This is a genomic window from Thermacetogenium phaeum DSM 12270, from assembly GCF_000305935.1.
GTDB classification, from domain to species: Bacteria; Bacillota; DSM-12270; order Thermacetogeniales; family Thermacetogeniaceae; genus Thermacetogenium; species Thermacetogenium phaeum.
This window is the reverse complement of the sequence record NC_018870.1, coordinates 1036432-1149993: the sequence shown is the minus strand read 5'-3', so window position 1 is coordinate 1149993 and position 113562 is coordinate 1036432. Positions and strand designations below refer to the sequence as shown.

134 protein-coding genes and 1 CRISPR repeat array (2 of these 135 cut by a window edge) are annotated in these 113562 nt (G+C 53.3%); of the genes, 17 read left to right on the top strand and 117 right to left on the bottom strand.

All coding sequences use genetic code 11. From position 1 onward, the window contains the following. The 55 genes from rbfA to flgB all read right to left on the bottom strand — a co-directional run. Positions 1-190, bottom strand: partial view of a 30S ribosome-binding factor RbfA gene (rbfA, locus tag TPH_RS05670; RefSeq protein WP_015050235.1) — the 5' portion only. 161 nt of this gene lie to the left of the window's left edge; 190 of the gene's 351 nt are visible here — the first part of the coding sequence; it begins with the start codon at positions 188-190; its stop codon lies off the left edge, out of view. A gap of 1 nt (position 191) precedes the next feature. Continuing rightward, complete coding sequence (infB, locus tag TPH_RS05665; protein ID WP_015050234.1) at positions 192-2357, bottom strand: translation initiation factor IF-2; 2166 nt, start codon at positions 2355-2357, stop codon at positions 192-194. A gap of 4 nt (positions 2358-2361) precedes the next feature. Beyond that, positions 2362-2679: a L7Ae/L30e/S12e/Gadd45 family ribosomal protein gene (locus TPH_RS05660; protein WP_015050233.1), complete on the bottom strand. Its 318-nt coding sequence runs from the start codon at positions 2677-2679 to the stop codon at positions 2362-2364. After that, positions 2676-2951: an RNase P modulator RnpM gene (rnpM, locus tag TPH_RS05655; protein WP_015050232.1), complete on the bottom strand. Its 276-nt coding sequence runs from the start codon at positions 2949-2951 to the stop codon at positions 2676-2678. Before rnpM ends, TPH_RS05660 begins: the two co-directional genes overlap by 4 nt. Next, entirely contained in the window at positions 2939-4018 is a 1080-nt protein-coding gene (gene nusA / locus TPH_RS05650) for a transcription termination factor NusA (RefSeq protein WP_015050231.1), read from the bottom strand. The genes rnpM and nusA overlap by 13 nt, the downstream gene beginning before the upstream one ends. A gap of 25 nt (positions 4019-4043) precedes the next feature. Then, entirely contained in the window at positions 4044-4499 is a 456-nt protein-coding gene (locus tag TPH_RS05645; RefSeq protein WP_015050230.1) for a ribosome maturation factor RimP, read from the bottom strand. Between the two features lie 130 nt (positions 4500-4629). Continuing rightward, the gene (locus TPH_RS05640) at positions 4630-6360 is read right to left on the bottom strand and encodes a proline--tRNA ligase (RefSeq protein WP_015050229.1); all 1731 of its coding nucleotides are present in this window, start codon (positions 6358-6360) and stop codon (positions 4630-4632) included. Continuing rightward, positions 6339-7430 carry a flavodoxin-dependent (E)-4-hydroxy-3-methylbut-2-enyl-diphosphate synthase gene (gene ispG, locus TPH_RS05635; RefSeq protein ID WP_015050228.1) on the bottom strand — a complete coding sequence of 364 codons (1092 nt, stop codon included), beginning with the start codon at positions 7428-7430 and terminating at the stop codon, positions 6339-6341. Before ispG ends, TPH_RS05640 begins: the two co-directional genes overlap by 22 nt. Before the next feature lie 4 nt (positions 7431-7434). Then, positions 7435-8469 (bottom strand): RIP metalloprotease RseP, encoded by a 1035-nt coding sequence (gene rseP, locus TPH_RS05630; protein ID WP_015050227.1) that lies wholly within the window; start codon positions 8467-8469, stop codon positions 7435-7437. 23 nt (positions 8470-8492) lie between these two features. Then, entirely contained in the window at positions 8493-9662 is a 1170-nt protein-coding gene (locus TPH_RS05625) for a 1-deoxy-D-xylulose-5-phosphate reductoisomerase (RefSeq protein ID WP_015050226.1), read from the bottom strand. Between the two features lie 119 nt (positions 9663-9781). Then, positions 9782-10849, bottom strand: coding sequence for a sporulation integral membrane protein YtvI (ytvI, locus tag TPH_RS05620; RefSeq protein ID WP_148275860.1), 1068 nt, complete (start codon positions 10847-10849; stop codon positions 9782-9784). 24 nt (positions 10850-10873) lie between these two features. Further along, positions 10874-11710 (bottom strand): phosphatidate cytidylyltransferase, encoded by an 837-nt coding sequence (locus TPH_RS05615; RefSeq protein ID WP_015050224.1) that lies wholly within the window; start codon positions 11708-11710, stop codon positions 10874-10876. Then, positions 11697-12467, bottom strand: a complete 771-nt coding sequence (locus TPH_RS05610) for an isoprenyl transferase (protein ID WP_028991039.1) — start codon at positions 12465-12467, stop codon at positions 11697-11699. The genes TPH_RS05615 and TPH_RS05610 overlap by 14 nt, the downstream gene beginning before the upstream one ends. 71 nt (positions 12468-12538) lie before the next feature. Next, positions 12539-12709, bottom strand: a complete 171-nt coding sequence (locus TPH_RS05605; protein ID WP_015050222.1) for a DUF362 domain-containing protein — start codon at positions 12707-12709, stop codon at positions 12539-12541. Between the two features lie 13 nt (positions 12710-12722). After that, positions 12723-12959: a PASTA domain-containing protein gene (locus TPH_RS05600; protein ID WP_028991040.1), complete on the bottom strand. Its 237-nt coding sequence runs from the start codon at positions 12957-12959 to the stop codon at positions 12723-12725. 6 nt (positions 12960-12965) lie between these two features. Beyond that, positions 12966-13493: a ribosome recycling factor gene (frr, locus tag TPH_RS05595; protein ID WP_037999422.1), complete on the bottom strand. Its 528-nt coding sequence runs from the start codon at positions 13491-13493 to the stop codon at positions 12966-12968. Between the two features lie 22 nt (positions 13494-13515). Beyond that, positions 13516-14244, bottom strand: a complete 729-nt coding sequence (gene pyrH, locus TPH_RS05590; RefSeq protein WP_015050219.1) for a UMP kinase — start codon at positions 14242-14244, stop codon at positions 13516-13518. Positions 14245-14312: 68 nt separating this feature from the next. Next, a complete protein-coding gene (gene tsf, locus TPH_RS05585; protein WP_015050218.1) occupies positions 14313-14909 on the bottom strand; it encodes a translation elongation factor Ts in 597 nt (198 codons plus the stop codon). A 21-nt stretch (positions 14910-14930) separates the two neighbouring features. Beyond that, the gene (rpsB, locus tag TPH_RS05580; protein ID WP_015050217.1) at positions 14931-15680 is read right to left on the bottom strand and encodes a 30S ribosomal protein S2; all 750 of its coding nucleotides are present in this window, start codon (positions 15678-15680) and stop codon (positions 14931-14933) included. Between the two features lie 359 nt (positions 15681-16039). Then, entirely contained in the window at positions 16040-16531 is a 492-nt protein-coding gene (locus TPH_RS05575) for a DUF6115 domain-containing protein (protein ID WP_148275858.1), read from the bottom strand. A gap of 74 nt (positions 16532-16605) precedes the next feature. Further along, positions 16606-16935 carry a hypothetical protein gene (locus TPH_RS05570; protein WP_015050215.1) on the bottom strand — a complete coding sequence of 110 codons (330 nt, stop codon included), beginning with the start codon at positions 16933-16935 and terminating at the stop codon, positions 16606-16608. A gap of 109 nt (positions 16936-17044) precedes the next feature. Then, positions 17045-18670, bottom strand: a complete 1626-nt coding sequence (locus TPH_RS05565) for a FapA family protein (protein WP_028991041.1) — start codon at positions 18668-18670, stop codon at positions 17045-17047. A 75-nt stretch (positions 18671-18745) separates the two neighbouring features. Continuing rightward, the gene (locus TPH_RS05560; RefSeq protein WP_201764504.1) at positions 18746-19546 is read right to left on the bottom strand and encodes a FliA/WhiG family RNA polymerase sigma factor; all 801 of its coding nucleotides are present in this window, start codon (positions 19544-19546) and stop codon (positions 18746-18748) included. Then, on the bottom strand, positions 19543-19812 hold the full coding sequence (locus TPH_RS05555) for a hypothetical protein (RefSeq protein ID WP_028991042.1): 270 nt from the start codon (positions 19810-19812) through the stop codon (positions 19543-19545). The genes TPH_RS05560 and TPH_RS05555 overlap by 4 nt, the downstream gene beginning before the upstream one ends. Positions 19813-19857: 45 nt before the next feature. Continuing rightward, positions 19858-20343 (bottom strand): chemotaxis protein CheD, encoded by a 486-nt coding sequence (locus tag TPH_RS05550; protein WP_015050212.1) that lies wholly within the window; start codon positions 20341-20343, stop codon positions 19858-19860. Continuing rightward, positions 20344-20973: a chemotaxis protein CheC gene (locus TPH_RS05545; protein WP_201764502.1), complete on the bottom strand. Its 630-nt coding sequence runs from the start codon at positions 20971-20973 to the stop codon at positions 20344-20346. 194 nt (positions 20974-21167) lie between these two features. Beyond that, complete coding sequence (locus tag TPH_RS05540; RefSeq protein WP_015050210.1) at positions 21168-23180, bottom strand: chemotaxis protein CheA; 2013 nt, start codon at positions 23178-23180, stop codon at positions 21168-21170. A gap of 26 nt (positions 23181-23206) precedes the next feature. Further along, positions 23207-24253 carry a protein-glutamate methylesterase/protein-glutamine glutaminase gene (locus tag TPH_RS05535; RefSeq protein ID WP_015050209.1) on the bottom strand — a complete coding sequence of 349 codons (1047 nt, stop codon included), beginning with the start codon at positions 24251-24253 and terminating at the stop codon, positions 23207-23209. Between the two features lie 30 nt (positions 24254-24283). After that, complete coding sequence (locus TPH_RS05530) at positions 24284-24946, bottom strand: flagellar brake protein (protein WP_015050208.1); 663 nt, start codon at positions 24944-24946, stop codon at positions 24284-24286. A gap of 6 nt (positions 24947-24952) precedes the next feature. Then, positions 24953-25852, bottom strand: a complete 900-nt coding sequence (locus TPH_RS05525; RefSeq protein ID WP_049886079.1) for a MinD/ParA family protein — start codon at positions 25850-25852, stop codon at positions 24953-24955. Continuing rightward, a complete protein-coding gene (flhF, locus tag TPH_RS05520; protein WP_015050206.1) occupies positions 25779-27026 on the bottom strand; it encodes a flagellar biosynthesis protein FlhF in 1248 nt (415 codons plus the stop codon). Before flhF ends, TPH_RS05525 begins: the two co-directional genes overlap by 74 nt. Next, positions 27016-29082, bottom strand: a complete 2067-nt coding sequence (gene flhA / locus TPH_RS05515) for a flagellar biosynthesis protein FlhA (RefSeq protein WP_015050205.1) — start codon at positions 29080-29082, stop codon at positions 27016-27018. The genes flhF and flhA overlap by 11 nt, the downstream gene beginning before the upstream one ends. 16 nt (positions 29083-29098) lie before the next feature. After that, positions 29099-30196, bottom strand: coding sequence for a flagellar biosynthesis protein FlhB (flhB, locus tag TPH_RS05510; RefSeq protein ID WP_015050204.1), 1098 nt, complete (start codon positions 30194-30196; stop codon positions 29099-29101). A gap of 4 nt (positions 30197-30200) precedes the next feature. After that, positions 30201-30983: a flagellar biosynthetic protein FliR gene (fliR, locus tag TPH_RS05505; RefSeq protein WP_015050203.1), complete on the bottom strand. Its 783-nt coding sequence runs from the start codon at positions 30981-30983 to the stop codon at positions 30201-30203. 26 nt (positions 30984-31009) lie between these two features. Then, complete coding sequence (fliQ, locus tag TPH_RS05500) at positions 31010-31282, bottom strand: flagellar biosynthesis protein FliQ (RefSeq protein ID WP_015050202.1); 273 nt, start codon at positions 31280-31282, stop codon at positions 31010-31012. 12 nt (positions 31283-31294) lie between these two features. Then, positions 31295-32077 carry a flagellar type III secretion system pore protein FliP gene (gene fliP / locus TPH_RS05495; RefSeq protein WP_015050201.1) on the bottom strand — a complete coding sequence of 261 codons (783 nt, stop codon included), beginning with the start codon at positions 32075-32077 and terminating at the stop codon, positions 31295-31297. A 4-nt stretch (positions 32078-32081) separates the two neighbouring features. Further along, positions 32082-32507 (bottom strand): flagellar biosynthetic protein FliO, encoded by a 426-nt coding sequence (fliO, locus tag TPH_RS05490; RefSeq protein ID WP_236608827.1) that lies wholly within the window; start codon positions 32505-32507, stop codon positions 32082-32084. A gap of 100 nt (positions 32508-32607) precedes the next feature. Further along, positions 32608-32988 carry a response regulator gene (locus TPH_RS05485; protein WP_428837346.1) on the bottom strand — a complete coding sequence of 127 codons (381 nt, stop codon included), beginning with the start codon at positions 32986-32988 and terminating at the stop codon, positions 32608-32610. A gap of 11 nt (positions 32989-32999) precedes the next feature. Beyond that, the gene (fliY, locus tag TPH_RS05480; protein WP_015050198.1) at positions 33000-34103 is read right to left on the bottom strand and encodes a flagellar motor switch phosphatase FliY; all 1104 of its coding nucleotides are present in this window, start codon (positions 34101-34103) and stop codon (positions 33000-33002) included. Next, the gene (gene fliM, locus TPH_RS05475; protein WP_408033288.1) at positions 34093-35103 is read right to left on the bottom strand and encodes a flagellar motor switch protein FliM; all 1011 of its coding nucleotides are present in this window, start codon (positions 35101-35103) and stop codon (positions 34093-34095) included. Before fliM ends, fliY begins: the two co-directional genes overlap by 11 nt. Positions 35104-35114: 11 nt before the next feature. Next, entirely contained in the window at positions 35115-35618 is a 504-nt protein-coding gene (locus TPH_RS05470) for a flagellar basal body-associated FliL family protein (protein ID WP_015050196.1), read from the bottom strand. Continuing rightward, positions 35596-35832, bottom strand: a complete 237-nt coding sequence (locus TPH_RS05465) for a flagellar FlbD family protein (protein ID WP_015050195.1) — start codon at positions 35830-35832, stop codon at positions 35596-35598. Before TPH_RS05465 ends, TPH_RS05470 begins: the two co-directional genes overlap by 23 nt. Before the next feature lie 88 nt (positions 35833-35920). Then, positions 35921-37192 (bottom strand): flagellar hook protein FlgE, encoded by a 1272-nt coding sequence (locus tag TPH_RS05460; RefSeq protein ID WP_015050194.1) that lies wholly within the window; start codon positions 37190-37192, stop codon positions 35921-35923. Between the two features lie 91 nt (positions 37193-37283). After that, positions 37284-37649 carry a TIGR02530 family flagellar biosynthesis protein gene (locus tag TPH_RS05455; RefSeq protein ID WP_015050193.1) on the bottom strand — a complete coding sequence of 122 codons (366 nt, stop codon included), beginning with the start codon at positions 37647-37649 and terminating at the stop codon, positions 37284-37286. After that, a complete protein-coding gene (locus TPH_RS05450) occupies positions 37646-38089 on the bottom strand; it encodes a flagellar hook capping FlgD N-terminal domain-containing protein (RefSeq protein ID WP_015050192.1) in 444 nt (147 codons plus the stop codon). Before TPH_RS05450 ends, TPH_RS05455 begins: the two co-directional genes overlap by 4 nt. A gap of 19 nt (positions 38090-38108) precedes the next feature. Beyond that, positions 38109-39428 carry a flagellar hook-length control protein FliK gene (locus TPH_RS05445; protein ID WP_015050191.1) on the bottom strand — a complete coding sequence of 440 codons (1320 nt, stop codon included), beginning with the start codon at positions 39426-39428 and terminating at the stop codon, positions 38109-38111. A gap of 20 nt (positions 39429-39448) precedes the next feature. After that, positions 39449-39982: a MotE family protein gene (locus TPH_RS05440; RefSeq protein WP_015050190.1), complete on the bottom strand. Its 534-nt coding sequence runs from the start codon at positions 39980-39982 to the stop codon at positions 39449-39451. Positions 39983-39991: 9 nt separating this feature from the next. Further along, entirely contained in the window at positions 39992-40432 is a 441-nt protein-coding gene (locus TPH_RS05435; RefSeq protein WP_015050189.1) for a flagellar export protein FliJ, read from the bottom strand. Then, complete coding sequence (gene fliI / locus TPH_RS05430; protein ID WP_428837357.1) at positions 40429-41751, bottom strand: flagellar protein export ATPase FliI; 1323 nt, start codon at positions 41749-41751, stop codon at positions 40429-40431. Before fliI ends, TPH_RS05435 begins: the two co-directional genes overlap by 4 nt. A 1-nt stretch (position 41752) precedes the next feature. Next, positions 41753-42517, bottom strand: a complete 765-nt coding sequence (locus tag TPH_RS05425) for a FliH/SctL family protein (protein ID WP_015050187.1) — start codon at positions 42515-42517, stop codon at positions 41753-41755. Then, positions 42501-43502 carry a flagellar motor switch protein FliG gene (fliG, locus tag TPH_RS05420; RefSeq protein WP_015050186.1) on the bottom strand — a complete coding sequence of 334 codons (1002 nt, stop codon included), beginning with the start codon at positions 43500-43502 and terminating at the stop codon, positions 42501-42503. The genes TPH_RS05425 and fliG overlap by 17 nt, the downstream gene beginning before the upstream one ends. Before the next feature lie 7 nt (positions 43503-43509). Further along, complete coding sequence (gene fliF, locus TPH_RS05415; RefSeq protein ID WP_015050185.1) at positions 43510-45054, bottom strand: flagellar basal-body MS-ring/collar protein FliF; 1545 nt, start codon at positions 45052-45054, stop codon at positions 43510-43512. Positions 45055-45072: 18 nt separating this feature from the next. Beyond that, positions 45073-45372 (bottom strand): flagellar hook-basal body complex protein FliE, encoded by a 300-nt coding sequence (gene fliE / locus TPH_RS05410; protein ID WP_015050184.1) that lies wholly within the window; start codon positions 45370-45372, stop codon positions 45073-45075. A 20-nt stretch (positions 45373-45392) separates the two neighbouring features. After that, positions 45393-45833 carry a flagellar basal body rod protein FlgC gene (flgC, locus tag TPH_RS05405; protein ID WP_028991046.1) on the bottom strand — a complete coding sequence of 147 codons (441 nt, stop codon included), beginning with the start codon at positions 45831-45833 and terminating at the stop codon, positions 45393-45395. 5 nt (positions 45834-45838) lie between these two features. Next, positions 45839-46237, bottom strand: coding sequence for a flagellar basal body rod protein FlgB (gene flgB / locus TPH_RS05400; protein WP_015050182.1), 399 nt, complete (start codon positions 46235-46237; stop codon positions 45839-45841). Between the two features lie 263 nt (positions 46238-46500). On the opposite strand from flgB, the gene TPH_RS15940 reads away from it, so the two are divergent. Continuing rightward, entirely contained in the window at positions 46501-48108 is a 1608-nt protein-coding gene (locus TPH_RS15940; RefSeq protein ID WP_015050181.1) for an IS1634 family transposase, read from the top strand. A gap of 176 nt (positions 48109-48284) precedes the next feature. Here the strand turns inward: TPH_RS15940 and codY are convergent, their stop codons facing one another. The 12 genes from codY to TPH_RS15385 form a co-directional block, all read right to left on the bottom strand. Next, entirely contained in the window at positions 48285-49082 is a 798-nt protein-coding gene (codY, locus tag TPH_RS05390) for a GTP-sensing pleiotropic transcriptional regulator CodY (RefSeq protein ID WP_015050180.1), read from the bottom strand. Positions 49083-49106: 24 nt separating this feature from the next. Next, complete coding sequence (gene hslU / locus TPH_RS05385) at positions 49107-50501, bottom strand: ATP-dependent protease ATPase subunit HslU (protein ID WP_015050179.1); 1395 nt, start codon at positions 50499-50501, stop codon at positions 49107-49109. A gap of 15 nt (positions 50502-50516) precedes the next feature. Continuing rightward, positions 50517-51047, bottom strand: coding sequence for an ATP-dependent protease subunit HslV (gene hslV, locus TPH_RS05380; RefSeq protein ID WP_015050178.1), 531 nt, complete (start codon positions 51045-51047; stop codon positions 50517-50519). A gap of 5 nt (positions 51048-51052) precedes the next feature. After that, positions 51053-51982: a tyrosine recombinase XerC gene (xerC, locus tag TPH_RS05375; RefSeq protein ID WP_015050177.1), complete on the bottom strand. Its 930-nt coding sequence runs from the start codon at positions 51980-51982 to the stop codon at positions 51053-51055. Between the two features lie 60 nt (positions 51983-52042). Then, positions 52043-53347, bottom strand: coding sequence for a methylenetetrahydrofolate--tRNA-(uracil(54)-C(5))-methyltransferase (FADH(2)-oxidizing) TrmFO (gene trmFO / locus TPH_RS05370; RefSeq protein WP_015050176.1), 1305 nt, complete (start codon positions 53345-53347; stop codon positions 52043-52045). Continuing rightward, on the bottom strand, positions 53347-55425 hold the full coding sequence (topA, locus tag TPH_RS05365; protein WP_015050175.1) for a type I DNA topoisomerase: 2079 nt from the start codon (positions 55423-55425) through the stop codon (positions 53347-53349). Before topA ends, trmFO begins: the two co-directional genes overlap by 1 nt. 24 nt (positions 55426-55449) lie before the next feature. After that, positions 55450-56547: a DNA-processing protein DprA gene (dprA, locus tag TPH_RS05360; RefSeq protein ID WP_015050174.1), complete on the bottom strand. Its 1098-nt coding sequence runs from the start codon at positions 56545-56547 to the stop codon at positions 55450-55452. A gap of 128 nt (positions 56548-56675) precedes the next feature. Beyond that, the gene (ku, locus tag TPH_RS05355) at positions 56676-57503 is read right to left on the bottom strand and encodes a non-homologous end joining protein Ku (RefSeq protein WP_015050173.1); all 828 of its coding nucleotides are present in this window, start codon (positions 57501-57503) and stop codon (positions 56676-56678) included. Between the two features lie 263 nt (positions 57504-57766). Next, positions 57767-59788, bottom strand: a complete 2022-nt coding sequence (locus TPH_RS05350; RefSeq protein WP_015050172.1) for a DUF6449 domain-containing protein — start codon at positions 59786-59788, stop codon at positions 57767-57769. Beyond that, the gene (locus tag TPH_RS05345; protein ID WP_015050171.1) at positions 59763-60662 is read right to left on the bottom strand and encodes an ABC transporter ATP-binding protein; all 900 of its coding nucleotides are present in this window, start codon (positions 60660-60662) and stop codon (positions 59763-59765) included. Before TPH_RS05345 ends, TPH_RS05350 begins: the two co-directional genes overlap by 26 nt. Continuing rightward, positions 60655-61038 (bottom strand): GntR family transcriptional regulator, encoded by a 384-nt coding sequence (locus TPH_RS05340; RefSeq protein WP_015050170.1) that lies wholly within the window; start codon positions 61036-61038, stop codon positions 60655-60657. Before TPH_RS05340 ends, TPH_RS05345 begins: the two co-directional genes overlap by 8 nt. A gap of 90 nt (positions 61039-61128) precedes the next feature. Then, on the bottom strand, positions 61129-61296 hold the full coding sequence (locus tag TPH_RS15385; protein ID WP_155990785.1) for a hypothetical protein: 168 nt from the start codon (positions 61294-61296) through the stop codon (positions 61129-61131). Between the two features lie 273 nt (positions 61297-61569). Between TPH_RS15385 and TPH_RS16460 the strand changes: the two genes are divergently transcribed. The 3 genes from TPH_RS16460 (at position 61570) to gvpA (TPH_RS05325) (ending at position 62725) form a co-directional block, all read left to right on the top strand. Continuing rightward, complete coding sequence (locus tag TPH_RS16460) at positions 61570-61956, top strand: HlyD family efflux transporter periplasmic adaptor subunit (RefSeq protein WP_081578605.1); 387 nt, start codon at positions 61570-61572, stop codon at positions 61954-61956. Between the two features lie 185 nt (positions 61957-62141). After that, on the top strand, positions 62142-62273 hold the full coding sequence (locus TPH_RS16195; RefSeq protein ID WP_269077487.1) for a hypothetical protein: 132 nt from the start codon (positions 62142-62144) through the stop codon (positions 62271-62273). 224 nt (positions 62274-62497) lie between these two features. Beyond that, entirely contained in the window at positions 62498-62725 is a 228-nt protein-coding gene (gene gvpA, locus TPH_RS05325) for a gas vesicle structural protein GvpA (RefSeq protein ID WP_015050167.1), read from the top strand. Between the two features lie 143 nt (positions 62726-62868). Here the strand turns inward: gvpA (TPH_RS05325) and TPH_RS05320 are convergent, their stop codons facing one another. The 3 genes from TPH_RS05320 to TPH_RS16285 form a co-directional block, all read right to left on the bottom strand. Then, positions 62869-63114: a tetratricopeptide repeat protein gene (locus TPH_RS05320; RefSeq protein WP_015050166.1), complete on the bottom strand. Its 246-nt coding sequence runs from the start codon at positions 63112-63114 to the stop codon at positions 62869-62871. Between the two features lie 15 nt (positions 63115-63129). Further along, complete coding sequence (locus tag TPH_RS05315) at positions 63130-63966, bottom strand: GvpL/GvpF family gas vesicle protein (RefSeq protein ID WP_015050165.1); 837 nt, start codon at positions 63964-63966, stop codon at positions 63130-63132. A 458-nt stretch (positions 63967-64424) separates the two neighbouring features. Next, a complete protein-coding gene (locus TPH_RS16285) occupies positions 64425-64799 on the bottom strand; it encodes a gas vesicle protein (protein WP_015050164.1) in 375 nt (124 codons plus the stop codon). A 163-nt stretch (positions 64800-64962) separates the two neighbouring features. Here TPH_RS16285 and TPH_RS05305 point away from each other — a divergent pair, with 163 nt between their 5' ends. Beyond that, positions 64963-65325, top strand: coding sequence for a hypothetical protein (locus TPH_RS05305; protein WP_015050163.1), 363 nt, complete (start codon positions 64963-64965; stop codon positions 65323-65325). A gap of 67 nt (positions 65326-65392) precedes the next feature. Here the strand turns inward: TPH_RS05305 and TPH_RS05300 are convergent, their stop codons facing one another. The 5 genes from TPH_RS05300 to TPH_RS05280 all read right to left on the bottom strand — a co-directional run bounded on the left by TPH_RS05300 (position 65393) and on the right by TPH_RS05280 (position 69627). After that, positions 65393-67516 (bottom strand): CDC48 family AAA ATPase, encoded by a 2124-nt coding sequence (locus TPH_RS05300; RefSeq protein WP_015050162.1) that lies wholly within the window; start codon positions 67514-67516, stop codon positions 65393-65395. Further along, the gene (locus TPH_RS05295; RefSeq protein WP_015050161.1) at positions 67504-68025 is read right to left on the bottom strand and encodes an Hsp20/alpha crystallin family protein; all 522 of its coding nucleotides are present in this window, start codon (positions 68023-68025) and stop codon (positions 67504-67506) included. Before TPH_RS05295 ends, TPH_RS05300 begins: the two co-directional genes overlap by 13 nt. A gap of 6 nt (positions 68026-68031) precedes the next feature. Next, positions 68032-68268: a hypothetical protein gene (locus tag TPH_RS05290; RefSeq protein ID WP_015050160.1), complete on the bottom strand. Its 237-nt coding sequence runs from the start codon at positions 68266-68268 to the stop codon at positions 68032-68034. After that, positions 68222-69196: a gas vesicle protein GvpN gene (gene gvpN, locus TPH_RS05285; RefSeq protein WP_015050159.1), complete on the bottom strand. Its 975-nt coding sequence runs from the start codon at positions 69194-69196 to the stop codon at positions 68222-68224. The genes TPH_RS05290 and gvpN overlap by 47 nt, the downstream gene beginning before the upstream one ends. A gap of 155 nt (positions 69197-69351) precedes the next feature. Beyond that, positions 69352-69627 (bottom strand): hypothetical protein, encoded by a 276-nt coding sequence (locus tag TPH_RS05280; RefSeq protein WP_148275853.1) that lies wholly within the window; start codon positions 69625-69627, stop codon positions 69352-69354. Between the two features lie 220 nt (positions 69628-69847). Between TPH_RS05280 and TPH_RS15925 the strand changes: the two genes are divergently transcribed. The 5 genes from TPH_RS15925 to TPH_RS05255 all read left to right on the top strand — a co-directional run bounded on the left by TPH_RS15925 (position 69848) and on the right by TPH_RS05255 (position 71948). Then, positions 69848-70225: a gas vesicle protein gene (locus TPH_RS15925; RefSeq protein WP_148275852.1), complete on the top strand. Its 378-nt coding sequence runs from the start codon at positions 69848-69850 to the stop codon at positions 70223-70225. Then, entirely contained in the window at positions 70200-70511 is a 312-nt protein-coding gene (locus tag TPH_RS05270; RefSeq protein ID WP_015050156.1) for a gas vesicle protein K, read from the top strand. The genes TPH_RS15925 and TPH_RS05270 overlap by 26 nt, the downstream gene beginning before the upstream one ends. Before the next feature lie 120 nt (positions 70512-70631). After that, positions 70632-70862: a gas vesicle structural protein GvpA gene (gene gvpA, locus TPH_RS05265; RefSeq protein ID WP_015050155.1), complete on the top strand. Its 231-nt coding sequence runs from the start codon at positions 70632-70634 to the stop codon at positions 70860-70862. A 78-nt stretch (positions 70863-70940) separates the two neighbouring features. After that, positions 70941-71687, top strand: a complete 747-nt coding sequence (locus tag TPH_RS05260) for a GvpL/GvpF family gas vesicle protein (RefSeq protein ID WP_015050154.1) — start codon at positions 70941-70943, stop codon at positions 71685-71687. A 24-nt stretch (positions 71688-71711) separates the two neighbouring features. Continuing rightward, positions 71712-71948, top strand: coding sequence for a gas vesicle protein GvpG (locus TPH_RS05255; protein WP_015050153.1), 237 nt, complete (start codon positions 71712-71714; stop codon positions 71946-71948). Positions 71949-72390: 442 nt separating this feature from the next. On the opposite strand, the gene TPH_RS14685 is transcribed toward TPH_RS05255, so the two are convergent. Next, positions 72391-72519 carry a cyclic lactone autoinducer peptide gene (locus tag TPH_RS14685; RefSeq protein WP_081578604.1) on the bottom strand — a complete coding sequence of 43 codons (129 nt, stop codon included), beginning with the start codon at positions 72517-72519 and terminating at the stop codon, positions 72391-72393. Positions 72520-72642: 123 nt separating this feature from the next. Between TPH_RS14685 and TPH_RS16455 the strand changes: the two genes are divergently transcribed. Next, complete coding sequence (locus tag TPH_RS16455; protein WP_015050152.1) at positions 72643-73008, top strand: DUF1003 domain-containing protein; 366 nt, start codon at positions 72643-72645, stop codon at positions 73006-73008. A 166-nt stretch (positions 73009-73174) separates the two neighbouring features. Here TPH_RS16455 and TPH_RS05245 read toward each other — a convergent pair whose 3' ends face one another. The 3 genes from TPH_RS05245 to ltrA all read right to left on the bottom strand — a co-directional run bounded on the left by TPH_RS05245 (position 73175) and on the right by ltrA (position 76733). Then, positions 73175-73666, bottom strand: a complete 492-nt coding sequence (locus tag TPH_RS05245; protein ID WP_015050151.1) for a damage-control phosphatase ARMT1 family protein — start codon at positions 73664-73666, stop codon at positions 73175-73177. Continuing rightward, on the bottom strand, positions 73605-74087 hold the full coding sequence (locus TPH_RS05240; protein ID WP_015050150.1) for an ARMT1-like domain-containing protein: 483 nt from the start codon (positions 74085-74087) through the stop codon (positions 73605-73607). Before TPH_RS05240 ends, TPH_RS05245 begins: the two co-directional genes overlap by 62 nt. 1233 nt (positions 74088-75320) lie before the next feature. After that, complete coding sequence (gene ltrA, locus TPH_RS05230) at positions 75321-76733, bottom strand: group II intron reverse transcriptase/maturase (protein WP_015050148.1); 1413 nt, start codon at positions 76731-76733, stop codon at positions 75321-75323. A gap of 506 nt (positions 76734-77239) precedes the next feature. Further along, a CRISPR array of direct repeats spans positions 77240-77795; the repeat unit is 37 nt; unit sequence ATTTCAGTCCCCTTTTCATCGGGGTTATGAGTGCAAC. A gap of 514 nt (positions 77796-78309) precedes the next feature. On the opposite strand from ltrA, the gene TPH_RS15095 reads away from it, so the two are divergent. Further along, positions 78310-78648, top strand: a complete 339-nt coding sequence (locus tag TPH_RS15095) for a hypothetical protein (RefSeq protein WP_148275851.1) — start codon at positions 78310-78312, stop codon at positions 78646-78648. A 75-nt stretch (positions 78649-78723) separates the two neighbouring features. Here TPH_RS15095 and TPH_RS16190 read toward each other — a convergent pair whose 3' ends face one another. Then, positions 78724-78855: a hypothetical protein gene (locus TPH_RS16190; RefSeq protein ID WP_269077486.1), complete on the bottom strand. Its 132-nt coding sequence runs from the start codon at positions 78853-78855 to the stop codon at positions 78724-78726. Positions 78856-78903: 48 nt separating this feature from the next. After that, positions 78904-79125 carry a hypothetical protein gene (locus TPH_RS05220; RefSeq protein WP_015050147.1) on the bottom strand — a complete coding sequence of 74 codons (222 nt, stop codon included), beginning with the start codon at positions 79123-79125 and terminating at the stop codon, positions 78904-78906. A gap of 14 nt (positions 79126-79139) precedes the next feature. Here TPH_RS05220 and TPH_RS15370 point away from each other — a divergent pair, with 14 nt between their 5' ends. The 4 genes from TPH_RS15370 to TPH_RS05200 all read left to right on the top strand — a co-directional run bounded on the left by TPH_RS15370 (position 79140) and on the right by TPH_RS05200 (position 82471). Next, positions 79140-79292 (top strand): hypothetical protein, encoded by a 153-nt coding sequence (locus TPH_RS15370; protein WP_155990786.1) that lies wholly within the window; start codon positions 79140-79142, stop codon positions 79290-79292. A 481-nt stretch (positions 79293-79773) separates the two neighbouring features. Then, complete coding sequence (locus TPH_RS05210) at positions 79774-80244, top strand: HAD family hydrolase (RefSeq protein WP_015050145.1); 471 nt, start codon at positions 79774-79776, stop codon at positions 80242-80244. A gap of 166 nt (positions 80245-80410) precedes the next feature. Next, complete coding sequence (locus tag TPH_RS05205; protein ID WP_015050144.1) at positions 80411-81949, top strand: YifB family Mg chelatase-like AAA ATPase; 1539 nt, start codon at positions 80411-80413, stop codon at positions 81947-81949. A gap of 42 nt (positions 81950-81991) precedes the next feature. Further along, a complete protein-coding gene (locus TPH_RS05200) occupies positions 81992-82471 on the top strand; it encodes a bifunctional nuclease family protein (RefSeq protein ID WP_015050143.1) in 480 nt (159 codons plus the stop codon). Positions 82472-82534: 63 nt separating this feature from the next. Here TPH_RS05200 and TPH_RS05195 read toward each other — a convergent pair whose 3' ends face one another. The 32 genes from TPH_RS05195 to pta form a co-directional block, all read right to left on the bottom strand. After that, a complete protein-coding gene (locus tag TPH_RS05195) occupies positions 82535-82840 on the bottom strand; it encodes a carbohydrate-binding protein (RefSeq protein ID WP_015050142.1) in 306 nt (101 codons plus the stop codon). A gap of 64 nt (positions 82841-82904) precedes the next feature. Beyond that, positions 82905-83507, bottom strand: a complete 603-nt coding sequence (locus TPH_RS05190; RefSeq protein WP_015050141.1) for a DUF3786 domain-containing protein — start codon at positions 83505-83507, stop codon at positions 82905-82907. A 139-nt stretch (positions 83508-83646) separates the two neighbouring features. Further along, positions 83647-84891, bottom strand: a complete 1245-nt coding sequence (locus TPH_RS05185; protein ID WP_015050140.1) for a (Fe-S)-binding protein — start codon at positions 84889-84891, stop codon at positions 83647-83649. After that, on the bottom strand, positions 84891-86276 hold the full coding sequence (locus TPH_RS05180) for an FAD-binding oxidoreductase (protein WP_015050139.1): 1386 nt from the start codon (positions 86274-86276) through the stop codon (positions 84891-84893). Before TPH_RS05180 ends, TPH_RS05185 begins: the two co-directional genes overlap by 1 nt. A 27-nt stretch (positions 86277-86303) precedes the next feature. Beyond that, complete coding sequence (locus tag TPH_RS05175) at positions 86304-86657, bottom strand: YraN family protein (protein ID WP_015050138.1); 354 nt, start codon at positions 86655-86657, stop codon at positions 86304-86306. A gap of 30 nt (positions 86658-86687) precedes the next feature. After that, the gene (locus tag TPH_RS05170; protein WP_015050137.1) at positions 86688-87797 is read right to left on the bottom strand and encodes an HD-GYP domain-containing protein; all 1110 of its coding nucleotides are present in this window, start codon (positions 87795-87797) and stop codon (positions 86688-86690) included. Between the two features lie 17 nt (positions 87798-87814). Next, positions 87815-88090, bottom strand: a complete 276-nt coding sequence (locus tag TPH_RS05165) for an EscU/YscU/HrcU family type III secretion system export apparatus switch protein (RefSeq protein ID WP_015050136.1) — start codon at positions 88088-88090, stop codon at positions 87815-87817. Between the two features lie 14 nt (positions 88091-88104). Then, positions 88105-89244: a hypothetical protein gene (locus TPH_RS05160; RefSeq protein WP_148275850.1), complete on the bottom strand. Its 1140-nt coding sequence runs from the start codon at positions 89242-89244 to the stop codon at positions 88105-88107. Beyond that, positions 89228-89890, bottom strand: coding sequence for a ribonuclease HII (locus TPH_RS05155; protein WP_269077495.1), 663 nt, complete (start codon positions 89888-89890; stop codon positions 89228-89230). Before TPH_RS05155 ends, TPH_RS05160 begins: the two co-directional genes overlap by 17 nt. A gap of 119 nt (positions 89891-90009) precedes the next feature. After that, on the bottom strand, positions 90010-90825 hold the full coding sequence (ylqF, locus tag TPH_RS05150; RefSeq protein WP_015050133.1) for a ribosome biogenesis GTPase YlqF: 816 nt from the start codon (positions 90823-90825) through the stop codon (positions 90010-90012). A 16-nt stretch (positions 90826-90841) separates the two neighbouring features. After that, positions 90842-91372, bottom strand: a complete 531-nt coding sequence (lepB, locus tag TPH_RS05145) for a signal peptidase I (protein WP_015050132.1) — start codon at positions 91370-91372, stop codon at positions 90842-90844. Between the two features lie 9 nt (positions 91373-91381). Then, positions 91382-91723 carry a 50S ribosomal protein L19 gene (gene rplS / locus TPH_RS05140; RefSeq protein ID WP_015050131.1) on the bottom strand — a complete coding sequence of 114 codons (342 nt, stop codon included), beginning with the start codon at positions 91721-91723 and terminating at the stop codon, positions 91382-91384. 81 nt (positions 91724-91804) lie between these two features. Beyond that, the gene (gene trmD, locus TPH_RS05135) at positions 91805-92551 is read right to left on the bottom strand and encodes a tRNA (guanosine(37)-N1)-methyltransferase TrmD (RefSeq protein ID WP_015050130.1); all 747 of its coding nucleotides are present in this window, start codon (positions 92549-92551) and stop codon (positions 91805-91807) included. 8 nt (positions 92552-92559) lie between these two features. Then, on the bottom strand, positions 92560-93072 hold the full coding sequence (rimM, locus tag TPH_RS05130) for a ribosome maturation factor RimM (protein ID WP_015050129.1): 513 nt from the start codon (positions 93070-93072) through the stop codon (positions 92560-92562). Positions 93073-93083: 11 nt separating this feature from the next. Next, positions 93084-93314: a KH domain-containing protein gene (locus TPH_RS05125; RefSeq protein WP_015050128.1), complete on the bottom strand. Its 231-nt coding sequence runs from the start codon at positions 93312-93314 to the stop codon at positions 93084-93086. A gap of 15 nt (positions 93315-93329) precedes the next feature. Then, positions 93330-93644, bottom strand: coding sequence for a 30S ribosomal protein S16 (gene rpsP / locus TPH_RS05120; RefSeq protein WP_015050127.1), 315 nt, complete (start codon positions 93642-93644; stop codon positions 93330-93332). Between the two features lie 28 nt (positions 93645-93672). After that, positions 93673-95028 (bottom strand): signal recognition particle protein, encoded by a 1356-nt coding sequence (gene ffh, locus TPH_RS05115; RefSeq protein ID WP_015050126.1) that lies wholly within the window; start codon positions 95026-95028, stop codon positions 93673-93675. Beyond that, the gene (gene ylxM, locus TPH_RS16185; protein WP_345940304.1) at positions 94955-95335 is read right to left on the bottom strand and encodes a YlxM family DNA-binding protein; all 381 of its coding nucleotides are present in this window, start codon (positions 95333-95335) and stop codon (positions 94955-94957) included. Before ylxM ends, ffh begins: the two co-directional genes overlap by 74 nt. A 52-nt stretch (positions 95336-95387) precedes the next feature. After that, positions 95388-96677, bottom strand: a complete 1290-nt coding sequence (locus TPH_RS05105; RefSeq protein ID WP_015050125.1) for an amidohydrolase — start codon at positions 96675-96677, stop codon at positions 95388-95390. Next, positions 96674-97378: a class II aldolase/adducin family protein gene (locus TPH_RS05100; protein WP_236608825.1), complete on the bottom strand. Its 705-nt coding sequence runs from the start codon at positions 97376-97378 to the stop codon at positions 96674-96676. The genes TPH_RS05105 and TPH_RS05100 overlap by 4 nt, the downstream gene beginning before the upstream one ends. Beyond that, positions 97375-98418: an S-methyl-5-thioribose-1-phosphate isomerase gene (gene mtnA, locus TPH_RS05095; protein ID WP_015050123.1), complete on the bottom strand. Its 1044-nt coding sequence runs from the start codon at positions 98416-98418 to the stop codon at positions 97375-97377. Before mtnA ends, TPH_RS05100 begins: the two co-directional genes overlap by 4 nt. Positions 98419-98499: 81 nt before the next feature. Beyond that, on the bottom strand, positions 98500-99312 hold the full coding sequence (gene mtnP / locus TPH_RS05090) for an S-methyl-5'-thioadenosine phosphorylase (protein ID WP_015050122.1): 813 nt from the start codon (positions 99310-99312) through the stop codon (positions 98500-98502). Beyond that, positions 99309-100235, bottom strand: coding sequence for a signal recognition particle-docking protein FtsY (gene ftsY, locus TPH_RS05085; RefSeq protein ID WP_015050121.1), 927 nt, complete (start codon positions 100233-100235; stop codon positions 99309-99311). Before ftsY ends, mtnP begins: the two co-directional genes overlap by 4 nt. 95 nt (positions 100236-100330) lie before the next feature. Continuing rightward, on the bottom strand, positions 100331-103924 hold the full coding sequence (gene smc, locus TPH_RS05080) for a chromosome segregation protein SMC (RefSeq protein ID WP_015050120.1): 3594 nt from the start codon (positions 103922-103924) through the stop codon (positions 100331-100333). Between the two features lie 15 nt (positions 103925-103939). Further along, positions 103940-104200 carry a stage V sporulation protein S gene (locus tag TPH_RS05075; protein ID WP_015050119.1) on the bottom strand — a complete coding sequence of 87 codons (261 nt, stop codon included), beginning with the start codon at positions 104198-104200 and terminating at the stop codon, positions 103940-103942. A 113-nt stretch (positions 104201-104313) separates the two neighbouring features. Further along, complete coding sequence (rnc, locus tag TPH_RS05070) at positions 104314-105021, bottom strand: ribonuclease III (RefSeq protein WP_015050118.1); 708 nt, start codon at positions 105019-105021, stop codon at positions 104314-104316. A gap of 60 nt (positions 105022-105081) precedes the next feature. Further along, a complete protein-coding gene (gene acpP, locus TPH_RS05065; protein ID WP_015050117.1) occupies positions 105082-105330 on the bottom strand; it encodes an acyl carrier protein in 249 nt (82 codons plus the stop codon). A gap of 98 nt (positions 105331-105428) precedes the next feature. Beyond that, a complete protein-coding gene (gene plsX, locus TPH_RS05060; protein WP_015050116.1) occupies positions 105429-106433 on the bottom strand; it encodes a phosphate acyltransferase PlsX in 1005 nt (334 codons plus the stop codon). A gap of 237 nt (positions 106434-106670) precedes the next feature. Next, positions 106671-106847, bottom strand: a complete 177-nt coding sequence (gene rpmF, locus TPH_RS05050) for a 50S ribosomal protein L32 (RefSeq protein ID WP_015050115.1) — start codon at positions 106845-106847, stop codon at positions 106671-106673. Between the two features lie 36 nt (positions 106848-106883). Further along, entirely contained in the window at positions 106884-107390 is a 507-nt protein-coding gene (locus tag TPH_RS05045) for a YceD family protein (protein ID WP_049886077.1), read from the bottom strand. A 104-nt stretch (positions 107391-107494) separates the two neighbouring features. Next, on the bottom strand, positions 107495-108844 hold the full coding sequence (locus TPH_RS05040) for an acetate kinase (RefSeq protein WP_015050113.1): 1350 nt from the start codon (positions 108842-108844) through the stop codon (positions 107495-107497). A gap of 27 nt (positions 108845-108871) precedes the next feature. Then, entirely contained in the window at positions 108872-109909 is a 1038-nt protein-coding gene (gene pta / locus TPH_RS05035) for a phosphate acetyltransferase (RefSeq protein WP_015050112.1), read from the bottom strand. A gap of 287 nt (positions 109910-110196) precedes the next feature. Here pta and ylbJ point away from each other — a divergent pair, with 287 nt between their 5' ends. Further along, positions 110197-111417: a sporulation integral membrane protein YlbJ gene (gene ylbJ / locus TPH_RS05030; RefSeq protein ID WP_015050111.1), complete on the top strand. Its 1221-nt coding sequence runs from the start codon at positions 110197-110199 to the stop codon at positions 111415-111417. Between the two features lies 1 nt (position 111418). On the opposite strand, the gene TPH_RS05025 is transcribed toward ylbJ, so the two are convergent. From TPH_RS05025 to TPH_RS05010, 4 genes are all read right to left on the bottom strand, one after another. Further along, positions 111419-111871 (bottom strand): ATPase, encoded by a 453-nt coding sequence (locus TPH_RS05025; protein ID WP_148275849.1) that lies wholly within the window; start codon positions 111869-111871, stop codon positions 111419-111421. Positions 111872-111879: 8 nt separating this feature from the next. Next, a complete protein-coding gene (gene coaD / locus TPH_RS05020) occupies positions 111880-112374 on the bottom strand; it encodes a pantetheine-phosphate adenylyltransferase (protein WP_015050109.1) in 495 nt (164 codons plus the stop codon). Continuing rightward, complete coding sequence (rsmD, locus tag TPH_RS05015) at positions 112343-112945, bottom strand: 16S rRNA (guanine(966)-N(2))-methyltransferase RsmD (protein WP_015050108.1); 603 nt, start codon at positions 112943-112945, stop codon at positions 112343-112345. The genes coaD and rsmD overlap by 32 nt, the downstream gene beginning before the upstream one ends. Positions 112946-113257: 312 nt before the next feature. Next, a protein-coding gene (locus TPH_RS05010; RefSeq protein WP_015050107.1) for an ISLre2-like element ISTph1 family transposase crosses the window boundary here: on the bottom strand, positions 113258-113562 show its end. The gene runs 1138 nt beyond the window's last position; the window shows 305 of its 1443 coding nt (coding positions 1139-1443); its start codon lies beyond the right edge, outside the window — the gene reads right to left on this strand; the stop codon is at positions 113258-113260.

The following is a 113562-nucleotide window of genomic DNA, read 5'->3' as shown; positions in this document are numbered from 1 at the left end:
GAGTTCGCTGCTGTTCTTCTCGCTCCCCCAGAACGCTTACATAAATCTTGGCATAACGAAGGTCCTTTGACACATCGACTTCGGTGACAGTGGTAAAGGGAGAAATGCGTGGATCCTTAATTTCAGTTCTCAAGAGATCTGTGACGATCCTCTTGATCTCCTCCCCCAACCGGTTAGCACGGTATCCCACCTTAATCACCTCTTAATAAAGGCTTCAACTCTCTTTTCAGCTCTTCAATCTGATATCCCTCTAGGATATCTCCCGGTTTCAGATCCTGGAACCGGTCAAGTCCGATTCCGCACTCGTGCCCCTGAACCACTTCTCTGGCGTCATCTTTAAAGCGCTTGAGAGAAGCGATCGTACCGTCATAGATGACTACCCCATCCCGGACGACGCGCACTTTTCCATTCCTGATTACCTTACCCTCGGAAACGTAACAACCGGCAACGACACCGACTTTGGGAATATGGAAGATCTCACGCACCTCAGCTCTTCCTACCGGCACCTCTTTATAAATCGGTTCCAAAAGACCCTCGAGGGCAGCCTTAACATCATCAATAGCCTCATAAATGACCCGGTAAAGCCTGATTTCCACTTGCTGAGATTCGGCGGTCTTTTTGGCATTGGCATCAGGACGCACATTGAAACCGATTACCAGAGCGTTGGAGGCACTGGCAAGCATGACATCGGTTTCGGTTATCGCCCCTACACCGGAATGAATGATATTTATTCTCACCTCATCGGTGCTCAACTTGGACAAAGCCTGAATAAGGGCTTCCACAGATCCCTGCACATCGGCTTTAACGACGAGATTCAGCTCTTTTACCTTGCCTTCCTGGATTTGTTTGAAGAGGTCTTCCAGCGTGACCTTGTCCGGACCCGCACTTTCGCTCAGCCGTTTCTTTTCCTGGCGTTTTTCCACAATCTGGCGTGCCAATTTTTCATCCTTTACCACATAAAAGAGATCGCCAGCCTCCGGTACCTCCGAAAGTCCCAGTATCTCTACAGGGGTTCCCGGAGATGCCTTTTTAATCCGGCGTCCTTTATAATCCTGCATGGCTCTTACCTTGCCGCAAGCTGTACCTGCCAGAATGATATCCCCAACCTTCAGGGTGCCTTTCTGGATTAATACGGTAGCAACAGGCCCCCTTCCTTTATCCAGTTGCGCTTCTATAACCGTCCCTCGTGCCGGACAGTTAGGATTTGCTTTAAGCTCCTCCATCTCGGCAACGAGCAACAGCATCTCCAACAGCTGGTCAATACCGGCACCAGTCTTTGCCGAGACTGGGACACAAATGTTGTCTCCCCCCCACTCCTCGGGAACAATACCATGTTCTGCCAGCTGTTGTTTGACGCGTTCCGCATTTGCTCCCGGCTTATCGATCTTGTTTACGGCAACAACAATGGGAACACCTGCTGCTTTGGCATGATTGATAGCCTCTACAGTCTGCGGCATAACTCCGTCGTCTGCCGCAACCACCAGAACGGCAATATCGGTGACCTGTGCACCCCGGGCACGCATGGCCGTAAATGCCTCATGGCCTGGTGTATCCAGAAATGTTATCTTTTTGCCCCTAACCTCGATCTGATAGGCTCCGATGTGCTGAGTTATGCCTCCGGCTTCCGTTGCCGTGACATTGGTGTGGCGGATATAATCTAAAAGAGAGGTTTTACCATGGTCAACATGCCCCATCACGGTAATTACCGGTGGCCTTGGCTCCAGATCTTCCGGCTTATCCGGGACATCTTCAAGCAACGCCTCCAACTCCTGAGAATCGTCGCGTACCTCTACATCAACGCCAAATTCCGCAGCTACCAGTGTTGCCGTGTCACTGTCAATCAGCTGGTTGAGTGAAGCCATAACTCCGAGTGCGATTAGCTTGGTGATCACTTCACTGCCGCTGACATGCAGGATGTTGGCCAACTCCTGTACGGTTATCTGATCCCCAATGACTATCTTCTTCCGCTCCGCACCCATTTCATCCGTATTTCGGCTCGCATCCCTCCGCTTTTTTCTTCCACGGCTGTGGTGGGGATGTGCTGCCACTTTCGCCAGGATTTTACGCTGGTTCTGCTCCTTTCTCTGGCGCTGTTCCTCTTTTCGTGCCAGTGCCCGTTTGCGAAAGTCATTCTCTTTTATCTCCGCTTTGTCAGCGCTCTTCTTTTGGGGCTGTCTGGCATTCTTGGTTTCAATATGCGGAGCTGTCAGCGATTTCTTTATTTTGAGCACATCTCTCTCATCCAGCGTGCTCATGTGATTTTTAACCGCGTAACCCATTTGGCGCAAACGGGCGATCAGCTCTTTGCTATTGATTTTTAATTCCTTGGCCAGTTCATGAACACGAATTCTTGCCATTGAATCACCCCCGCTCGTTATTTTTATAACTCTGCTGGTACTTCTCGAGAAAACTCTTGGCCAGCTCCCTGGATAGAATTGCCCAGTAGCAGGAAGGGCTTCCCAAATGTTTCCAGAAGGTTTCCTTAGAACCGAACTCCAGCCACGGCACCTTTAAAGATGAACAGGCTCCAATCACCTTTCTCTTGCTGACACCGGCATCTACAGCTATCAGCACAAGATGTGCCTTTCCTTTCCTGAGGGCAAGGAGGCAATTTGTTATACCCGACAGGAGTTTCCCCGCTCGTTTGGCAAATCCCAGCAGAGAATAAAGAGACGTCAATTGCTCTCACCCATGAGCATCTGTTTTAGTCCCTCGATCACCTCTGAAGGCAGCTCCGTATTCAGCGCCCGTTGCAAATGCCTGCCGGCCAAAGCTGTCTCCAGGCAATTCAAGTCCCGGCAGATATAGGCGCCGCGGCCAGACTTTTTTCCCGTAGGGTCAACTTCAACCGCTCGATCGGGCGTTCTCACCACACGAATAAGCTCTTTCTTGTCCTTTATCTGTCTGCAAGCCACACAAATCCGCTTGGGCACCTTCTTTACTCTAGGCATGAGGGATCCTCCTCCTTGCCCTCCTCAGAGGAGGCAATCTGTTGAGATTCACTCCTGATATCGATCTTCCAGCCAGTAAGACGAGCCGCCAAACGGGCATTCTGTCCCTCTTTACCTATTGCCAGGGAAAGCTGATTGTCGGGGACAACCACTCGAGCGATCTTCTCCCCTTCCTCAATCTCTACGGAGACCACCTTGGCAGGACTAAGGGCGTTGGCGATAAACACCTTGATATCGCTATCCCATTTAATAATGTCGATTTTTTCGCCCCTCAACTCATTGACGATCGCCTGCACACGGATACCCTTTGGTCCCACACAAGCGCCGATAGAATCCACATTTTCATCTTTGGAATAAACCGCTATCTTGGACCTCAATCCTGGCTCTCTGGCAACCGCCTTTAACTCTACTATTCCCTCGAAAATCTCCGGAACCTCAAGTTCAAAGAGTCTCTTTAACAGGCCGGGATGAGTGCGGGATACCAATATTTGTGGCCCTTTGGTGGTCTTTTTGACCTCAGTTACATAAGTCTTGATCCTGTCCCCTCTGTTATACCTTTCCGTCGGAATCTGTTCCGCCGGCGCTAGCAAAGCCTCCGCCCGCCCTAGGTCGATATAGACATTTTTGGTCTCCTGACGACGCACCACGCCGGTAACTATATCTCCCTCCCGGCTTAAGAACTCCTCGTAGATCAAACCCCGCTCTGCTTCACGGATCTGTTGAACCACAACCTGCTTGGCCGCCTGCGCTGCGATGCGCCCAAATTCTTGCGGAGTCACTTCTTCATCTACGACATCCCCTTCTTTGGCGTCGGGATCGATTTCTCTGGCCTGTTCCACGGAGATTTCCAGCCTCGGATCGGTAACCTCAGAAACGACGGTTTTTCGGGAAAAAACCTTAATTTCTCCCGTCTCCCTGAGTATCTCGATGCGGGCATTCTGAGTTGAACCGAAGTTTTTCCTGTATGCGGTCAGCAAAGCATGCTCTATTGCCTGTAAAAGAACCTCGCTGCTGATTCCCTTTTCTTTTTCGATGTCTTTGAGAGCGTTGATAAATTCTAGATTCAAACATCTTCACCTCCTCGCTTGCAATTTAAAACACCTTTAATCTAGCTTTGGATATCAGGCTGTGGGGGATCTTTAACAGGCCGTCTGCCGTCTCTATAACCACCCGGTCGTCTTCATCATAATCGACTATCTTGCCTTGAAAGTTCTTGTTACCCTCGAATTTGGCGGTGGTGCGGACAACGATTTCAGAGCCGCGAAAACGAAGGAAATCCTCCGGTTTTTTAAGCGGCCTCTCGACGCCCGGTGAGGACACCTCCAGGTAATACCGGTGGGGTATAATGTCGTGTTTGTCCAGCTCGGAACCGATGAGGAGGCTCGCCTTTTCACAGTCTCCAAGCTGTACCCCACCCGGTTTATCAATAAAAACCCGCAGGTACCAAGCGGCTCCCTCTTTCTTATACTCCACATCCACCAGCTCCAGGGACTCTCTGGCCAGCAAAGGCATGATCACATCCGTCACCCTGTCACTCACCGAAGCCATCTTCACAAAAATCTCCCCTGTATAAATAGAATAATATTAAAGAGTGGGTTCAACCCACTCTCTACAACCTCCTGATCGCTTAATGGCTCTTCGATGTCATTATAGCAAAATATGTGCTGCTTATGCAATACTATTCTCCTTCCCGGCTCCGCATGGCAGAGAGCTTCTGACGGAGGTACTCGACCGCCTCGCTCCTCTTTTTCAATACCGTCTCTCCGGTCTCCCGCCATTTGATCTCCAGCAAACCTTCGGATACCATCTTCTTACCGATGACAACCCGCGCCGGGTACCCGATCAAATCGGCATCTTTGAACTTGACTCCGGGCCTCTCCAGGCGGTCGTCGTAAATAACATCAATTCCGGCCTGAAGGAACTCCCGGTACAGTTCTTCAGCATAGCGGGCGTGTAAGGCATCCCCCTGGTTGACCGCCATCAACACTACCTCATAAGGAGCAATAGCAACAGGCCAGATGATCCCGTCCTGGTCATGTTTTTGCTCCACGGCTGCAGCCATGGTTCTGGTTATTCCGATACCATAACATCCCATGACAACGGGAACCTCATTTCCCTTCTCATCGATAATGGTTGCCTTTAAGGCTTCACTGTACTTTGTTCCCAGCTTAAAAATATGGCCTACTTCAATCCCCCTGCATACCTGCAGCGGTGCTCCACAAAGAGGGCAGGGATCCCCCTCTTGCGCCGTGCGGAAATCACCGTAAACATCAACATCGAAATCGCGGCCGGGATTGACATTAAGATAATGGTAATCCACCCTGTTCGCTCCTGCTACCGCATTGGAAAGAGCCCTAACTTCTTCATCCCCGAGTATTTTCACCGGCATCTTCTCTCGTAGCCCAACCGGGCCGGCGAATCCCATCGGCACACCGTAGCGGTTGAGAATTTCTACTTCATCGGCAATTTCCAGGCTGTTGGCCAAGAGAAAATTCTTAACCTTAGTTTCATTGACGGAGCGGTCACCGCGCACCAAGACAACGACCGGCTCCCCATCGGCGTCGAAAAAGAGGGACTTCAAGATCTTTCGGGCATCCACCCCAAGATAACTGGCCAGATCATCAACGGTGCGCGCCGCAGGTGTGGCAACCAGCTGCAACGGCCTCGCTTCTTCCTCCTGCTCACCCTGCGGCCGGCAGGGCGCCTTTTCCGTATTGGCAGCGTAATCGCAGAGAGAGCAGAATACCAGTTCCTCCTCGCCGGTATCTGCCAGCACCATGAACTCGTGAGAATTGGTCCCTCCGATAGCCCCGGTGTCCGCTTCGACAACCCGGAAAACCAGGCCGCACCTGCTGAAAACCCGGGTGTAAGCCTCATACATTTTGCGGTAGCTGATATCTAGGCCTTCTTCGTCCCTGTCGAAAGAATAGAGATCCTTCATAATGAACTCACGGCCTCGCAACAGGCCGAAGCGCGGCCGCCTTTCATCACGGTATTTATTCTGGATCTGATAGAGAAGAAGGGGCAGCTGGCGGTATGATTTGATCTCTTGCCGAAAGAGGGTAGTAATTAGTTCCTCGTGGGTGGGGCCAAGGCAAAAATCCCTGCCGTGGCGATCTTGCAGCCGGAACAGTTCCGGGCCGTAGACATTCCAGCGGCCCGACTCATGCCAGACTTCCGCCGGTTGAATGATGGGCAACAGCAATTCGGTCCCACCGGCTCGCTCCATCTCTTCTCTCACAATCTTCTCGATCTTCTTGACAACCCGGTTCCCCAGCGGCAGGAGTGAGTAGACGCCAGCAGCCACCCTTCTGACCATCCCGGCACGCAGCAACAGCTGGTGGCTGATCGCGTCGGCCTCGGCAGGCACCTCCCGCAGCGTGGGAATCAGCATTCGTGTAACCCGCATTTCTTCTGCTTCCTTTCCTCCAGTATTTTTTTGATTTCCTCAAGCAACACCCCTACCAGCTTGTCCTCAGGAACCTTTCCGATCATTTTACCTTTCTTAAAAAGGACACCGCACCCTTTCCCACCCGCAATGCCCACATCGGCCTCCCTGGCCTCGCCAGGGCCATTGACAGCACACCCCATTATGGCAACACGCAACTCCTCATCTGTAGCTGGCAGCCGCTGCTCTACAGCCCGGGCGACACTCCCCAGATCAATCTGACAGCGGCCGCAGGTTGGGCAGGAAATCAGCTCAATTCCTCCCCCCCTCAACCCAAGTGCCTTAAGAATCTGCAAACCAACCCTTACCTCTTCGAGGGGTGAAGCGGTCAGGGACACCCTGATGGTATCCCCTATACCTTCGGCCAAAAGTGTTCCGATACCGATGGATGATTTAATGGTCCCCGCCCAGGGCCCCCCTGCCTCTGTAACCCCCAGGTGCAGGGGGTACGCGACCCGTTCCGCCAGCATCCGGTAGGCGGCTATGGTAACAGGAACAGACGTCGCTTTAACGGAGATTACAATGTTGTCATAACCCTCCCGTTCCAAAAGGGCAACATGGGAAAGAGCGCTTTCCACCAAGCCGGCAGTGGTTCTCCCATACCGGGAAAGGATCCCTTTTTCGAGGGAACCCATATTCACCCCGATGCGAATGGGAACATTTCTCTCTTTGGCCGCTCTGGTGAGACTGCGGACCTTTTCTTCGCCACCGATGTTGCCCGGGTTGATCCGCAGCCCGTCCACGCCGCTTTCCAGGGCGAGGATGGCCAGCCGGTAGTCGAAGTGAATGTCGGCGACCAACGGGATCGAAGTTTCCTCCTTAATTTTTTTTAAGGCAAGGGCGGCCTCCCTGTCGGGCACAGCAAGGCGCACGATATCACACCCGTTGCGCTCCAGTTCCCGGATCTGGGCAACGGTCGCGGCGACGTCTCTGGTATCTGTTTTAGCCATGGTTTGGACCGTGATGGGAGCTCCCCCGCCGATCGGCACCTTCCCCAGCATTACTTGCTTTGTCTTACGGCGCTCAAACATGGGATTAACCCCCAGTCAGGATACGCATGATGTCATTATAGGTGATGATCAAAAATAGCACCATCAGAATGGCAAAACCGATCAGATGTACGAAATTTTCCTTTTCAGGGTCAACCGGCTTCCCCCGCAGGCCCTCGATCAACAAGAACATGAGTTTGCTCCCGTCAAGGGCCGGAATGGGAAGCAGGTTGATAAGAGCCAGGTTAATTCCTAAGACAGCCGTAAATGTCAGCAAATAGCCGGGCCCCTCTCTGGCGGCGTCCCCGATGGCTTTGGTGATTCCCACAGGCCCGGCAATCTCATCAGCCGGCACCGCTTTTGTCACAAGGCCTATCAAGCTGTTAATGATCAACCTGGTAAAGCCAATAGCCTGTTCCAACCCCAGTTGTACAGCCCGCAGAAACCCCTGTTTTTCCCAGATAATATGCTGCTTGATACCTATCTGAACCATATTCAGCTGGGGATCGTAACGAGGGGTCACCAAAACGGCGAACGATTCACCATTGCGCTCCACAGTGAGACTGATTTCCCGCTGCCCACCTCTTCTAATGCCGCCCGCAACATCCTCCCAGTTCTGCGTCGGAAGGCCGTCTACCATAACAATCCTGTCCCCAGCCCTTAAACCTGCCTGAGCTGCGGGGCTCCCCGGAACAACATCCCCGATGGTGTTGGAATTCGAGGGCGCAGGAACTCCTATTAAACTAAACGTCAAAAAGAAAAGGAAGATAGCGGTCACAAAATTCATCACCGAACCGGCGGAGATGACCGCAAAACGATCCCTCAGCGGCTTTTTATTAAAGCCGTTGATACGGTCATCTTCTTTGGGGTCCATGCCCGCCATCCGGACGTATCCGCCCAGGGGCAAGAGGCGCAGGGAGTAGACTGTATCCCCCCGGCCGCGGTAGCCCAGTAGCTTCGGCCCAAAACCGATGCTGAACTCATCAACCTGGATACCTACCATTTTGGCAACCAAAAAATGACCGAGTTCATGAACAACTATCAAAAAGGCAAAGATCAAAACAGCAATAATGATGAACACTTGGAACCTCCTAAGAATCGAATTTAACCGCCATGTCTATCTTTGATTACTTTTTTCGCCTGCTCTCTGCTCCAGCGGTCAGCCGCCAGAATCCCATCAAGGTCCGGTTCACCGGTTTGAGGTATATGCAACTCCATGCACTCGGCGATCACGGCGGAAATCGACATAAACGGAATCTCCCCTTTCAGGAAAGAAAAAACAGCTATTTCATTGGCTGCATTCATAACCGCAGGCATCGTTCCTCCGATTTTACCAGCTTCGTAGGCCAATCGCAAGCAGGGAAAACGTTTGAGATCGGGCTTTTCAAAAGTCAAACTCCTAACGCTGGCGAGATCGAGCTGCTTCAGGTTATTGCTCCTGCGCTCCGGGTAAAAAAGGGCATACTGAATCGGTACCCTCATATCAGGCCATCCAAGCTGAGCCAGAACAGCACCATCCTTATAGGCAACGAGACTGTGAACAATGCTTTGAGGATGAATTATAACTTCGATCCTGTCGTAATCGACCTCAAAGAGCCATCTGGCCTCAATCACTTCCAGGCCTTTGTTCATCAAGGTAGCCGAATCAATGGTTATCTTAGTGCCCATCTGCCAGGTCGGATGGCGCAGTGCAGCTTCCGGTGTCACCTTCTGCAATTCCTCAAAGGATGCTTCTCTGAACGGCCCCCCAGAACCGGTAATAATCAATTTTGCCACATCATTTCTGTTCTCATTGTTCAGACACTGATGGATGGCCGAGTGCTCGCTGTCTACAGGAATAACCGGAACGCCATTGGCCAAAGCCGCCTTCATAACCAGACTCCCACCGGCAACCAGCGTTTCCTTGTTGGCCAGGGCAACCGGCTTTCTTTGAGAGATGGCTTCCAGGGTAGGGCGCAGACCTGCCGTCCCACTCACGGCTACGAGGACGAGATCGGCTTCGGGATGCCGTACCAGTTCCAGCAGGCCGGCTTCTCCCACCAAACAGGTGGTTCTCACATCCTTCAGGCGTTCCTGCAGCACTTTTGCAGCCGCCTCCTCTCCAACGGCGGCATAAGGAACATCAAACGCCCTCACCTGTTCCTCTAGCAGTTCGATATTCCTGTAAGCGGCAAGACCGAACACTCGCAGGGAACCCCGGTGCCACCCTATTACTTCCAGAGCCTGTTTTCCGATCGAGCCGGTAGAACCCAATATAACAACATTCTTTTTCATCTTGCCAACTCCCTTAATGGCTAGCAGCATGTAGAAGTCTTAAGCTCTAGAATTGGGCGAGCACTGGCCTTTTTGAAGGCCGGCAGTCGTTATTCATCTCTCCAGAACGAATTTCTATTCTAATCCTTATCCACGAAGGCTTTATAGGCTATAACCGCGGCTGGTCCCAGGATCAGCCCCCAGAAGCCGAGCAGGGAGATTCCAAAATAGAGAGCCATCAACGTCGTCAGCGGGTAGAGGCCGATGCTCTCACCGAGCACCTTCGGTTCGAGAATCTGCCTGACGATGACAATTATACCATAAAGGATCAACAGACCAATCCCAAACCGTACACTGCCTGTAAAGATCATCCAGAGTCCCCACGGAATAAAGATGGCACCAGGGCCTACGACCGGCAACAGATCCAGGATGGCTACCAGCAGGGCAACCAGGAGGGCATACCTCACTCCCAGCAGTGTAAGGCCGATTGCACTCTCCAGCCCGGTGATGCTAATAAGCAAAAGTTCCGCCTTTAAGTAACCAAACAATGCTTTATGTAAACCTTTCCCGACCCGCCTGATTCCTCCCTGCCAGTGATCAGGAACAAATTTAAAAAAATTCGTTTTGATCACCTCGTAGTCCCTGGTGAAAAAGAAACTGGCGATAACGGTCACTACCAGCAAAATAAAGTATTGAGGCAGGGCTGTGACCAGATAAAAAATCTGCCTGGAAAAAACGGTCACAAAGTTTTTTAAGATCTCCAGGAGATCTTCCCCCGTTTCCCGGATAAAATCGGCTGGAAGATTCAGCCTGGCAAGCAGCAACTGAAGCTGCTGCAAGAGGAGATTGAACCTCCAACTGCTCAGGTCTTGAGAGAGAGTGCCCAGGTTTTGGGAGAGGTCGAGGAGCTCTTGGATCAGATTGGAAAAAAGAAGATAAATGGCTCCTCCCAGAATAATAAGGAAAACTGCCAGCGTCAGCAGCGTTCCCGGTGTCCTCGGTAACCGCAGGCGTCTTTCCAGATAAACAACTACCGGATTGAGAACAGCGGCAACAATATAGGCGACTACAAAAGGCAGAATAATCTTGATACCCGTTGCGATCATGCCCGACACTAAAGGCCAGAAGTAGCGCACAAAAAAGTAGACCCCCGCAACGGTGAGCAGGATCGTAGCGGTCCTTAATAAAAGAAGCAACGCTCTTTCCATCAAAGGGGACAAAATCTCCACCTCTTATAAGGATAACAATTTAATGCAAATATATGCCACAGGAGCGCTGAAGAGAAGACCATCGAAGCGGTCCAGAACCCCCCCGTGTCCCGGAATGAGATCCCCGGAATCCTTAATCTTTCCCAGCCGTTTTAGGGATGATTCCACCAGGTCACCTATTTCCACAGCGCCCCCGATGATTACGCCGATCAGGATCATCAGCGGATAGGAGAAGAGATGTGGATAAAAATAGTGATACGAGACGGCCGCAAGAACACAGAAAAACAATCCCCCTACAGCACCCTCCAGGGTCTTCCCCGGGCTTACAAGAGGGCATAATGCCTTTCGCCCTCGCAGGCGACCGCTTATGTAAGCCCCAATGTCACAGCACCAGGTAAGAATGAAAACCATCAAGAGATAATGAAAACCGTATCCATCCATCTTCCTGATCAGAATCAAGTAGCTCAATAAGAGGCTGCAGTAGCATCCTCCCAAAAAAGACGCTGCGATTTCTCCTGCCTTGTATCTCGGGAAAAGAAACATCAGGGTCATAAGATGTAACAGCAAAAACACCGTCACGGCTGCCAGGATATAGTTGCTCTCTCGTCCATTTGGGGCGTAAAAGGCAAGAAAAGGGAAAAGGACACTGCCGCTTACCGGCAAAAATCGGGGGATACGATAACCCATTCCGGCAAAGATCCGGTTTAACTCATACTGGGCGAGAATTGCCAGAACTATAATAAACAAGAGGAAGAGGATTTTTCCTTCATAAACCAAATAGAAAATAACGGGTATGCCGATGATGGTGCTGATAACTCTTTCCCGGAGCAAGAGCAGCGACTCCTCCTCAAAGCCCTCCAAAACGGCGCTTCCGATTTTGATACGAAATCAAAGCCAGCAAGAATTCCTCTTCCCGAAAGTCCGGCCAGTTGACCCGGGTGAAGTAAAATTCAGTATAGGCTATCTGCCAAAGAAGGAAATTGCTCACCCGCAGCTCTCCGGCTGGTCTTATCAAGAGATCAGGATCGGGAAGATCTGCGGCATAGAGATGCTCTTGAAAGAGGTTTTCGGTAATTTCCTCAGGATGAAGTTTCCCTTTCCGAGCCAGCTCGGCGATCCGCCTCGTTGCGTCGACAATTTCCCCCCTGCCGCCGTAATTCAAAGCGATATTCAACGTCATTTTGCTGTTGGCGGCAGTTACCTTCATTGCTCTGACCACTTCCTGCCAGGCACGGGACGGCAGTTCGTTCAGCCGACCGACAGCCCTTACCTGCACCCCTTGATGGTGCAGCTCATCAAGCTCATTCTGAATATATTCATGTAATAAATCCATGAGGAGTTTGACCTCCTCCTGAGGCCTTTTCCAGTTTTCCGTCGAAAAAGCGTAAACTGTTAGCACTTGTATCCCTAGTTCCAGGCAAAGCTCCACGACTGTGCGCAGTGACTCCATCCCAGCGCGGTGTCCCAGGGCACGCGGTAATCCCCGCCTTTGTGCCCAACGGCCGTTGCCGTCCATAATGATAGCAACATGCTTTGGCAAACGCGACCTGTCCAGTTTCTTTCGAAGCTTTCGTGCTCTTTGCTTACCAAAGATCTTTTCGAGATAAAAAAAACCCATCAGAACCTGTCGCCCCTGTTTCTTCATATTAAGAAAAACCCCCTCTTAGAGGGGGAACCTGTCGATTTCTGTCATTCTTCAACAATTGCGTCATTCGGGCAAACATCAATGCAAGTTCCGCAATCTTCGCATTTTTCCGGATCTATTTTATATACGCCATCAACTTCCATAATTGCATCATTCGGGCATTCATCCATGCAGCTCCCGCAGGCCTCACACTTATCAGTGATTCTGTATCCCACTATATTCACCCCCTTATTTCAGTGCTGGATCATCATAAAACTCACACCCAACGATTAACTCGACGGTTCTCCCTTCTTTCAGCCTCTGCCGCAAAATCCTGGCCCGCTTGCCCGAATCCAAATGAACAAAAGCTGCTTCCACCAGGTATCCCGCCCCCTGCAAAATCTCCAGCCCTTCTTCATATAGAAAACCTACTACATCGGGTAACTCAGGCGCGCTGCCTGCAGCCATTTCCCGCAAAGGGATCATCCCACCTCATAACTCCATTATCTCTTTTTCCTTGGATTCGGCAATCTGGTCGATCTTATCGATATACTTGTCCGTCAGCTTTTGAACTTCATCCAGATATCTCCTGGCCTCATCTTCAGAGAGCTCTCCTTTTTTCTCGGCGGCCTTCACTCGTTCATTAGCCTCACGCCTCAAATTCCTGATGGCAATCCGCCCTTCTTCAGCTTTTTTGTTGATAATCTTGACAAGGTCTTTTCGTTTTTCCTGAGTTAAGGGGGGTATGTTGAGCCTGATAACATTGCCGTCACTGACGGGAGTGATTCCCAGGTCGGATTTTAAAATTGCCTTTTCGATCTGCGATAACATATTGCGGTCCCACGGCTGTATCACCAGGAGACGAGGTTCTGGAACGGAAATGGTTGCCATTTGATTGATCGGCGTCGGTGTTCCGTAGTAATCGGCATAAACCTTGTCGAGCAAAGCAGGTGTTGCCCTTCCGGCACGCAATGTGGCCAGATCCTTAACCAGAAGATCAACCGTCTTCTTCATTTTCATTTCCGCCTGCTTTAGCGTATCATCACTCACTATTATCCCTCCCAACTACAGTACCGATCTGATCGCCCATCACTGCCTTTAAGATATTCCCTCTCTCCCTAATCCCGAATACCACCAGGGGGATCTTATTGTCCATACAAAGGGAGGCAGCCGTCGAATCCATCACCCCCAAACCCTTATTTAAAACATCAAGATATTCCAGCTCTTTATATTTCTGCGCTGCAGGGTTGGTGCGGGGATCCGAATCGTAAACACCATCAACATTCTTTGCCATCAAAATAACCTCGGCCTCAATCTCGGCCGCCCGGAGAGCAGCAGTGGTGTCGGTAGAGAAAAAGGGGTTGCCCGTTCCCCCTGCCAGAATCACCACACGCCCCTTCTCCAGATGGCGTATCGCCCGCCGCCTGATATAGGGTTCGGCCACCTGCCTCATCTCAATCGCCGTTTGCACCCTCGTATCGACACCCTGCTTCTCAAGGGCATCCTGCATTGCCAGGGCATTGATTACCGTTGCCAGCATTCCCATATAATCGGCAGTCGCCCGGTCCATACCTCTGGCGCTTCCAGTTACCCCTCGCCAGATGTTGCCGCCACCTACAACAATGGCGACTTGAACTCCCCTGTCTCTAATTTCTTTGACCTCTAGGGAAATTGCTTTTAGTATATCGTGGTCGATACCGAACCCCTTCTCTCCGGCGAGGGCCTCTCCGCTCAGTTTCAATACAATTCTTCGGTATTTAGGGGTTTCCAAAAGAAAACCTCCTGTTCTCAAAAATTCATTCTACGTTGAAGCGTAAAATCCTTTCTCTGGATCAGATTTTACCCTTCTTCGCCCAAACGGAAGCGGCAAAAACGGCGAACAACGATATTTTCCCCTAACTTAGCGATGTACTCATTAATGAGTTCCCTAACGGTGCGGTCTGGATCCCTGATGTAAGGCTGATCGAGAAGGCAAACCTCCTGGTAGAACTTCTCCAGCCTTCCGGATACAATCTTCTCAATTACCTTTTCGGGTTTCCCCTCGTTTCTGGCCTGAGTTTCATAAATCTTTTTTTCATTCTCAATTCGCTCTGGCGGCACGTCTTGACGGTCTACAAAGAGAGGGTTGGCCGCAGCCACCTGCATTGCCAGTTCCCGGCAGAGGTGCTGGTAATCTTCTGTTTTAGCGACAAAATCGGTCTCACAGTTGACCTCAATGAGGACGCCCAGCTTCCCCCCAGCATGGATATAGGCTTCAATCTTTCCGTCTTTGGTCGCCCTTCCCGCCTTCTTAGCCGCCGCCGCAAGGCCGTGTTCGCGCAGGTAAATAATCGCCTTCTCCAGGTCTCCGTTTGTTTCCGTAAGGGCTTTCTTACAGTCCATCATTCCGGCACCTGTGCGCTCACGCAACTCTTTAACCTGTTCAGCCTTTATCAAAGAAATCCCTCCACTTCCCTCTTAAACTTGATCGGTTAACTCTTGTTCCTGTTCTTGCTCCTGTTCTTGGTCATGTTCTTGGTCCTGTTCTCCCTGCTTGGCTTCGAGAACAGCATCGGCAATTTTGGAAGTTAACAGGCGCACAGCTCTGATTGCATCATCATTGCCGGGAATAACATAATCGATTTCATCCGGGTCGCAGTTTGTATCGACTATCCCTACTGTAGGTATTCCCAGTTTTCTGGCTTCACAAACAGCAATATGCTCCTTCCGGGTATCGACAATAAAGAGCGCCCCCGGAAGTTCATCCATATCCTTAATTCCCCCCAAAAAGCGAAGCAGCTTTTCCTTTTCCGCCTGGAGTTTGGTAACCTCTTTTTTGGGAAGCAGTTCAAAATGCCCCGTCTCCTCCATCTTTTCGAGCTCACGCAGCCGCTCAATCCGTTTTCTTATGGTCTGGAAATTGGTGAGCATTCCCCCCAGCCATCTTACATTCACATAAAACATTCCACATCTTTCTGCTTCTTCTCTGACAGAATCCTGGGCCTGTTTTTTGGTCCCCACGAAAAGCACGCTTTTTCCCTCGCTTACCACTTCTTTGATGAAGTTGTAAGCCTCCTCCATTTTCTTGACCGTCTTCTGGAGATCGATGATGTAGATTCCGTTCCGCTCTGTAAAGATGTAGGGAGCCATTTTAGGATTCCAGCGCCTAGTCTGGTGTCCGAAGTGTACCCCTGCTTCCAGCAGCTGCTTCATGGATATTATTGCCATTGAGATCCTCCTTTGGTTTTTCCTCCACCGCCATTCATAGCAGGATGGACCCCATCAAGGGGACCACCATCCCACTGCTAGCGGCGTGTGTTTTTGCCAACCGATAGTATAACACATATGATCGATTGCAAGCAACAAAAAAGGCGGAAATCTGGCAGGTAGTACCCGACCCCACCACGCGTTCCCGGTCTCAACTTCGGATGCCGGCAGATCTCGTCTCTAAGGACAGGTCCCCCCTCTCGTACTACCCTGTCGTTCTGTCCGGCTCCTGGTTAGGCAGCGTGGGTTTTGTTCCCACTCGGCTCGACAGGCAATGTGGGGGAACTAAAAGGCGCCTCGCAATAAGGCGCCGTAGCATCCTAACTTATGTTCTTTCTTTTAAGCTCAAGAACCAGTTCTACTTCATCATAACCCAGGTTTAGTTGTTTCGCGATTTCCTGGGTGCTCAACCCCTGTTCGGCGAGTTCCACCAGCTTGGCGTATTTCTCCCCATCATCGATTTTGGGAACCTTATCGGCCTTTGCTGCAGCCCGCTCCTTTTGTTTCGGGTTGCCAGAACGCGATTTTCCTCTTCCCTGAGTCTTTGAGGCTTTTTCCTTACCCCTCTCCTTATTATTGCGATTGTTACGGAGGTGCTGTTCCAGGGAAGCAACCGATTCCCGCACCTGCTTTAACTGATTATCCATCCGTGAAACTGCCTGTTCTGTTTGTCTTTTAGCAGCGGACAGCATTTCCGCCATGTCCTTTTTATGTTGGGCAGCCTCGGCAACAATCTCTTCCAGCCTGGATATATCCCTGGTAAGCTGCCGATGCTTTAGGTCGCGGCGGTCTCGCCAAACAATAAGGAACACAAGGCAAATCACACAAAGAGTTAGCAGTGATAAAACGACAAGAATAGGCTCCATTTGTGTCCAACACCTCTAACCTATATTTTTAGATCGATAATGTGACCCGGTGAGGGCATCTGTTCCAGGCCTTGATCGAGATCGTGATCCGGCCTTTCTTTTTCCCGGGCAGCTCTTTGCCCGGATTCCTGGGCAGGGGAATCGCCGTTCCTTTTTCTGCCTCTGATCAACCCCTCCCTTGCTTGAGGGGTACGCTGTATTTTCCTTTGAGCGGCTTCAGCATATTGAAGAAAATGGGCAGCAAAACTCTGCTGTTGAGCCAGCTCGTTTCCCTGCAGAACCTGCTGGATCCGTCCGACCTCTTGAATTTTCGGAAACAGGACCTGAAGATCAAGCGCCTTTAAGGTCATCACAAACCCTCCTGCGCCTTCCGTTTCTCTTACCCGGTAGGACACAGTCTTTCGGACTCACATAATGCCGTGACAGGCCAAGCAAATGAGCATCTCCTGCGGCTCCCACTCAGCAGTAAGGCAAAATTGCTATTTCATCACCTTCCTGCAGAAAAACAACATGCTGCATTTTATCCCTCACATAGTAGCTTAACTCCCCGATTTTTATCGTTACTCCTGGATAGATGTAGTTTTGAACCTTTACCCTTCCTTCCGCCAGGCTCCTGACTTTTCTCGAAAGCTCTTCTCTTTCCGTTTCTATTTCCTGTATCTGCCTTTGTAGTCTTTGCTGCGCCTCTCTCAAATTGCGCGAAAATATTTTTTCTTGAACAGATAATTTCCTCTCCCTGGATGCCTGTGCATTCGGCAGCCGCTGTAATGTGTTTGTTATTCTCTCAAGCTGCGCTTTAACTTCGGCTTCCTTCTGGATAATCGCCTTCATCTCTGCCATTAAATCCGGTTTTATCCCAACCTGCAGTAGAGTAGCTACCTCCAGCTGAGAACCGACACTCTTAGCTTCAATCCCTCGCCCGGCGCAGCAGAAGCCGCCCACCAGCTGCCCACTCTTCCCTCTCACTATCACTTTTCCACCTGCAGAAATAGTGCTCTGCATGACCGATTCACCGATAATCACATCCTGACCGGCCTCAACATAAGCATTCTCCAGATACCTGGCATAAACACTCCCTCCTGCGGAGATACGCCCTTTTCCTATCCCGCGAATCCCCTCCTTTACAAAAACATTTCCTCCCGCCTTAACTATCCCTCCTTCGACTGCCTGCCGAACTTCCACATCTCCTGCGGCCTGCACATGGAACCCCATCTTCACACTTCCGTTGATGCGGACGCTGCCGATAAAATTGATATTCCCCGTGGAAAAATCCACGTCCCCGGCAACAACATAGACGGGCAGAACATGAATCCGGCCCCCCTCCAATACAGCGTGTCCCGGGGCTTGCGCCACGAGGGTGCAGCCTTCCTCAATAACTTCTGTATTCCTGCCGGGAAGAAGGGGAATATCTTTACCGGGGTGCGGTTTGATCGTTTTACCCGTCACCGTCATGCCTCTTTCACCCGGCAGCGAAGGGGTTTTTCTGGCCAGCACCTGTCCTTTATTGACATTATAAACGAGGTTCAAGTTGTAGAAGTCAACCCTGCCGTTTTCCAACTCCTTAGGTGTGAGAAACGGGCGGGAGATCGGAACACAGTACTCAATAGTGGCATCCCGTCCTTCCCTGGCGGCCTTGCCCCGCGCTATAACCCTTAACTGTGGATACCTCATCCCGATCAGTGACCTGATCGCTTCATCATCCAAACCGTAGTTAATTCCCGCCTTTTCGATCGCGGCATATATCTGACCAAGTGTCAGAGGTGTGCCGTCATCCAGCGGGGGGAATGCATAAGCATATGCCTCCATTTCATCAGAGCTCAACTCAATGAGGACTAATCCGTTTTTGGACAGAGGCTGCGGAGGGGCGATCTTCATCTTTGCACACTGCCTGCGAAACGCCCTTTCGACTTCCCCCCAGTTGATCTGTCTCAGACCTCGCCCCGTTAGCTCCTTTTTTAAAAGGGTAAAAATTTCCTTTCTCCCTTCTTCCCGAGCGGGAAAAACGGTCAAAAAAATCCCATCCGCAGTCAACTCAAGGCTCCGCACAGCGTTCCAGCCTTCAGCCTCGGGCAGGACCTCCGTCATTCCCAACCCCCCCATCAATAATTATTTCTCCCTCCGCCCTTCTTTTCCTGCCTCCTGAAAGGTTTTCTGCCCCGCCTAACCTATTAAATCCTTTTTCCTCCTCCCTAGCCGGCCCCGCAGCCTTAAAACCGCTTTTGTATGCAACTGGGACACCCTGGACTCCGAAACGTCCAGAACCTTGCCGATTTCCTTCAAAGTCAGGCCTTCATAATAGTAAAGCGTTATTACCAGCTTCTCCTTCTCCGGGAGCCTGGCAATGGCCTCGGCCAGGGTTTTTTTCACCTCTTGAAACTCCAAACTCCTGGCGGGGTCTGTTGCCTGGGGGTCGGGGATGCCTTCCTGCAACAGGCAGGGTTCATCACCCCCTTCACCTGGAACATGACAGTAGTCTTCTAAAGAAACCAGAGTTATCGGAGCAACCCGTTGTACCAGTTGCTGAAACTGCTCCAGCGTGATTCCCAAATAATCGGCAACTTCCTCATCCTCGGGATGCCTGCCCAGCTTCTGCTCCAGATACACCAGGGCATTCTCCAACTCCCGGGACTTCCTCTGCAGCGACTGCGGCATCCAGTTCAAAGAACGCAACCAGTCGATAATCGCACCCCGGATCCGGGCAATAGCAAATGTCTCGAATTTATACCCCAAATCGGGATTAAACCGGTCCACCGCGTTGATCAGCCCGCAAATACCGGCGCTGATGATGTCATCAAACTCAAAGTAACCCTGCAGGCCAACGGCGAGGCGCCCGGCAACATACCAGACAAGGGAAGTATAGTGGAGGATCAGCTTCTCCCGGGCTTGCATATCCTTTTTCTTTTTGTATTCCTGCCAGAGCAAATTTATTTCCTGCTGGTCTAAAGATTTTTCACCCATCATTCTCCCACCTGAGGTTCACCGGATATCTTTTTAAGCAATTCAGCGCTACAAGCGGGATCGTTTTCCAACTTTTCGATTAAATCATATTCGATCTGCAGGTCGGGTCTCGGGCGGTCGGTTAAAGCATCCCCTTTTCTTTCTTCTTTGGATGGGCAAGCCTTCCAGCCCAAATGGAACAGGATAAGGACGATAAAAAGAACCAGGCTTGAGAAAGCGCCTCTCCCCAGGGCTACAGGCAGTGACAGCCCCTTTACCATGGCCGTCAAACACACAAAACGCCGTATAAGAAGGTAGCAAAACCCATTTTTGGTTCATATCACCTTTTCACCGTGAGCAATTGTTTTTATGTAAACCTTTCCCGTGAGGGTGCTGAACCTGATGCTGCGACCATAATTGCTACCCGTGTCCCGGGCAATTAAAGGTATCCCGGCTTTGCGGAGAGCTTCGATTGCGGCCTCTACATTGCGCTCCCCGATACGCATATAATCCAAAGCCTGAGCAAAGGCAAACATCTGAGCCCCGCCGGCAATTTTGGCAACGATTCTGCTTTTTATGGCCCCCGCCGCAACCATATCGGCAAGCAGAGCAGGAATGGCCGTATCAGCAAATTTCGCCTTATTTTCCGGATTTCGCGACTGACGGGAATCGGGAAGCAGAATATGGGCCAGTCCGCCTAATCTGGCCACCGGATCGTAAAGACAGACGCCGACACATGATCCGATCCCAATGCTGATTAGGTTGATGGGGGCTCTGGCAATTTTCATTTCGGCAATTTCGACATTGATGCAATTGTTCAACTACTTAAACACCCCTAGCGAATTGAGGATCTCTACTAAAGCCTCAGCCTCAGGTAAAAAAAACAGGTAGCCCACTCCACAGTCTCCCTGATAACGAAAATCAGTTTTGATGAAAAAAACGGTATCGCTGTCCACCCCATGTGAATGCAGAACGCTCCCCAAGATCGCTCCGACCATATCCAGGCACAGGGAAGGTACAGTTGGAATGTACTTCAGAGAGGTGAACATCCCCAGCGCATTCAAAAAGGAACCGGTCATGATGTTTCCGAGTTCTACCAAGGCGGAGCATCCCAGTTCCCCAAAGCAAATTGAATCATCCCGCAGGTTCTCTTTCAACAGCGCCCGAACTAGACGCCGGGCATCGGCCAGCGGCAGCAGAAATAATATGCTGCCCGGAGCCGAACCGGTGATCTGAAGATAGATTCCGGCGACATAAGTGTCCGCTCCTCCAACTGTTGCCGCCACCCGGCTGATCGGAAGCATTTGCACTTCGGGAACGCTCATTTCCACACGCATATTGAGCATTTGGGAAAGTGCTGTAGCTGCGTTCCCCGCCCCAATATTACCGACTTCCCGCAGGGCATCCAACTGAACACCTGTCAGCGATAAAGGGTATCCCAATTCGATCACCGCTCCTTAAATTCCAATCAAATCCGGATCTTTGAGCAGGAATGCCGGAACGGGCTCAGGATAAGCCGCCCGTCCAGCTTCCCAACCCCCTGTCTGATATTTCTAACCCCCAGCATCGCCGAAGGCTCTCTCTCCTTTAGCGGATCGCCCCTTCGGTCAGGCCGCACAAGGTAAAAAGAGGCGATCACCATCCTTCAGATCAGGCTGTCTATATCAAGAATCACGGAGACCTGGCCGTTCCCCAGGATTGTAGCACCGGCAATACCAGGAATGCCCGCAAGCAAACTGCCTAGCGACTTTATGACAATTTCCTGCTGCCCTATGAGATGATCGACTATCAGCCCAACGCGCCGCTCCTCTTTGCGTACCACTACTACATACAGCTCATCCTCGGCAGTTTTCTTCACAACAGGAACATCTAGCCTCTGGTCAAGCCTGATCAGGGGGAGAACACTGCCGCGCAGAAGCATAACTTCCTGATTCTGAACCTTTTTTATCTGATCCGGGAAGATAAAGGTTGTTTCATCTATGTAATTCAAGGGTATGGCATAGTGTTCTTCTCCTACAGTTACCAGGAGCGCCTGGATGATGGCCAGAGTTAAAGGGAGTACAATCTTCACTTTGGTGCCTCTGCCCTTTCTGGTCTCAATATCCACATGACCGTTGAGGGATTCGATCTTAGATTTTACGACATCCATCCCCACGCCCCGGCCAGATATGTCGTTGACAGCATCACAGGTGCTGAATCCCGGCTGGAAGATAACGTTCAACACCTCTTTATCACCAAGCAATTCGGCTTCTTTAGGTGTTAAGAACCCTTTACTCACCGCCTTTTCCCGGATGGCACCAAGATCCATACCGGCCCCGTCGTCCTCCACCTCAATAATGACATTGTTGCCCTCCTGCCGGGCGGCCAAGCGCAGCAGAGCGGTTGCCGGCTTACCCTTAGCAGTCCTCTCCTCTATCGTCTCGATCCCGTGGTCGAGGGCATTTCTGATCAGGTGTACCAGGGGTTCCCCTATTTCATCGATTAAGGTCCGGTCCAGCTCGGTCTCTTCCCCTTCCATAATAAAACTGACATCCTTATTCAGCTCACGGCTGAGGTCGCGCACCATTCTGGGGAAGCGGTTAAAAACCTGCCCGACAGGAACCATCCGCACCTTCATCACAATTGTCTGCAGGTCCGCGATCAACCTTCCCATCTGCTCGATGGCATCCAGCAAGTCGGTCAGGTGATGGGTTGAACCGATCTGTTCCAGCCTTGTTTTATTGATCACCAGTTCCCCCACCAGGTTCATGAGATCGTCAAGGCGCTCGCTCTCCACGCGGACGGTTTTCAAATGCAGGGAGTGGGAGGTAAAGTTGTCTTGGGAACTGTTTTGACCACTTCTGACCGACACAGAGGGTGCTCCGCTCAAGCGCTTATTGCCGGCATCTTCCGTTTTGGAGGCGCCACAAGAATCATCCCCCGTAAGCCTCTCAATGGTCCCCACTCTAACCTCCGATATTCCTTCCAGGGCCTCAATTATTTCCCTTTCCTCGTGACGAGAAACGAGCACAACTTGAAAACTGTTATCAAACTTTTCCTCTTCCAAATCCTGAACCGGAGGCAGGCACTTGATGATCTGCCCGAAGTCCTCCAGACAGCGAAACACCATGTAGGCACGCACCGACTTCATAACCGTTTCCGGAGCCAGATCGATCTTAATTCGGTATGGAATGTAATCGCTTTGTCTGGCTGAGTTCAAAACGCTCTTTTCATACTCATTGAATTCCATTTCCCCTTCCGAAGCAGAACCCTCTTGCGAAAAGGACGGAGCAGCCTCACCGCTGGCAGCAATTTCCCGCAGCGCCGTCAGCAGTTCGGGAGAAAACCCCGTGTCTTCTCTCCTCTCCTCCACTCCCTTCAGCATCTCTGCCAGGTTGTCGAGGCACTTTAAAAGCAGATCAATTACCTCCGGAGTAACAGCCAGCTTGCCGTTTTTAAAAAGCGCCAGAGCATTTTCCATCTCATGGCTGAGGGAAGTGATCCTTTCAAACCCCATAGTTGCAGCCATACCCTTGAGGGTATGCGCAGTTCGAAAAATCTCGTTCAAGATGCCGGTATCGTCCGGATTTTTTTCCAGCTGCAGAAGGTTATTGTTGAGCGACTCCAGGTGTTCATTGGCCTCGGCGATAAAAAGATCTATGTAATGGGATAGATCCATCTGAAACCCCTCCTCTTCGCTCCATCTCATTTCTCATTGGTCATGCGGATTATCTCAGAGGCTATAAAAGGAAGCGGCAGAACCCGATCGGCCAGCTGAGCTTCCACAACAGCCCTGGGCATCCCATAGACGACAGCTGTGTCCCTGGCTTCCGCGATCGTCCGCGCTCCCGTTTCTTTCAATGCCCTCATCCCCTGACAACCGTCGTGCCCCATTCCGGTCAGAATGACACCTATTAAATCGAACCCTTTCAATTTTGCCGCTGACAGCATCAGAACATCGACCGAGGGCCGGTGACCGTTGACCGGTTCACCCTTCTTCAAATGCAGTCGCAGCTCACTTCCAGCCGCCAGCGGCTGCTCTACCCGGAGGTGATAACCACCGGGTGCAATATAGACCGTTCCGGCCACAACCCTCTCTTCGTCCTCCGCCTCTTTTACCCGCAGCTGCGAATTTTGATCGAGCCTTTCCGCCAGGGAACGGGTAAAACCGGCGGGCATGTGTTGCACAACAAGGAAAGCAGCGGGGAGACCGTCTGGCAGTCTCGACAAAAGCTCATTCAAGGCTTTTGGCCCACCCGTTGACGCCCCTACAAGCACCAGCTTTTTAGGCAGCTGATCGCTCCTCCTTTTCCCCGTCGGTTTAAACAGTCGCAGCCCACCCCAGCCCGTCAGCCGAGAAGAGACCTTCACCTGGGAGGCGATTTTTACCTTACTTATGAGGTTGCTCCGCAACTTTTCCAAATCAACCGGGGTTGTTCCCGAGGGTTTGGCAACAAAATCCACAGCTCCTTTTTGCAGGGCTTTAATCGTTGTTTCCGCGCCGGCCTCCGTAAAACTGCTTAACATCACGACGGGGAGGGGCTTCTCTTGCATGATCTTTTCCAGGGCCTGCAGCCCGTCCAATACCGGCATTTCCACATCCAGCGTAATCACATCGGGCTCTAAAGCGGCAATTTGCTTCAGAGCCACGGCACCATTGGCAGCCGTCCCGACCACCTCAATGGCCGGATCTGACGCCAGCATGTCAGAGATGATTTTTCTCATAAAAGCAGAGTCATCGACAACAAGCACCCTGATCGTGTTAATAATCCCGATACCCTCCTAATAGATGCGCCGTTTATGCATCCGGCGCTGCAGCTCATAAACATAAGAAACGATTTTCTGGCGTTCCGCTTCCTTAATAACCGTGAACTCGATCCCCAGCATATAACAGGGAGAACTCCCTCCCTTTTTCATCTCTACCCGGACAACCTTTCCTAAAGCCTCAACTACCCCTCTCTGCGGCAGTGAAACCTCCAGCTCCAGGCTCTCCCCTTCCGGAAAAGGGAGGGGCGATTTCAGCATCAATCCACCACCGCTGATATCGACAGTCTCCATCTGATAAATTGGAGGAGGAGAAAGATTGCCGCCGGTACTCACCGGAGTTAAAGTCACGGGAATTCTTGCCTTCATCCGCAGGAAACTGCGCCGCTGCCGGCGCCTGATCATCTGCGGGGACTCCACCGTGATCGTGGGAAGATGGCCCTTACCCGTGCCGACAATCCGGGTTGTAAAGCTGTATACTGCCGAACTTCCACAGTATTCAACGGTAATTACCTCCCCCTCCTCTAACGGAACCGTTTTTTGGCCTTTCAGCGGAGCAGCCAAAACGATCCGGTTCGGAGAGATGTCCTCAACCCTGCTGGGATAGCATCCACTATAGGCACCCTTTTGAGATACCTTGATCACGACCCTTTTGTTGATTCTCAATTCCGCTTCCGTCAATCCATTTCACCCTTCTCTGGGTTTTTTCTGCAAAAAGGAGACAACCTGTTCCACAAAATCTTTCAGTCCGGAGTTGCCGTCCTTTTTGATTTTTCCGAGAGAAGAAGCGATTTTTAAAGTGCTGAGGGACGCCGGAGCATGAGGAGAGGCCAGATAATAATGCTGGTTTTTTTTAACTGCATCCGGAACCGCCCGGTCGTACGGAACATACCCCACGACTTTTAGTTCCACACCGAGGAATTGCCTCGCCACACGAACAAGCTTCTCAGCTGCGGCCTCCCCCTCGCGCTCATTCTTCGCCATATTAACGATCAGTTTAATTCGGTGCGCCCCGCGGTGGTTCTTCAGCACTTTAATCATCCCGTAGGCATCGGTCAAAGCAGTAGGTTCTGGTGTTGTCACCAACATCACCTCTGTCGCCGCCAAAGCAACGGCCAGAACCTGCCTGGTAATACCGGCACCGGTGTCAATAAACAAATAATCCAGCTTGCTGTCCAGAGCGGCCATTTCCCGGAGGATTTTTGTCAGGACCAAGGGTTCAACATTGGCGATCTCCTCGATCCCCGAACCACCCGGTATTACCCGGAGGCCGGCAGGTCCTTCGATCAATACCTCCCTGATCGACCTTTCCCCTTTCAAGACATGGGTTAAATTGTATTTCGGCACGATCCCCAGTATAATGTCCACATTGGCCAGTCCGAGATCGGCGTCCCACAGCAGCACGCGGTATTTTGCTTTCGCCAGGGCGAGAGCCAGTCCCAGTGCCAGATTTGTTTTCCCCACTCCCCCTTTTCCACTGGTGACCGCGATCACCCGGCAGTTCTGAACGGCTTCAAAAACCTGGCTGCGGACTTGATCCTGTAGGGTTCTGGCCAGGAATCTTAACCTTTCGGCCTGGTCGTTCAAGATCACTCACCTTCATTATCAATCTTGCGAGTTGCAGAGGATCAGGCACGGCAATATCATCCGGCACCCTTTGTCCGGTAGTGACATAGGCCAACCCTTTGCGCATTCTGTTGACAACGTTGAGAATAACACCATGCCTTTGGGTTTCATCGAGTTTGGTAAATATCAACTGCTTGACAGGAAGATCCGAGAATCTTTTAATCGTCTCCAACAGATCGGCTTGCTTCGTGTTCGCTCCCACGACGAGAAAGATATCCAGCTTCGGGCAGGGGTCCAGAAAAGCCTTTAATTCCGTCATGGCCATTTCATCAAGAGGGCTTCTCCCTGCGGTATCGATGAGAACCAGATCCTTATCATCGTGTTTTGCGAGAGCCTGCTGCAGTTCTTTGGGGCTGTAGGTCACTTCCAGAGGTAGAGCAATGATATCGGCATAAGTTTGCAGCTGGTCGACGGCAGCCACGCGGTAAGTATCCACAGTCGCCAAAGCCACTTTTTTCTTTTCCAGAATGGAAAAGATGGCTGCCAGCTTGGCGATGGTGGTTGTCTTGCCAACACCGGTGGGGCCCACCAAAACGACCCTTTTCTTCTCATTCTCTTTGTTAAAAGCAATAGGGCGGGGACGGAGAAGGCGTTTCGCTATGCTTTCTTCGACCGCGGAGAGAGCCGCTTCCTCCCCCCAGCTGGAGGGGTGCAGGCGCTCCATTGCTTCATTGATGATCCTGCGGGCCAGCCTCTCCTCCACTTCGTTGGCCCTCAGTTGGCGGTAAATTTGCTGAAAAGGTCCCGGATAAGTGCCGCTTTCCTCTGCTCCGGTTGTTTCCAGTTCTGAAAGCATCTTTCCGAGGATCAACTTGATATCCCTTAACTCCTCTTTCACATCTAAATCATCATCAACCTCATCCTTTGCCGGATAATTTCTGTAAAGAGGTGCCCTCTCTACCGGCTCTACCGCCCTCCTGACCGGCTCTTTAGAAAACGGCGCCGTCCGCCCGTTCATCTCATCATCATCGGCAACGGCAGCGGTCACCTCCACCATCTCCCGGCCGAAAAAACCCAAGAAACCGCCCCGGCGGTACTTTCTTGTCTGCAAAATCAGGGCATCCTTGCCGAATGTATGCTTGACTTGGCTCAGCGCCTGCTGCATATCATCTGCTACAAAACGCCTAATTTTCAAGAATACTCACCATCCCCAGCGATTCTACTTGGATGTTCGGTGGAATTTCATTGAAAGACAGAACGGCAAGCCCAGGTATCAGTCTTTCGGCCAAACGCTTTAAGTGCAGTCTCACTATGGGGGCGCAGAGGACGATGGGCTGATGGCCCGCCTCCATAACCCTCTTAGCGGCCTCCCGCAATCTCTCCAGGATGCGCTGGGCCTTCTGGGGCTCCAAAACCAGATAGGAACCCTGCTCTGTTTTTTGAATTCCCTCCTTCAAACTCTTCTCCAGTTCCGGTTCCAAGGTCAAAACATAGAGCTTCTCCCCTTCCAGATGCTGGACGACAATCTGCCTTCCCAGAGCCTGGCGCACCTGTTCTGTCAGCACATCGGTATCCCTGGTCGACCGCGCATTATCGGCTAAAGTTTCCAGGATGGTCACCAGGTCCCTGATGGAAACCCGCTCCTGCAGGAGATTGGCGAGCACCCTCTGGATCTCCCCCAAACTCAGCAAATCGGGATAAAGCTCGTTAACAACGGCAGGATGGGTTTTTTTAACATAGTCCAGGAGATTTTGAACATCCTGTCGGCTGATTATTTGGTGAGCATGCTTCTTAATAACTTCGGTCAGGTGGGTGGCCAGCACCGATGTCGGATCGACTACCGTAAAACCGGCCAGTTCCGCCTCTTCACGGCGGTGTCCGCGGACCCACAAAGCAGGCAGACCGAAGGTGGGCTCCTTCGTCTTGAGCCCCTCCAGCTTTTCCTGAACACCTGGACCCAAAACCAGGTAGTGATCCAACATCAAATCCCCGCTCCCCACTTCTACCCCTTTGACTTTAATAACATAATGGTTGGGGCTCAGCTGCATATTGTCCCGCAGTCGCACCGGCGGCACCACGAAGCCGAGTTCCAGAGCTATCTGGCGCCTGATTGATACGATCCGGTCCAGCAGATCCCCTCCCTGCTCCGCGTCCACGAGGGGAACCAGATTATAACCGAGCTCTATTTCCAGCGGGTCAACCTGGACGAGAGAAAAGGTGTGCTCCGGTTTCTTGCTCTCTTCCAGCTCCCGGCTGCGCTCCTTCTCTTCCTCCTGAATCCTGGCCTCCCGGAAGGAGCGGTCGAGGGTCATCCCCAACCCCACCAGCAATCCGGTCACAATGAGAATTGGTAAGAAAGGAAGTCCAAAAACAGCCAGCAGAACCAGGATCCCTCCTGCGATAAGAAGCGCCTTCGGATATTGAAGAAGCTGCCTCAGAAGGTCGAGGCCGAAACTGGACTCTGCCGCAGCCCTGGTCACGATAATCCCCGCCGAGGTCGAAACCAGGAGGGCGGGAATCTGCGTCACCAGTCCGTCACCTACGGTAAGCACAGTATAGGTTTCCAGAGCCTGCTGGAAAGACATTCCCTTTTGAAGCATCCCTACCAAAAAGCCGCCGAGAATATTGATCACAACGATCACCAGGGCGGCGATGGCATCCCCCCGCACGAACTTGCTGGCGCCGTCCATCGCCCCGTAAAAATCCGCCTCCATCTGGATCTGGCGTCTTCTTTGCCGGGCCTCGTTCTCGGTGATCAAACCGGCATTGAGATCGGCATCGATGCTCATCTGTTTCCCGGGCATAGCATCCAGAGTAAAGCGGGCGGCGACTTCGGAAACACGTTCCGCTCCCCGGGTGATAACGATGAACTGAATGACGATGAGAATAATGAAGATGATAAATCCCACTACAGGATTCCCGCCGATCACAAAACCCCCGAACTTCTGAACAACCTCACCGGCATAAGCGTGAAGAAGAATCAACCGGGTGGTGGAGACATTGAGACAGAGGCGAAAAAGAGTCATAATCAAGAGCAAGGTAGGAAAAACCGAGAACTCCAGGGACTCCTGGATAAAAAGCGAAACCAGCAGGATCAATAGGGATACGGTTATGTTGACGATCAGCAAAAAGCTCAGGAATTCGGCCGAGACGGGAACGATCATCATCACCACCGACAGGATGATGATCACCGCCACGGCAACATCGCCGTACCGGAAAAGACGGCTGTTGAGAAGATATCCCCCTGCCAATCCAACTCACCTCTATCTATTGAAATCGCCGCCGCTGTCGCAGGCGATAAACAAAGGCCAGCACGCCGGCTACCGCCTCATAAAGTTCGGGCGGTATGACCTGATCGACTTCCACAGTCTGATATAACACCCGGGCCAGAGGAGGGTCCTCGTAAATGGTGATCCCGTGCTGGCTGGCAATTTCCCTGATCCGCAAGGCCAGAGCGTCTACCCCTTTGGCCAGCACCACCGGAGCATTCATCTCCTCCGGCTCGTAGCGCAGCGCAACCGCATAGTGGGTCGGGTTGGTGATCACCACATCGGCCTTAGGAACCTGTTGCATCATCCGGTGATAAGAAACCTGCCTCTGTCTCTGGCGAATTCTCCCCTTGATCAGGGGATCCCCTTCATACTGGCGATACTCATCCTTCAGCTCCTTTTTAGTCATGCGGAGAGACTTACTGTGTTCCCAGTACTGATAGATGTAATCGACTACAGCCAGAAGGAGAAGGAAAACACCTATCTTTAAGATAATCTTGCTGCTCAAATCACCAATTTGACCTACAGCATCGACCACGCTCATATCGACAAGCCTGGGGAAGATATAGATATTTGCCTTGATGGTGCTGTAGACAATGTAGCCGATAATCACCACCTTGGCAACGGCCTTTCCCAACTCCAATAAGGCACGACGGGAAAATATGCGCTTCCAGCCGCTGATGGGATTGATCCGCTCGAGCCTGGGGGTGAGCGGGGCCCCCGTGAAGAGAAAACCGACCTGCAAATAATTAGCCACCAGCCCCGCTCCCAGAGCAACCGCCATCACCGGCAGGCAAACCTGAAAAAAGGACAATGCCGTTAACACAAGAAGGTGAAGCAGGGTTTTCTGATCAAAATCCTGCAGCAGAAAATCTCTAAATATACTGCCCCCGAAACCGGCCACCTGCATCCCCAACCAGGGGCTTAAAACTTTAATTGCCAGAAAGGTCGAGAGCAGGATAACCGCAGAGTTGATTTCTATGCTTCGGGCCACCTGCCCCCTTTTCCGGGCCTCTTCCCGGCGCTTGGGGGTCGCCTTCTCGGTGCGCTCCTCGGCAAAAAGCTGGAGATCGAATCGTTCAGACAGGAACAACAACAGTTCACCGTCCTAGAATAAGCAATATCCTGTTAAGGTCTTCAAAAAGTCCGGCAAATGTGCGCCCGAACATCCAGATCAACAGCGGCAGCAACAGAAGCATCAAAGCTACCCCGAGCCCTATTTTCAAGGGCATCCCGATCAAGAAAACGTTTATCTGGGGCACGGTCCGGGCAACAACCCCCAAGGCCAGATCGGCAATGAACAGCGCTCCTAAAATGGGGAGAGCGATTTGAAAAGCAGCGGTAAACATCTCTCCCATCAGATCGACGAGAAAGGAGTAACTGGAGCCCGTCAAGTGCACCTCTCCGACCGGCAGCACGCGATAGCTTTTGTCGACGGCGGCCAGGAGATAGTGATGCCCGTCTATTGATAAAAACAGGACAATTGCCAGCAGATACTTGAAAGTACCGATAACGGGAACCTGGACGCCGGACTGGGGATCGATGACATTGACGATCCCATAGCCGATCTGCATATCGATGATCTGTCCGGCATACTGAAAAATGGCGAATGTTATTTGGGTGAGAAACCCCAACATCAGGCCGATCAGCACCTCCCCGAGGAACTGCAACAGGTAACCCCCCAAAGTCCCGGCTATCGGCGGCGATTGTTGGGAATAAACGCTGGCAAGAAAAAAGGCAACAAGGGCGGCCAACCAGACCCTCACCTGGATGGGCAGATTGCGGCTGTTAAAAGGAATCGCCGCCAGAAATAGGCCGACAACCCTTCCCCAGATCAGCAGAAAGAAATCCGCTTTTTGTAAGATCAAATTCATAAAGTCCATCGCCGCTTCCCCGTCTTAGCAGAAGCTCACCTGACACCCATCGTATAAATGCTCAGCAGAATATCTTGGGTAAAGGAAACTAAAATCTTCAGCATCCAGGGAGCAAAGGCAACCGCCGTTATCAGGACGGCAATTATTTTGGGAACGAAGCTTAAAGTCTGCTCCTGGATCTGGGTTGTTGCCTGAAAAATGCTAATGACCAGCCCCACCAACAAACTCACCCCCAGGAGAGGTGCCGAAACCAACAGCACTGCGTACAGAGCCTCACGCCCCAAAGTGATGATCGCGTTCTCCGTCATTTGGACACTCCTTTAGGAAAAGCTCAGGATCAGGGATCTTACCAGTAAATGCCAGCCGTCGACCATAATAAACAGCAGAATTTTGAAAGGAAGGGAGATCATCATCGGCGGCAGCATCAACATTCCCATGGACATCAGGGTACTGGCGACGATCATATCGATCACCAAAAAGGGAATATATATCATAAAACCGATCTGAAAGGCGGTTTTCAATTCGCTGATGGCAAACGCAGGTATAAGCACATAGTTCGGAATATCCTCATAAGTGCGGGGTCGGGGTATTTTGGCCAAGGAGACAAAGAGGGCCAGATCCTTTTCCCTTGTCTGCTTGAACATAAAAGTGCGGATGGGTTCCATCCCCCGTTCAAAGGCCACCTCTTGATCGATCTCCCCCCTCAGGAAAGGCTGCAGGGCATCGCGGTTGACCGCCTGCCAGGTCGGTGCCATGATAAAAAACGTTAAGAACAAAGCAATCCCGATCAGCACCTGATTGGGGGGCATCTGTTGTGTGGCCAGAGCGCTTCTTAAAAAGGAGAAGACGACGATGATCCTGGTAAAGGAAGTCATCATAATGAGAATCGCCGGCGCCAGTGACAGCAAAGTAATGATCAAAAGAATCTGAAGGCTCTGGGATACCTCCTGAGGATTCTGGGCGGTACCGACCTCTATGTTGACCCTGGGGACAGGCACCGACTGAGCGCTCGCCTCTCGTGCGAGAGAGAGCCAGCAGACAAGCCCACAGATCGCCATCGCCGCCACCAGTCCGGCGGTCAGAAACCGCTTCCTCACCCCCATGAGATCAGTCCCCTTCCCCCGAGTGACAACTTTCCTCAATGTTTTTCCTGTTCAAGAAAACATCCCGGAAAGACTTTTTCCAAAAGGGCAGCCGCCCTCTGCCGGCAGCAACCGCAGACCTGATTTCGGCATCCAGTTCCTCAGCTGCCAGAAAATCTGCCTGAGAGGCATTTTTGATCTCCATCAATTTCGTGATGTTGTGATCGGTCACACCTAAGACATAGATCTTCCCCGCTATCTCCGCCAGGATCAGGGCGCGGTTGGGACCGATAGCAACCTGATCGAGAATTCTGATCCAGCGGCCGGTTCCGGAAAAGGATGCCTGCCTTTGTAAAAACTTAATAACCAGCACGGCCAAACCGATCACAATGATCAGGCTAATAGTTAGACGCAGGAGCAGAGAACCCATATCCGGTGCCGCTACCTGCATAGGTTCCTGGTACTCAAACTGTGATGAAACGGAAGAAAAAAACAAGGGCCAAAAGGAATTCAGGAAAAGGGGTTTTGGCATCACGAATGTTCCTCCAGACTCACCGGATGGCCTTGGCAACTGCCTCCAGAACCCTTTCCGGCTGAAAAGGTTTAACGATGAAATCCTTGGCGCCGGCCTGGATAGAGTCGATCACCATTGCCTGCTGCCCCATGGCGCTGCACATAATAACTTTGGCATCGGCATCGAATTTGCGGATTTCCCTTAAGGCGGTGATTCCGTCCATCTCCGGCATGGTTATGTCCATGGTGACCAGATCGGGGCGCAACTCCTTGTATTTATTAACCGCAGCTATTCCGTTTTCGGCCTCTCCGACCACCACGTAACCGTTCTTGGTCAGAATGTCTTTGAGCATCATCCGCATGAAAGCGGCGTCATCTACGATGAGAATGCGTTTTCCCAAGATTACTCCCTCCTGCATCCCGGCCGCTGTCAGCGCAGCTTATTGATTCTTTCCGCCGAGCTTAAGATTTCCGTGATGCGGACCCCGTAATTTTCGTCGATCACGACGACCTCCCCCTTGGCGATCGACTTGCCGTTGACGAAGATATCCACCGCTTCCCCTGCGAGCTTGTCCAGCTCAACAATAGCACCGGGTCCCAGCTCCAAAATCTCCTTGATCGTCCTCTGAGTACGGCCAAGTTCCACCGTAAATTCCAGCGGAACATCCAGAATCAGCGACAAATTGCCGGTCTCCTGGGGCGCCTGCGCCGCCTCCAGAGGAGCAAACTGGACTGGCTGTACGGTAATCTCCCTCTCCCCCGCACCATTCCCCCCATTCTCTGAAGGTCGCGCAACCTTCTCTCTATCGCCGGCAATACTATCGGATTTTGTCCCGCTCTCCGCCACCGGCGTCGGCCCGGCTTCGCCGGAGACTTCTGCCAGCAGCTGACTGCTTATTTGCTTGGCAAAACTTACAGGGGTGATCTGCATCACTTCACTGTCGACGACATTCTCAATGTACATGCGAAAGAGAACCTTCACCAACTCCTCATCATCGGCCTCGTTGCCGCCGTTAAAATCGAGCCGTTCTTCGGCGAAATTCAAGACGCTGACAGTTGGAGGTGAAATGTTCACCCTTTTTCGAAAAACCTCAGACATCGATGTTGCTCCCGAACCCATCATCTGATTCATGGCTTCACTGATGGCACTTAAATGAATCTCCTCTAGTTCCTCCGGAGGATTGCTACCATCCCCCCCCATCATTAAGTCCACTATTACTCCCGCATCGTGGATTTTGATAATGAGGACGTTGGTGCCTTTTAAGCCCTCTGTATATCTGACCTTGACAGCCACATAAGGCAGAGGATGCTCGATCTGGAGCCGGGAGGATGTTGTGACCTGGATCCTGGGGGTGGTAATCTCCACTTTCTTGCCCACCAAACTGGACAGGGTCGTGGCCGCCGTCCCCATAAAAATGTTGGATATCTCCCCCAAAGTATCCAGTTCCAGGTCCGTTAATTGTGCCTTCTGATTGCCGCCTTCCCCCTTGAGAAGGGCGTCAATTTCCTCCTGAGATAAAGTTTCATAGTTCAATGGAACACCCCTCCTTTCCCACAAATCCGGTTATCTGAACCGCGAGCCGGTTGCTTCGCCGCCCCGGCCTGGCAACGAACTTCCTTCGGTTGCCGATGTAGACGTCGATATCATGATCGATCCTGCGGTCCACCGGGACGACATCCCCCACCTGGATGGCCAGCAAATCCTGGACGGTAATGGACGTCCTCCCCAGAACGACCCGGATGGGAATTGAAGTGGATTCAATCTGCTGCTGGAGAAAACGGCGCTGTTCGGGGTCCTCTCCTTTGATGTCCTTGGCAAACCAGTAATGCGCGCTCAAGCGATCGAGAACCGGCTCCAGCACAATATACGGCAGGCAGAAGTGGGTAATCCCCTCCGTCCGTCCGATCTTCGTCGCCAGGGAGATCAGGATGACCATTTCTGAAGGGGAAACGATCTGGGCAAATTGAGGATTGGACTCGATCAGTTCTACCTGGGGGTTGATTTCGGTAATATTCGTCGCCCAAACCTCCCGGAAAATGTCCAGCATCTGTTGGGATACCCGCCCGACGATCGTTCGTTCGATCTCCGTCAGGGCACGGTTGCCGACAATAAAGCCACCATAGCCTCCGAACAGGCGTTCTATGATACTGAAAACGACAGAAGGCTGCATTTCCAAAATGCCGTTCCCCTGGAGGGGATTCATGCTGAAAACGACCAGCACCGAGGGGTCGGGAAGAGAACGCACGAACTCCTCATAGGTCAGTTGCTCGACGGAGATGACAGACACCTGCACCGATATCCTCAACTGTGCCGAGAGAAATGTCGCCACGGTTCTGGCGAAATTGTCGTAAATAATCTCGAAGGAATTGATCTGTTCCTTGGAAAACTTATTAGGGCGCCTAAAATCATAAGTCCTGACCCTTTTCGCCTTTTCCTCCTCTTTCAGCTCATCGGGGTTCACTTCGCCCGATGTCAGTGCCGCCAGCAGTTTATCGATCTCGTCCTGAGACAGTATCTCTGCCAAGGAAACCACCCCTCAAGAGCTTATTGCATTACCAGATCGGAAAAGTAGATGCTGCGAATTTTCCCCGTCTGCAAGGAATCATTCAAAGCCTCCATGATTTCTGCTTTGAGCTGAGATCGATTCTCCGCTCGCAGCTCCTCATCGGTCTTGCTGTTGAGAAAAAGTATGATCTTGTCGTTTAAAACGGGGAGCTTCTCCTTGACTTCTTTTTCCACGTCCTTGTTGCTCAACTCGAAAACGACCTTCACCTTGATGAGCTTCTTCTCCCCACCCGGAGCCAGGTTGGTGGTGAACTCCCCCGCCTCGAACAGAGGCCCGATCGGGGAAACGGCGCTATTTCCCCGAGCAGAGGTTCGGTTTTCCGTCTGGCTCATATTCCTTATCGCAAAAAACACCGTCAACAGGGTAAGCACGGCGCATACGGCTACGGCGACAAAACCGAGCAGCAGGATCCTCTGATCGATCACGATCCCTTTACCCGTCTGCTTCCGAGGGCTTCCTTCACCTGTTGTCTCCTGAGGCATCCTCTCCACACCTCCCCTTCACCGGTGGCAACGATCGGCAGCTCTCCCTGCGAAACCTGATAATGCGTTCGATGATCTCCAGGGGATCCTCTTTGACAATGAACTTCTTCCCTGTCGTCAGGGTCACCACGGTATCAGGTGTTCGCTCCAGGACTTCGATAAGATCGCTGTTTACGTAAAACTCTTTGCCGTTCAGCCCTGTTAACGGTATCAAGCCCCATCACCCCTCACCCCCCGCCGGGTAGGGGGCCCCTTGGCCTCAAAGGAGCCGGGCCCCTTGTCCTTCCCGCCGGGGTTTTCTGTTAACGCTTAAGATTGACCAGCTCCTGCAGCATTTCATCAGATGCGGTGATCACCCGGGAATTGGCCTGAAATCCCCGCTGGGTGATGATCATTTCGGTAAACTCCGAAGAAAGATCGACATTGGACATTTCCAGGGAACCGGGTCTTATCGATCCGAAACCGCTCGCTCCTCCGGTTCCGAGAAGCGGCTTCCCCGAATTGCTGGTCTCCGAATAGAGGGAACCCCCGTTCTTGTATAATCCGGCAGGGTTGGAGAAGCGGGCCAGGGCGATCTGGGCGAGGCTGCGCGTCACCCCGTTGGTGAAGACCCCGGTTATCGTCCCGCTCTGGTCTATGGTGTAGCTCTCCAGGGTACCGGCAGTATAGCCATCCTGTCTCTGGATGGTAGCGGTGGAGTTTGAACCGTATTGCGTCAATCCTTTAAAATCAAGAGCAATATTCAGCGTATCTGATCCTGGGGGTGTGAAACTAATATGTGGTGTTTCTGTCGATGATTGAATCTTTCCTTGTGTATCAAATTTGAGAACACCGCTCTGTTCCCCTACCTCAATAGTTTCGCCTGTCGAATTGACTATCGAATTTGCATTGAGTATCCAGCTCCACTCATTATTGCCTACTTTTTTCAGCTCAATAGCCACTATATATTCCTGCCCTTTGGAATCATAGACCGTCTGGCGCACTATAATTTTGGAGGACGGAGTCTTGTTATCATCTTCATATATGGGAACCCTAGAATCCAGATTGCCGGCAAAATAGATGTTTTCCGTCGCCTTGGCCGGTTCTGTTTCACTCATATTGATGCAAATATTAACAGGTTCGACATCCGTCTTTATACTGCCGTCGGGCTGAGCCATCCACCCCATTACATGCATTCCGTTCAAAAGGCTGACCAGGTTCCCCTCGCTGTCGAAGTCAAAATTGCCGACCCTTGTGTAATAGTTCCTACTGCCGTCACTTAAAACGAAGAAACCCTCACCGTCGATTCCCAGGTCGGTGGCTTTGCCCGTATCCTGAAAGCTGGTGATCCCGAAAATGGTGTCGATACTGGCGATGGAGACGCCGGGACCCATCTGGATCGGATTGGTGCCGCCAAGCCCTCCTTCCACAGGGCGGCTGGCCCCCCTGATGGTCTGGTAGAGCATGTCCTGAAAGGTCACCCGGCTCTTTTTGAAGCCCGGCGTATTGACATTGGCGATGTTGTTGCCGATAACATCCATCCGCTGCTGGTGGGTTTTTAACCCGGAAACAGCGGCAAAAAGCGAACGCATCATTTCGATAACGACCTCCTTTTAATCGGGTGGTTTACGTCAGTCGTTCGGTAAACCCAGGCCCCCTCCAAAAGAGGTCCGGCCATTTACCCGCTTAAATAATCACGGCGCTGTCGATATTCGTAAAAACATTACCCTTCATACTCTTTTCATCCATTGCCGTTACAACCGTACGGTTCCGGATGCTGACGATGAAGGCAAGGTTGTCCACCAGAATGAGGGAATCCCGCGCCCCTTTGGCGGCCGCCTTTTCCACCGCCGCCTCTATTCTCTCAAGGTGCGCTGCCTCCAGGGAGATCTCCCTCCGGGCAATCCGCTCCTGAGCGTGCCGGGAAAACTTCAACGACTGCCGGGCCAGAATATCGGCAAAAGAGAGGTCTTTAACCGCATCCCTACCCCCTTGCGGTCGGCCCTGCTCAGGTGGCAGGATCGGTTGGGGGAAGTAGATCCTCTCAGTCACCGGGAATCACCCTCCGGCGCCACCGCAACCTTCTCGACCCAACCTAATGGGAATGCCATCTGCTCCAACTGCAACCAGATAACCCCATCCTTTCGATAAAAGCCCAACACCATTCCTTTGATGACATCACCCGTTTCTGGGTTTCTCGCCTCCACCAGGCGTCCCAGCAGGCCGGCCGAAAAACCCAGCTCATTTCTGTAACCTTCAGTTTGCTGCATCGCTAGGAGCTGCTCAAAATAGCCGTTCAGGTTCTTGAGCTGCTCCAGGGCATTCAACTGTGCCAAATGGGCGATGAATTCCGTGTTCTTAACCGGCTCCAGGGGGTCCTGCTGCCGCAACTGGGCCAGCAACAGTTGGAAAAAATCCTCACTTTTGAAAGAACGCCTTTCCAATGTTGCCGGCTGTTGCGCTGCCCCGGAAACCGCTTCAACTCCGGCCATCGCTTTCACCTCCTTGAGATTAAACCAGATAATCCACCAAACCCCTGTCATGCCGGACGACCGCCTCCGCCTCTTCGGCCTCGTCGGGCCCGGCCGCAGGCGTCATCCACTCCCCGTAACCGGGAGAACCGTAATTCAAAGTGCCATCGCTGAAACCGGGATACGAAAAACCCTGGGACCCCGACCGGCTCTCTACAGAGACGCTCAACTGCTGCCAGGAAATACCCTGCTGCTCCAGAGAATGGCGCAGCTCCTGGAGGCGCCCTTCGATCAGGCCGGCTACCGCGGCATTCTCGGCACGGAAATGAGCATGAACCAGCCCCTTTTCCACACTGATGGTCAGGTCCAGGTGGCCGAGGAATTCCGGCTTGAGCTGCAGCCTGAGGGCTGCCCGATCCTTCCCCAGAAACAGGTGCGCCTTCTCTACAACCTGGTTGACGATCTCCCTGCCGATATGCCTCCCAAAGTTCGCTTCTTCGATTCCCGGCTCCCCAAAACGCTCCCCGGGAGTCCTAATCATCTCACCAGGATCGGGCTTGAGGACGTTCGGCGCCTCGGGAAAAACCCGCCCGGTAACGGCTCCCGTCTCCTTTGGCAGCTCGGTTAAGGAAAGGCCTTCCTGCACTTTCGGCAATCCCCTTTGATCTGCTGCCTCCCCCTTCTGCCGCATCAACTGTTCCGACTCCACTTCGAGAGCGGTACTCCCGCCCGAAGGAGGGCCTGTCTGCCCCAGCCCGACAGCAGTTTTTCCAATTGCGGCAACAGTTTCAACGGTTTTCCGCCCGTCGGTTTGCACCGACATCTCTCCCCGTGTCTTGTTCGCCCCATCCTTAAACAGATCATCCGGAAATAACAGACTGCCTTTTTTCGGAGAGGCATCCTCGCTGATGCTGCCGGGGATTCCCTCAGTAAGGGGCTGAACGCCGGTGGGCCGGCCGGATACCTTCCCATCCGGAGAAGCAACTTCCCAGAAAAGCCCTTCTCCTTCCGATAATGCTGCAGCCGGTTCGACCTCCCGGAAGGGTGTAACAATGCCGTTCAGGAAGATACTCCCGCCGGCCGACACCTCCGCTTGCAGCTGCCGCCCGACCGTCTCCTCATCCTCTACGGTGAGCCGTTCCTCAATCTCACCTTTGCCTTCCTTTCCCTCCAACGAAGCGTTTAGTCCGGAAGTTGTTCCGAGGGCAGCTTTGCTCTGCGGCGACTCGGGTAAGAGCCCCTGTCCCAGCAGGCGGTCAAGCACCTCTCCAAAAGCATCATCCGGCGGCGTCCTCTCTCCGCACCCCCGGAGTGCCGCAGGAGATGAAAGCTTGCAGCAAACCGGGAAAAGTTGATCCATCTTTTCACCCCCTTTCGTCGCTACTGTATTTCACCTTCAAGAGCGGCGCCTTCCGCCATCACCTCCGTCAATTGGGCCGCCCTTTCCGGTTCCATCGCGGCTAAAATCTTGCCCGCCTCCTCCTCATCCATGCCCTGCAGGATCTCCGCAACCACTGCCAGATCCAGCCGTTCCAGAATGGCCGCAGCAGCTGTGGGCTTCATCCCGGAATAATACTCTCCCAGAGCGCGATAACCGGTTGTTTTCGCCTCCTGCTCACTCCCGGTCTCGGCGCTGTTAATTCTTTCTTCGAGGCTCATCCTCAGCTCTCTTTCCTTTTGAAGCTGCTGCTCCAGTTGTTTCAGGCGCTCCTTTAGGCGCTCGTTCTCCTCTGCCAGTGATTTCGCTTTTTCTTCCCCCTGTTCGCCCTTTTCCTGCTGCTCAGGGAGGACCTTGGCTATGAGGCCCTTGAGATCGATCCAGCCGGTCGTAGAGGCAGCGGCTATTCCTCCCAGGAGAATAACCAGCAAACAGATGGCGATTACTTTTCCTGACGCCGGGAAGAACCTTTCCATGCCTTCATCCTACCTTCTGGTAAACAGAATACTGCCGATTTCATCGAGAGTTTTTTGCTCAGAGCGCAGAAACTCCGCGTAATAAGCCTCCCAGCGGCGCTGGCGCAGGCGTTCCAGGAGCCTGCGGTCCTGCCGCACCCGAAGGAGGGCGCGCTGCTCCTCTCTGAGCTGATCCTTCGCCCGCTCCACCGCCGCCTGCTGCTCACAGGCAAGCCTCTCCTGCACCTGGAGACAACTCGAGCAGAGAACGAGAAGCTCCGGGAGAATGGAGCCGCGGAGTGCTTCCCTGCCCTGAGCCAGCAATTCTCCGGTCTTCTCCTCAATTTCCTGAAGCCTGTTTACCTCAAGCATATATGCTGCCCGCGCCCGGGCCACTTTCAGGCGCGCCAGCCTTTCTTGCTGTACTTTCAGGTTTAAATACTTCTGCAGCCGAAAACGAAAGCGCTTCAAAGAGAGGCTCTCCCTTCTTCCCTTCTTTCGGGAAACAGCTCTGTCAGCTGCGCCACCACATCCTGGTAGTCATATCTCTCCTGCACCCCCTGCCTGAGGAAAGAAAGGCAGCGGTCCCACATCCTGATGGCCTCATCAATTTTCGGATTGGTGCCGCTTTTATAGGCACCGATCTCGATTATATCCCTGGCCTCCCTGTACGTCGCCAGAATATTCCGCATGGCCGCGGCGCTGGATAGGTGCTGAGGGGAGACGATATCGATCATCACTCTGCTTACCGAATTCAAAACATCGATCGCCGGATAATGGTTCTGCGCCGCCAGCTCCCGCGATAAAACAATATGCCCGTCCAGAGTTCCCCGAACAGCGTCGGCAATGGGCTCATTGAGGTCGTCACCGTCAACCAGAACCGAATAAAGCCCGGTAATGGTACCCTTGCGCGATGTCCCCGCCCTTTCCAGCAACTTCGGCAGTAGGGCAAACACCGACGGGGTATAACCTCTGGTGGCCGGCGGCTCGCCAACAGCGAGGCCGACCTCTCTCTGGGCCATTGCAAACCTGGTTACCGAGTCCATCATCAGCAGCACGTCCTGCCCCTCATCGCGAAAATACTCCGCGATGGCCGTCGCCACCAGAGCGCCTTTAATCCTCACCAGGGCGGGCTGATCTGATGTTGCCGCAACAACGACCGAGCGCTGCAGCCCTTCACTTCCCAGATCCCTTTCAATAAAATCCCTAACCTCACGCCCCCGCTCCCCAATCAGGGCGATGACGTTGACATCCGCCTCCGTATTGCGGGCAATCATCCCCAGGAGAACGCTTTTTCCTACCCCACTTCCGGCGAAAATACCCAGCCGCTGACCCTTGCCGCAGGTCAGGAGTCCGTCGATGGCCTTGATCCCTAAAGGCAGGGCCTCCCGGATCCTCTCCCTTTCCAGGGGATTGCGGGCTACAGCCGTGACCGGAATCCACCTCTCGGCAACAACGGGGGGAAGGCCGTCCAGCGGGCGCCCCAGACCGTCGAGCACCCGGCCTTTGAGGCCCGGCCCCACTCCGATTTTAAACAAATCCCCCGAGGCGACGATCTCACAGCCGGGCCCCACCCTTCCCATTTCACCAAGGGGCATGAGAATGGTGTGTTCACCCCGGAACCCGACGATCTCGGCCTTAATTCGACCCTCGGGAGCAGCAATAAAACAGAGCTCCCCGATATTACCTCGCGGCCCCCGCCCCTCAATGGTCAAGCCGACAATCTGCTCGATTCTTCCCCGACATTTGATGGGTTCGAACTCTTCCATCCGCCGGATGTACTTCTTCAGGCTAATCAGTCCGGCTCACCTCCTGGAGGTCGCCGATCACCTCCTGCAACTGCCCCTCAACAGTGCCGTCAACGGTACCGAAGGGGGTTTCCGCCAGGCAGCCCATCGGCAGGGAGTTATCAACCTCCACCCTGACCGCACCCCCCTTCTGTGCTTCTCCGGCAAGCAAGCCGCTGATGGCATCATAATCACCGGAGTTGACCTTCAGCACAGTTTCACCGGCACCCTGCGCCCTCTCGAGAACAGCTCTGGCAATGGCAGCGATCTGATCCGGAGCAATGGTAAGCTCGGCATGAAGAACCCTCCTGGCTATCACCGTCGCCAACTCCAGCAGTTCGGGCTCCAGTTCCCGGATGATCCTCTTTTTTTCTGTTTCCAGACTTTCCTTGATGCTGGCTATTTCTTCCTCCAGTTTTTTCCGTTCCTCCCGCAGCGACTCCCGGGCGGCCTGCAACCCCTCTTGATAGCCTTTTTCTCTCGCCTCCTCCTGCAGGGCACAGCTCTTCTCCCGGGCCTCCTGCAGGATCCGCTCCGCTTCCAGACGGGCTTCGGACAGCACCTTCTCCGCCCGCTCCCTGGCCTCATTCAGGAGATGCTGCACCATCTCTTCTGTTTCGGCAACGATCCTCCGGGCTTCCGCGGGGTCCAAAAAAGCCTCCTCTCCATCCCCCATGCGAGGCAATGGCTTTTCTGCCCGCGCCCGGACCACCCGGGGGGAGGATAAGGAGAAGCAGCTGGCCTTGATCACCTTAGACAATGATCTCATCCTTCCCACCCCTGGTGATGATGATCTGACCCTGTTCTTCCAAGGAGCGTATCACGGCGACAATCCTCTGCTGCGCCTCTTCCACATCGCGCAGCCGCACCGGTCCCATATACTGAATGTCCTCTTTCAGCATCTGGGCAGCCCGCTTAGAAATGTTGCGTTCGATCTTGCTCATTACCTCCTCCCCCGCGCCTTTCAGGGCAAGGGCGAGGTCATGGGAATCAACCTCCCTGAGAATCAGCTGTACGGAGCGGTCATCAAGCTGGACGATGTCTTCAAAGACGAAGAGCAACTTTTTGACATTATCCGCCAGCTCAGGGTCCTGAATTTCCAGTGTTTCAATAATGGTTTTTTCGGTCGCCCGGTCAACCCTGTTGAGAACCTCGACGAGCGCCTGAACCCCTCCTGCGGTCGTATAATCCTGGGACATCACTGATGAGAGCTTACGCTCCAGGACCTTTTCCACCTCTCTCAGCACCTCCGGTGTCGTCCGATCCATCAAGGCTATTCTTCTCGCCACATCGACCTGCAGCTCCGGCGGCAGCGCCGAGAGCACAGACGCCGCCTGATCGGGTTCCAGATAAGCCAGGATCAGTGCAATGGTCTGTGGATGCTCGTTTTGAATAAAGTTGATCAACTGACTGGGATCCGCCTTCCTGATAAAATCAAAGGGCCGCACCTGGAGGGTTGCCGTCAGGCGACCGATGATCTCCGACGCCTTCTTCTCCCCAAAGGCTTTTTCCAGGAGTTCTCTGGCGTACTCAATCCCCCCCTGGCTGATGTAGTCGCTGGCCAGCCACATTTGATAAAACTCCTGGAAGATTTCATCCCTTTCCTCTTGAGGAACCCTTCTGATGTTGGCTATTTCCAGGGTCAACTTTTCCACTTCTTCTTCCGAAAGATGTTTAAAGAGCAGCGATGAGAGCTCGGGCCCCAGGGATATTAACAGGATCGCCGCTTTCTTGCTTCCCGTCAAATTCTTCATCCCGTCGTCACCTCTGCTCTTCGGCCAACCAGGCTCTTAACACCTGAGCAACCTGTTCTGGGTTCTGTCGCACCTGGCGCTGCAGTTGCTCTAAAATCCGGGCTCTCTCCTTTTCCTCTTGGGTAAGCTCGGGTTCCTGGGCCGCCAGGGCCTCCTCCACGGTAAGCTGCGTTCCTGCGAGCCGGTCAAGGGCAACTCTGCGCTCCCGTCTTCTATTCGCCAAAACGGCGAGCAAGACAAGGAGGCTTATCAAAATCAACCCGGCAATCCCGTAAATCAGCCATTGCCGACGCTTCTCCCTTTCCGCCATCTCTCTTTCCATATTCTGCGACCAGGTGCGATCGAAGGGGATACTGGCCACAGTCAGCTGATCCCCCCGCTCCGGTTGCAGGCCGGCGGCTGCGCTTACCAAATCGGTAATCTCCTGCTGGCGCAGGGGGTCCAGTTCCCCGTCCAGCACAACGGACAGGGAAAGCTGTTTCACCGCTCCTGGGGCAACCACCCTGTACTCATCCTCTTTGTCGATCTCATAGTTGGTTGTCGTCCTGTTGATCTGCGTTTGGGATGGAGCCGCCCCACCCCCAATTTCTTCGTAGGTGGGAATATTGGCCGGTGTTCCTGCAGTACCGGCAGGCGGCAGACCACCGGAGGTTGTGTTCTCCTCCTCCACCTGTTGGCTTCTTATCGTCTTATCCCCAAAGGTTTCCCTGCGAATCTCCACCCGATCGAAATCAAGGGTGGCGTTGGCGCGCACAACCGCTTTACCCTGCCCGACAATCTGCTCAAGCATCCCCTTAAGGGATCTTTCCAGGTTTTTTTCGTACTCCCGTTCGATTTCCATCTGATCGGTCGTCATCCTGGCAGACTGCACCGCCTCGCTTGGCGCTCCTCCGGAAAGGATATTCCCTTTAGTGTCTACCACCGTTACGTTTTCACTCTTCAGACCTTCAACCCCGCTCGCCACCAGGTGCATGATCCCGTAAACCTGCTCCTCCTTGAGGCTCGAGCCCGGTTTTAACTTAACGAGAACTGCCGCCGTGGCTTCAGCCTCGTTTTCCAGGAAAAGGGATGGTTCCGGGATGACTATATGGACACGGACATCTTCAACAGGATCCAGTTTGCTGATCGTCCGCTCCAGTTCCCCTTGCAGAGCCACGAGGTACCTCACCCTGCGCTCACTTTCTGTTTCTCCAAAGCGCGTCTGGTTAAAGGACTCAAAGCCCACACTCCCCCCCTTGGGAATGCCCTCGTTGGCAAGGGAAAGCCTCAGCTCATCCTTCTGCGCTTCCGGCACGAGAATAGTTGCTCCCCCATTCTCTAGTTTATAGAGAATCTTCTTCTCCTTCAGGTACTCCGTAATGGAGGCGGCATCCTGGGGATCAAGGTTAGTGTAGAGAGGTACAAATTTCGGCCTTCCGGCAAATATGGTCAGCAACAGGGCAACGACGGCAATTACAGCCACCCCGGTACAGAAGAAGATCCTCTGCTTTCCGGAGAGCCTGTTCCAAAATTGGATAATCTTGTCCTTTTGCCTGAGAACTGCCTCCTTCACGACCGACCAACCCAATTCTTATAACTGCAGGCGCATGATTTCCTGATAGGCCTCGACGGCTTTATTCTGGAATCTCGCCAACAACTGCAGACCGAGTGCCGCTTTCTCCATTGCGATTACAACCTCGTGAAAACTTTGGGCATTACCTGCTACCACCTCTTCAGCCTTCCTTTCCGCCTCTCTTTGCAGATCATTGACATCCTGCAGAGCGCGCCAGTAATATTCCAGAAACGGGATTTCCGCTTCCGCTCCAGAACGTTCTCTCGTCTTCAAGAGCAAACCCGGCGTTCCCAGTTTTTCCGTTATCAGGAGATCCATTAAACCACCTCCCTGTTAACTTACCGGCGGCCGATATCCAGGGCACGCAGGCACATTTCTTTTGTGGCATTGAGTGCTGCGACATTCGCTTCATAAGCTCTGGTTGCATCGATCAGGTCAACCATTTCCTCGAGGACATTCACATTGGGCATGCGCACATAACCCTGGGGATCGGCATCGGGATGATCCGGATTGTACACCAGGCGGGGCGGCGCAGCATCCTCGACAATCCCCCTGACGCGAACACCACACGGGTCTTTCTTGCCCAGGTAATAATCAAAAGGTCTGCCCGCCTCCAATACCACCATTTTCCTCCGGTAGGGAAGCGGACGTCCGTCGGCATCCACCTCGCCAGAGCGCGTCGTTTCCGCATTGGCGATATTGCCGGCGATGACATCCAGGCGCAGGCGCTGGGCGGTCAGGCCGCTGCCGCTGATCTGAAAGCCTGTAAACAAACCCATTGCCATCATCTCCCTTCTGTAATGGCCGTGCGCAACATGTTGAGGTGGTCGCTGACCAGGCGCGTCAGGAGATTATACTGCAAGACTGTGGCCGCCTGTAAAGCCATTTCCGCATCGGGATCGACATTATTCCCGTCATTTCTCAGCCGCGACTGCAGATCCCGGTAGATCAGCCCGGAAATCCCACTCTCCTTTTCTGCGAAATGGGCGTGATGCGTCCGGGCCAGAGGAAGGCTGCAGGCCGCCTTTTCTTTGAAAATCTTTCCGAAATCCACATCCCATCTCTTGTAATTGGGCGTACTGGCATTGGCGATGTTATAGCTGATCACCTGCTGCCGCAACCAACCGGCATCGAGGGCTTTTTGTAAGAGGGGAACCAATGGCTGCCCCAAATCGGCAATCATCTGCTCTACCCGCCTTTCATCCGTCTGGGATTAGTGGTAAAAATCGATAACAATTCAATAGGACTGACAAGTCGAGAACCCTGCATTATATTGATATATATTAGTAATACTTTCTATTTGATCTTTAATTACCCATCTTCCGTACTAAGCAATTTTTAATCAGGCGAAAAATTTTTTAAAAATTTTTCTCAAGAAAGGAGGAAATCTTTAACAAGGCGCGAATTTCCTATAAAACCGGCATTTTTTAAAGGAAGGTGCGCCTTATGTCCTACAAGAGAAGAAATTACTCCGGCCTGTTTCAGGGAAAGCCCGTCAACCGTTTTCAGAGCATACCAGGGATTAACATCAATATCGATACCATGAAGACGATCGGCTCCCTCTACCTGCTGGGTCCGTTCCTCCGGGCCCTGGGCATCCGGGATATCGTGGACAGGATCGTGCCCATGAAACGTAATGTCGAGGGAGGGCTAACCCATGGCCAGGTGATCGAGCAACTGGTTCTAAACCGTCTCAACGATCCCTGCCCGCTTCTGTACATTGAAGAATGGGCTGAGGCAAGAGGCGTCCTGGAACTCTACGGGATACCGCCTGATAAGCTGAACGACGACAGGGTGGGAAGGGCGCTGGATGCAATTGCTCCCTACGAAAACGATATCGAAGAAGCCATCGTGCTCAGTGTTCTTTCCCGCTTCGGCAAAATCGATACAGACCAGATACTCTGGGACCTCACCTCTTTCTACTTTGAAGGGGACTACGACGAAAGCGAACTGATCAGGCTCGGCTACAGTCGTGACCAGAAGAAGGACAAGAAGCAGGCGGTGGTGGAACTGAACGTGACGGCCAAGGGGGGCATTCCCCTATGCCACCGCCTCCTCCCCGGCAACGCCTCCGACCAGAAAGAGGCCTTAAAGAACCTGGAGACGCTGAAGAAGCGGCTCAAAAAGAAAGACTTTTTAATCATCGGCGACCGGGCGATGATGACCAAGCCCAATCTGGCTGCACTGCTCAGAAAAAAGATGAAGTTCCTGGGGCCGCTTGCCTGCAAGGACAGGGAATTCATCCTCAGCTTCCCCGAGGAACAGTTCCAGCCCCTGGCCTACACCTCGGCCAAGGGCAAGGGCGGCTACTCCGGGATCGACACCACCTACAGCTTCACCCACGATGGCAGGCATTACACCTGCAGGGCGGTGGTCGTAAAGAGCGAGGAACTCTATGAACAGCAGCGCAAGACCCTTGATAAACAGCTCGATAAAATAGCTAAGAGACTCGACAAGATAAAGGGCTCCTTAAACATCCGCAAGTTCAAGAATAGGGAGTACGTGATCGGCCAGATCAACAAGGCCTTCGAAGGCCACGGCAACCTGCGACCGCTGTTTGACATCAGTCTTGAGGGCGAAAACGGCAGTCTCGACCTTAGCTGGAGCTACAACCCGGAGATGCTGGAGCAGCAGCACCGCCTCCTGGGGAAGTACATCCTGGCCACCAGCCTGGCGAGAGCGACCCACGATGCAAACCAAGTGCTGGAGGGGTACAAGTCCCGCCACCGGGTGGAAGCCCGATTCCGGACGACGAAGAGCACCCTCAAGATCAGGCCGGTGTTCCTGCAGTCAGACGATCGGATCAGATCCCTGGTTCTGGTCAATATCATCGCCCTTATAGTCTATGCCCTGATCGAGTATGTCTGCCAGCAAGAAGGGCTCGCTAAATCGGCCAAGCAGGCGCTTTTTATGTTCCGCATGCCGGCCATTGTCACCCTGACCGTCAATGGTCAGGTAGTTCAGCAGATCGGTAATATCAAGCCGTTTATGCATGATATATTAGATGCCTTGAAAGTCAAACCAATGGAGTTGGCTAACATGGATACTGGTTGAAGCTAAATCCGATCCTCTTGAACCTAAACTTTTTTAAAAAATCCTCTTCATCGAGGTTTAAATAAGATTTGTCTTGATGCGGAAAATCGGTAATTATCCTTCTTATCTCGACAAAAAGTAAGGCGGTGTCAAAAAAATTTTTGACACCGCATTTTTACTAATGCGTTGGTCCTAAACTAAATTTCCATTCCTTTTCTACTGAGCCAGTTCTTTAGTTCGACCGGCAAGTTTTCATTGATTATGCTTATGTAAGTACCTTTCATTCCCAGCGACCTGGTTTTAATGACACCGGCGCTTTCGAGTTTGCGTAAGGAGTTAACGATCACCGAACGGGTAATCCCTGTCCTGTCGGCAACGCGGCTGGCCACAATCAAGCCCTCACGACCTCCCAGCTCTCGAAAGACATGCTCGGCGGCTTTCAGTTCGGAAAAGGAAAGGGTGCTCAAAGCTATCTGTACGGAAGCCCTTTTCCTCGTGTCCATCTCCGCCCGCTCGGCTTTGATGCGCATGACCTCCATTCCCACTGTCAGGGCGCCGTACTCGGCAAGGAACAGTTCCTCAATGGTGAAACTGCTCTTCATTCTCATTATCAGCATGTTTCCCAGGCGCTCCCCACCACCGTAAATGGGAATGACGGTTACAAACCTATCCGAGAAAGGACAATCTTCAGGTGCAAACAGACACTGCTTTTTCCCCGAGTAAACCAGATTTGGCTGCGTTTCCATAATCGAAAGCAGTGTGCGGTTGTAGCTTTCCGGAAAGCGTTCACTATAATTAAGGATTTCCTCGATCTTTTCGCATTGGGAATCTTCGAGGAAGTGGTAACCCAGGATCTTACCCCGCCGCCCAACAAGATAAACATTGGCGCCTATTTGTTTGCTTAAAACCCGGACGATCACTTCAAAGGCATCCGGCCCCCCGCCGCCTAACAATAAGTCCTTGATGGCGCGGGTCTTATCCAGCAAGTTTTCCATCTCTCCCATCCCCCGCTTTTAAACCTAGAGAATATAACTGCTTAGATCCTTATCGGCGACAATATCGGCTAAGCGTTCGGACACATATTCCTTGTCGATAACGATCCTCTGCTGCGGCAGATCCGGTGCCTGGAAAGATATGTCCTCGATAACCTTTTCCATAATGGTATGGAGACGCCTGGCGCCGATATTTTCCGTTCTGGTGTTCACCAAATTGGCCATTTCAGCGATTTTGGCCAGGGCATCAGGCGTAAACTCGACATCAATTTCCTCTGTTCGCAGCAGCTCCGTGTACTGTCGGATAAGAGAGTTATCGGGCTCGGTAAGGATCCTCAAAAAATCCTCCTTCCCTAGAGGTTCCAGTTCCACCCGAATGGGAAAACGCCCCTGAAGTTCCGGAATCAAATCAGAGGGTTTGGATACATGAAAGGCCCCCGCGGCGATGAACAAAATATAATCTGTTTTGACCGGGCCGTACTTTGTCATCACCGTCGAACCCTCAATAACCGGCAGAATGTCACGCTGTACTCCGCCGCGAGAAACATCGGGGCCGTAGGAATTCTCCCTTCCGGCGATCTTATCTATTTCGTCCAGAAAGATAATCCCCGTCTGTTCCGCCCGCTCAATGGCCTGAGATACAACCTCATCCATGTCGATTAGCTTCTGGGCTTCCTCCTGGGCAAGGATGCGGCGCGCCTCCCTGACGGTCACCCGGCGCTTCTTCTTTTTCCTGGGAAGAAAGCTGCCGAGCATGTCCTGGAGATTAATCCCCATCTCTTCCATTCCGCCCAAAGTAAAGACTTCTAGAGTCTTCTGAGGCGTTTCTTCGATCTCAATCTCGATCTGGCGGTCCTCCAGGGCGCCGGAGCGCAGTTCCGCTGCGATCCTTTCACGCAGTTGCCTGCTGCTCTGGCTCTCCACGGTGTCATCAACTTCGCTCGCACTCTCCCCCATCTCCCCGAAAAGGGCTTCCAGGGGGTTCTTCGCCGGCCTCCTGCGTTTGGGGGAAGGAGCCAGAATCTCCAAAATGCGCTCCTCCGCCAGCCTGGCCGCCTTTTCTGACACTTCGGACATTTTCTCCTTCTTCACCATTCTGATGGCGACCTCCACAAGGTCGCGCACCATAGATTCGGCGTCCCGTCCAACATAGCCGACTTCTGTGAATTTAGTCGCTTCTACCTTGACAAAAGGGGCATTAACCAGCCTGGCCAGCCGCCTGGCTATCTCCGTCTTCCCGACTCCGGTAGGCCCGATCATGAGGATGTTTTTCGGCATTATCTCATCCCGCAATTCCGGCGGCAGGAGGCGCCTCCGGTATCTGTTGCGCAAGGCAATGGCAACCGCCTTTTTGGCCTCCCGCTGGCCGACGATATACCGGTCGAGCTCGGCAACGATCTGTCGCGGGGTCAATTCCTCCACTTAAACCTTCACCCCTTATAATGTTTCTACGGTAATGTGGTCATTCGTATAGATACATATCGAAGAGGCAATCTCCAGGGCAGCGCGGACAATCCCCGCCGCATCCAGGTCGCTGTGGCGCAGCAGTGCTCGCGCCGCCGCCAGAGCGTAAGGCCCCCCTGAACCGACCGCCGCAATCCCATCATCGGGCTCGATGACCTCACCGCTTCCCGAGATGACCAGGAGGTGCTCAAGGTCCGCTACCACCAGAAGGGCCTCCAAACGGCGCAGGATGCGGTCGAGACGCCAGTCCCGCGCCAGTTCCACCGCAGCCCGCAGCAGATTGCCCCGGTATTCTTCCAGCTTCCGCTCAAATTTATCAAAGAGCGTCAAGGAATCGGCAACCGATCCCGCGAATCCCGCCAGGACGCGGTCATGGTACATCTTTCTCACCTTGCAGGCATGTGCTTTCAAGATCACATTGCTGGCAAAGGTGACCTGTCCGTCCCCGCCGATAGCAACCTTCCCATCTTTTCGCACACAGATCACCGTTGTCGCCGCAAACAAGGATCTTAACCCCCTTTTCCATGTTCTTTAGCCCTGGGATGCGCCCTTTCGTAAACCGCCTTAATTCGCTCTCCCGTAATATGAGTGTATATCTGTGTGCTGGACATCCGGGCATGGCCCAGTAACTCCTGTACAGAGCGCAGATCTGCTCCCCCCTCCAGTAGGTGGGTGGCAAAGGTATGGCGCAGTGAATGGGGAGTCAGGTTCCGATCCGGTGCCACCTTGTGCAAGTAGCCTACAATAATTCCGTATAGCCCTCTCGTGGTCAGGCGTTTGCCCCTCCAGTTGACAAAGAAAGGAGCACCGGGACTGGGGTTTGGCGACCCCGCAAGCTGCGGCCGCGCCGTCCGCAGATACTTGTTCAGAGCAATCGCAGCCGGGTTTCCGAAAGGAACGATCCGCTCCCTCCCCCCCTTTCCTTTGACACGCAGAGACCGCAGGGAAAAGTCAACATCCCCGATATTGAGCTGCACCACTTCGCTGACGCGAAGGCCGGAACTGTAAAGAAGCTCCAAGAGCGCCCGGTCGCGAAGGGCAATGGCACTGCCGTCACCAACAGCATCCAACAGCCTCACAACCTCATCGAGATATAAAAACCGTGGGAGGTATCTGGCCTTCCTGGGACTGTGCACAAGGGTGAGCGGGTTTGCAGAAACGGCATTGATCCGGGTCAGATATTTATAAAATGTGCGCAAACAGGACAGATGGCGGGCAACAGTGCTCCGCGCATAACCCCCCTCGTATAAACTGACGAGATAACCCCTGATATGCCTTGTCGTTACCTCCAGCGGGTCCCGGAGATCGTAATTTGAAGCGAGCCAGCATCGGAAGTGGTGGAGATCGGACATGTAGTTGATTACGGTCTTGTCGCTCAGGTTTTTCTGGATCTTCAAATATTTTTTAAATTCATCACAAAAATACTTCCATTTTTTCATAATAAGAAATTACCTCATTATTCAGAATGCTAGCACAAGAAGGGTATTCCGGCAAGTATTTTAGAAAATCCTGGCGAGAAAGCAGGACCAGGAATCCAGGGCTCTTTTGGCTAAAGCCGCCTTTTTATCCAGGCGGCGCACTCTTTGCGGCAGAGGAGGAAAGATCCCGAAGTTGACATTCATCGGCTGAAAATCGGGGCTTTGAGAGGTGCCGACATAATGGCAGAGGGCACCGTGCGCAGTTTCGGCAGGAGGCGCCAGCGGTTCTTTACCCAGGGCTATGCGGGCGGCGTTGACTCCGGCAATGAAGCCGCTGGCCGCAGATTCCACATAACCCTCCACACCCGTCAGCTGACCGGCGCAGAGAACGGCCGGGTCCTTTCTCATCTGAAGGGTAGGCAGCAGAACCCGCGGCCCCTTAAGGAAGGTATTCCGGTGTATCACCCCATAACGCACGAACTCAGCCCTTTCCAGCCCCGGAATGAGGCGAAAAACCCGCTTCTGCTCCTTCCACTTAAGCTGTGTCTGAAAACCGACCAGATTGTAAATGGTGCCCTCTGCATTATCCTGCCTCAACTGCACGACGGCATACGGCTCCTTCCCCGTCCGGGGATCGATCAGCCCTACCGGCTTGAGGGGCCCATAACGAAGAGTGTCAAAGCCCCGCCGGGCCATCACTTCTACAGGCAAACACCCCTCAAAAAAACACCCCTGTTCAAAAGCCTTCGGCTCTTTGACCTCGGCAGAGACGAGGGCTTCCCAAAAGCGCCGGTACTCCTCCTGATTCATAGGCGCATTCAGGTAAGCCGCCTCCCCCTTTCCATACCGGGATTGCCGGAAGAGAACAGCCATGTTCAGCGACTCCGCGGTGACGATCGGAGCAACAGCATCGTAAAAAGAGAGGTATTCTTCCCCCGTAAACGCCGCCAGACTCCGGCTGAAGGCTTCCGAAGTCAGCGGGCCAGTAGCAATTACCAGGGGGCGAAAGGTCGGAATTTCCTCGATCTCCTTTCGTATCAGAGTGATCCGGGGATTGCCGGCAATGGCGTCGGTCACTGCCTGAGAGAAGCGCCTTCTGTCTACGGCTAAAGCCCCACCGGCGGGAACAGAATTGCTATCGGCACACCGGATAACCAGGGAGCCGGCCATCCTCATTTCCTCTTTGAGCAGCCCGACGGCATTGGTCAGGGCTGCCGCCCGGAGAGAGTTGCTGCAAACCAGCTCGGCAAGCAGGTGGGTTTGATGGGCAGGTGTCTGTTTGAGCGGGCGCATTTCGTAAAGGGTGACCTGGATACCGAGTCGGCTTGCCTGCCAGGCCGCCTCCGTTCCGGCCAAACCGCCACCGACGACTACCAGCACCGACATTATTTTACCCCCTCCGCTTCCGTCAATTGTTCTTCCTGATAGGTCTGCCCGCAATCCGGGCAAACCAGCTTCTTTTTCCCACTGCCACGATAAACCAGAAAACAGCCGCACTCCGGGCAGTTTTTGGCTGCGGGCTCATCCCAGCAGGTAAAATCACATTCGGGGTAATTGATGCAGCCGTAAAATTTCCTCCCTCGCCGCGACCTTCGTATAACAATTCTTCCGCCGCAGCGCGGGCAGGACACTCCGGCATCCTCATAAAACTGTTTGGTGTACCGGCACTCGGGGAAGCCCGGGCAAGCCAGGAACTTTCCGTACCTTCCCTGTTTTATCTTGAGGTTCCGGCCGCACTTCGGACACTTTTCCTCGCTGCACTCCTCTTCTATCGGGATCACCGCTATTTCTCTTTCCGCCTGGAGGAGGTCTTCCTGGAAAGGAAGGTAAAAATCATCCACTACTTCCTGCCAGGAGTATACACCTTCCTCCACCTGGTCCAGTTTTTCTTCCATCTGAGCAGTAAATTCCACATCTATTATTTTGGGAAAATATTCCTTCAGAAGGTCGACCACGATCTGTCCCAGTTCCGTCGGGCGGAGCTGTTTATCCTCCTTGACCACATACCCGCGGCTTTGAATGGTGGCGATAATGGGAGCATATGTGCTCGGCCTGCCGATACCATTCTCCTCGAGGGCTTTCACCAAAGTAGCCTCAGTATAGCGCGATGGTGGCTGTGTAAAGTGCTGCTTTGGTTCCAGTTTAACAAGTTCCAAACGCTCCCCCTCCTCCAGTTCAGGAAGGAGAGAGTCCACCTCGTCTGCATCAGCTGAGACCCGCAAATATCCCGGAAAGCGCACCACCGAGCCGCTGGTCCGAAAAATGTACTCCTTCCCCTCAATCTCCACGGTTGTTACTTCAATGACGGCCGGTTTCATCTGGCTCGCCAGGAAGCGCTCCCAGATCAGTTTGTATAATCTGTACTGGTCGCGCGTCAAATAATTCTTAATCTGATCCGGCTCTCGGTAGATGTCTGTGGGGCGGATGGCCTCATGGGCATCTTGAGAGCGCCCCTTCCCCTTATAGACCGGAGCTTTCTCCGGAAGGTATTCCTGCCCGATTTTCATAGCAATGTAGGCCCGGGCAGCGTCACTGGCCGTCTCCGCAATCCTTGTAGAATCCGTTCGCATATAGGTGATCAAACCTACTATCCCTTCGCTGCCCAGATCCAATCCCTCATACAGCTGCTGAGCGACGAGCATCGTCTTCTTGACCGGAAAATTCAGCTTCCTGCTCGCCTCCTGCTGCAGGGTGCTTGTGGTGAAGGGGGGAGAAGGGTTGCGCTTGCGTTCCTTCTTCTCGATCTTACTCACGACAAAGCTGGCGCCTTCCAGTTCGGCAAGCACCCTGTTAACATCCTCAACGGTAGGCAGGGAGACCTTTTCCTTCCCCCTGCGGATCAGATTAGCCTCGATGGTGCTCTCTTCGGTACGGAAGTGGCCGGTAATTGTCCAATATTCCTCCGGCTGAAAATCGGCAATCTCCTTTTCCCGGTCGCAGATCAGGCGCACAGCCACCGACTGCACCCGCCCCGCGCTCAATCCCCGCTTGATCTTCCTCCAGAGTAAAGGGCTCAGCTTGTAGCCCACCAGCCGATCAAGCACCCGCCTGCACTGTTGGGCATCAACCCGCGCCTTGTCGATGAGGCGCGGCTCCTTGACTGCCTTTTCCAGAGCACTTTTGGTTATTTCGTGAAACTCGATTCGGCAGGGGGTTTCCGGAGGCAACCCAAGTATTTCCATCAGATGCCAGGCGATGGCCTCCCCCTCGCGGTCCGGGTCCGGACCCAGCAAGACGGTTTCCGCTTTCTTTGCCGCCCCGCGCAGTTCCTTGATAACATCTCCTTTTCCACGGATCGTAATGTATTTTGGCTGATATCCGTTCTCCACGTCTACGCCGAGCTGGCTTTTGGGGAGATCGCGCACATGCCCCAGCGACGCCTTGACAGCATACTTTCGCCCTAAGAATTTGGTGATGGCGCGCGCCTTTGCCGGTGATTCTACAATAACGAGTACTTTTGCCATGTTATTTCCCCTTTATGATTATAATTACACGTCGGACTTTATATAAAACGGCCCCGGCAGCCTCTGCACCAGGCCCTTAATTTCCAGCATCGTTAGGACAGCCCCGACAACGGAAACAGGCAGACCCGCCCTCTCTGCTAAATGCTCAAGGGACACAGGCTCGAGGCTTAAGTGCTGGAAAACGGCAGCCTCTTCGAGCGTCAGGTTGGTCTCTTTCTTCTCCGGAGGTTGAGATACCGCCTGCATCCGCTTGATATACGGGAATTCCTCCAGAATGTCGGAAACGGTTTCCACAAGCTTGGCCCCCTGCTTGATCAATCTGTGCGCCCCCCGGCTGTTAGCACTCGTCACAGGCCCCGGTACAGCAAAAACCTCCCGTCCCTGCTCCAGAGCAAAACCTGCTGTTATCAGCGATCCGCTTTTCTCCCCTGCCTCCACCACGACGGTTCCCAGAGCACACCCGCTGATAATCCTGTTTCTGATGGGGAAATTCCTTGCCAGAGGAGGGGTATCGGGGGGAAACTCGCTGAGCAGACAGCCCTTATCCCTGATGCTCTCCATGAGCCTCCGGTTCTCCCGGGGGTAGCAAATGTTAATCCCACAACCGAAAACCGCCAGGGTATAACCGTTTCCTTCTAGAGCTCCCTCGTGGGCGGCAGTATCAATACCCCTGGCCATTCCGCTAACGACACCCCACCCTGCCTCCACCAGTTCCCGGGCGAGTTTGCGGGCTACCACTTTCCCATACGGCGTGGCCCTGCGCGCCCCCACTACGGCTATCAGCGGCAGTTGGGGATCCGGTAGTTCACCCTTCGTATAGAGGATCACCGGCGGCTCCATGATATTAGAAAGCATCGCCGGGTAATCCGCCTCCCCCAAAAGGGTTACCCTGATCCCCTTCTTCAGCAACTCCTCTGCCACCCTCTCCGGTTCCACATTCCGGCGATAACGGATGATCCTTTCGGCAACCTGTGGGGACAGGTTGGGCACCCTTTTGATATCCTTTTCGTCAGACCGGAAAACGGCCTCCCCCGCCGGAAAATACCGGTAGAGACTAAAGAGGCTGTGGCTCCCTAACTCCAGGCTGATCTGTAATGCGGCCCAGTAGTAGCGGTCTTCCACCCAATCTCCTCCCCGACTATGGCTTAGAGAGATGCCGGTAAACGGCACACCGGATCAATGGGATAATATGCCACCCGTTAACCAAGTATACTTCTTCTGGCAGAAGAGGTAAAGGGGGTAGATGCCTCTTATCTATTACCGGCAGCCGCCTCTTTTTTCTTCCTTCTTTTTCTTACTTTCTCATCCCTTTTTTCCTTCGTCATTTCCAGACTGGCCTTCAGTGCTTCCACCAAATCGACAACTTTTGCCGCCGGGGCAGCCGGAGCAATCTTTACCTCCTCCCCGGCAATCTTGGCAGCTATGGCCTCCTCCAGCCTCTTCCGGTATTGATCCTGATATTTTTCCGGCTGAAAACTCCCGGACAGATTGCCGATCAGTTCAGATGCCATCTTCAGTTCCGTGGCCGTTAATTCCACATTTTTTCCGGGAAGCAAGACGGCGTCCACAGGGCGGATTTCATCATGATAGTACATCTGGGACATCAACAGCACCTGCCGGAATACTCTCAGGGCAACGAGTGATTCTTTGCTGCGCAGCCTCGTCCTGGCGACGGCTACCTGTCCCTGCTCCTGCATCGTCCTGTGCAGCAAAGCGTACGCCTTCTCCCCGCCCAGACCGGGAGCCAGGTAGTAGGGCCTGGCAAAATAAATGGGATCGATCTCCGCCAGGCGGACAAAATCCAGGATTTCGACGGTATGCAGCGGCTCTCCGGGAACATTTAAGAGCTCCTCCTCGATAACCACAAACCTCCCCTTTTCATACTCATAGGCCCTCACTATTTCTTCCATGGCAACCGCGCGGTTGCAGTGCGGACACTTACGCTCGTAAATCAAGGGAGTATGGCACTCGTTGTGTAAAAAGCGAAATTTAATGCTGCGGTCTTCAAGCGCCGGAAACACTTTCACGGGGATGCTCACCAGCCCGAAGCTGATCGAACCCTGCCAGAGAGGGCGCACCAGAGTCCACCTTCTTCCCTTTTTTATCTTTTATTTTTACCGGGGAAGGGGGATAATACCCCTGGCAGCGATTCGTAAACCCGGCTACAGCAAGGATGAGTTGAGGCCTCTCGGCGGTCGGTCCTTTGGGATTGGAGAAACGGTAGGGCGAAGGAGCCCCCCTTTTTTGTCTGCCGAAGGGCAGCAATAGTCGCAAAAAAACCGGGAGTTCATACTCCCGGCCTGATATCGGTCTTGTAGGCGTTTTGAAGATGTGATCGGCACTAATCCAGTTTTGAAATATATTTTTGCAGGGCTTCCGAAACCGGCCAATCCCGGTGTATTGTACGATGGTACTGGAAAGGGCCTGCGGCTGTTTCACCGAAAAATGTCGCCATGATTGTATCTCGCGGGCCGATGGAGTCAGCGGGGCCCTGCAACGAGATCAATTCCTCGATTAACCGGCGGTCCCTCACTTCAACCCACTTTAATCCGCCGTTATCCGCTGCCGGTACAGCTCTTTCCAGTTTGACATATTGGATTTCCTCCGGCCGAAGCACCACTTTTTCATAATACCCCTTCTCCTTGAGCCAGGAGATAACCGAACTGTAACCGGGAAGAATGGTGTAATGATGTACCACTCCCTTTTCCATACCGATATCAATCATGATGTCGGCATATATATATTCCTCTCGGTCGGCGGTCATTTCCTCGAATGTTGCAGCAAGCACATCCTTCATCAACCGGGCAACGAATTCTCTGATCTCGGCCCTGTCCGTCAGAACGGCCGCTCCTTTGTTGGCCCTGTGATCTCCGATTTCGATCCACTTGATTGCGGCCGGGTCCTGGGTTGTAATCGGAAATCTGGCCTGCTTATACTCCAGGGACTCGTAGATGGGTCTGAGCAGTGAAGCGTGCCGCTTTTCATCGATCGAATACTGGCGAGCCAGGTAAGACCCGTTATCCAGTAAATAAATAATATAGTGTTTTTGCCATTCCTTACTGGTGTCGTGGCGCTCCTGCACCAGCCGCCGGTGCAGGAGAATGATGTTCTCGATGTTGCTCCTCTCTTCAAAGAAGCTCCCGCCCATATACTCCCCGCCTCGCTCTATTGGCGCAACACTTCGCTTTGTTGCGGTTGCATCATTCTTTTCCACTTCAATCCAGGGGCCGAGACTGCTGCCGAAGTAGACCTTCTTGACGCTATCCGGTTCGGGGACACGATGTTCATAGCCGGTGACATCGGTGGCAACCCCGACCAGCAAAACCGCCACCACGGCAGCATATCCCAGATACCCCCTGTAAGAAGACCAGACTCTCAAAGACTTCTGCAGCAGAGCTTCGGCCGTCAGGTAACCCAACAAAGAGCCCAGCAGGTATCCCCAAACGATAACGGGTAAAGCACCGTTGTACGCACCGGCAAAATAGGCTCCTGCCAGCAGCATGGTGCAAGCGGTTACACCGTATTTAAAAACCGGGCGCAGGATCGGAAAAGCGATGACCTCACCGGCCGCTTCGGCGTGCCTTAATTTATAGACATAGGCAGCAGCAGCCAGAAACAGGGCGATCCCCAGGAGATAAACCGCAACGGTTCCGGCAGTAAAATAATCACTACTGATCCCGCCGGTAAACAGCAGCAGCGGAAAGTTATACTTCAGCTTGGTCGGAGTACTGATGTCGGCGTAGCCGTGCACCAGATGCCGGAGATTCTCGGCCAACAGAATATTTAACCCGGTGGGCAGAACCTGCAGAATATAGGTGAAGGCGATGTGGGCTGCGGCACTGCCCGTGAACATCCCTACAAAAACGGCGATCGCAAATACCAATACGTCGATGAGAGCTGTGATCCCCACCCATTCCAGGATGTTCAGGAGTGAGTAATAGTCCTTTAAAGTGGTCGTCATATTCAGGGCGACCAGCGCCAATCCGGTGACCAGGACGGGCAGAAGCAACAGCACCAGCCCCGACGAGCAGTGGCTTAAGAACAGGGATTTGCGGTCAAGAGGCAGGCTGTGCATCACCCCGGTCGCCCGGACGCTGTGCAAATACTGAAAAATCAGCACCGCCAGGATAACGGGCACGGTGCAAATGAGGAGTGCCTGCAGCCCGCCCTGCCCGGAGAAAATGTCCAGTGATCTTTTCAGCGCTTCCGACATCCATTCGCTATCGACTGATACAATCTGCATCATGTGGTGAAAAGGCAGGAGCAAAAGCAGGACCAGGCCATACAAAACGCTGATCCACCAGAACCGCTTGAGATCGCTGACAATCACTCCTTTATTAAATAAGAATACTTTGAATGTCATATCCCCTTCCCCCCAACTCGTAGATAAAAATCTCCTCCAGTGTCAGCGGCAGGATATCCAGGATAACCGGTTCAGCCCGCCGCACCTCCGACAGAATGCGGTCCTTATCCCCCTTGACAATTATCTGCAGGATGCTGCCGCTTTGCTGACGGTGTAGAAGCGTCCCCGTCTCCAGGAGATCCGCGGGTACCTCCCCGGTAAAGGCCAGCTGGAGCTTATGAACATCCGTCTTTAAATCATCGAGATCCCTTTCTACCAGTACGCTGCCGTTATGCAAAATGCCCACATGGTCACAGACATCCTCCAGCTCCCGCAGGTTATGGGAGGAAACCAGCACCGTTGTTTGGCGCTCGGCGACATCCTGCAGAACTAAGTTCCAGACCTTTTTCCGCATCACCGGGTCCAGACCGTCGACCGGCTCATCGAGAAGCATCACCCGGGGCATGGTGGAGATGCCCAGCCAGAAGGCCACCTGTTTTTGCATTCCTCTGGATAAACGGGTGATTCTCCTCTGAGGGTCGATGGAAAATACCTGTTTTAAGAGGTGGTATCTTTCCCAATTCCAGTTCGGGTAAAGGGTGGCGTAAAACCTAGCCGTCTCTTCAATACTGTATTGGGAGAAGAAATAAAGCTCATCGGGTATATAAACCAGAAACGACTTAACGGCCGGGTTTTCGTAAACCGGCTGCCCGTCAACGGCAACCGTCCCGGCATCCTGCCGGTAGACACCTGCCAGGTGTTTGATGAGGGTGGTTTTACCGGCACCGTTAGGGCCGAGTAATCCGTAAATGGCACCTTTTTCAATACTGATATCGACGTTCACCAAGGCCTTCAATTTACCAAAGCTCTTGGTAAGCCCTCTCACCTCAATCATCAAGCAGACCCCCTTTTCTCTTAACGGCATAGATGGTCTCTATCAACTGTTCTATTGGTTCGTTAAGATAGAGCATCTCTGCCACAATTTTTTCCAATTGCCGCCTCAGTTCCTCCCGCCGGTGGTAATTGCTCGACCGGTCGAGGTGAGCGACAAAGCTGCCTTTGGCCCGAACAGAGTAGATGAATCCCTCCGCTTCCAGGTCCTTGTAGGCCTTTTGAATGGTGTTGGGATTGACTGTCAATAACTGCGCCAGTTCCCGCACCGACGGTATTCGCTCATTAGGTTTTAAAACCCCGCTGATAATCAGAGTTTTTATTTTTTCCTTGATTTGTTCGTAGAGAGGCCGCCGATCTCCGTAATCCAGCTGTAACATAGACACCTCCTCCTCGTATTATTTATACTATTACAGTTAATACAGTTATATTATAGACCGGCTGTTTTCTCTTTGTCAACAAAGAAGATTTCATCCAGGAGTGTCGATCGCTCCCTTCTCCCCGAAGCAGCGTTCAATATCGGGTAGGAGGGGGCGGCTAACCCCGTCCCAAGCACGCCTACGAGCAGGGCTCAGGCGTCCCTGACCGTCGCCCAGGCCAATTACGATAAGCTGGTGGTCACCGATCGCCCTGGACAACACCAAGGCCCCTGGATCAAAACCAGGCCCTGTACGAGGCCGGGGTGATCTCCAAGGCCGAACTAAAGAGCAGCAGGGAGAGCTACCAGTCGGCCCCGGCCAAATATCAGAGCGACCATAGCAATCTGGTAGCCACCAGCCACGAAGCCGACCTCAGAATCGTCCTGGCCAACCTGCAAACCGCCCGGTCCTATCTGGAACAGGCCCGGGAGAACCTGGACAACGCCCGGATCATCGCCCGTTTCGACGGCTACGTGGCCGAGATCAACGGCAATGTCGGGCAGTGGACGGGAGGCGGGGCGGTATCCTCCGGCAGCAGCAGTGACAGCAGCCAGTTCTACATCTACCTTTCCTCCACGGAGCTGCAGCTCTCCGCCAAGATCAACGAGGCCCGATACCAGCAAGGTGAAAACCGGCCAGAAGGTCACCTTCACGGTGGATACCTACCCGGACGAAAACTTTACGGGGGAGATCGCCTACCTCGCCCCGATGGCCACCACCGTCAGCAACGTGCAGATGTTCGACGCCAAGATCTCCATCGACGATTACAGTCTGCTCAAGAGCGGTCTCCCGGCCAGCATCAAGATCATCGTCGATTCCGCAAGCCATGTGCTCACAGTGCCCCAGGAGGCCTGGACTTTGCCAGGACCTATATGGTGACCACGGCGATGAGCAACGGCGGCAACCGGCGCTCCGGCACCCAGACCGGGGACGGTGACGGCAGCCGGCTTTACGCCACCGGTACGGTTAGCAGCAGCAACTGAAGTTCGAACTCCCGGACCGGCGGAGAGAGCACATCCTCAAGCGACCCGGTCTCCGCCACCGGCTCCGGCTTCGTGGTGGTAATGCAGCACGGGAAGCCCCAGCTGCAGCAGGTAGAGACCGGCATCTCCTACGACCTGAACGTGGAGATCAAGAGCGGCCTGCAGGAGAGGGACACCATCATCGTCTCTTCATATCCGTGGCCTTCGCGCTGATGGTAGGGATCTTTTTCGGTTATTACCCGGCCGGCCTGAAACCGGCGGAGGCCCTGAGCTACGAATAGCAGGAAGAACGGCCGGAGGCAACTCCGGCCGAAAGTTTTTAATGCGCCCAAATTTCTACCCGGACGGTGAACACATCGCCAACGTTCCTCATATATTGGGAATAGAAATAAACAGCACCTTGCCAGTCTATTACGCAAGAGGAGGAATGGTATAATATGGCAATCCAAAAAAGCACCGACGCCAACAGCCTGGTAGAAGTCATAGACCGCATCCTCGATAAAGGTCTGGTTATCGATGCCTGGGTAAGGGTTACGCTACTGGGTATTGAGCTGCTGTCAGTGGAAGCCAGAGTGGTTGTGGCGGGAGTCGAAACCTACTTAAAGTATGCGGAAGCCATCGGCCTGACCAAACTCGCCTCGCCTCCGCCCGTTATAGCCGCCTAATTCCACGATCAGGTGGTGCAATACGCCGGAGAAGAACCGTCAAGGCTGCCCTCAAACCATTCCCCCGGGCAGCCTTTTCTTTTAACGGCTACCTTTTCCGCGTCGTCCCGAAGACCCAACCCTCTATTGCGGAACCGCGTAGATTATCCCAGCAACAGTATCCGGTAGATATCCAGGGCGTTGTGAACCATCCCCCGCCGCTCGTATTCCCGCGCCTGCGACAAGAGCGACTTCCTGGCCTCGAAGGCCTCCTCGCTCTCCGGATACTCATTCATCAATTTCAGATACAGATCCCGGGCTTCGCAGGCGTGGCCCGTGGCCTCCAGGTGCCTGGCCAGGCGTATAATCGCCCCCTTTGCCTCCTTCTTTACATCGGTACACTCCTTCACCTCTCTCACCCCTTTCTAATTAATCTCCGCCCCGACCTCCTCCGCCGCAAAACTGTAAGGAGGCCAGGGCCCCGTAAAGATCACCTCAAATCCCTCCCGCTCCTGGATTTCCCCCAAGAGGTTGCCGATATCTTCGATCCTCGCCTCCTCCGCGAGAACGGAGAGGTTTAACAGCATTTCCTTCCCCTCCAGGCGCCTGGGTTTCTCCTCCCGACATGCTGCCACCAAAGGCCGGAGCCTGTTCAGACAATCCCGGTAGATGCCGTCGGCAAGCCCGTCGACCACCTCTCTAATCCGTTTCTCGATCTTGCGTTTATAAAAAAAGGCCATACCCTGGGGCTTGCCTTCCATTTCCACCTGCAGCCGTTTCACTTCCGGATCCTCACAGGCCGCTATCCTCAATAACGGTCCCCGCTCCCAGATAACCCGGATTCTCAGTTCCGCCTTACGGCGAAAGAACTCCAGCCTGTTCTTAAAGGCCTCGTAATTGTCCTCGAGCCAGCGCACCACCCGGTCGCCGGCAGTACACCCCGCATCCCCCTTGATGATCATGTCAAAGGTCATGGGAAGCACCGTCCCCGCCGCATCCCAGACCGCCTCGATCACCCGGTGATGTGCCAGAAGCCATGCCCTTACCTGCTCATCCCCCCCCTGATAAGGGACATCGGGGCAATCGTGCACCAGGGCACCGATATCCCGAAAGGCTATCTGATAGACGCGATTCCCGTCAATCCCCTGCAACCCTTTGCCCTCCAAATCAACGACCGGAGCCACGCAATAGACATAACGTCCGCCCGGGACCGTGGCAACTCCTTGATTATTGCCGCCGGCCACGGCCAGATCCTCACTCATCCGATTTTCCCCCCTTGTCCTAAAAATGTCCGGTTTATCCCAGCCGGCCCGTCACCCCGCGAAGTTGTTACCCTTCCTTGACTGAGGAGCGGCTAACGGCATCCGGTGCGAAACAGGAGGTTTACATACCACCGGCGCAAGGTTGTTCCCTGCGAGCGACTTATGGAGAACCGGGTAACATCACCGGGCACAAGCGAAGCCACCGGTTCAGGCGGCGAGGACTGGTACCGCTTGCATACCTTGAGAAGCTGTCAAGGACATCATACGAGATCGGCCTTTTAGCGGCGAATTACAACATGGTTCCGCAGCCGCCTTAGAATCGGTCCGGGCGAGCCCTGGGTGATGTCCGGGGCGCAACAGGAGCGAGCGGAAACAACCGTTGAAGCCCAACCGGAATCCGGTAGCCGGCGCAAGGATAAACCGCCTTTGCGTTACCCTGCCGGTGACGGCGCCGGCATTTATCTGGGAAGCGGCATCGCCTGCAGTTTGTTCTGTCGGGCCCGGGCGCTCTCCCAGCCGCACCACGGGCACTGGTCGTTCAGCAGCTCATAGACATTCACCCGTTTACCGCACTGGGGACACATTTCCTTGACCGTTTCGGCCTCGCGCCAGGCCGCAGTCTCCCGGTTCACCCCCGAAGGAAACTCCAGGCCGAATCGGGCGGCAGTCTCAAAGGAGGCCAGAGCCGCCTTTATTTTTATACCCAGGAGCTCCACGCCGGCCACCGATACCGTGATATCGGCATTGATCACAAGCCCCTTATCCAGAATCAGCTCCACCACATCGGCCAGGGTTGATCCCCGCTCCCTGGTCGGTTCCAGCCGCGCAGCCATCTTTTCCTCCCCCTTCCCGGTGGTTGACCCTACTAATTATATGCCTGCAACGGCCGGGCCGATGACTGGTACGGAAAAACGTCACGCCTGCGGGGTATAATTCAGCACCTTTTACACGATCATGGAATATAATGGTAGTAAAACCACCAAAGGGGGTATGAATATGGAAGCCGTCATCGATTACGAAAACATCGAATCGGAGGAACTCGCCGATCTGGCGGAAGTTTTGAAAGCCCTGGAAAGGACCAAGAGGCCGCCGAAGGCGTTTGCCTTCGACTTCGAGCCCGGGAAAGAGGGAGCCTCCGGCAGCGGGTATGTGACCGACAGCTTCTTCGTCGCCACCAGGCACAAGATCTTCTGGATCGTCAGATTACAAGACGGAGGATTCGCCTTCATGAAGGTGACTCCCGAGTGGATCAAGTTCTACGGAAACATCCTCCTGCTCTCTCCGGAGATATTCGTAGAATTCAACAGGTTCCGCCGCATCGTGCTCTGGATTGCAGAACAGGATAAAGAGATCGATTAGTCGACGCCTCATGAAAAGGCCCTCCCGCCCCTTTACCGGCGGGAGGGCCTTTTTGGCGCCGCCCCCCTTATACCCGGCCTCCGGCCTTTAAAAGGGCGAGGGCATGCTGGAAGTCCTCCTTCTCGACCTGGAGGGGAACCCGCTTTGCCCCTCCCTCCCGGTAATTCGCTGCGAGAAACCTCCTGATCGCCAGCCAGGAGGCCCGCCAGCAGACGTACCGGAGGTCGGCCCCTGAAAACCCTTCGGTTTCCCCGGCCAGTTCGGCCAGGTCGACATCCCCGGCCAGAGGCTTGCCTGCGGTATGAATCCTCAGGATCTGCTCCCGGGACCGCAGGTCCGGCAGAGGCAGGGTCAGAACCAGATCGAACCTGCCGGGCCTCAGCAGCGCCGGATCGATGCGGTCCGGCCGGTTGGTTGCCGCCAGGACGATTATCCCCCGCAGCCCTTCGATGCCGTCGATCTCCGTCAGCAGCTGGCCCAGCACCTTGTCCGAGGTCGGATCGCCGTCGGAGCCGCGGGAGCTCACCAGGGCGTCGATCTCATCGAAGAAAACGATACAGGGGGTGGCCTGGCGCGCCTTCCGGAAGATCTGACGCACCGCCCTTTCCGATTCCCCCACCCATTTGGAAAAGAGTTCGGGGCCCTTGACCGAGATGAAATTGGCCTTGCTGGCCGAGGCCACGGCCCGCGCCAGCAGGGTTTTCCCCGTCCCCGGCGGGCCGACCAGGAGTATGCCTTTGGCCGGCACCACCCCGGCCTCTCTCAAGAGCTCGGGGTAAAAGAGCGGCCATTCCACCGCCTCCCTCAGTTCCCGTTTGATCTCCTCCAGCCCCCCGACCTCCTCCCACTCGACATGGGGGATCTCCACATAAACCTCGCGGAGGGCGGAGGGCTCCACCTCGTTCAGGGCCTGGAGGAAATGCCTCCGGCACACCTGCAACCGGTCCACGATCTCCAGCGAGGTCCCTCCGGGGCTGCCCCCCTCCAGCTGCGGCAGGGCCTGGCGGAGGGCCAGCATGGCCGCCTCCTTGCACAGGGCCTGCAGATCCGCCCCCACAAAGCCGTGGGTGAGCCCGGCAATCTCCTCCAGCAGGACGTCCTTCGCCAGCGGCATCCCCCGGGTATGGATCTGCAGTATCTCCAGCCGGCCGTTCTGATCCGGAACTCCGATGGCGATCTCCCGGTCGAAGCGGCCGGGCCTGCGTAGGGCCGGATCCAGGGCGTTGGGGATGTTGGTGGCCCCGATCACCACCACCTGTCCCCGGGACTCCAGGCCGTCCATCAACGCCAGGAGCTGGGCCACGACCCTCTTTTCCACCTCCCCGTGCACCTCTTCCCGCCTGGGGGCCACCGCATCGATCTCGTCGAGAAAAATGATACTGGGAGCGTTGGCGCGCGCCTTCTCGAATATCTCCCGGAGCCTGGCCTCGCTTTCCCCATAGTACTTGTGAATGATCTCGGGCCCGTTCACGTGGAGAAAACAGGCGTTGGTTTCATGGGCCACCGCCCGGGCGATCAGGGTCTTGCCGGTACCGGGAGGCCCATAAAGCAGGACACCCCTGGGGGGGTCGATCCCCAGGTGGGCGAAGACCTCCGGATATTTTAAAGGTAGCTCCAGCATCTCCCGGATCTTGCGGATCTCTTTGCCCAAACCGCCGATATCCTCGTAGCTGACGGAAGCCTGTCCTTCGCCGTCCCTTTTTTCCAGCTTCACCTTAACCCCCGTGGCGGCCTCGATGAGCACGGGTCCCGCCGGCACCGTCTCGAGCACCGTAAAATCCAGGGCCGAGCCGAAGTACTCGATCCTGACGCCGTCCCCCTTGACAACGGGAACCCCCAGCAAGAGCCGGCTCAACTGCCGTCCCTCCTTTTCAAAGGGGCCGGGGCCCTGCCTGGCCAGCAAAACCAGCTGCAACGCGGGCCGCACCTCAACCCGGCGAATCCGCCCCTTTTCTCCCAGGCCGATTCCCGCATTCTGCCGGGTTATGCCGTCGATCTGCATCAGCCCCCGGCCGCGGAATTCTGGGTAGGCCGGCAGCACCCGGGCCACGGTGCTTCGCTTGCAGGTGATCTCCACCACATCCCCGGCCACCAGGCCGGCCGCGGCCATATCAGCCGGGTCGATGCGGACGTTCCCCCGGCCGACATCCTTCGCCATCGCCTCCGCCGCCGTCAAGATCAGCTCGGCCAAGGGTCGTCCCCCTTCGCGGAGCCCTGCTCCGCCCCGTTTTCCGTCGGAATGCGCAACTCCAGCACCCCGTTCGTGAAAGATACCTGGCACCTTTCAAGGACGGGAGGAAAGGGCAGGGGAACCCGACAGGTATACCTTCGCTCTCCTTCCCCTCCCCCGATGACCAGCGCACTCCCCTCCACGACCAGCTTCAGCTCCTGCTCCGCCGTCCCCGGCAACTGGGCGACGACGATCAACCAACCCGGATCCTCGAAAAGATCCACCACCGGTTCCACCGCCCGGGGGCCGCAGGCATCCCCCTCGTACGACACCCGGCCGCCGGCCCGGCCCTTCTCCCCTGCCCCCGGAGGGGCCAGGGAACCCATTTTCAGATGAAAGTCGTAGACTGCGGGAGCCTTGCCGGAGGAGGGTCCGAGTGTACCCCTCCGGCTGATTTCCACCCCTTCTTCTCCCGCCTGTTGGATAAAACGCAACAAATCCCCGACTTCCTTAAAGAGCTTATCCCACACCCCGCTCTACACCTCCGTTCGGTTCTGTTTCGCCAAACAGGGGTGCGATTGCAGCCTCTGCATGGCAAGGGCTATCTCCGCCAGCCTGTCGTCGATGGACCTCATCCGCCTTTCCAGATTCAGGCGCAGCTTCCCCAGCCGCTTTTGTTCCGAGGCCAGTTTGTACAGTTCGAAATAGACGCCGTCGCTACCCCACCTACTTGATAAAGCCGCCGAATCGAAAGCCTCTGTAAGAGGGCTCATCCTCCTGCCTCCCTTCCGGTGATAATACCCCGGCAATCACCGCCGCCATCTTCTTTTCCAGCACCTCTCGCGGCACGGGGTTGCCGTTCTTGCGGGTCACTTCGGAACCCAGGACGTCCAGGCAAACCTCCTGAAAGAGCGGGCTGTCAAAGGAAAGGGCCTGCTCCCTGACGAGCTTGGCGATCATGATGCTCCGGCGCTGAGTGCTGGTGAAGCCCGGAAAGGCACCGGCAAAGTTCCTGACCACATTCACAACCACCGTAGCCTGATCCTCGGCGAGACCTGACCTCCGGGCGGTGATCCTGATCTCGGTCTCCAGATCCATTTGCCCCAGCTCAATGGTGATCATCCGGTCGCGCAGGGCATCCTGGCTCTTGTAAACACCGGCGTATTCCTCGGGATTGCTGGTAAAAATGGCCCTAAAACCCGGGTGCACCCGCACGTACTTTTCACCGGCTTTAACCCCGGGTAGCTGCAGCACCCCCTCCTCCAGCACCGATAATAGGACGTTGTTGACCTCAGGATGCGAACGGGTGAATTCGTCGTAAACCAGGGTCATGCCTTCCCTGCACGCCATGGTCAGGCGCCCTACTATCCACTGCCGTTCCCACTCTTCCTTCCTTTTGAGCACCGAATGAACGAAATTATCGATATACAGGGTATGGCTGTAGCCGGACGGGCCTCCCACGATATCGCCGGAATCCAGTTCGGAATCGCCGTGGATCGGCATAACCGGGCGATCCAGGCGGCGGGCCAGATAAAACGCCAAAGCGGTCTTACCCGTTCCGGAAGGCCCCTGAAAATGCACCGGGAAACCCGCCTTTAAATACGACAGCGCCCTGTCGATCAACTTCTGAAGGTGCTCCGTTATAACAAAGTCTCCGGAGATATCCGGAAACTGCGATGTCAATAGTATCCGCTGGTTCATCTTCTCACCTCACCAGTTTTTGCCCGGGAAGGAAGGTTCCCGGGCATTTCAGGAGATCCCATTTGAAACACCAGCCGGCCGGTTTCACCCGGCATCGGATAAGCAAACCGACGGCCACCGCAACACCGCCCGGTATCGGGAAACCGCCGGGAACGTCATTTCACCCTTCTCAAATGCTCCATCTTATTCTCCATTTCCATCCATATCTGCTCGGCTCTGTACCTCTCCTCCTCGAACTCCGCCAGGAGCTTATTCACCCTGACTTCCAGATCGTTTATGAAATCGTGGAGCTCTTTTTGGAGCCCGGCCCTCATCTCCAGCCTCTCCGTTTCGAACAGTCTCAAAAGGTTCTTGACTTCCTCCTGCAGCTCATGGAGATTCTTTCTCCGGTTTCTGAACGAGGAGATTATTTCGGAGGCCAGCTCTTCCATGTTTTCGACCAGACTGCTCATCAATCCTCACCCCTCAAAGTTATTTACCGTACCATGCGGTTCCGAGCCATTCCGTCGCCTACGGCCTTCATCCTCTACCTCCGAACCGCCTGTGCCGTTTTCAGAAGGAACCGTACAATACAATATATGCAGGACCCCCGGCGATGTTCAAAACCCGAGCCCCGTCAAGAGCAAATTATTTTATCTCCCGCCCAGGGTCATGTCATGGATAAGCGATAAGGAAGCATATTATGATACTGAGCCTTTGTCGATCGCCTGGCCGGTTCAGACCGCTTTCAACCCCCATGAGAGGCTCTTGACCGACCTCAACCGCTGTTCAACGCAATCATCTGGTGGTGGTCTTACAGTGGACCCAACGAGGGAAGGACCGGGTGCACTCGCCGATGTTCTGGACAGACTGCTCAACAAGGGACTGGTTCTCCATCTCGATCTGGTCATCGGGGTCGCCAACATCCCGTTGATAGGAATAAATCTCCGGGCAGTTGTTGCTGCCGTAGAGACGATGATAGAATACGGCTTTATGGAGAAGGACTGGGTGAGGGGGAGTAAAGTTGCCAATCCAGATCAACGAGGATAATCTCAAGGAAGGTTTGCTGGGACTGGTGGTGGCCCTGGTGGAGATCATAAAAGATCTGCTGGAGCTGCAGGCGCTCAGGCGGATGGAATCCGGCAACCTGGGGGAGGAGGAGATCATAAGCCTCGGCGAGGCGCTGATGGACCTGGGGGAAGCCCTGGAAAGGATAAAAGAAGAGAACGGCATCACCACCACCGTGCGAAACATCCGCCTGAGCCTGGACGATCTGGTGGACGACGTGCTGGATCGCATGCTGAATCCGGAGCGCTGGGCCGAAGACGCCACCTGACCCCCTCCAGGCCATAAACTTGAATATTCAGGCAACCGGTCAAGACATCTGCTTCTGAGGTAAGGTGATCGGCGGATATAAGGTTTTGAGGTATCAAATTCTCAGGTGAGGAGGATTTCAATGGCCGTTACCAAAAGCACGGACGCCAACAGTCTGGTCGAGGTAATCGACCGCATCCTGGACAAAGGGCTGGTGATCGACGCCTGGATCAAGGTGGCGCTGGTCGGGATCGAGCTGCTCTCCGTGGAGGCCCGTGTGGTCGTGGCCGGAGTGGAGACCTACCTGAAGTACGCAGAGGCGATCGGACTCACCAGGCTGGCCGCTCCGCCCCAGGCGATCGCCGCCGCCTAGCCCCGCATCACTTCCGGTCCCAAGCGGGTTGTCGAGACAAGGCGTCTCGACAATTTTTTCGGTAAGGAGGAGCCTGTCATGCCGTCCCCGAAACTCTACTATGCCTACGGCATCGTGGAGACACCGCCGTCCACACCGCCGGACTCCCTCACCGGGGACTCCGGACGGGAACTGATTCCCATCACCTACAAGGATATCACCCTGATCGCCGGCATCATATCCGATTTCACCTATACCCCCACCCCCGAAAACGCCCGCAGCCACAGCCAAACGGTAACCCGCCTCGGCGAGCAATTCAACGTCATCCCCCTCAGATTCGGCACCGTTTTCAAGGAGGAAGAGGAGGCGGTACAAATGCTGGCCTCCCGCTACCAGGAAATCAAGAGAATTTTCTCGCAGATCCGGAACAGGATTGAACTGGGATTGAAGGTTATCTGGAAAAAGGAGTGCCTGGCGGCGGAACTGGAAAGCAGGTACCCGGAACTAGCCCGGATAAAGGAGGAGATCCAGGCGCTTCCTCCGGAATCTGCCTACCATTCCGCCATTCTCCTGGGCCAGAGGGTGGAAGAAGCCGTACTGGAGCTGCGCTCTATTTATACTCCCCAAATCCTGGAACCCCTCGAAAAAACGGCCGTGAACACCCGCCTCAACAAACCCCTGAACGAACGCATGGTCCTGAATGCCGCCTTTCTGGTGGAAAAAGAAAAGGAACTGCTCTTCGACGAACAGGTCAATGCCCTCTACGAACGGTTCCGGGAGCGATTCGACTTTAAATACTCCGGCCCCTGGCCCCCCTATAACTTCGTCGACCTGGAGTCGGATTGATACCACCGCCGGGAGGGATGGACGATGATCATCGACGATCTTCTACTGCTGCCCCTGCGCGGTCTTCTGGCCATCGCCGAGAAAATCGACGACGCCGTCCGGCAGGAGCTGGAGGATGCCGATTACCTCCGCTCCAAACTGCTGGAACTGCAACTCTCCTATGAACTAGGCGATATCGAGCAGGAGGAATACGAGGAAAGCTACCGCCGTCTGGTGGAGCGCCTTCAGGCCCTGGAACGGGAGACAGAGGACAACCCGTAGCACCCGAACGAAACAGGCCCTTCGGAGTCGTAACCCGAGGGCCTGTTTTGCGCCAGGGCACCGGTTCCGGGTGTAGCGGATACCGGCCGGAACGAAGGAATTAACGCGCCCTCAGAATTCCCAGGGCCTTTTCCAGGTTGACCCTTCGGTTTTTTCCATTTGCTTCTATATGGAAGTTTGCGCAATATTTACGAATTTCTCTCTACACGGGGAGAATTTATTAAATATTTACGTTCCATTTTATATTCTCTTCTTTATAATCACCTCCATATTTTATCATTTTGGCATTGGTTGCTACCATTACTATACGAATTATACTGGCCTCCCAAGCAAATAACCAACTCTTTCTTTAATCTATAATTTTTTGTTCAACCTGGTGATACAAGTTAAACAGAAACAGCCCGTTTTTGAACCAGGACGGGCAACTTAAAGAAAATATCGGTTATCCCTTTTCCGGCAGTTTTGGCTGATACCAGTGGAACCAGCAAGTAGCGCTTACTCCCGTTGCCGCAACGACCAGGAGCAGCACCGAAGCAAACCGCAGGAGATTTGTCTTGACCGTCCTGAACATGCCTCTCACAATCCTGTAAACTTGGCAAATTACATAAGACACGGAAAACCGTTCTGCTGCCGGTTGTCCACTCCTGTTTAGGACAGCAACAATAACAAAATAAATTATAAAGGTTAGACTGCAGTGCAAAAGGATAACACAATAAACCAGAAGGTTGGCAAAATATCAAAAAAGCTCTTTCGCACAAAATATAAACATCTAAGTGAACGAGAAAAGAGAGTTGCTCATTATCTCGCCGAGAGAATCCCTATCTCAAGAAATGTAGTTAAAGACTTTTCTGAACAACTGACTTTTGGCCAGCGGATTGCTGATAAGATTGCAACTTTCGGGAGCTCTTGGGCTTTCATCTCAATCTTTGTGGTTGTACTGATTATTTGGGTTCTCCTGAATTCGTTCGTTCTGGTCGAGTTTGATAAATTGTTTGACCCATACCTATACATTCTTTTAAATCTTTTTTACCTATGCTTGCCGCCATTCAAGCTCCAATAATCTTGACGTCTCAAAACCGTTTAGTTCCGGTTTGCCCCCTAATTTTGGACATCAAGCACAAAATGGTAGAGCTTCCATAAGATATTCTGCTTTTTCGTAAAACTCCGCTGGGTATAAACAGTAGATCCCGAATGGATCCCAAGTGATCAAAATATTATTACCACTGTTACTGCGGAGCAGTTTGCTGGAGCTTTGAAGTTAGAATAAGAGGCCGGTTGAACATCAAAACGATATCGTGCTTCCGAACGCCCAGCCGCTCTTCAAAAAGGCTGCATTTGCAAAGAAAAATAAAGCAAATATCCTTTTCGCACTCGCCGTACAGCGACTCAAAGTTTCCCTGACCCTTGGCAATCACAAAATCTGCCTCGTGAAAAACTTTTAGAAACTGAGAAGAACATGCTTCCAAGATTGTCCCAGGGATATCTGTACCATTGTTGACAATCTTGGCACACCTGTCCATTCCTACAGCATAGGCATCTTCTTCTGTTACATCGTTTAAAGTCGGGTAACCGCGCGTCGCAAAAAAAATGTCAAGATTTCTGTAAACATCTTTAATCTTTTTAATAAACAATTTATCAAAAACAATCTCTCCAGCATTATCCCCCAGATAAAGAAGTTTCTGGGCCTTGCTTAATTTTTCCTTTAATTTTATAAGCATCTCTTTTTTTATAATCCTTTTTCACGGTTTCCTGTACAACCTTCAGAACCTTTTCCGGTGACAGGTCGTGGTAGGGACCAAAGTCAATAATATTGCCGGCTACTGCCAGTCTAAGTCCTTGTTCCAGCGGGTCAGCCGAAACCGCCGCTACCGCTTTTTGAAAAGCTTCCTCCAGCTTGAGCATCTCCTTATTGTAGAAGGTTTTCTGTGCCTTATAGGGATCAGGGTTCTGAAGAGATTCCCTCAATACCCGCTGGATCTTTTGGGCGACACAAGGAGCACATCTTCTTTCAGCAGAAAGCAGTTCTTTCATCACTTTTTCAACCAAAGCAAACTGCTGCTCTTCATCATCAAGATGAAATTTAGCCTGAGTAACAGCCTGATTAATCAAACAGGGTATACAATTGACACTTAACTTCATGATAAGTTATCCTCCGGCAAAAGGATTTCGTGCTACTTCTTAATTATTTTATATCAGACTCATTAACCATAGTAAAAATTTTTACTTCCGTTATGAAACCTGGTCGATAAACCCCTCCCACCCGTCTGATGACGGAGCGGCATCAACCAGGATGTCTTTCGCCTCAACGCCCCTCTCTCTTAGCGACACGTACTTCTGACAGGGGACATGCAGTAAGCCAGGGGATGCTCCTTGTACGAAACCTTCTTGAACCGCAAGGGGTTGCGGCCTATCGCAAAGGCAATGCCATCCTTAAAGGGGAGCCTCCTGACCTCCGAAGCGTTCATCAGGGATGCCCACCGGAAACAGCGTCACTCCGATCAGCGCCAGGCCCGGCAACAGCAGGTACAATGTCTGTATCAACGGCCTCACTCCTAGGCCCGCTCTATTTTGTACTGCCGGACGTTTTCCATGATTTCGCTCTCCTGCCTTGAGAATAGATCGCATACCCTGCCGGTCTACCGCTCGACTCCCGATTCCAGGCCGGACAGGACGACGGCTCGCTTCGGGACAGCTCTGGGATGCTGCGTAACATGTTACGAATTGCTTCTGCCAATCGCAGCGTTTGGCCTCGCAGCAAATCCATTCCATCGAAACTCTTAAGGTGTCTGTACTCGCATCCCGACCTGTCATCCTCGCTTCGCCTGTCCTGTTACCCGGCCTTCCATAGGTCGCTCGCCGGCAGACCCGACGGGTATTTTCATCCTCTGTTGTGCCGCCGCCGGCGGCGTGAGGGTCTGCCTTGAGAATTCGGACAGCTTCTCCGAGCCGACCTCCGTGTCCGCTGGAGTATTTTGACAAGCACATCTGCCTCCGGCAGGCCAATCTCTTTGCCCGTCTTCTCCAAGACCCTTTGGTGCCCCTGGCTCCACCCTCTCAGACACATCCTGAGCAGCTCACCGATTAAGTCCACAAGCTGTGCACTTGCGGAAAGGGCCTCAAAAACTTCTAACGCCTTATTTGCGGGAGTCTCCGATACCAATAGTCTCCTTCACAGAACTTGAGAAAATAGTTCTGGAGAAAGACGCAAGCGCGCTGCACGACCTTTGAGCGGTCTTCTGCTAACTTGTTAACCCATTACCTGCCTACTCCTCAAAAAAATTTATTAGCGGTATAGGAACTCTATTGAGTAGGAGGGGGCGGCTAGCCCCCGTCCTCTCACACCACCGGACATGCGGGCCCGCATCCGGCGGTTCACCAAGCTTGACGAAGTCTATGGTAGCGTTCGGTTAAGCTCATCAGGCCATGGGACTGCCAATAGGCGTTGCCCAGGGCTCTATTCATTGGCCCGTGTGCCATCCGCCACGGCCCTTTGCGGGCATTGGCAAAATGATGCACCACCCACTCCGGCAGCCCTAATGCCCGTAGTTCGCGGTAGCGCGTCCGAACCCGCTTCCACTGCTTCCAGAGGCACATGCGCAGCCTCCTCCGCATCCAGCCTTCTATGTCTTTGAATACGCTGGGTGTGTCGGCCAGGGCAAAGTATCCTATCCAGCCGCCCAGATAGGTGTTCAGGCGTTCTATGCGCTCGTCCATGCTTATGGGCTTGTTCCGGGCTGTTATCCCCCGGATTTTCGCTTTCACCCGGTCGATGGTCTGTGACGCCAGGCGGATAAGGATTACTCCCCCCTTGGGCTTATACATGCTGAACCCCAGGAATTTCAGTTTCCACGGCCGATCCACCGCACTTTTCTGCTCGTTGATTTTGAGCTTTAGCCGCTCCTGCAGGAAGTTACGAACGCTGGCCATGACCCTCTCGCCCGCCCGCTTGCTTTTGACGTAGATGTTGCAGTCGTCGGCGTATCGGACGAATTTGTGACCTCTCTTCTCCAGCTCTTTGTCCAGGTCGTCGAGGAGGATGTTGGCCAGGAGTGGGCTTAATGGCCCGCCCTGCGGCGTCCCTTCTGCCGTTTCCATGACCACTCCGTTTACCATGACGCCTGCCTGGAGATAGCGGCGAATGAGTGTGAGTACCCTCTTATCCGTCACTCTCCGGGCCACCCGGGCCATGAGGATGTCGTGGTTGACCCGGTCAAAGAATTTCTCGATGTCCAGGTCTACTGCCCACTCGTATCCTTCTTCTACGTATTGACGCGCTCTCTTCACCGCATCGTGGGCTCTCCTCCCAGGACGAAACCCGTAACTGCTATCCGAAAATTGCGGATCGAAGATGGGCGTCAATACCTGCAGAAGCGCCTGCTGGATCAGGCGGTCCATTACGGTGGGTATCCCTAGTAGCCGTTCGCCTCCCCCGGGTTTCGGGATTTCGACCCGGCGCACGGGCTCGGGCCTATAGGTTCCCGCGAGCAGTTCTTCCCGAATGCGCCGCCATTCGGCACGGATTTGGTCCCTTAACCGTTCGGTCGGAACTCCGTCTATGCCGGGCGCACCTCCGTTCCGCTCTACCCGCTTCAATGCAGCCAGCATGTTGCTTCTTTCCACCACCTGCTCCATCAGGCCGCTACCCTGTCCTCCGCGAGGTGCCGCCCCGCCTCGTGCCGGAGAAGAACTCGGCCCTCCCGCAGTCCCCCGTGGCTTCACCACTTCCTCCCGCAGGCAGGCCCCTCCCGGGGTTTTCTGCTGTCTTCGCCCTTCTCGCGAACTCATCGGTCTCACCTCTGACTTGATGTTCAGGCCTTCCCCCCAGAGTCCATGACACCTAGGGTACTATGCCTTCTGCTGACTCCTGCCGGCTCAGCCGTGCCTTTCGACACGGGTTACCAGCTCTCCCTGGCTTCCCCGGCAGGCCTCCCCGGGTAAGAACGTTAACCTTCGCCCCGCGCCTGCCCCATATACTCCGCCGCCCCTTGGCAGCCTGGGATTTCGCTGTGTTTCGCCAGCTCATCCGAGCGACTTAGCCTCTTATGGGGTTCTTGTTCATCAGGCCGTGGCTTTGCCTCCGGCTTCCTTCAGATCCCACCTCGCGATGGACACCCTTGCCTTCGGCTAGCAGACTCGTGCTGCCTCGCCTGCAGTGGACTTTCACCACCAAGTTAACGCCCATGCCGGGCGCACAAAAAAATCCCGGCAAAATACTTTGCCGGGATATATTTCTAAAGTCTCCATTTCCCTTTTCATCGAGTTTTTTTAATCGGTTCATCATGGTCAATTATCTTTCAGTCCCCTTTTCATCGGGGTTATGAGTGCAACTTCGTGGAAATACTCAAAGAGCACGGCGTAGATAACATTTCAGTCCCCTTTTCATCGGGGTTATGAGTGCAACTTGATATGTCGTCTTTTCGGTGCGGTGGATGACGAGATTTCAGTCCCCTTTTCATCGGGGTTATGAGTGCAACTTCCAACGTCAGCTTCCCTTTCGCTTTTTTGTCGGCAAATTTCAGTCCCCTTTTCATCGGGGTTATGAGTGCAACAGGAGTTGAACGTAAATCTTCAACGGTTCGTTGCCCAGATTTCAGTCCCCTTTTCATCGGGGTTATGAGTGCAACGAGCAAAAGCTGTTTGATGAGTTGCAGACACAGATCGAAATTCAGTCCCCTTTTCATCGGGGTTATGAGTGCAACGTTGGATTTGACTCATTTTACTGGAACGGAACGACAAATTCAGTCCCCTTTTCATCGGGGTTATGAGTGCAACCTTTTCACCCTCAGCTCCCATGCTTGTTCACCACAATTAATTCAGTCCCCTTTTCATCGGGGTTATGAGTGCAACACCCGCATCGGACTGGATGGTTCCAAGTCTTACCGCACAACGGTTTCCGCGGAAAGCTATAATGCTTTCCGAGGCAAAAATTTCGAAGCACATAATTCTGCACAGAAATAATCTTCTCATTCGAAAGTTCCGGAAATCTCTTTCTCTTGCAGCTACTATGTTTTCATGAACTATCATGACAACTCTTGACCTGAAAGATGGCAGATAATTCCTCCCAGGGCTCCTTTTTCGAAAAACGTTTTGCAGATAATGAAACCTAACTGCTGTTAGGTATAAAAACGGTCTACAGGTGCTAAACCAACCCGGGGGTAATAAACCTGTTCCATTGCCAATTTTACCAAATATTTGTCTCTATTAGAAGCTATTTTAAAAAATTTCTAAGAATAACATGATGCAACTGATCATTATGGTAAACGACAACAACATCATTGAAAGAAAGTTCTCCGCGCTGAGGGCCACAAAAAAGCCGGGCGTTACGCCCAGCCCAATTATTTGATTGTCTTCCCGGAGAGAGATGACTTCTACCGGAAGCACTTCGGCAGGCACTTCGTATGTTTCTGACGACAGAAGTGTCGCTGCTGCTGAACGCAGCGTACAGTGTTACGTCCTAAGTGGAGCCGTTGGAATAGGTCTCCAGACCCCGGAACCTCTGGAAGTTGGATTTATATATCTTCAACGGGTTGGGTTGAATCTCGACGCTTCCACAACAGGAGCGCTCACCGTGACGGGAACGGGTGCACTCTTGCCGCCGAAGGTTACGGTGATTTCTGCATTCCCCTTAGAGACCCCCTTTGACCTGGCCGGTTTCGGAGACCAATGCGACGGATCTGCTGCTGGTCCGGTAGCCGGATGAGCTTGTTACCTCCCTTACCGCCCTGTCGGAGTACGCAGCATTTACCGTCAGCTGCTGGGTCTTTCCCAACAAGGCTCATCGGGGCGGCTCCTCCGAGAAGGACTCCAGGACGGCTTCGTTCACCAGCACCCGGGATACTGCGGTCATGCCACCGAAAGAGACGATTACTTTGGCACTCCCCTGCTTCTTGCCGGTCAACAGACCCACTTCGGATACTTCGACAATTGATGTCCGGCTGGTAGGACACCTGACCGGTCACGTCTTTCGCGGTTCCGTCCGAGTAGAAGGCCGCAGAAGCTGTCCCGTCTTCCCGGCAGCAATGTTCATCTGCTCCGGCGACACGGAAATTCTCTCCAATACAGGAGCAGTAACCGTCACGGGTATAGATGCGGTCTTGCCTTCGTAAATGCCTTCACGCTTTTGATCGGCTGGTGCCTGGCGGTTGAATACCCCTTCTGCGTCCCTGACTATGTGCATGCGGTCTCCTTTAAGTGGACTACTACGTGGTTGTTTTTGCTGCGCAAATAGTTGTTGATGAATGGGGCTTTGGTAAAGCCGCCATCACCGGGGGCGGCCGCTGCCCTCCGGGTAGGAGCTTTTTAAAGCTTTTTCTCGCCCTTCGCTCTAGTTCTTCCAGGCTCTGAACCTGCAGAGCAAAGCCAATTAAAAGCGTTGCCCAGATGGTGCCCGGTTCTATCTCGGGATCTCTTCTTTTATCTTTTGCCCATTTAGTCCTGCCTTCAGGCAGGAAAACTTTGTGTATGTATCGAAGAAAATCTTTAAGCCACCGTTTCGACATCGGTGGTGCACCTCCTGGGGATGATGATTTGAGTGTTGTTGTTTCCAGGAGGTTTTTGCTATTTGTGGAGTATTTTCCTGCCTGCCAGCACCCAAAAATGCGAATTTATAAAGTTTTGCCGTAATACCGCCTTTCTTGCGCTGTAAGGGCTTGAGGGCTCAGGTGCGGAGTTTCTGTGTGAACCCCGACTTATTAATTGATTGACACCCTTTCGGATCTCATTTCGCCGGCTTCTTCGGTGACTTCACATCGGGCGATATGGACGCTGTAGTCATCCTAGAGAATCTTGCTACAATAGAACTGAAACGTCTGGAGGTGATCAAAATTTGCTCAAAATAAATATTCCCGGTAAAGGTGACCTCTCCTTGCAGCACCTGATCGTTGATTACAACGGTACCATCGCCTTTGACGGCAATCTAATTAGCGGTGTAGCAGAACAATTAAACCAATTGGCTGAGTATTTAGAAATTCATATTCTTACTGCGGATACCTTCGGCACGGCCTCTCAGAAGTGCAGAGAATTACAGGCAAATATTAAGCTAATCACAAGCAAAAATGGTACTCTTGAAAAAGGTAGAATTGTAGATTCACTGGGGCCAAAAAAAGTAGTCGCTATCGGAAACGGAGTAAACGACACCTTAATGCTGAAAAAAGCCGCCCTCGGCATAGCCGTCATCGGAAAAGAAGGAGCCGCGCAAATAGCGATCAGCAAAGCGGATGTAATTGTTAATGATATACAAGATGCCCTCGGATTACTGCTGAATACAACGAGGCTGAAAGCCACACTGCGCGCGTAAGAGAGCAATTCGCCTTCACCACCAGAACAACTGCATTCTACGGGGATTCTCTGCCTGGAGAAAGGCCGGCAAAAAACCTCAAGAGTCACTCGTTCCCGGGCAGGAAACAGACGGGGTTGAAAAGAATAGATATACAGGAAGTAGTTGTTGATCGAGGGATCAAACAATGCTCAGCATCATCAACAGTTGCTGCTGCTTGGGTATGGAAACCCACAATGTTCGGGTGGAGGTGGATGTTTCGCCAGGGCTGCCTTGTATAACAATCGTAGGACTCCCGGATCCCGCGGTCAGGGAGGCCACCGAACGGGTGCGGAGCGCCATCAGAAATACAGGATTTGAATTTCCCTTGAAAAGAGTCACGGTCAATTTAGCCCCGGCCGATCTGAGAAAAGAGGGGTCGCTGTTCGACCTCCCCATAGCGATCGGCATCCTTGCCGCTACCGAACAGTTGCCCTTTGACAAAATACCACAGCACATCCTGGTTGGGGAGCTTTCTCTCGACGGCACCATTAGGCGCGTTCCCGGCGTGCTCTTAATGGCCGGCAGTATTCACCAAAACAGCCCAGAGAAAACCCTGATCATCCCCCTCGACAACCTGTCGGAGGCTGCTCTTGTCAAAGGGGTGCCGGCTCTCGGAGCAGGCAACCTTAATGAAGTAGCCGCCTTCTTAAAAGGAGAAAGGGAGCTTCCTGCCGCTCCGGAGGAAACCGGTTCCCAATTGCTGGAGGACGACGATTCCACGGGTTACCCGGACTTTGCCGACGTTAAGGGACAGGAAAAGGCCAAACGCGCTCTGGAAATTGCTGCGGCAGGCGGGCACAACATCCTGATGGTAGGGCCTCCCGGTACGGGTAAAACCCTTTTGGCCAGGAGCCTGCCGTCCATTCTCCCCCCTTTGAGCTGGGAAGAATGCCTGGAGGTGACCAAGGTTTACAGCATTGCCGGACTGCTTCCGAAGGAGCGGCCTGTTATTTCCAAGAGGCCTTTCCGGGCGCCGCATCATACAGCATCTGCCGTCAGTATCATCGGCGGAGGAAGGGTGCCCCACCCCGGCGAGGTCAGCTTCGCCACCCACGGCATCCTCTTTCTCGACGAACTGCCTGAGTTCAGCCGGGATGTGCTGGAAGCCCTGCGGCAGCCCCTTGAAGAGGGGGTAGTTACAATCAGCCGCGCCCACGGTGCTTACACCTTCCCCGCTCGCTTTATCTTCGTCGGCGCCATGAATCCGTGCCCCTGTGGTCATCTGGGCGATCCTCACAAAGAATGCACTTGCACTCCCTATCAGGCACAGCGTTACCGCAGCCGCGTCTCCGGCCCAATTCTCGACCGCATCGACCTGCAAATCGAGGTGCCCCGCCTGGAATTAAGCGAACTGTCCTCGGAAAAGAGTGCAGAAAGCTCTCAAGAGATCAGAAAGAGAGTGGTCAGGGCGCACAAAATCCAGCAAGAGCGTTTCCGCAACACAGGGGTCCACTGCAACGCCCAGATGAAAAGCCAACACTTGAAAACCTTTTGCCAACTGAAAAAGGAAAGTCGGGATTTGCTCCATCAGGTCTTCCACAACCTAAAAATGAGCATGAGGGCACACGATCGCGTGCTCAAGATTGCCCGAACTATTGCCGATCTCGAAGAGTCGGTCCAGATTGAACCGGTGCATCTCGCCGAAGCGGTGCAGTACCGGTGCCTCGACAGGCCTTTCTGGTAGTTGATATTTGTTTTATACTAAAATGGGAGGAGGTAATGCGTTATGATTCCGGTTCAGGTGAAGGAGATCGCCTTTGATCTCTCATTGAGCCCAGTGGTGCTGCTGGTTGACGAATCGCAAAAACGTGCCCTTCCAATCTCAATCGGGCCTTTCGAAGCCCAATCTATCGCCATGGCTCTGCAGGGTGTGATCACCCCCAGACCGATGACCCATGACCTCATGAAAAGCTTCTGCGACAATTTAGGCGCTTCCATACGCCGTGTTGTTATCAACGATATCAGAGACGGCACCTACTACGCGGAGATGTACATTCAAACCGTCTCAGGAGAGCTCGTCCTGGACTCCCGTCCGAGTGATGCCATTGCACTGGCACTCCGAGCCGGGGCTCCCGTCTACATATCGGAAAAGCTCATCGATTATACGCTATCTGTTGATGAACTCATGGACGAAAGCCAGCAGCAGGAGCTGCGCAAGATCCTTGGCATCAACAATCTCGACGATTTCAAGAAATCATTACATTAAAAAGAGGGGTACCAGCCCCTCTTTCTTTTAACCTCATGAAAAGCAGCATCCGAGTAGGAAAAACTACCTTCTGATGGTGTAACTCCAGTTGAGGCCGTTGTTGTTGTCCCAATTGTTGGCGCTGTCTTTGAAACAGAAGTTAAATTGCCCTTCCCTGGTGATTTCTACAGTTTGCTCCCACTCGTTGGGACCAACCTTATTCATACGGTAATCATAAATATTCTGCCACGGTCCCGTCCCGTATCCGGTACGCAACCACACCTGGTCAGCACCCGAGGTGGCTAGGAGCCCGTGATACCTGATCTTACATTTTTCGCCAACTTTGCTGGGAACCGGCGATATTGTAAACCCTGGGTGCAAATTATACATAAAAACCCCTCCTTGTACTTAACGTTACGCTTAGTATGATAAAGGAAGGGCCGTTTTATACCTATTAAAGGTCAACCACATTCTTTATGCGCTTTGTAACCACCGATCCCAGAACATAGAGGGCTGCCGTTGAAAGATACTTGGGAGCGGCGGCATCGAACACCATGTTGGCACTGGCAGGAAATTCGTCATCGGCAACCCATATAACAACGGCAACATAGAGCCTTTTAAAAACAGGTATTACCACCGCGGCATCGCCGATCTCAATTTCCCAACCTCCCAGGTAGTGTGCCGCTTCCACCAGCTTTTCGGGCCGGCTGCCGAAGGTATCGGCCAGTGGTTCTACTGCTTCCACCCGAAAGGGCTGATTGTGCAGCATACCGTTAGGCAGCTCCGCATAGGCGATCCAGCGTCCGCTTAAAGGTTCCCCCGTGGCCTGGGAAAGGTACTGAAGAATAAGAGCCTTTTCTTCAAGCGGCAACTCTACCGGGTCGTAGGGACTGCTGATCGTCCCCTCGGGGTGGGAAACCTGATATGTCCTGCCGAAATAGGCGACATGAATGGTTTTTTCAGAGGAGTCATAAATGGCTCCACTCAAGTCTGCCATTTCGCCAGGTGAGCGGGCGGCAAAGGCACACCTTGCTTCTTCATATACAGCGGAAAACATAACACCCCCCCTTACATTACATATCGTACATATCGGCTCATTCCGAGACTCTCACTCTTTTGACGGCCGTACACTCTTGCCCAGAGCTCTAATTAAGTTAACTAGCAATCTCTGTCGTGTTGATGCTAAGAAGGTTGAACTATTTTTTCAAGTAAGTTCTGCTGATCAGTTCCGCAATATGCATAACTTTTACAGGCGCATTTTCCCGGGCAAGGAGATGACTGATCTGCATGATGCAGGAAGGGCACCCCGTTACCACCGCCTGCGCCCCCGTCTGGAGGATGTTTTGCACCTTCCGGCGCCCGATCCTGTTTGCCAAATCGTAATGAGCTAAATTAAAGGAACCGGCGGCTCCACAACAACGATCGGCCTCCTTCATTTCCCTGAATATGACCCCCGGCAAAGACTTAATCAGGTCGCGAGGAGCTTTAGCAACCCCCTGCCCCCTTCTCAAGTGACAGGGGTCATGATAGGTAACTACGAGAGGCACCTCCCTCTCTCCCGGTTGAAAGCTCACTGCATCGGCCAGGAATTGGCTGATATCCAGCACCTTCTCCGAAAATCTTTGGGCTTCCTCTGTTCCCAACAGCTCAACATAATAGCGCAGCATGCTGCCGCAGGAAGCGCAGTCCACGATAACTGCGTCCACTCCCGACTTTAAGAAGGATTCGACATTCTTTTGAGCCAGTTTAGCTGCTGCTTCCTCGTCCCCGCTGGCCAGAGCAGGAATACCGCAGCACCACTGTTCGGGCACCACGACTTCCACCTGGTGGCGGCGGAGCACGTCGATCACCGCGTGCCCGGTAGCCGGGAAGACATAATTGGTGAGGCAGCCCGTATAATAGCCCACCCGAAGCCGCGGCCTGTTACAGGGAAAATGCTGCGGCACCTGGCTGCGAAAGGGTCTGGAGGCCATCTGCGGCAGCAGTTCTTCCTTGCGCGCCAGATTTCCCCCCAAGAACTCCAGGATCCGGCTCCTGCGCGCAAGCCACTGCAAACCGCTCTTTTGGTAAAGATATGCCATCTTAGCCGCCATGGTGAGCCTGCCGTTGTTCTGGAGCAGGTGCTGGAAGACGTTCTTTTTGACGAAAGAAATCCCCTTTTCTCTGGCAATCTCCTGCCGGATCCCCAAAACCAGTCGATCCACAGGAATGCCGTTGGGACACTGAGCGGTGCAGGCTTTACACAAAAGACAGAGGCTCATCAGCTCCTTCATCCTGCGGGTGATACCCAGTTCCCCTTCCAGGTAATTCCGAATGAGAAAAAGCTTCCCTCTGGCAACAAGCGGTTCCATCCTGGTCTCGGCGTAAAGGGGGCACACCGCCTGGCAGCTGCCACACTTGCTACATCGATCGAGGTGCTTGAGGGCTACAATTTTGTCCATTAAATGTCACTCCTGAAGATTTTACCGGGATTGAGAATGTTATTGGGATCCAGGGCACTTTTAATGCTTTGCATTACTTGATAGCCTGCTTCTCCCGTTTCCAGTTTGAGATACGGCGCTTTCATGGTACCGATTCCGTGCTCTCCTGATAGGGTTCCTCCCAGCTCTACCGCAGCCCGAAAAAGCTCTCCGATGGCCTTTTCAACACGCTCCATCTCGTCGGGATCGTTTTTATCGCAGAGGATGTTCGGGTGCAGGTTCCCGTCCCCGGCATGGCCGAATATCACCAGATCCAGCCGGTAACGGGAGGCGATCTCCTTCAGTCTTCTCACCATCTCGGGAATGGCGCTCCGGGGAACGGAAATATCCTCGCTGATCTTAGTCGGTTTGATCTGGACCACTGCGGCCGAAACCGCCCGCCTGGAGGCCCAGATCTGCTCCCTCTCCTCCTCCGTTTCCGCCACCTTGACCTCCCGAGCTCCATTATCCCGGCAGAGGGCGGCAACTCTCCCAGCCTGCTCTTCGATCAACACCTGCGGTCCGTCGACTTCGATGATCAGGATCGCCTCTGCATCAAGGGGAAGCCCCAGATGCCGGTAATTTTCCACACACTGAATGGTCCGGTCGTCCATTATCTCCAGAGTAACCGGTATGATCCCCTCTTTTATGATGAGAGTGACGCTGCGCGCCGCATCATCCAGCTTCCCGTAAACTGCCATTAAGGTCTTCTTGGCCTCCGGTAGAGGGATAAGGCGCAGGTATATTTTGGTTATAATTCCCAATGTGCCCTCTGAACCCGTGTAGAGCCGCGTCAGGTCATATCCGGTCACCGATTTCACGGTTTTACCACCTGTTTCGATCACCTGTCCCGTCGGGGTAACCACCTCCAACCCGAGCACATAATCCCGCGTAACACCGTACTTAAAGGCCCGGGGTCCACCGGCACACTCGGCAACATTACCCCCAATGGTAGACGTTTTTAAGCTCGCCGGGTCCGGAGGATAGAACAACCCTCTCCTTTCTACTTCTTGTTGAAGATGGTATGTGACAACACCCGGCTCTACAACGGCGATCAGGTTCTCTTCATCAATTTCCAGAATTCTGTCCATCCTCGTTAAGTCGATGACAACCCCTCCTTCGACAGGAAGGGAACCGCCGCTCAAACCTGTTCCCGCTCCTCGCGGAATTATGGGGAAAAGGTGCCGGTTGGCCAGCTCTACTATAGTCCGGATCTCCTCGGTAGAAGATGGGCGCACCACCAGATCGGGAAGATAAGCCACTGGGGTGCTGTCATAACCGTAACAGAGCCTATCTTCCTTAGATACTAATACGTTTTCATCCCCGACGACTTTTCTGATCTCTTTGATAACCTCTTCCTTAATCATCCAATGTCCTCTCCTCAGCGGTTAATATTAAAATACACCCTTTAAATGCTCAATATGGTATTTTCCTCCTCCAAAGCGAATGGCCACAACATCAAAGCGCACCTGCTGCTCCCTGATCCCCTTCGTCATCAAGTAGTAACGGGCAAGTTTCCTGATCTTAGCCTGCTTTAACGGCCCTACAGCCTCCTGCGGGGCTCCATAACTGTCGCTGCGTCTGGTCTTCACTTCGATAAAGACCAGATTCTGGCCGTCTTTCATGATCAGATCGATCTCCCCAAGCCGGCAGCGGTAATTCTTCTCCAGGAGGTGATAACCCAACCTGGAAAGAAAAGAGAGGGCGAGTTCTTCCCCCCTTAGACCAACACTGCGGGCGGACCCCATTGAAGAACAACCTTCCTTTCCAGGATAAGATTAGCTATTACCCAACACCTTTTCCAGCAGCTCCTTATCCAGTTTAATCACCCTAGTAATAAAAAGTGTGACCTCTTTCATCAGATCGACCTCATCGCCAGTGGGAACCAGCCGTTCTCCCTCCCATTTAAGGAGCAAAATTTGCGGGCGTACCGGCATATTTTTATCTACGCCGGTAATTATTCCCAGCGAACCGTTATTGAGCTCGACGATACTGCCAACAGGATAAATCTCCACATTTTTCAAGAAGAGCTTCACATAATCCGGATTAAAACCCCTGCCGCTCATGGCGATCAGCATTTCCACCGCTTCATAGGGCTGAATCCTGTTGCGGTAAATCCTGTCGGTAGTGAGGGCATCATAAACGTCGACAATAGCCACAATCTGAGCATATTCATGTATTTCATCACCTTTCAGACCCCGCGGATAACCACTGCCGTCATAACGCTCATGGTGCTGATAGGCGATCAAGGAGGAATTAATATTGATCTCCGACTCCTGAACGAGGAGACTGAATCCGTACGCCGGGTGCTTTCGCACGATCTCCATTTCCTCGGCACTTAGTGTATCCGCTTTGCCGAGAATCTCCGGCGGGATGATAATCTTACCGAGGTCATGCAGAAGAGAACCGATGCCCAGTTCGAATAATTCATCTTCCGAATAGCCTTTAGCGATACCCATGATCAAAGACAAAACGCAGACATTTACAGAATGGGTAAATGTATAATCATCCAATGCCCTGATATCCACCAGCTTCGGGTAGGTAATTTCCCTTTGCAGCAGCTCCTGGATAATACTGTCAACAATCCTCTCGATGCGGGAGATATGGATCCCTCTCCCCTGGCTGACCGAGTTCCAGATGTCCCGCACGGTATGCTCGGCTTCGCTGATGATCTCCTGCCAGACGGGATCGCTGTTAGGCCGGACGGGTTTTCGGCCGCTCAACAGCCTATCCTCGATCTCGATGGCAATCACACCCTGTTTTTTGAGGTACCGTATCGAGCTTTCAGTCAGCAGAGAGCCTGCCTTTAACAGAACCCGGCCGTCTTTACTGAAGACATCCCGGGCAACTTTCATACCCTCCCGGGCATCGGTAATAGCAATACGCATGTTTTACCTCTCCCAGGTCACTTCCGCCCGCTACACCGCCGATCCATTCTGTAAATGAAGACCAGTATCTCGGCCACTGCCTGATAGAGATCCGGTGGGATTTCTGTTCCGGGGGGAAGATTCGCCAGAAGGCCGGCAATTCGGGGTTCTTTTAGAACGGGCACACCAGCGGCGGCAGCGACTTCCACAATTCGCTGCGCCAGGGGGCCCTTCCCTGCCGCCACAACATGAGGAGCAGCACGACGGTCCTTTTCATATTTTATGGCTACAGCCTCTTCGATTTCTCTTTCCACAGCTTCACCTTTCCCTAAACCCGCAAATCCAGTGGACAGTATGGCTCTGCCGCAGGCTTTTCCCGGGACAATACCCCTACCCTGCACCCCGACCAGTGCACTCTGTAGTTCTTCTGCTGCAGGACACAAGCCAGCTCCGGCCAGTACCGGTCGAAGAGAAGCTTCGTCCCTTCCCTCTCTACGACCGCTCCCACCGTTAGATTACCTTGCCTAAAGAAAACATCTATCTGCATCTTTCCGAGTTTTTCGGTCTCCAGCAGGAGCAACACCCGGCAGCATTCGGCGTCTCTTTCCTCAGCGCAGGGATAGACCAACAATTCCCCGTTAGAAAAGAGAACACCACTGGCCACCAGGAAAAGGGGGATATAGTAAAAGCCCCCATCTCTGCCGGATGCCCTCAGCCGGGCAAAAACCTGCCCGGCAAGGAGCAGTTTTGTCAGATCATCCCGGCAGGGGGTTACGGGAGTTCCTGGTTCCCCTCCGTGATCCTCCCGGAAAGCACCGGAAAGCCTGATGATGGCCTCTGCTATTTCCTGCAACCTGGCTCTGAGCAGAGTGGCACCGTCCCGGGAGAACAAATCCTGCTCGGAAAAAGGCGCAATCCCCCCGGTGAATAATTCCTTTGTTGACCCCCCATTCACCTGATCCCCCGCCGACAGCAGCCGGGAAAAAAAGGAGAACATGAATCCGAGTAGGTCTTCCGATTCCAGGCCTGATTTCAGACATGCCGCCGCCGCCAGGGCAGCAGCCGGAGTATCAGCACCCAGCTTCTGGAGAAGCTGTCTCGCCTTCTGAAAATTGGCCTCCGAAAGGGGTACTCCGAACTCCAAGAAGGCATAACGCAAAGGCTCGCCCTGCGGACTTCTCTGCAGGTTTTCCCCCTGAAGATTTCGGAGGTCTTTGCTGCCGGTTCTGGCGATCTCACCAACGACCCGCCAGGCAACAGTGCCGTCCCCTCTCCGCTCCGCTTCTACGAGGAACTCCTCCCCCGCTGCCAAAGGTATTTCCGACCGCACCTCAATAATCCGCTCCCCTGCCCAGACCACTGCCCTATCCCCTGCTACTTCCAGCACTTTGACGGCAAAAGGGCCTCCCCTGGGGCTAAAAACCGCATTCATTCCCGACGTAGGCATCACCCTAACGACAGTCATCATCAACCTTTCCTTTCACTCCTGTCACCCCCCGGAAGGTGCGGCGGTGCAGGAAACAGGGCCCGTATTCTTTCAGGGCTTGAAGGTGCGCCCGGGTAGGATACCCCTTGTTCCGTGCAAAGTCATACTTCGGATAAAGCCTGCCGTAGTATTCCATAATGGCGTCCCGCGTTGTTTTGGCGAGTATGGAAGCGGCGGCAATGGCCGCACTCTTTTGGTCACCCTGAATAATAGCCGTCTGAGGGAGATCCAGGCCGGGAATGGGAAATGAGCCGTCAACCAATACGTACTCAGGTCGGATTTTGAGGTGCTCGATCGCCCTGTACATGGCCATAAATGTCGCCTTTAATACATTACAACGCTCAATGCAGCCAACAGGGGCAATTCCGATCCCCCAACCCGCTGCTGCTTTCTTAATTTCCACGGCCAACTTCGCACGCAGGTGCTTAGGCACGCACTTGCTGTCATTCAAACCGTCCAGATTCAGCTCCCTATCAAGAACGACCGCTGCAGCCACAACAGGGCCTGCTAGGGGACCGCGCCCCGCTTCATCAACACCTGCCACGAATCGGATGCTGCGCGCCCAAAGCGTCCTTTCCAAGGAGTACATCCTGCGCAAGCGCCGCCGCTCTTGATCAACCGAAGATATTGCACCTTCACCTCATGTTGTTTATCCTTAAATTGATATAATTCCTTTTCAAACGCCATAATCCTTCTTAGCAACAAAAAAGCTCTTATCGTTCGATAAGAGCAGCCAGCTATTTCTATTTAAGGAAACTCCAGAGTGATCCGCCCCAACTTCCCGTTGCGCATTGCATTAACCAGAAAAACGGCCGTTCTCTGTAGATCCAGGCGCCCGTCCGGCAGCAGAAAGTTCTTACTCCTGGCAATGCACTCCAGGTTTGGTGGCGTATCTTCAGCAGCTCCCCAACTCCTGCTGAGGGCAGCGGGGTAGTGATCTTTAAGAAATTCCAAAAGCCTTCTGGCAATGATCTCGGGATCCCGATCTTCCAGCTTCAAGGCTCCGATCAGTGCCAGCTTAAATACGGCCTCTTCATCTCTCACAGAGGGTGGAAGAACACCGGGCGTATCCAGTACCGAAATCACATTGTGCAGATGGATCCACTGCGGCCCCCTCGTGACACCGGGGCGGTTTCCCGTCGCTGCCGCACGCCTGCCAACAATTTGATTGAGAAATGAAGACTTCCCGGTATTGGGGATCCCCAGCGCCGCAACGCGCAAGGGCCTCCAGCGCCGCTCTTTATCCCAGAGCCGTCGTTTTAAGTCTTCCGCCTCACTCTGCAGAAGCTCCCCTACCCTCTGCAGGCCTTTTCCCCGCAAGGAGTCAACTGCCAAGACCCTCTCCCCTACTTCGGAGAAAAAGCCGACCCACCTCTTTGTCGCCGCAGGATCGGCGAGGTCTGCCTTGTTGAGGATCAAAACGGACTTTCTTCCCCTGACAAGCCGCCTGATCTCCCGGCTGCGCGATGACACAGGACAGCGGGCATCGGCAACCTCAAAAAAAAGGTCGACTACCTTGAAGTAGCGGGAGAGCAACGCCTCCCTCTTCCCGAAATCCGACAATTTAAACCCCTTTTGTTCATTTGATTACCATGATCCGCTCCGGCGGCCAGTAGACAAACACCGCCTTTCCTACCAGATACTTCTTGTTTAAAGGCCCCCAGACTCTGCTGTCATCGCTGTTGTTGCGGTTATCGCCCATCACAAAGAGGTGATCCTTGGGGACCACATAAGGGCCGAAGTCGGCGACAACCTCATCTGTCAAATAGGGCTCCTCCAGGCGCTTTCCGTTGATAAAGACACAGTTGTCGCGCACTTCGATGGTTTCCCCCTCAAGGGCAATTACCCTCTTAATAAAATCCCGCTGAGGGTCAAGAGGATATTTAAAGACCACTACATCGCCGCGTTCAGGCTGGCGGAATTTGTATCCGATCTTGTTAACGATAATGCGATCTTGAGGGTACAACGTCGGTTCCATGGAAGTTGAAGGTATGTAAAAGGGTTCCAGAAACCAAATCCTTATCACGGCGGCCAGAACAACCGCCAGGACAACGGATTCCAGTATCTCACGCCACAGAGATTTCTTGTGCTTCTCCTTCTCCTGGGACAATTAACTCCCCTACTTCCGTTCTCGAATCCGCGCAGCCTTACCGACCCTGTCTCTCAGATAGTACAACCTGGCGCGGCGCACCCTGCCTTTTTGAACAACCTCAATTTTGGCGAGGCGGGGAGAATGGACAGGAAACGTTCTTTCCACACCAACCCCGTAGGAGACGCGCCTTACGGTGAATGTTTCGTTGAGCCCGCTTCCACGCCTCCTGATTACACTTCCCTCGAAGACCTGAGTTCTTTCGCGTCCCCCCTCGATAACCTTAACGTGAACCCGTACCGTGTCACCGGGACGAAAAGGAGGAATATCCTTTTTTAGATAATCCTGTTCAACTATCTTCATTAAATCCACGGAAACTGCCTCCTCTATCCAACTTAAGATAAAGAGTTCAATACCGCCGTTCATTATAGCATAGGAAATAGTAGAGAACAATCACTTCCAGGCTTTCGGAGGAGCCTCCCCCGTCAGGATGCTGTTTACGGTCTTCATGTCCTCTTCATCCCAGGACACTTCCCCCAACAGATCGGGACGCCGCAAGAAGGTTTTGCGCACCGCCTGAGCACGGCGCCAGCGCTCTATCTCTCGATGGTTGCCTGAAAGAAGAACCCCCGGCACCTCCATCCCCCGGAATAGCCGCGGGCGGGTGTACTGAGGGTATTCCAGCAGCCCGTTATTAAAAGACTCCTCCTTCAGAGAAAAGGGATCGCCGACAACACCAGGTATTAGGCGCCCGACACAGTCGACGATAGCCATAGCCGCGATTTCCCCTCCGGTTAAGATGAAATCCCCTAGGGAAATCTCATCTGTGACCAGCGTCCTAACCCTTTCATCGATTCCCTCATAGTGGCCGCAGATCAGAATTAGCTCCTCAGCCTCTGCCAGTTCTCGCGCCATACCCTGATTGAAGGTCTTCCCCTGCGGCGTCAGGAGGATCACCCGTGCCCCAGGAGCAGGTTTTAAAGCCTCCAGGCAGCGGAAAAAAGGCTCCGGTTTCATCACCATCCCTGCCCCTCCGCCGAAGGGGTAGTCATCAACCTTAAGATGTCTGTCCTCCGAAAATTCCCGGATGTTGACGATTTCTACTTTTAACAACCCTTGTTCCTGTGCCCTTTTTAAAATGCTGCTCGTCAAAGGTCCGGAAAACATCTCGGGGAATATCGTCAAGATTTTGATCAGCAACGGCTCTCTCACTCCTCGAGCAGGCCGGGCAAAGGCTGAATTACCATCAAACCCTTCTCCAGATCGATGTCCTTAATAACATCCTTTAAAGCAGGAATCAAATACTCTCTCTTCTCGTTATCCCTTACAACATAAACATCATTGCTGCCGGTTTCCAAAATGTCCGCCACCCGGCCGAGAGCAACACCATCGGCAGTAGTCACTGTCAGTCCGATTATCTGGAAGCGATAATAGCTATCAGGGGGGAGCGGCCAGACCTCATCCGGCGGGATCTGAAGCAGCGCCCGGCGGTATTCCGCTGCCTCCTCAGGGGTATCGATCCCCTTAATCTTCAGGATGACGTCCTTTTCCCTTATGGCCGCTCTTTCAATCCATACTTCCCGCAACAGCCCGTCTTTATTGAGGAAAAACTTCCTGGTTTTCTCGAAGCGTTCTGGGAAGTCGGTGTACGGTATCACCTTCACCTCCCCCCGCACGCCGAAGGTGGCGGTGATTTCGCCTACCGTAATGTAATCAAACATCCTAAAAACCCCTAAGATTCTATTTCTACAATAACTTTTCTGCCGATTTTATTACCCCTTGCCCTGGCCAGAGTGCGGATCGCCTTGGCAATCTTTCCTTGTTTGCCGATAACCTTTCCCATATCGGCGCTGGCGACCTTTAGCTCAACAATCAGCGCCTTTTCTCCCTCAATTTCCCGCACCTCAACGGCGTCGGGATCATCCACCAGAGACCTGGCGAGCACCTCAATGAGATCTTTCATCCCCCGCACTCCTCTTTAATTGGGGTTAGCCTCTTCCTGTTCCGGCCCGGCTTCCCTGGACTCTGAAGCATGCTTGGAAAAGTGCTTTTCCCAGACGCCGGCCTTTTTCAGAAGCGCCCGCACGGTATCTGTTGCCTGGGCTCCCCGAGAGAGCCAGTAGAGTGCCCTTTCCTCATCGATCTTGATCACTTCCGGATTGGCAACAGGCTGATAGTATCCGATTTCCTCGATAAAACGCCCATCCCGAGGTGAGCGGGAGTCGGCCACTACAACCCGATAAGATGGATTCTTTTTTGCTCCCATTCTCTTCAACCTGATTTTTGTAGCCAATTCTTCGACAAACCCCCTTAAATTTTACTTAGAAGAACGGAAACTTTATTGGTTTTAGTTTGCGGCTGCCCTTGCCACTACCGACCTCACTCAACTGTTTGAAGAGTTTACGGGTCTGCTCAAAGTGCTTAAGGAGTCTGTTGACATCCTGGACACTAGTCCCGCTTCCGCGGGCGATTCTTTTTCTTCTGCTCCCGTTGATAATAGCGGGGTTGCGGCGCTCCTCCGGGGTCATGGAATTGATCATGGCCTCCAGGCGGACGAACTCCTTGCCGTCGAACTGCGCCTGCAGCTTGCGCAGTTCTTTAGCCCCGCCCACACCGGGGAGCATCCCTAATAACTGCTCCAGAGAACCCATCGAACGCACCCGCTCGATCTGCTCAAGGAAATCTTCCAGGGTGAACTCCTGCCTGCGCAGTTTCTTTTCAATCTCCCTGGCTTTTTCTTGATCAAATGTGCTCTGCGCCCTTTCGATGAGGCTGAGCACATCCCCCATCCCCAGGATCCTCGCGGCCATACGGTCTGGGTAAAAGGGTTGAAGGGTATCCAATTTTTCTCCAGTTCCGACGAACTTGATGGGACAGCCCGTCACGCTCTTGACCGAAAGAGCTGCTCCACCGCGCGTGTCGCCGTCCAGCTTGGTCAGGATCACGCCGGTAAGCCCAAGCTCTTCTTGAAACGCCCTGGCCACATTCACGGCATCCTGACCGGTCATGGCATCTACCACCAGGATTACCTCCTGCGGTTCAACGGCCTCCTTCATGCTCCTCAGTTCGGCCATGAGCTCTTCATCGATATGAAGCCTTCCCGCAGTGTCCACCAGGATCAGATCCTGAGACTGGCGCTGGGCATGTTCCACAGCTCTCCGGGCGATCTCCACCGGCGAAGCGTCCGCTCCGAGGCTGAAGAAGGGCACGTCGATCTGCCCCGCCAACACTTCCAGCTGCTTGATCGCAGCCGGACGATAGACATCCGCCCCTACGAGGAGAGGGCGCTTCCCCTGCTTCTTATAATAGAGCGCCAGCTTCCCGGCAGTGGTAGTCTTGCCTCCCCCCTGGAGTCCGACCAAGAGAATAGTCGTAGGGCCGGTAGCGCTGAAATTGATACCGCTGCGGGTATCACCCATCAGTGCGGTGAGTTCTTCCTTAACGATCTTAATGATCTGCTGAGCAGGAGTCAGGCTCTCCAGCACTTCGGCACCAAGGCTACGCTCCCAGACGCGGCCGATAAAGTTCTTAACAACAGCCAGATTGACATCAGCCTCCAGAAGGGCAAGCCGGACCTCCCGCAGTGCTGCCTTGAGGTCGTTTTCAGTCAGCTTTCCTTTGCCGCGGAGCTTTTTGAAGGTTTCCTGCAGCTTTTCTGCCAGACCCTGAAACAGCAATATCTCCTGCCTCCTTTTCTAAGGAACGGACAACGCCCTTTTCTTTAAGATAACCGGCCAGCAGCCCCAACTTCTTCTCGTAGTTTTCCAGGGCTCTTTCGGCGCGCTTGATGGTGTCATGAACAGCCTGCCTGGATGTTTTCATGCTCTCGGCAATCTCTCCTAGAGACAGATCCTGCTCGTAATAGAGCCGGATGATCTCCTGTTGTTTCGGAGTCAACAGGTTACCGTAAAAATCCGACAACAGCGCCATGCGACCCATTTTTTTGAGTATTGCGCTCATATCCCTCTCTGACAAGGCGATCACCTTGACACCATTCTATAAGAAGAACATACCGCTGTCAAATAAAACTTGTGCCTTAAGAGAGCAAACGGCGCGCCCGTTCTTCCACTTCGGCCAAAACCCGCTCTTTATCGATCGTAAGGATCTTTCTTCCCTCCATCACAATCCTTCCGTCAATAATTACAGTCTCGACATCTCCCCCCCGGGCAGAGTACACCATATGCGCCACAGGGTTGTGTCGGGGGTGCAGGTGGGCCTCGTTAAGGTTGACCAGGATCAGATCGGCTTTATAACCGGGTTGGAGAAGCCCGAGATCGTCCAACCTGAGGGCGCGGGCACCGTCCCTGGTAGCCATGGACAGCACCTGGGACGCAGGGAGAACCTGAGGATCACCCTTATTGACCTTGTGCAGCAGGGCGGCGGTGCGCATTTCTTCAAACATATCTAGGTTGTTGTTGCTCGATGCCCCATCGGTTCCAATTCCTACAGTAACTCCTGCCGCCAACAGTTCGGGGATGGGAGCAATGCCGCTCGCCAGCTTCATATTGCTCTCCGGATTGTGGGCAACGGCCGCACCCGCAGCCGCAAGGGTCTCTATATCCTCCTCCGTCAAATAGACGCAGTGAGCTGCCAGCACCGGGAACCGGAAGACCCCTCTCTCGGAAAGATAGGCCACCGGGGTCTTGCCGTACTCTCTGGCGATCTGTTCGATCTCATCTTTGGTCTCCGCCACATGGACGTGGATGCCGGCCCGGTAATCCTGTGCCAGGGTCAAAACCTTATCCAGGAAATCCGGCGGGCAGGTATACGGTGCGTGGGGCCCCAGCCAGATGCTGATCCGGCCGTCGGCCGCCCCCTGCCATTTTTCCAGCAACTCCCTGCTTTCCTCTAGACCCTGTTCGGCCGAATCCCCAATTCCTATCAGGCCTCTGGAAAGACAGGCGCGCACACCGCTCACCTCGACTGCCTCCGCGACCCTGTCCGTAAAAAAGTACATGTCGCTGAAGGTGGTGGTCCCCGATTCGATCATCTCAACGATAGCCAGAAGCGTGCCCCAATAGACGTCGTCTCCGGTGAGCCGGGCCTCCATTGGCCAGATCTTTTTCTCCAGCCAATGCATCAACGGCAGATCATCCGCATAACTCCTGAGCAGAGTCATGGCCGCATGGGTGTGGCAGTTAATCAGTCCGGGGAGGCAGAGGTGATCCTTGCCGTCAATCACCCTTTCGGGCTTCCATCCTAAAGGGAGCTCTCCCTCTCCACCTACCTTGAGAAGGCGGTTCCCTTCGACGGCGACATCCCCTGTGGTCACTCCGGAATCTCTTAAAAGATCGCAGAGATAACAATCCTTAATCAGTATTTTCAATTGTCATCATCCTTTCGGCTTTGCTCTTTTAAGGCACAGGCAGAGGATAGAGGATTCTGCCCGTATTTCTCCAGGAAGTTTCTGCGCAACAGCGCAACATCCCTTTCCGAAAGAACATGCGGCTTACCGGAGAGCTGGGCCAGCAGGAAGACCTGTGCCCCTTTTTCCACCACCTGACAGATGAGCAGGGCATCTTTCAGTGAACGCCCTACCCCCACCACACCGTGGTTGGCCAAAATAACAGCAGATCGCCCCTCCAGGGCGGTCACCGCTCCATCAGCCAGTTCTTTGCTTCCGGGAGGCGCGTAGGGCGCCACTCGTACAGTTCCCCCTAGAAGCTGTGCCTGTTCCTCCAGAACCGGCGGCAGTTCCCTACGGTTGACGGCGAAAACTGATGCATAAGGGCTGTGCGTGTGAACGATCGCCAGAACATCTGGGCGCTTTTTATAGATGGCGATGTGCAAAGGGGTTTCGGTGGAGGGGCGCAGAGTACCCTTTTTCACCTTACCCTCCGGATCTAAGAGAACCAGGTCTTGAGCATCCAGGCTCTCATAGGGCACACCGCTCGGAGTAATCAGAAAGTCACCGGCTCCGGGAATGCGGGCACTGATATTCCCCCATGTTCCTGAGACAAGCCCTTTACTCACTAGCTGGCGACCAACCGCAACGATCTCTGCTGCCGTCTTTTGATGGAACATCATTCACTCCCACCCTTGAACGCCGCTGCCAGGGCTTCCTCAAAGGGAGGTTTAAGGATTCCCTTATCTGTGATGAAGGCCGTTACCAACTGATGGGGTACCACATCAAAGGAGGGGTTGAGAACGGGGCAGCCCTCCAGGGTGATCAGCTTCCCACCGATCTCCCTGACCTCCCGGGGGTCGCGCATCTCGATGGGGATCTCTTGCCCCGTCTTGACCGTCAGATCAACTGTAGAAAGAGGGGCGGCCACGTAAAAGGGGCAGTTATGATAGTTGGCCAAAACGGAGAGGGTATAGGTGCCGATCTTATTGGCGAAATCGCCGCTTGCTGCAATGCAGTCGGCCCCCACCAGCACCAGATCGATTCCCCCGTGAGCAAAAACATAACCGGCCATATTATCGGTGATCAGGGTATAAGGAATACCGGCCTCCTGCAGCTCCCAGGCCGTCAGCCGGGCACCCTGCAGCACCGGTCGCGTCTCCGGAACGTAAATGTGGAGATCTTTCCCCTGACGATGGGCCTCCCGAATTATCCCCAGAGCCGTCCCCCATCCCGTCGTCGCCAGTGCTCCGGTATTGCAATAGGTAAGGATGCAGGCACGGGAAGGGATTAGGGAAGCTCCGAAGGAGGCCATCCTTTCATCCCGCTTTTTTTCCGCCGCCTGAATCTTAAATGCCGCCGCCAGCAGCCCATCTCTGATTTCCTTTAGGCTCTTGCCGTTCAGGGCTTGATACGCCGCCCTCATCTCGTCAAGCGCCCAGCGGAGATTGACGGCCGTCGGGCGCGTTGCCAGTAATTCCCGGGCAGCCTCTTCCATGTACTCCGACAGGGCCACTTTTCCATCTTCGGAGTAATTAAAAGCAGCCAGGGCATAACCAAAGGCTGCCGCCACACCGATGGCCGGAGCTCCCCGGACACTCAGTTGGCGGATGGCTGCAGCCACATCACGATAATGAGAACAGGGCAGATATTCGACCCGGTGCGGCAACTCTCTCTGATCGAGCAGGTATAACCGCTCTCCTTCCCAGCGCAAAACATCCATCAGCACTCTACCCCTTCTAACTCGTGTTTGACAAGAAATAAATTCCTTTATCGGCTGATGAGAGAACAGATTCCTGTCCTGCTAATCTCCTTGCTGCATGGACTTCTGCCCCAAAGAGCCGAGTTCGGCAGCTGCCCGAGCACAGGCACAGTTGCGCTCCTCTGGAAGGGTCACCAGGGCAGAGAAGATCAGCTTCCGCAAAACCTCTTGCGACCTGGCCATCTCCTCGAGCACCTCTCTGTGGGAAAGAGGGTTTTTGGAGATCCCGGCGGCGTAATTGGTAACAAGTGCCAGAGTGGCATAGCAGAGGCCGGCTTCTCTGGCCAGCACTACCTCGGGGACGCTGGTCATGCCCACCACATCACCACCTAACTGCCGGTACATTTGAATCTCTGCTGGCGTTTCGTAACGCGGCCCCTCCGTACAGACATAGGTTCCCTTGGGGTGGACTCTCCGCTCAAGCTGCTGGGCAACCGCAATAAGGTGTCGTCGCACTTCGGGGCAATAGGGCTCGGTCATATCTACGTGAAGAACCCCCGCCTCACCCCCTTCGTAGAAGGTTTGAGGCCGCGACTTTGTAAAATCCAGAAACTGGTCAACAAGAACGATCTCCCCAGGTCTCATATCCTCGTTCAAGGAACCGGTTGCTGCAGTGGCCAATACCGTTTGGACCCCCACAGCTTTCAACGCCCAGATGTTCGCCCGATAGTTGACCAGGTGAGGGGGGAAGGCGTGATCCACCCCGTGCCGCGCCAGAAAAACCAGTTCTTTACCATGGTAACTCCCCTCCTTCAAGGCAACCTCCCCGTAAGGAGTGGCAACGGTCAGGTCTCTCTCCTCATCCAACAAACCGGGACTGTAAAAACCCGTTCCTCCGATGACTGCAGCTCTCATTCCTCACCCTCCTCAGCAAAAAGGGCCGCTACGAACTCCTTTCCGTCGAAAACCTTGAGATCCTCCGGCCGCTCACCTGTACCGATGAGTTTTACCGGGATCCCCCGTTCCTCCCGAATGGCCAGCACTACTCCACCCTTAGCGGTGCCGTCCAGCTTCGTCAACACAATGCCAGTGACATCTGTAGCTTCGCCGAATAATTCCGCCTGCCGCAAAGCGTTTTGGCCTGTTGCCGCATCCACCACCAGAAGAACCTCGTGAGGAGCTCCCGGGATCTCCCTGCTGACCACTCTTTTGATCTTGCGCAACTCTTCCATCAGGTTGGTCTTGGTATGGAGGCGGCCAGCGGTATCGATGATGACGACATCAACCCCCCTTTTCCTCGCCGCCTGGAGGGCATCATAGACGACGGCAGCGGAATCAGACCCCGGCTGGTGTTTAACGATATCAGCTCCTGCCCTTTCCCTCCAGACCTCCAGCTGCTCAATGGCCGCAGCCCGGAAGGTGTCCGCGGCGGCAAGCAGCACCCTTCTCCCCTCCTGCCTCAACCGGTAGGCCAGTTTGCCGATGGTTGTGGTCTTCCCAACCCCGTTAACACCAACTACAAGGATGACCGTTGGTGGAGCGGTAGCGAACTGGAGAGGCGCATTCTCTCCCAGCAGTTCCTCCATTCTTTCCCTCAGCAGCAGGCGCACATCCTCAGGGTTACCGATTTTCTTCTTCTTGACATCGGCACGAACGGCGTCGATCAGGCGAGAAGTGGCGGCAACCCCAACATCGGCCTGCAGCAGGATTTCCTCCAGCTCCTCATAGAAATCCTCGTCTATTTTATCGTGCCTCCGGACAAGCTGGGTTACTTTGCTTACAAAGCTCTCACGTGTTTTAGCAAGAGTTTCCTTCAGCTTGGGGAAAAAAGCTACCATTGCTCCCAACCCTCTCTCTTCCGAGATAAAAATATTTTACCACAGAATCAAGGATTTACTAACCAACCCCCTGGCATACTCGATATTCCAGGAGTTTAAGAGATTTGCCTCTCCTTTTCATCATCAGGAAGGTAATCGCTCAGATGGACCGAAACAAGCTTGGAAACCCCCGGCTCTTCCATAGTCACACCGTAGAGGTGATCCGCAATTTGCATCGTCTGGTAGCGGTGCGAAATCAAAATCAGCTGCGAACTCGCGCTCCACTCCTTCAAAAAGCCGGTGAAGCGAATGAGGTTGGCTTCATCGAGAAAAGCCTCGATTTCATCCAAAAAATAGAAGGGGGCAGGCTGAGTCTTGAGCATGGCAAATAAAAAGGCAATCCCGGTCAGCGATTTTTCCCCTCCGGAGAGAAGAGAAAGATGGCGAGGCTTTTTACCGCGGGGCAGCACTACGATGTCAACCCCGGTTTCCAGTGGATTGGACTCATCTGTCAGAACCAGATCCGCTCTCCCCTCGCAGAGGCTTTGAAAAATATCCTCGAAATTTTGCCTCACCATCCGAAATGTTTTCAGAAAGCGGTCGGCAGCGATCCCGTCCATTTCCCGGATCATCTTCAGCAGGGAACTTTTGGCCTCATCGAGGTCCTTTTTCTGTTCCAGCAGGCAGTCAATCCTCTCTCGCAGCGTTTTATATTCCCCCGGAGCTGCAAAGTTGATATTCCCGAGGCTGTCCATCTCCCTCTTACAAGTAGAGATCCTTTCTCTTAGAGCGATCTCCTCTTCACGTTTCAGCGGTTTTATCTGCTCTTCCGATACATCCAGGCGCCGCTCCCGGGCATCGGCCAACAGCTGCTCTTTTTTCTCAAGCAGATGCTTAAGTTTAAGTTCGGTGTTTTCCAGCTGCTGACTGCTCTTCAGGTGTCTTTGCCGCAGTTTTTCGATCCTCTTCCTTCTCGCCTCGACAAACCTCTCGCGGGCAGCAACCTTGTTTTTAAGAAAGGCAATCATATCCCCCAGTTCCCTGCCCTGTTTATTCAGAGCTGTGATCCTTTCCGATAGTTCCCGCTCCCGCCTGTGGAGGGCGGAAATTACCCCACACAGCTCCGTAAGCCTCTCCTCCACCTCTCGTTGCTCCCCCTCCTGCAGCCGCAGCTGATGTTCCAGCCCCCGCAGCTTATCCTGTTGCAGCTTCAGTTCTTGGGATAACGAGCTGTACTGCACCTGGGCGGAGGACAGTGCGGTGAGAACGGCGCTTCTTTTCTGCTCGCTATCGGCCAGCCTTTTTTCAATCTTCTCTCTTTCGGCGTTCAACTGTTTCTCTGCCTGCTCCACCGCAGACAGCTTCTGTTTCAACAGTTCAATTCGCCTGTCGAGATCCTCTTCTTGGAACATCTGTTCTTCCCTTTCCAGCAGCGAGGTTTCCTTCGAGGCATCGATCTGCTTCCATTCCTGCTTCAGAGCGGCTATTCTCTGCTCCGCCTCCCTGCGGGCATCTTCAAACCGGTAACGCCGTTCCTGTAACTCCCGGCTGCGCTCCTCATTCTCCTCCAAAAGATCTTTGACCCTTTTTTCCCGCTCTTCGAGCTCGTCGAGCTCCGTTTTCAAAGAGAGCATTTCCCTGTCCAGCCTCCCTATCTCCACCTTGCGGCGACGCGTGGTTGGATAGCCGCGGTCTTTGGATCTCCCGCCCGTAAAGAGGCCACCGAGCTGGATCAGGTCACCGTCAAGTGTGACCACCCGCACCCTGTAGTCATTGTGTTCCGCAAAGCGGCTTGCAGCCTGGAGGTCTTCTGCAAGGTAGGTGCGCCCCAGCAGGAACTCGGCTACACAACGGTACTTTGGCTCACAGGAGACAATCTCAGACAGGCACCCGATAATACCGGGAAATCGCTCAAAACGCCGGGGGCGTTCTCCCGCAGCCCACCGCTCAACCGCCGTTAAAGGAAGGAAGCTCGCCCTTCCGGAACCGCTTGTCTTCAAGAACTCCAATGCCTTCTTGGCCGTTTCCGGAGTGGAGCAGACAAAATAATGGGAAGCCCGTCCGAGGGCGGTTTCCAGGGCGGTTTCATAGGCAGGTTCTATGGTGAACAACTCCTCGGCCAGGCGGATCTCCTCCCCGGCCAGTACCCTTCCCCGGGCGATCTCCCGGAGAATACTGCGAACCCCCTGCTGGTAACCCTCATGGTTTTTCTCCGCTGTCTTTAAGAGTCGAACCCTCTCCTTAATGCCCTCTATTTTCCTGAGAAGCGACCGTATCCTAAGCCCGGTCTCATCCAGCTCCTTATTCAAGGCCTGTCGTCTCTTTTCCGCCTGAGCAAGTTTGTTCCTGATCTCTTCCAGTGAAGAGGCATAAAAGGATTGGAGTTTCTCCCCTTCACCGATTTCCCTTTCCAGCTCATCCCTGCGCTCTTCCGCCGTTTTAACCCTTCGGGTCAAAGATTCCCGCTGGCGTAAAAGGAGCTCCTTTTTGTTATTAAGCCCCTGAATTTCGCTCAACAGCACAGTTTTTTGGTGCAGGTTATCGAAAATAGCCTTATTCAAGGACTCCAGCTGTCTCCTCAGGGCTTCCCTCTCTGCCTCCCCATTTTTGCCCTCTTCTTCCAGCTCCTCTAAACCCCTTTTGGCCTCCTTGAGAAGCTCCTCCAGTCTGCCGCCAAGAGCCGATATCTTCTCCAGTTCCCTTATTGTCTCCTCTCGCCTGCGCCTGATGACGGTAAGCTTCTCCTGCAGTTCCTCTTCCTGTGCCAGGCAGGAGGATATTCTATCCTTCGTGCGCATCCGCGCCAAGCGGGCTTCTTGATGCCGTTTTTGGATCTCTTGCCATTCCCCTTCCAGCCGCCCAAAAGACTTCTTCATCGAGCGGAGGCCGGCTTGAAAGACATCGAATTCATCTTCCAGCATCTCAACAACTTTACCGTCCCGGGCGACGAGGGCATCAAGCTCTTGGGCCGTCTGCTGCAGCGCCCTTTCCCTTTCCCTGATATCCGCCAGCTGGCCTTTCAGCAAGCGGCGCTCCAGCTCCATCACCTCATCCCGGAGGTTGCAGTAGATCTCGCAAACCCGGGCCTGCTCCTCCAGAGGCCCCCGCCGGGTCTCCATTTCCAGGATTATATCCTCCACCCTCGCCAGAGCATCTTCCGTCTCCTCAAGCTTCCGCAGGGCTTCGGCCTTCCGCTGGCGGTACCTGCCTATTCCGGCCAGCTCCTCCAAAAAAACACGCCTCTCCTCAGGGCGGGCTGAGACAAACTCATCGATCTTTCCCTGCGCAGTAATAGAAAAAGCCGCACGGCTGATACCACACTGAGCAAAAAGCTCCTGGATATCACGCAGGCGGCACGACCTTTTATTGATATAATATTCTCCTTCCCCCGATCTGTAGACACGCCTCGTTATACTAATTTCTTCAAAGGGAAGGGGTACTGATTGATCGCTGTTATCAAAAGTCAGGGAAACCTCTGCCATACCCAGAGGGCGCCTTTTGGCAGTCCCGGAAAAGATCACATCCTCCATCCTCTGCCCCCTGAGCAGTCTGGCGCTCTGTTCACCGAGAACCCACTGGACGGCGTCGGTCAGATTGCTCTTCCCACACCCGTTGGGGCCTACGATGACGGTAATTCCCTTTTCGAAGTTAATTTCCACCCGCTCGGCAAACGACTTAAAACCACGTAATTCTAATCTTTTTAAATACATCAGAATAACATTACCTTACCTGGGCTCTACTATAAACTTTATCGCCGTTCGTTCCTCGCCGTCGATGGTGATTTCCACGAAAGCAGGCACTGTTACAAGATCGACTCCGTTGGGAGCAATAAACCCGCGGGTGATGGCAATGGCCTTCACCGCTTGGTTAACCGCTCCCGCACCAACAGCCTGAATCTCCGCCGAGCCCTTCTCCCTTAAAATAGCAGTTAGGGCACCGGCGACAGACTTTGGATTGGACTGAGCGGACACCTTAAGTACTTCCAACTTCTCCCCCCCTTGACTGCAGTTATTAGTTATGAATAACTATTGGAATACAATCTCTATATTCGACTCTACATTCGAAATCCCTGCTGGTCAAGGGGTAAGGCGGAGGAATTTCATTTCCCGAAAAATCCGGACGTTTTTCTTAAGTACTCTAAGGCAGCCCGGGCAGCATTTTGCTCCGATTCCTTTTTCGACTTTCCCGTTCCCTTGCCTAAGAGTTTGTCCTTTAAAAAAACTCCGGACGTAAACTTCTTATCATGGTCCGGCCCAGACTCTTCCAGAATTTGATAATACGGGCTTTCATTCCCCTTGCTCTGGACCAGCTCCTGAAGGTGTGTTTTGTAGTCCCGGGTAACCCCGTGCACGTTTTTTTCGATCTCTTCCTTCAACAGTCCGGCCAGAAAATCACAGGTTGCTTCCCAACCCTGATCAAGAAATACGGCGGCAGTCAAAGCCTCAAAGGCATCGGCAAGAATGGACGGCCGCTTCCTGCCGCCGGAATTTTCCTCCCCCTTACCCAGCCGCAGATACTTCCCTAATTCCAGCTTCCTGGCAACAGCAGCCAAAGAAGGCTCACAAACAACCGCCGCCCTGGTTTTTGTCAGGTGCCCCTCCCCGAACTTGGGGAAGTGTTCATACAGGTAATAGGCCACAACGGAACCCAAGATGGCATCTCCCAGGAATTCCAGCCGCTGGTTGTGGTGCTCCACTTCGGCATGTTCGACCATGTAAGAGGGATGGGTCAGAGCGGTTTCCAGCAATCGCGGCTCGCTAAAAAAAACGTTGATTTTTTTTTGGAGTTCATCCAGATCGGGGTTCACTTTACTGCCTCCCCGGCATCCTCCCAAATCAGAAGCCCCGCGTCTGGCGCGGGTGCCATTTTAAAGGAGATGATCTTTAAGATATTCCACAATTTCTCCCACAGTCTGGATTTTCTCTGCTTCTTCATCAGGAATTTCCAGATCGAATTCCTCTTCAAGAGCCATAATCAATTCTACAATATCCAGCGAATCGGCGTTCAGATCCTCAAAGGAGGTCTCAGGGGTCAGCTCCTCTTCAGCCACCCCCAATTGCTCGGCAATAATTGATTTTACCTTCTCGAAAATTCCCTGTCCGTCCAGATCGGTCACTCATCTCACCTCCCACACCTGATGGATGTTTTTAGCTTTGCAAAATAGCTAAAATCATTTTAAACAGTCAGCGCCAATTGTCAAGCACCCCGGCAAACTTATTGTGTGTTGTCCTCCAGGTTGAGAGCTTTAGAAATGCGCCCGACAAGATCCCCCTTAACTGCCCTCGAGGCGGTGCGAATTGCACTGCGAATAGCCCGGGCGTGAGAGCTCCCGTGGCAAATAATACTGATGCCCTGGACGCCGAGCAGAGGAGCACCCCCGATTTCAGTATAATCGAAATCCGAAAAGATCTCTTTTAATGCCGGCCGAACGAGGATACCCCCCAGCATCCGGAAAGGATTCTTCCTGAGCCGGTTTTTCATCATTGCGACCAGGTTCATGGCCAGCCCCTCTGCCGTTTTTAGAACCACATTGCCTACGAAGCCGTCGCAGGCTATCACATCCACATCCGCCGTCAGGAGATCCCGCCCCTCAATGTTGCCGACAAAATTTATCTTTTCTGCCCCTTCCAGTATTCGATAGGCCTCCCGAACCGATTCGCTCCCCTTGTTGGGCTCACCTCCCACATTGAGAAGAGCGACTCGGGGATTCGCAATACCCAGGACACTTTCGGCATAGGTCTTACCCAGGTAAGCAAACTGCACAATATGCACCGCTCTGGTATCCACATTGGCACCGGAATCGATGAGAACCCTGGGGCCTTTTGGTGAAGGAAGAATTGTGGCAATACCGGGGCGTTCGATCCCCGCAAGGCGACCGAGCACCAAAAGGGAGGCGGCCATTTGAGCCCCTGTATTACCTGCAGAAATTAATGCCGAGGCCTTCCCCTTCTTCACAAGCTGCGCCGCGACCATCAGTGACGAATCCCTTTTTCGCCGTACTGCAGTTGCAGGATGCTCATTCATCCCGATGATTTCGGTCGCATTGGCTATGGAGATCCGATCTGATGGGTAATGGTGCTTGTTCAACTCCTCCTCAATAATCTTTTCAGGGCCTACCAGGATAATCTCCACACCCTCTTCTCTGACCGCCTCCACTGCCCCTCTTATTACTTCTGCCGGAGCGAAGTCACCTCCCATAGCATCTACGGCAATGATCATAATGCCGTTCACTCCTATCTTAGTTTAGTTAATTTGACATTAGATTACCCACTGCCCTCCCGCCTGGGCTATCCGGCTCGTTTTTCCCGCCACCCCGCCGGGACCCCCTCTTCACCGTCCGGCACCAAATGCGTGTTGGAGAAGGGTGCCTCCGAGGTCAGGTCTATTCTTAAATAAAAAAAGACAAGCAGGCTGAAGATAACACCTCTTGTCTTTTCCTTCGCTCTACACCCACCTTTAGGATTTGGCAATTACTTCCCTGCCGCGGTAATAGCCGCATTCCGGGCAAACAGCATGAGCCCTCTTCGGTTCATGGCAGCGCGGGCAGAGCACAACTGCCGGTCCGACAATCTTGTTTGCCGACCTGCGCTTATTCTTCCTGGCTTTCGAGACTCTTCTTTTTGGTACGCCCATCTTTCACAACCCCCAGTCCTAGTTGAGTTCATTAAATCATTCCTTAAGGAGTGCGCTCAGTGCCGTCAAGCGCGGGTCGAACTCCTCTTTCCGGCACCGGCACTGCTGCACATTCATGTCATTGCCGCAAACTGGGCAGAGCCCTTTGCAGTCCGGTTTACATACCGGTTTCATAGGGAGCGCCAGGTAAAGCCCCTCTCTGATCAGATCATCGAGAATGATTTCGTCCTCTTGATAGAACCGCCCCTCTTCTTCCACTAACCGGGACACGGAATCTTCCTCCCGGTAATAGCTTTCTGAAAACGGGACTTCGATTGTCGCCGAAAAAGCCTTTAAACAGAGGCTGCAGTTGAGATCCGTCTGCCCTCTGATAATACCCTCGACAAAAATCCCCTCTCCGGTATTGGTCGCCTGGCCGCTGATCTCCAGATCCCGATATGTTATCCCTGTTTGTTGCAGATCCAGAGTCAAACAGGGAATCCTCCCACTGAAATCCATCATCCGGCCCTTTTTCTTGCGCAGCTCCCCGACATCAATCTTCACGAGAAACTCACCCCTGATGACACTCCAAATTATACCGAGTAACCGTCTCCCTGTCAACGAAAAGGGGAAGGTCTCCCTTCCCCTTCAAATCGCTCCCTCCGATGCTAGTCCGTCTGGCCTGGAATCTTCGCTTTTGCCTTGATCAGATCCGGATTCTTCTGCAGTTCTTTGGCGAACTGCTCATCCCGCATCTTATTCCTGTAGGCAGGGTCTTGGAAGGAATACTTGAAATTGGTGTGCACGTCATAGCGGTTTTCCAGTAAGGCAACGACATCTTCCACAAAGACAAGCTCCTCATCGGTCGGGATGACGAAGATTTTAACCTTGGAATCGGCCGCCGAAATATCGGATTCCGAATTTCTGGTCCGCGCCAGCCTGTTCTTTTCCGGATCGAATTTAATCCCCATGAACTCCAAGCCTTCCATGGCCCGCGCTCTGATATCAGCCGCCATCTCCCCTACGCCGGCAGTCCAGACGATGGCATCGACGCCCCCCAAAGCAGCGGCATAGGCACCGATGTATTTCTTTATCCGGTAGCACTCCATTTCAAAAGCCAGTTTTGCCCTTTCGTCCCCTTCCTTCATGGCCTTGAGGACGTCCCTGCGGTCCGTATACTTGCCTGTGATTCCTAAAAGGCCGCACTTCTTATTGAGGATGTTGTCTATCTCTTTGGGTGAGAGGCCGAGTTTTTGCATCATATAAAAGTCAAGGGCGGGATCGTGATCGCCAGCTCTGGTGCCCATAACCAGCCCTTCCAGCGGTGTGAAGCCCATGCTGGTGTCAAAGGAGACCCCTTTCTTAACGGCATTGGCGCTGACGCCGTTACCAATATGGAGGCTGATTAAGTTGACCTCAAAGGGATCCTTCCCGAGAAGGACTGCTGCTCGCTTGGCGACATACAGCAGGGATGTTCCGTGGAACCCGTAGCGGCGGATTTTGTGCTTCTCATACCATTCGTAAGGAACGGCGTACATAAACTGAGGCGGCTTCATCGTCTGGTGCCAGGCGGTATCCATAACTGCCATATGGGGGACATCGGGTAGAATGCTTCTCGCCGCTTCGATGCCGAGTATGTTGGCCGGATTATGGAGAGGTGCCAAATCCTGAATTTCTTTAAATACCTGGAGCACCCCATCATCGATGATCACGGACTTGTTAAACTTTTCGCCCCCGTGGACAACCCTGTGCCCGACGGCATTGATCTCTTTGACATCCTTTAGCACACCGTACTCCGGGCTTACCAACAGCTCAAGGATCAGGTTCACTGCCTCTTTATGGGTAGGGCATTCTCTCTCTATCTTTACCTTATCCCGCCCGGTCACCTCATGTTCACAAAAGGAACCGCCAATCGTCACCCGCTCAACAATGCCTTTGCACATGATCTCCCGGGCATCCCAGTCATAGACCATGTACTTTGCGGAAGAGCTTCCGCAGTTTAAAGTCAGAATCTTCACGGCTCTTCCCCCTCCCCTTAAAGCTATTTAATCCCTCTTGCCGTAAGGAACCATCGCCTTGACGGCAACAATGGCGGCGACATTCACAATGTCCGTCGCCTTGCAGCCGCGCGAAAGGTCATTAACCGGCTTATCCAGACCCTGGAGCAACGGCCCATAAGCCTCAGCCTTCGCTAGGCGTTCCGTCAGCTTGTAGGCTATGTTACCGGCGTTCAGATCGGGAAAGATGAGGATATTTGCCCGCCCGGCTACAGGGCTTCCCGGTGCCTTCTTCCTGCCGATTTCCGGTACTAGTGCAGCATCACCCTGCAGCTCCCCGTCAATCAGCAGATCCGGGCGCTTCTTGTTGGCAATCTTTGTGGCTTCGATCACTTTGTCCACGATGGGATGCGAAGCGCTGCCCTTTGTGGAGTAGGAAAGCATTGCCGCCCGCGGCTCTTCCACACCGAAGATGTTCTTCATCGTCATGCAGGTGGTGATGGCTATGTCCGCCAGCTCTTCTGCAGTAGGATTGGGATGCCCGCCGGAATCGGCATACAGGAAGAAGCCCTTCTCACCGTAGGGGCAATCCGGAACGATCATGGCAAAGTAGGCGGAGGCGATGGAGATACCCGGAGCAGTCTTGATGATCTGGAAGGCCGGCCTTTCCACATCTGCGGAGGTATTGACGGCACCTGCAACCATTCCATCGGCGTCGTCAAGCTTGACCATGGTTACGCCGAAGTACAGGTAGTTCTTGAGGAGATTCCTGGCATCGTCGATGGAAGCGATCTTCCCCTTCCTGATCTCCAGGAGCTTCTGTGCATACTCCTCGAACTTCTCGTACTTCTCAGGATCGATGACAGGTATGTTGTCGATATTTGCTCCAGCCTCTTTTGCCTTTCTCCGTACCTCATCCTCCTTTCCGAGCAAAATAACCCTACCTAAATTCGCTTTCTCGATCATCTCCGCCGCCTGGAGCGTTCGCTCATCTTCTGTTTCGGGCAGGACGATCCTTTTCTGTCCCTTCCTGGCCATCGACCAGACGCGCTCCATAACGGCGTTCTTGGGCGCCACAGTAGCCATTAACCTTCCCTCCCAACTAAAATTTTCTTTTATTATATACTACCGGTATATATTACCGGTACCTCTAGCTTATGACCGAATCTCTTTTTTTAAACGGAATCGCCATGAGAAAGCGCTTTTACGGAACAATATCAACGTTGGTTTGTTAAATTACAGCGGTTATTCAGAAAAAATATCAGAAAAGTCACGGTAAAAACTTCTTCGGCAGGTCTATTTTCTACATTGAGGTTGTATAATCCTTCCTGGAAAAACTTTTTTATTGCAGGAAGACGAACAGAGGAATCGCCATGGGAATGCATTATTATGGAATAAAATTAAAAAAGATGATAGCTCCTACCCTTTTCACGGCGTCTTGTCTGTTTCTCGCTCTCGGGATAGTCTGCCATCCTGTCGCCGCTTTTCACTCGGCCCAGCGAGGGCTACAGATCTGGTGGGAAATAGTCTTTCCCAGCTTACTTCCTTTTTTCATCATCTCCGAACTCCTGATGAAACTGGGCTTCGTGGCATTCCTGGGCACCCTTCTGGAGCCGGCAATGAGGCCGCTCTTCAACCTGCCGGGCACAAGCGGTTTTATCATTGCCATGAGCTATCTTTCGGGTTTTCCTCTATGTGCCATTTTAACCAACCGGCTGCGCCAGGAGGGTATGTGCACCCGAAATGAAGGGGAACGGCTGCTCTCCTTTACCAGCAACGCCAGTCCGCTTTTTATGCTGGGGGCCGTGAGTGTCGGGATGTACAAGAATGCATCCCTCGGCCCTCTGATCGCCGTCATCCATTATCTTTCCAATTTCCTCTGCGGCATTCTCCTCAAGTTTCTCTTTCCCCAAAAGTCTCCTCCTGCCCAAAGCACCGGCAGAATCTTATACAGGGCCCTCAGCTCCTTTGCCGCCTCGACGCAACTGCAGACAAGAGGTTTTGGCCAAATATTCGGAGAAACAATCCGCAATGCCGGGCTCACCCTCCTGACCATCGGGAGTTTTATCACCTTTTTTTCTGTTCTCACTGGGGTCCTTCAGGCAGCAGGGATCTTCTCGTTGCTGATGCGCATCCTCGCTCCGTTAGCGGCTCTTCTCGGCCTCGACATTTATCTGGTGCGGGGGATTCTCTACGGCTTCTTCGAAATAACCATCGGAATCGAAGAAGTCAGTCACAGCACCTCCAGCATCCTCACCCAACTGCTGGTCATCGAAGCAATTCTCGCCTGGAACGGGCTTTCCATCCAGGCGCAGATCACCGGAATTTTAACAGACAGCGATCTTCGTCCAACCCCCTACATTATCACCAGGATCATCCAGATGCCACTGGCGATGGGGATCACCTATCTCGCTTTCACCCTTCCACCGGAAGAGTTGATCTCCCTTCCCGTCTTTTCCGGTCTCCAAGTTTCCAGCTGGCATCCCTTTGTCTGGGGAGGAATCATTGCCCTTACCAGCATAACCCTTCTCTTCTGCCACGGACTGGCATTGAAGATCATCGGCATATTGCGTAAAAGGATCATCATCCGCTAGATCAGTTGCTTTTTGACTGATGAAGCTCTTCCCGAGCTTTGCCGATAATACTCATGCTCTTATTCAGGCTGGCTTCCAGCTGGCCGAGAATCTCATCGGCAAAATCCGCAGCCCCGCTCTTTATCTCTCTGGCCACTCTTTTCGCCTGGGCAATTATCTCCTCTGCAGATTCCTTTGCCTGCCTGGTCAGCTCGCTCTCATCTGTGAGCCGTTTAACCTCTTCCCGGGCCTCCGACAGCATCCTCTCGGCCTCCTGTTGGGCTTCCCGGATGAGGCGCTCCCGCTCCTTGCTCAACCACTTAGCCTGATGTACTTCCTCAGGAAGCAGCGTCCTTATTCGGTCGATGTAATCCAGCAGCACCTCTTCACTGAGCAGCACCTTCCCCAACACCTTTTTGCTGTTTTGAATCAGATCCTCTAAATCATCGAGGGCATTTAAAACTTTCAACTCCATTGAAGTGATCACCCCAGACCCTTAATCTGAGAGAATTTTTGACGCAGTTTTTCAGCCACTGCTTGAGAAACCATTCCGGTAACATCTCCGCCCAGACTAGCTATTTCTTTGACAATGCTGGAACTCAAAAATGAGTATTCAGGCATCGCCACGAAAAAGATGGTCTCTGCTTCAGGGTTGAGCTTTCGGTTCGTCAGCGCCATCTGAAACTCATATTCAAAGTCGGAGACGGCGCGCAAGCCGCGAACAATGGCCTGTGCCCGATTCAGACTGACAAAATCGCTCAACAAACCGCAAAAAGAACAGACCTCTACTTTGGGCAGATTTAAACACTCATTTTTTATCATCTCCACCCGTTCTTCAATAGTAAAAAGGGGTACCTTTCCGCTGTTGACACTGACGGCGACAATAACCTTATCAAAGATCTTCGTTGCCCTTTCGATGATATCCAGGTGACCAAAGGTTATCGGATCAAAACTCCCCGGATAGACCGCTATCTTCATTCCGGCTCTTCCCCCCATCGTCCTCATTCTTAAAAAACAGCAGAACGCTGTCCCCGTACCTTTTCTTTCGAAAAGATGACTTCTCTGCTGCGATCCCTTCTCCGACAGCACTACGAGCAATGGCAAGACCGCCGGGGAGCAACAGCTCCTGCTCCCTTACCATCTCCAACGCAGGGTCTACCAGGCCTTGTCTAAAAGGAGGGTCGATGAAGACAATGTGAAATCTGCAACCCTTTCGCTTCAGCAGCGGCAGGATGTGAAAGACATCACCGGTAAACACTTCAGCTTGATCGGTAAAGCCGGTTATTTCTAAATTTTCCCTGATCAATCGAGCATTACCGGGATCCTTTTCTACAAAGCAGACCCTCTCGGCTCCTCTGCTTAAGGCTTCAATACCAATGCTTCCGCTCCCTGCAAAAAGATCCAAGAAAAAGCTCCCCGGCACCTGATACATGAGAATATTAAAAAGGGCCTCCCGGAGATAATCTGTTGCCGGACGAAGATGCTTGACTTTCCTGGTCTTCAACCGTTTCCCCTTAGCAATTCCGCCGATCACCCGGAGTCCCGCCATTATAAACCCTTCTTCGTATTATTTATGTAAGAATTATAACCCCCTATCCCTGCTTTTACAATCAGCGTTTGAGCAAAGTCCATGTCAAGATCCAGTAGGTATTTTTAATAAAATTTTTCCCCTTAAGAGACCTCGACGTTCAAAACCTTAAGCTTCAAAGCAATGGCTTTGACCTTGAATTTAACTGAAGATTGTTGAGATAAACTTGACAACCAGGTAGCTAGGAGGAACAGACAACAATAACACGTCACCCCGTCGCAAAACATTTAACACATGTAGAGGCCAAGCTATCAGTGCTACTCGGGAAACCGGTTAGCAAATAAGAGCAGCAAATTCCGGCCGGGTCAGTTCCCGTAAAACATGTTTTATCCAGGGACGATCCGCAAAAGGCCCTTTTAATGCCGGTATTGTCGCCTGCAGCCATTCCCCTATTTCTCCGGCTTTTTGTTTTTCTACCGACTTTTCTACCGGTTTTATCTGCGCTATCTCCTTCAGCTTTCCATGTTCCACTGGCCAGCGCGAAGCATAATTGCTAAGCTCTCCGTTTGCTTTGGCAGCCAGAAGCCGGGCCATCCGGTCTCCTCCGGTTGTGGTCCACTTGGCCCCCAGGCGTTTCA

Bases quoted from the DNA above. Each gene is read 5' to 3' on its own strand.
- TPH_RS05450 (WP_015050192.1), bottom strand. From the start codon at position 38,089: ATGGCCGGAGTTGAAGCGGTTTCCGGGGCAGCGCAACAGCCGGCAACA.
- coaD (WP_015050109.1), bottom strand. From the start codon at position 112,374: ATGAAGATAGCGGTCTATCCGGGGAGTTTTGATCCGATAACCTTTGGT.
- TPH_RS05350 (WP_015050172.1), bottom strand. From the start codon at position 59,788: ATGACATTCAAAGTATTCTTATTTAATAAAGGAGTGATTGTCAGCGAT.
- ftsY (WP_015050121.1), bottom strand. From the start codon at position 100,235: ATGGTAGCTTTTTTCCCCAAGCTGAAGGAAACTCTTGCTAAAACACGT.
- rpmF (WP_015050115.1), bottom strand. From the start codon at position 106,847: ATGGGCGTACCAAAAAGAAGAGTCTCGAAAGCCAGGAAGAATAAGCGC.
- TPH_RS14685 (WP_081578604.1), bottom strand. From the start codon at position 72,519: ATGTTCAGGACGGTCAAGACAAATCTCCTGCGGTTTGCTTCGGTGCTG.
- ispG (WP_015050228.1), bottom strand. From the start codon at position 7,430: ATGTTTGAGCGCCGTAAGACAAAGCAAGTAATGCTGGGGAAGGTGCCG.
- TPH_RS05205 (WP_015050144.1), top strand. From the start codon at position 80,411: ATGCTCAGCATCATCAACAGTTGCTGCTGCTTGGGTATGGAAACCCAC.
- rsmD (WP_015050108.1), bottom strand. From the start codon at position 112,945: ATGGCGGGACTCCGGGTGATCGGCGGAATTGCTAAGGGGAAACGGTTG.
- TPH_RS05245 (WP_015050151.1), bottom strand. From the start codon at position 73,666: ATGCTTATAAAATTAAAGGAAAAATTAAGCAAGGCCCAGAAACTTCTT.
- TPH_RS15095 (WP_148275851.1), top strand. From the start codon at position 78,310: ATGACTTCTACCGGAAGCACTTCGGCAGGCACTTCGTATGTTTCTGAC.
- TPH_RS05260 (WP_015050154.1), top strand. From the start codon at position 70,941: ATGCCGTCCCCGAAACTCTACTATGCCTACGGCATCGTGGAGACACCG.
- TPH_RS05485 (WP_428837346.1), bottom strand. From the start codon at position 32,988: ATGCAGGAGGGAGTAATCTTGGGAAAACGCATTCTCATCGTAGATGAC.
- TPH_RS05240 (WP_015050150.1), bottom strand. From the start codon at position 74,087: ATGAAGTTAAGTGTCAATTGTATACCCTGTTTGATTAATCAGGCTGTT.
- TPH_RS05440 (WP_015050190.1), bottom strand. From the start codon at position 39,982: ATGGAAAGGTTCTTCCCGGCGTCAGGAAAAGTAATCGCCATCTGTTTG.
- TPH_RS05640 (WP_015050229.1), bottom strand. From the start codon at position 6,360: ATGCGGGTTACACGAATGCTGATTCCCACGCTGCGGGAGGTGCCTGCC.
- TPH_RS16460 (WP_081578605.1), top strand. From the start codon at position 61,570: ATGTCGGGCAGTGGACGGGAGGCGGGGCGGTATCCTCCGGCAGCAGCA.
- infB (WP_015050234.1), bottom strand. From the start codon at position 2,357: ATGGCAAGAATTCGTGTTCATGAACTGGCCAAGGAATTAAAAATCAAT.
- rnpM (WP_015050232.1), bottom strand. From the start codon at position 2,951: ATGCCTAGAGTAAAGAAGGTGCCCAAGCGGATTTGTGTGGCTTGCAGA.
- flgB (WP_015050182.1), bottom strand. From the start codon at position 46,237: ATGATTGCCGATTTGGGGCAGCCATTGGTTCCCCTCTTACAAAAAGCC.
- gvpA (WP_015050155.1), top strand. From the start codon at position 70,632: ATGGCCGTTACCAAAAGCACGGACGCCAACAGTCTGGTCGAGGTAATC.
- rpsB (WP_015050217.1), bottom strand. From the start codon at position 15,680: ATGGCAATAATATCCATGAAGCAGCTGCTGGAAGCAGGGGTACACTTC.
- TPH_RS05460 (WP_015050194.1), bottom strand. From the start codon at position 37,192: ATGATGCGTTCGCTTTTTGCCGCTGTTTCCGGGTTAAAAACCCACCAG.
- trmFO (WP_015050176.1), bottom strand. From the start codon at position 53,347: ATGTCGGTGCTGGTAGTCGTCGGTGGCGGTTTGGCCGGAACGGAGGCG.
- TPH_RS05160 (WP_148275850.1), bottom strand. From the start codon at position 89,244: ATGATGACTGTCGTTAGGGTGATGCCTACGTCGGGAATGAATGCGGTT.
- fliE (WP_015050184.1), bottom strand. From the start codon at position 45,372: ATGGATCTCCTGATAACGGAAAAACTGGGAACGCCGGGTTTGCTCTTG.
- TPH_RS15940 (WP_015050181.1), top strand. From the start codon at position 46,501: ATGTCCTACAAGAGAAGAAATTACTCCGGCCTGTTTCAGGGAAAGCCC.
- mtnA (WP_015050123.1), bottom strand. From the start codon at position 98,418: ATGGATGTTTTGCGCTGGGAAGGAGAGCGGTTATACCTGCTCGATCAG.
- TPH_RS05175 (WP_015050138.1), bottom strand. From the start codon at position 86,657: ATGGGGTCCGCCCGCAGTGTTGGTCTAAGGGGGGAAGAACTCGCCCTC.
- fliR (WP_015050203.1), bottom strand. From the start codon at position 30,983: ATGGACTTTATGAATTTGATCTTACAAAAAGCGGATTTCTTTCTGCTG.
- TPH_RS05600 (WP_028991040.1), bottom strand. From the start codon at position 12,959: ATGATCCCTTTGCGGGAAATGGCTGCAGGCAGCGCGCCTGAGTTACCC.
- TPH_RS05445 (WP_015050191.1), bottom strand. From the start codon at position 39,428: ATGGATCAACTTTTCCCGGTTTGCTGCAAGCTTTCATCTCCTGCGGCA.
- gvpN (WP_015050159.1), bottom strand. From the start codon at position 69,196: ATGAACCAGCGGATACTATTGACATCGCAGTTTCCGGATATCTCCGGA.
- TPH_RS05560 (WP_201764504.1), bottom strand. From the start codon at position 19,546: ATGATGGGTGAAAAATCTTTAGACCAGCAGGAAATAAATTTGCTCTGG.
- TPH_RS05025 (WP_148275849.1), bottom strand. From the start codon at position 111,871: ATGGAGTTGAAAGTTTTAAATGCCCTCGATGATTTAGAGGATCTGATT.
- TPH_RS05470 (WP_015050196.1), bottom strand. From the start codon at position 35,618: ATGCCTCAGGAGACAACAGGTGAAGGAAGCCCTCGGAAGCAGACGGGT.
- plsX (WP_015050116.1), bottom strand. From the start codon at position 106,433: ATGATCATTGCCGTAGATGCTATGGGAGGTGACTTCGCTCCGGCAGAA.
- topA (WP_015050175.1), bottom strand. From the start codon at position 55,425: ATGGCAAAAGTACTCGTTATTGTAGAATCACCGGCAAAGGCGCGCGCC.
- TPH_RS05540 (WP_015050210.1), bottom strand. From the start codon at position 23,180: ATGGATCTATCCCATTACATAGATCTTTTTATCGCCGAGGCCAATGAA.
- ytvI (WP_148275860.1), bottom strand. From the start codon at position 10,849: ATGGAAAGAGCGTTGCTTCTTTTATTAAGGACCGCTACGATCCTGCTC.
- TPH_RS05305 (WP_015050163.1), top strand. From the start codon at position 64,963: ATGGAAGCCGTCATCGATTACGAAAACATCGAATCGGAGGAACTCGCC.
- TPH_RS05315 (WP_015050165.1), bottom strand. From the start codon at position 63,966: ATGAGTGAGGATCTGGCCGTGGCCGGCGGCAATAATCAAGGAGTTGCC.
- TPH_RS05195 (WP_015050142.1), bottom strand. From the start codon at position 82,840: ATGTATAATTTGCACCCAGGGTTTACAATATCGCCGGTTCCCAGCAAA.
- TPH_RS05255 (WP_015050153.1), top strand. From the start codon at position 71,712: ATGATCATCGACGATCTTCTACTGCTGCCCCTGCGCGGTCTTCTGGCC.
- TPH_RS05565 (WP_028991041.1), bottom strand. From the start codon at position 18,670: ATGACGGAGGTCCTGCCCGAGGCTGAAGGCTGGAACGCTGTGCGGAGC.
- codY (WP_015050180.1), bottom strand. From the start codon at position 49,082: ATGGAAAACTTGCTGGATAAGACCCGCGCCATCAAGGACTTATTGTTA.
- TPH_RS05570 (WP_015050215.1), bottom strand. From the start codon at position 16,935: ATGACCTTAAAGGCGCTTGATCTTCAGGTCCTGTTTCCGAAAATTCAA.
- rimM (WP_015050129.1), bottom strand. From the start codon at position 93,072: ATGTTTGATTACATTACGGTAGGCGAAATCACCGCCACCTTCGGCGTG.
- TPH_RS05170 (WP_015050137.1), bottom strand. From the start codon at position 87,797: ATGCGTATTGCTATTACCGATGCCCGGGAGGGTATGAAAGTTGCCCGG.
- fliP (WP_015050201.1), bottom strand. From the start codon at position 32,077: ATGGGGGTGAGGAAGCGGTTTCTGACCGCCGGACTGGTGGCGGCGATG.
- TPH_RS05125 (WP_015050128.1), bottom strand. From the start codon at position 93,314: ATGAAAGATCTCATTGAGGTGCTCGCCAGGTCTCTGGTGGATGATCCC.
- pta (WP_015050112.1), bottom strand. From the start codon at position 109,909: ATGGCTACTGTGGCGCCCAAGAACGCCGTTATGGAGCGCGTCTGGTCG.
- fliO (WP_236608827.1), bottom strand. From the start codon at position 32,507: ATGCAGGTAGCGGCACCGGATATGGGTTCTCTGCTCCTGCGTCTAACT.
- TPH_RS05190 (WP_015050141.1), bottom strand. From the start codon at position 83,507: ATGTTTTCCGCTGTATATGAAGAAGCAAGGTGTGCCTTTGCCGCCCGC.
- fliG (WP_015050186.1), bottom strand. From the start codon at position 43,502: ATGAAGAATTTGACGGGAAGCAAGAAAGCGGCGATCCTGTTAATATCC.
- TPH_RS05345 (WP_015050171.1), bottom strand. From the start codon at position 60,662: ATGATTGAGGTGAGAGGGCTTACCAAGAGCTTTGGTAAATTGAAGGCC.
- ltrA (WP_015050148.1), bottom strand. From the start codon at position 76,733: ATGAGTTCGCGAGAAGGGCGAAGACAGCAGAAAACCCCGGGAGGGGCC.
- TPH_RS05340 (WP_015050170.1), bottom strand. From the start codon at position 61,038: ATGTTACAGCTGGATTACGGAGATCGGCGGCCTCTCTACGAACAAATC.
- frr (WP_037999422.1), bottom strand. From the start codon at position 13,493: ATGAAAATGAAGAAGACGGTTGATCTTCTGGTTAAGGATCTGGCCACA.
- xerC (WP_015050177.1), bottom strand. From the start codon at position 51,982: ATGAAAAAATGGAAGTATTTTTGTGATGAATTTAAAAAATATTTGAAG.
- ylbJ (WP_015050111.1), top strand. From the start codon at position 110,197: ATGGGAATGCATTATTATGGAATAAAATTAAAAAAGATGATAGCTCCT.
- gvpA (WP_015050167.1), top strand. From the start codon at position 62,498: ATGGCAATCCAAAAAAGCACCGACGCCAACAGCCTGGTAGAAGTCATA.
- TPH_RS05280 (WP_148275853.1), bottom strand. From the start codon at position 69,627: ATGGAAGAGCTGGCCTCCGAAATAATCTCCTCGTTCAGAAACCGGAGA.
- TPH_RS05290 (WP_015050160.1), bottom strand. From the start codon at position 68,268: ATGAGCCCTCTTACAGAGGCTTTCGATTCGGCGGCTTTATCAAGTAGG.
- TPH_RS15925 (WP_148275852.1), top strand. From the start codon at position 69,848: ATGTCATGGATAAGCGATAAGGAAGCATATTATGATACTGAGCCTTTG.
- fliQ (WP_015050202.1), bottom strand. From the start codon at position 31,282: ATGACGGAGAACGCGATCATCACTTTGGGGCGTGAGGCTCTGTACGCA.
- TPH_RS16285 (WP_015050164.1), bottom strand. From the start codon at position 64,799: ATGGCTGCGCGGCTGGAACCGACCAGGGAGCGGGGATCAACCCTGGCC.
- TPH_RS16195 (WP_269077487.1), top strand. From the start codon at position 62,142: ATGCAGCACGGGAAGCCCCAGCTGCAGCAGGTAGAGACCGGCATCTCC.
- TPH_RS05610 (WP_028991039.1), bottom strand. From the start codon at position 12,467: ATGGGTTTTTTTTATCTCGAAAAGATCTTTGGTAAGCAAAGAGCACGA.
- TPH_RS05180 (WP_015050139.1), bottom strand. From the start codon at position 86,276: ATGATTAAGGAAGAGGTTATCAAAGAGATCAGAAAAGTCGTCGGGGAT.
- TPH_RS05645 (WP_015050230.1), bottom strand. From the start codon at position 4,499: ATGGCTTCGGTGAGTGACAGGGTGACGGATGTGATCATGCCTTTGCTG.
- TPH_RS05220 (WP_015050147.1), bottom strand. From the start codon at position 79,125: ATGCACATAGTCAGGGACGCAGAAGGGGTATTCAACCGCCAGGCACCA.
- TPH_RS05185 (WP_015050140.1), bottom strand. From the start codon at position 84,891: ATGGACAAAATTGTAGCCCTCAAGCACCTCGATCGATGTAGCAAGTGT.
- TPH_RS05100 (WP_236608825.1), bottom strand. From the start codon at position 97,378: ATGATGTTCCATCAAAAGACGGCAGCAGAGATCGTTGCGGTTGGTCGC.
- TPH_RS05625 (WP_015050226.1), bottom strand. From the start codon at position 9,662: ATGAAAAAGAATGTTGTTATATTGGGTTCTACCGGCTCGATCGGAAAA.
- TPH_RS05200 (WP_015050143.1), top strand. From the start codon at position 81,992: ATGATTCCGGTTCAGGTGAAGGAGATCGCCTTTGATCTCTCATTGAGC.
- mtnP (WP_015050122.1), bottom strand. From the start codon at position 99,312: ATGAGAGCTGCAGTCATCGGAGGAACGGGTTTTTACAGTCCCGGTTTG.
- flgC (WP_028991046.1), bottom strand. From the start codon at position 45,833: ATGGGTTTGTTTACAGGCTTTCAGATCAGCGGCAGCGGCCTGACCGCC.
- TPH_RS05425 (WP_015050187.1), bottom strand. From the start codon at position 42,517: ATGAGATCATTGTCTAAGGTGATCAAGGCCAGCTGCTTCTCCTTATCC.
- smc (WP_015050120.1), bottom strand. From the start codon at position 103,924: ATGTATTTAAAAAGATTAGAATTACGTGGTTTTAAGTCGTTTGCCGAG.